At 63.5% G+C, this 85,589-nt stretch carries 65 protein-coding genes and 1 pseudogene (1 of these 66 only partly in view); 39 read left to right on the top strand and 27 right to left on the bottom strand.

Annotation, left to right across the window (positions count from 1 at the left end):
• The coding region (locus tag P3G66_RS20270; RefSeq protein ID WP_276117030.1) for an Ig-like domain-containing protein at positions 1–986 on the top strand (986 nt) is incomplete at its 5' end.
• 252 nt (positions 987–1,238) lie between these two features.
• The gene (locus tag P3G66_RS20265; RefSeq protein ID WP_276117029.1) at positions 1,239–4,421 is read left to right on the top strand and encodes an Ig-like domain-containing protein; all 3,183 of its coding nucleotides are present in this window, start codon (positions 1,239–1,241) and stop codon (positions 4,419–4,421) included.
• A gap of 10 nt (positions 4,422–4,431) precedes the next feature.
• On the opposite strand, the gene P3G66_RS20260 is transcribed toward P3G66_RS20265, so the two are convergent.
• Complete coding sequence (locus P3G66_RS20260; protein ID WP_158170222.1) at positions 4,432–5,271, bottom strand: hypothetical protein; 840 nt, start codon at positions 5,269–5,271, stop codon at positions 4,432–4,434.
• Positions 5,272–5,364: 93 nt separating this feature from the next.
• Between P3G66_RS20260 and P3G66_RS20255 the strand changes: the two genes are divergently transcribed.
• From P3G66_RS20255 to P3G66_RS20245, 3 genes are read left to right on the top strand one after another with little or no spacing between them, the layout of a single operon-like run.
• A complete protein-coding gene (locus tag P3G66_RS20255) occupies positions 5,365–6,120 on the top strand; it encodes a lysophospholipid acyltransferase family protein (RefSeq protein ID WP_042921233.1) in 756 nt (251 codons plus the stop codon).
• Positions 6,121–6,123: 3 nt separating this feature from the next.
• Positions 6,124–6,858 (top strand): lysophospholipid acyltransferase family protein, encoded by a 735-nt coding sequence (locus P3G66_RS20250; RefSeq protein WP_054188660.1) that lies wholly within the window; start codon positions 6,124–6,126, stop codon positions 6,856–6,858.
• A 53-nt stretch (positions 6,859–6,911) separates the two neighbouring features.
• Positions 6,912–7,733, top strand: a complete 822-nt coding sequence (locus P3G66_RS20245; RefSeq protein WP_037131235.1) for a Cof-type HAD-IIB family hydrolase — start codon at positions 6,912–6,914, stop codon at positions 7,731–7,733.
• Between the two features lie 37 nt (positions 7,734–7,770).
• Here P3G66_RS20245 and P3G66_RS20240 read toward each other — a convergent pair whose 3' ends face one another.
• Positions 7,771–9,744: an N-acetylmuramoyl-L-alanine amidase gene (locus P3G66_RS20240; RefSeq protein ID WP_158170224.1), complete on the bottom strand. Its 1,974-nt coding sequence runs from the start codon at positions 9,742–9,744 to the stop codon at positions 7,771–7,773.
• A 331-nt stretch (positions 9,745–10,075) separates the two neighbouring features.
• Between P3G66_RS20240 and P3G66_RS20235 the strand changes: the two genes are divergently transcribed.
• Positions 10,076–11,638: a SpoIID/LytB domain-containing protein gene (locus P3G66_RS20235; protein ID WP_158170225.1), complete on the top strand. Its 1,563-nt coding sequence runs from the start codon at positions 10,076–10,078 to the stop codon at positions 11,636–11,638.
• 102 nt (positions 11,639–11,740) lie between these two features.
• Here P3G66_RS20235 and P3G66_RS20230 read toward each other — a convergent pair whose 3' ends face one another.
• The gene (locus tag P3G66_RS20230) at positions 11,741–13,234 is read right to left on the bottom strand and encodes a PucR family transcriptional regulator (protein ID WP_003943944.1); all 1,494 of its coding nucleotides are present in this window, start codon (positions 13,232–13,234) and stop codon (positions 11,741–11,743) included.
• 171 nt (positions 13,235–13,405) lie between these two features.
• Here P3G66_RS20230 and P3G66_RS20225 point away from each other — a divergent pair, with 171 nt between their 5' ends.
• The 17 genes from P3G66_RS20225 to P3G66_RS20145 all read left to right on the top strand — a co-directional run bounded on the left by P3G66_RS20225 (position 13,406) and on the right by P3G66_RS20145 (position 39,673).
• Positions 13,406–14,815 carry an amino acid permease gene (locus tag P3G66_RS20225; protein ID WP_064442963.1) on the top strand — a complete coding sequence of 470 codons (1,410 nt, stop codon included), beginning with the start codon at positions 13,406–13,408 and terminating at the stop codon, positions 14,813–14,815.
• 90 nt (positions 14,816–14,905) lie between these two features.
• Positions 14,906–16,087 carry a thiolase family protein gene (locus P3G66_RS20220; RefSeq protein WP_007731825.1) on the top strand — a complete coding sequence of 394 codons (1,182 nt, stop codon included), beginning with the start codon at positions 14,906–14,908 and terminating at the stop codon, positions 16,085–16,087.
• A gap of 2 nt (positions 16,088–16,089) precedes the next feature.
• On the top strand, positions 16,090–17,241 hold the full coding sequence (locus P3G66_RS20215; protein WP_050656840.1) for an acyl-CoA dehydrogenase family protein: 1,152 nt from the start codon (positions 16,090–16,092) through the stop codon (positions 17,239–17,241).
• A 110-nt stretch (positions 17,242–17,351) separates the two neighbouring features.
• Positions 17,352–18,275: an MBL fold metallo-hydrolase gene (locus tag P3G66_RS20210; protein ID WP_158170226.1), complete on the top strand. Its 924-nt coding sequence runs from the start codon at positions 17,352–17,354 to the stop codon at positions 18,273–18,275.
• Between the two features lie 69 nt (positions 18,276–18,344).
• Positions 18,345–19,559: a UDP-galactopyranose mutase gene (gene glf / locus P3G66_RS20205; protein WP_158170227.1), complete on the top strand. Its 1,215-nt coding sequence runs from the start codon at positions 18,345–18,347 to the stop codon at positions 19,557–19,559.
• The gene (locus tag P3G66_RS20200; protein ID WP_007731821.1) at positions 19,556–21,469 is read left to right on the top strand and encodes a glycosyltransferase; all 1,914 of its coding nucleotides are present in this window, start codon (positions 19,556–19,558) and stop codon (positions 21,467–21,469) included. The genes glf and P3G66_RS20200 overlap by 4 nt, the downstream gene beginning before the upstream one ends.
• Positions 21,450–21,983: a phosphatase PAP2 family protein gene (locus P3G66_RS20195; protein WP_003943893.1), complete on the top strand. Its 534-nt coding sequence runs from the start codon at positions 21,450–21,452 to the stop codon at positions 21,981–21,983. Before P3G66_RS20200 ends, P3G66_RS20195 begins: the two co-directional genes overlap by 20 nt.
• Positions 21,980–22,885 (top strand): decaprenyl-phosphate phosphoribosyltransferase, encoded by a 906-nt coding sequence (locus tag P3G66_RS20190; protein WP_003943808.1) that lies wholly within the window; start codon positions 21,980–21,982, stop codon positions 22,883–22,885. The genes P3G66_RS20195 and P3G66_RS20190 overlap by 4 nt, the downstream gene beginning before the upstream one ends.
• On the top strand, positions 22,863–24,782 hold the full coding sequence (gene zomB, locus P3G66_RS20185) for a flagellar motor control protein ZomB (protein WP_007731820.1): 1,920 nt from the start codon (positions 22,863–22,865) through the stop codon (positions 24,780–24,782). The genes P3G66_RS20190 and zomB overlap by 23 nt, the downstream gene beginning before the upstream one ends.
• Before the next feature lie 331 nt (positions 24,783–25,113).
• Positions 25,114–26,124 (top strand): alpha/beta hydrolase family protein, encoded by a 1,011-nt coding sequence (locus tag P3G66_RS20180; RefSeq protein WP_007731818.1) that lies wholly within the window; start codon positions 25,114–25,116, stop codon positions 26,122–26,124.
• Positions 26,125–26,376: 252 nt separating this feature from the next.
• Positions 26,377–28,260, top strand: coding sequence for an alpha/beta hydrolase-fold protein (locus tag P3G66_RS20175; RefSeq protein WP_003943922.1), 1,884 nt, complete (start codon positions 26,377–26,379; stop codon positions 28,258–28,260).
• Between the two features lie 106 nt (positions 28,261–28,366).
• Positions 28,367–28,918 (top strand): DUF732 domain-containing protein, encoded by a 552-nt coding sequence (locus P3G66_RS20170; RefSeq protein ID WP_003943980.1) that lies wholly within the window; start codon positions 28,367–28,369, stop codon positions 28,916–28,918.
• Between the two features lie 9 nt (positions 28,919–28,927).
• Positions 28,928–29,881 carry a cutinase family protein gene (locus P3G66_RS20165; protein ID WP_003943848.1) on the top strand — a complete coding sequence of 318 codons (954 nt, stop codon included), beginning with the start codon at positions 28,928–28,930 and terminating at the stop codon, positions 29,879–29,881.
• Between the two features lie 205 nt (positions 29,882–30,086).
• Positions 30,087–31,082 (top strand): LLM class F420-dependent oxidoreductase, encoded by a 996-nt coding sequence (locus tag P3G66_RS20160; RefSeq protein ID WP_007731815.1) that lies wholly within the window; start codon positions 30,087–30,089, stop codon positions 31,080–31,082.
• 182 nt (positions 31,083–31,264) lie between these two features.
• On the top strand, positions 31,265–33,154 hold the full coding sequence (fadD32, locus tag P3G66_RS20155; protein ID WP_003943899.1) for a long-chain-fatty-acid--AMP ligase FadD32: 1,890 nt from the start codon (positions 31,265–31,267) through the stop codon (positions 33,152–33,154).
• A gap of 37 nt (positions 33,155–33,191) precedes the next feature.
• Positions 33,192–38,135, top strand: coding sequence for a polyketide synthase Pks13 (gene pks13, locus P3G66_RS20150; protein ID WP_073513414.1), 4,944 nt, complete (start codon positions 33,192–33,194; stop codon positions 38,133–38,135).
• Positions 38,132–39,673: an acyl-CoA carboxylase subunit beta gene (locus P3G66_RS20145; protein ID WP_003943957.1), complete on the top strand. Its 1,542-nt coding sequence runs from the start codon at positions 38,132–38,134 to the stop codon at positions 39,671–39,673. The genes pks13 and P3G66_RS20145 overlap by 4 nt, the downstream gene beginning before the upstream one ends.
• Here the strand turns inward: P3G66_RS20145 and P3G66_RS20140 are convergent.
• Positions 39,670–40,581 (bottom strand): LysR family transcriptional regulator, encoded by a 912-nt coding sequence (locus P3G66_RS20140; RefSeq protein ID WP_065351773.1) that lies wholly within the window; start codon positions 40,579–40,581, stop codon positions 39,670–39,672. The two genes, P3G66_RS20145 and P3G66_RS20140, sit on opposite strands and share 4 nt — an antisense overlap.
• 73 nt (positions 40,582–40,654) lie before the next feature.
• On the opposite strand from P3G66_RS20140, the gene P3G66_RS20135 reads away from it, so the two are divergent.
• Positions 40,655–41,605: a DMT family transporter gene (locus tag P3G66_RS20135; RefSeq protein WP_007731812.1), complete on the top strand. Its 951-nt coding sequence runs from the start codon at positions 40,655–40,657 to the stop codon at positions 41,603–41,605.
• On the opposite strand, the gene P3G66_RS20130 is transcribed toward P3G66_RS20135, so the two are convergent.
• The 3 genes from P3G66_RS20130 to P3G66_RS20120 all read right to left on the bottom strand — a co-directional run bounded on the left by P3G66_RS20130 (position 41,602) and on the right by P3G66_RS20120 (position 48,584).
• Positions 41,602–44,904 carry an arabinosyltransferase domain-containing protein gene (locus P3G66_RS20130; RefSeq protein ID WP_030535817.1) on the bottom strand — a complete coding sequence of 1,101 codons (3,303 nt, stop codon included), beginning with the start codon at positions 44,902–44,904 and terminating at the stop codon, positions 41,602–41,604. The genes P3G66_RS20135 and P3G66_RS20130 overlap by 4 nt on opposite strands.
• 73 nt (positions 44,905–44,977) lie before the next feature.
• Complete coding sequence (locus tag P3G66_RS20125) at positions 44,978–48,232, bottom strand: arabinosyltransferase domain-containing protein (RefSeq protein ID WP_030535816.1); 3,255 nt, start codon at positions 48,230–48,232, stop codon at positions 44,978–44,980.
• An 82-nt stretch (positions 48,233–48,314) separates the two neighbouring features.
• Positions 48,315–48,584, bottom strand: a complete 270-nt coding sequence (locus P3G66_RS20120; protein ID WP_003943854.1) for a helix-turn-helix transcriptional regulator — start codon at positions 48,582–48,584, stop codon at positions 48,315–48,317.
• A gap of 49 nt (positions 48,585–48,633) precedes the next feature.
• On the opposite strand from P3G66_RS20120, the gene map reads away from it, so the two are divergent.
• Entirely contained in the window at positions 48,634–49,398 is a 765-nt protein-coding gene (map, locus tag P3G66_RS20115; RefSeq protein WP_063315966.1) for a type I methionyl aminopeptidase, read from the top strand.
• A 9-nt stretch (positions 49,399–49,407) separates the two neighbouring features.
• On the opposite strand, the gene P3G66_RS20110 is transcribed toward map, so the two are convergent.
• On the bottom strand, positions 49,408–51,240 hold the full coding sequence (locus P3G66_RS20110) for a hypothetical protein (RefSeq protein ID WP_063315256.1): 1,833 nt from the start codon (positions 51,238–51,240) through the stop codon (positions 49,408–49,410).
• A gap of 334 nt (positions 51,241–51,574) precedes the next feature.
• Here P3G66_RS20110 and P3G66_RS20105 point away from each other — a divergent pair, with 334 nt between their 5' ends.
• Positions 51,575–52,246 carry an MspA family porin gene (locus tag P3G66_RS20105; RefSeq protein ID WP_276117027.1) on the top strand — a complete coding sequence of 224 codons (672 nt, stop codon included), beginning with the start codon at positions 51,575–51,577 and terminating at the stop codon, positions 52,244–52,246.
• A gap of 21 nt (positions 52,247–52,267) precedes the next feature.
• Here P3G66_RS20105 and P3G66_RS20100 read toward each other — a convergent pair whose 3' ends face one another.
• The 5 genes from P3G66_RS20100 to P3G66_RS20080 all read right to left on the bottom strand — a co-directional run bounded on the left by P3G66_RS20100 (position 52,268) and on the right by P3G66_RS20080 (position 57,817).
• Positions 52,268–52,900 (bottom strand): hypothetical protein, encoded by a 633-nt coding sequence (locus P3G66_RS20100; RefSeq protein ID WP_202022615.1) that lies wholly within the window; start codon positions 52,898–52,900, stop codon positions 52,268–52,270.
• A 99-nt stretch (positions 52,901–52,999) separates the two neighbouring features.
• Positions 53,000–53,608 (bottom strand): TetR/AcrR family transcriptional regulator, encoded by a 609-nt coding sequence (locus P3G66_RS20095; protein ID WP_230793310.1) that lies wholly within the window; start codon positions 53,606–53,608, stop codon positions 53,000–53,002.
• Between the two features lie 73 nt (positions 53,609–53,681).
• Positions 53,682–55,535, bottom strand: a complete 1,854-nt coding sequence (locus tag P3G66_RS20090) for a galactan 5-O-arabinofuranosyltransferase (protein ID WP_276117035.1) — start codon at positions 55,533–55,535, stop codon at positions 53,682–53,684.
• A 90-nt stretch (positions 55,536–55,625) separates the two neighbouring features.
• On the bottom strand, positions 55,626–56,387 hold the full coding sequence (locus P3G66_RS20085) for a decaprenylphospho-beta-D-erythro-pentofuranosid-2-ulose 2-reductase (protein WP_007731800.1): 762 nt from the start codon (positions 56,385–56,387) through the stop codon (positions 55,626–55,628).
• A complete protein-coding gene (locus tag P3G66_RS20080; protein ID WP_276117026.1) occupies positions 56,384–57,817 on the bottom strand; it encodes an FAD-binding oxidoreductase in 1,434 nt (477 codons plus the stop codon). Before P3G66_RS20080 ends, P3G66_RS20085 begins: the two co-directional genes overlap by 4 nt.
• 63 nt (positions 57,818–57,880) lie before the next feature.
• Here P3G66_RS20080 and P3G66_RS20075 point away from each other — a divergent pair, with 63 nt between their 5' ends.
• The 3 genes and pseudogenes from P3G66_RS20075 to P3G66_RS20065 all read left to right on the top strand — a co-directional run bounded on the left by P3G66_RS20075 (position 57,881) and on the right by P3G66_RS20065 (position 60,323).
• Positions 57,881–58,357 (top strand): GtrA family protein, encoded by a 477-nt coding sequence (locus P3G66_RS20075; protein WP_073513418.1) that lies wholly within the window; start codon positions 57,881–57,883, stop codon positions 58,355–58,357.
• Between the two features lie 54 nt (positions 58,358–58,411).
• The gene (locus P3G66_RS20070; protein ID WP_276117025.1) at positions 58,412–59,320 is read left to right on the top strand and encodes a PIN domain-containing protein; all 909 of its coding nucleotides are present in this window, start codon (positions 58,412–58,414) and stop codon (positions 59,318–59,320) included.
• Positions 59,321–59,339: 19 nt separating this feature from the next.
• Positions 59,340–60,323: pseudogene (locus P3G66_RS20065) on the top strand (alpha/beta hydrolase).
• A 13-nt stretch (positions 60,324–60,336) separates the two neighbouring features.
• On the opposite strand, the gene P3G66_RS20060 reads toward P3G66_RS20065, so the two are convergent.
• Positions 60,337–60,945, bottom strand: a complete 609-nt coding sequence (locus P3G66_RS20060) for a TetR/AcrR family transcriptional regulator (protein WP_158170230.1) — start codon at positions 60,943–60,945, stop codon at positions 60,337–60,339.
• A gap of 209 nt (positions 60,946–61,154) precedes the next feature.
• On the opposite strand from P3G66_RS20060, the gene P3G66_RS20055 reads away from it, so the two are divergent.
• The 4 genes from P3G66_RS20055 to P3G66_RS20040 are packed head-to-tail and all read left to right on the top strand — an operon-like array spanning position 61,155 to position 65,711.
• On the top strand, positions 61,155–61,946 hold the full coding sequence (locus tag P3G66_RS20055; RefSeq protein ID WP_051649531.1) for a cyclase family protein: 792 nt from the start codon (positions 61,155–61,157) through the stop codon (positions 61,944–61,946).
• Positions 61,947–61,999: 53 nt separating this feature from the next.
• Positions 62,000–62,932 (top strand): fumarylacetoacetate hydrolase family protein, encoded by a 933-nt coding sequence (locus P3G66_RS20050; RefSeq protein WP_030535808.1) that lies wholly within the window; start codon positions 62,000–62,002, stop codon positions 62,930–62,932.
• Complete coding sequence (locus P3G66_RS20045; RefSeq protein WP_161121240.1) at positions 62,929–64,167, top strand: thiolase family protein; 1,239 nt, start codon at positions 62,929–62,931, stop codon at positions 64,165–64,167. Before P3G66_RS20050 ends, P3G66_RS20045 begins: the two co-directional genes overlap by 4 nt.
• Positions 64,164–65,711, top strand: a complete 1,548-nt coding sequence (locus tag P3G66_RS20040) for an AMP-binding protein (protein ID WP_276117024.1) — start codon at positions 64,164–64,166, stop codon at positions 65,709–65,711. Before P3G66_RS20045 ends, P3G66_RS20040 begins: the two co-directional genes overlap by 4 nt.
• Here the strand turns inward: P3G66_RS20040 and P3G66_RS20035 are convergent.
• Genes P3G66_RS20035 through rfbA form a run of 4 tightly spaced genes read right to left on the bottom strand, consistent with a single transcriptional unit; the run spans position 65,700 to position 69,220 of the window.
• The gene (locus P3G66_RS20035; protein ID WP_276117023.1) at positions 65,700–66,560 is read right to left on the bottom strand and encodes a hypothetical protein; all 861 of its coding nucleotides are present in this window, start codon (positions 66,558–66,560) and stop codon (positions 65,700–65,702) included. The genes P3G66_RS20040 and P3G66_RS20035 overlap by 12 nt on opposite strands.
• Positions 66,561–66,594: 34 nt before the next feature.
• A complete protein-coding gene (locus tag P3G66_RS20030; protein WP_003943984.1) occupies positions 66,595–67,686 on the bottom strand; it encodes a trypsin-like peptidase domain-containing protein in 1,092 nt (363 codons plus the stop codon).
• Between the two features lie 51 nt (positions 67,687–67,737).
• On the bottom strand, positions 67,738–68,343 hold the full coding sequence (rfbC, locus tag P3G66_RS20025) for a dTDP-4-dehydrorhamnose 3,5-epimerase (protein ID WP_042921219.1): 606 nt from the start codon (positions 68,341–68,343) through the stop codon (positions 67,738–67,740).
• A gap of 1 nt (position 68,344) precedes the next feature.
• Positions 68,345–69,220, bottom strand: coding sequence for a glucose-1-phosphate thymidylyltransferase RfbA (gene rfbA, locus P3G66_RS20020; protein ID WP_003943968.1), 876 nt, complete (start codon positions 69,218–69,220; stop codon positions 68,345–68,347).
• 96 nt (positions 69,221–69,316) lie between these two features.
• On the opposite strand from rfbA, the gene rfbB reads away from it, so the two are divergent.
• Positions 69,317–70,318: a dTDP-glucose 4,6-dehydratase gene (rfbB, locus tag P3G66_RS20015; protein WP_042921217.1), complete on the top strand. Its 1,002-nt coding sequence runs from the start codon at positions 69,317–69,319 to the stop codon at positions 70,316–70,318.
• Between the two features lie 7 nt (positions 70,319–70,325).
• Here rfbB and P3G66_RS20010 read toward each other — a convergent pair whose 3' ends face one another.
• Both P3G66_RS20010 and P3G66_RS20005 read right to left on the bottom strand, forming a co-directional pair.
• Positions 70,326–71,345 carry a lysylphosphatidylglycerol synthase transmembrane domain-containing protein gene (locus tag P3G66_RS20010; RefSeq protein ID WP_058038039.1) on the bottom strand — a complete coding sequence of 340 codons (1,020 nt, stop codon included), beginning with the start codon at positions 71,343–71,345 and terminating at the stop codon, positions 70,326–70,328.
• A 58-nt stretch (positions 71,346–71,403) separates the two neighbouring features.
• Positions 71,404–72,120 (bottom strand): DapH/DapD/GlmU-related protein, encoded by a 717-nt coding sequence (locus tag P3G66_RS20005; RefSeq protein WP_058038038.1) that lies wholly within the window; start codon positions 72,118–72,120, stop codon positions 71,404–71,406.
• Positions 72,121–72,230: 110 nt separating this feature from the next.
• Between P3G66_RS20005 and P3G66_RS20000 the strand changes: the two genes are divergently transcribed.
• Positions 72,231–73,331, top strand: a complete 1,101-nt coding sequence (locus P3G66_RS20000) for a DegT/DnrJ/EryC1/StrS family aminotransferase (RefSeq protein ID WP_007731790.1) — start codon at positions 72,231–72,233, stop codon at positions 73,329–73,331.
• A 3-nt stretch (positions 73,332–73,334) separates the two neighbouring features.
• Positions 73,335–74,315, top strand: coding sequence for a Gfo/Idh/MocA family oxidoreductase (locus P3G66_RS19995; RefSeq protein WP_075831824.1), 981 nt, complete (start codon positions 73,335–73,337; stop codon positions 74,313–74,315).
• Here the strand turns inward: P3G66_RS19995 and P3G66_RS19990 are convergent.
• Complete coding sequence (locus P3G66_RS19990; RefSeq protein WP_007731788.1) at positions 74,270–76,480, bottom strand: hypothetical protein; 2,211 nt, start codon at positions 76,478–76,480, stop codon at positions 74,270–74,272. The genes P3G66_RS19995 and P3G66_RS19990 overlap by 46 nt on opposite strands.
• A gap of 145 nt (positions 76,481–76,625) precedes the next feature.
• On the opposite strand from P3G66_RS19990, the gene P3G66_RS19985 reads away from it, so the two are divergent.
• A complete protein-coding gene (locus P3G66_RS19985) occupies positions 76,626–77,435 on the top strand; it encodes a glycosyltransferase (RefSeq protein WP_054827093.1) in 810 nt (269 codons plus the stop codon).
• 59 nt (positions 77,436–77,494) lie between these two features.
• On the top strand, positions 77,495–79,369 hold the full coding sequence (locus P3G66_RS19980; protein WP_037249282.1) for a glycosyltransferase: 1,875 nt from the start codon (positions 77,495–77,497) through the stop codon (positions 79,367–79,369).
• Between the two features lie 3 nt (positions 79,370–79,372).
• Here the strand turns inward: P3G66_RS19980 and P3G66_RS19975 are convergent, their stop codons facing one another.
• From P3G66_RS19975 to P3G66_RS19950, 6 genes are all read right to left on the bottom strand, one after another.
• Positions 79,373–80,200 (bottom strand): class I SAM-dependent methyltransferase, encoded by an 828-nt coding sequence (locus P3G66_RS19975; RefSeq protein WP_065455073.1) that lies wholly within the window; start codon positions 80,198–80,200, stop codon positions 79,373–79,375.
• A 46-nt stretch (positions 80,201–80,246) separates the two neighbouring features.
• Positions 80,247–81,317, bottom strand: a complete 1,071-nt coding sequence (gene rsgA / locus P3G66_RS19970; protein WP_020968136.1) for a ribosome small subunit-dependent GTPase A — start codon at positions 81,315–81,317, stop codon at positions 80,247–80,249.
• 174 nt (positions 81,318–81,491) lie between these two features.
• Positions 81,492–82,388, bottom strand: coding sequence for a glycosyltransferase family 2 protein (locus tag P3G66_RS19965; protein ID WP_054188649.1), 897 nt, complete (start codon positions 82,386–82,388; stop codon positions 81,492–81,494).
• The gene (locus tag P3G66_RS19960; protein ID WP_007731776.1) at positions 82,385–83,191 is read right to left on the bottom strand and encodes an ABC transporter ATP-binding protein; all 807 of its coding nucleotides are present in this window, start codon (positions 83,189–83,191) and stop codon (positions 82,385–82,387) included. Before P3G66_RS19960 ends, P3G66_RS19965 begins: the two co-directional genes overlap by 4 nt.
• 9 nt (positions 83,192–83,200) lie before the next feature.
• On the bottom strand, positions 83,201–84,073 hold the full coding sequence (locus tag P3G66_RS19955; RefSeq protein ID WP_029254233.1) for an ABC transporter permease: 873 nt from the start codon (positions 84,071–84,073) through the stop codon (positions 83,201–83,203).
• 64 nt (positions 84,074–84,137) lie between these two features.
• Complete coding sequence (locus P3G66_RS19950; RefSeq protein ID WP_003943894.1) at positions 84,138–84,707, bottom strand: bacterial proteasome activator family protein; 570 nt, start codon at positions 84,705–84,707, stop codon at positions 84,138–84,140.
• A gap of 132 nt (positions 84,708–84,839) precedes the next feature.
• Between P3G66_RS19950 and P3G66_RS19945 the strand changes: the two genes are divergently transcribed.
• Positions 84,840–85,589: the 5' portion of a cysteine desulfurase-like protein gene (locus P3G66_RS19945; RefSeq protein ID WP_007731767.1), read on the top strand. Its footprint extends 453 nt past the window's final position; only the first 750 of its 1,203 coding nucleotides appear in the window; its start codon is at positions 84,840–84,842; the stop codon falls past the right edge of the window.

Genomic DNA, 85,589 nt, shown 5'->3' with positions numbered 1-85,589 from the left:
GTTCGTCGGCGCCTGCTCAGACGGTGACCGTTTCTGATCCGGCTCCGGTGGATGTGGAGACGACGACGTCGTTGTCGGTTCCGGCTACGGCAATCACGGGCAGCGCGGTTGATCTGACCGCAACGGTGGCTCCGAACAATGCTGTGGGTACGGTGCAGTTCAAGTCGAACGGCACGGCAATCGGTGCACCGGTGACAGTCACGTCCGGTGTTGCGACTCTGTCGCACGCATTCGATGCTGCTGGCGCTCAAAGCGTTACGGCTGACTTCACCGCCGGTGCTGGCTTCGTGAGTTCGTCGGCGCCTGCTCAGACGGTGACGGTGTCGGATCCGGCTCCGGTCGACAAGGCGACAAAGACGGTGCTGAGTGTTCAGGGTGAAGCCAAGGTCGGACTGCCTGTTGATCTCTTCGCGACAGTGTCCGAAGATCCCTCGGACGCCCTGGTGCCTTCCGGCGGAACGGTCCAGTTCAAGATCGGTGGAGTCGATCTGGGCGCCCCGGTCGCGGTTGTTGACGGAGTTGCCAAGCTCCCGCACGTCTTCGGAGCAGAAGGCACCTTTGCAGTCTCGGCTGTATTCAGTGGATCCGGTGTGTTCACGTCGTCCACTGCGGAGTCTGTCGACGTCAATGTCACGGTTCCGACCCCGTCGGATGTCGAAAGCTCTACGTCGTTGACGGCTCCGTCCTCGGCAAAGGTCGGCACGGCGGTGCAGCTGAAGGCTGTGGTCAGTTCTTCCGGCGCGACGTCGGGAACCGTCCAGTTCTTCGACGGAACGACTCCGATCGGAACTGCCGTTGATGTTGTCGGTGGGCAGGCCGTGCTGAGCCACACCTTCACCACGACCGGCAACCATTCGATCACCGCGGTCTACAGCGGAGCCCAGGGCGTCACGGGTTCCACGTCGACTGCATCGGTTGTGAACGTCGGTAACGGGGGTGGTGGCTCCGGTTCGCTCGGTTCGCTGTCGCTGCCGTTCGGTTCATGATTCTCCGATGATGTGATGCCCCCTTGCGCCCATAGGTGCAAGGGGGCATTGCTCTTCGGGAATCGCGGATTGGTCGTTAGCTGAACTATTGGCAATTCGTGAATATTTGTCTGAAATAACTGATACAAGTACTACTTTTGACGGGTACTGTACGAGCGTCCAGCTCCATTCCGATTTCCGCTCTGTTCGAGTGACCTCCTTCCGTGCGGTTCCCGATCCACGTCTGTTGCTAGCTGAGGAGAGTTCGTGTTGGTGAGAAGAAGTTCCGCGGTCGTGGTGGCGGCGTTGGTCGGTGGCGTGCTGGTGGCAGGTGGCGTTGCTTCGGCAGCTCCGACGTCATCTCCCGCGGTGGAGAACTCGATCGGGTTCAAGCTGGGTTGCGATGGTTATGAACATCTGGCTGTTGATATCGCGGATGTGTTTCATTCGACGGGTGTGACGGTGTCTGCACCGGAGAAGGTGGTGGCGGGGTCGACGTTCACCTATCGGGTTCAGCCGAACGTGATGTCGGTGCCGACGGGTGGGCATGCAGGCCGCAGTGTCGGTAAATGGACGCGGCTCAAGTACGACTTCGATATACCTGCAGGGGTGTCGTTGGTGGATGCTCAGGTCGTGGCAGGTACTTCGTCGAATTTGTCCGGTGTGACTCCGTCGGTGATTCGGATCAACGACGGCGGTTCGCCGGATGGCGCGGGTACGCATCTGCGTATTTCGGGGAACAATCAGACTGCTGACTCGAACAACAAGGGCGGTAACGGCCCGAGCACGAGCAAGAACAGTGACGGTGGAATCGAGGTAGGGGCAGGGAAGACCTTCCGGTTGCCCGCGATCGACGTGACGGTGGTTGCCGGTGCCGCGGGTAGTACGGTGCAGCCGAAGTTGCGTGCCACAGATGGTGATTCGGGTGCGTTCAATTCGCCGAAGAATGCGTTCACGTTCTTGCAGTACGAGACCCTTTGGCCGGGGTACTGGGAGCGCTACAACTGCTCTCCGCGCGATTCGAGTGGTGGTGGGTTGAATGCGGGTGGTCAGGCATTGGCCACCGTCAACGTCGTCTCGCAGGCGGGGACCGCGACTGCAGTGACATCCGGCGCGGCTGCAACGGTCGGTCAGTCGACCGATTTGGTTGCGCAGGTCTCCCCGGCACCGACAGGCGGCACCGTTCAGTTCAAGGATGGCGGAACTGACATCGGCGCCCCGGTGGCCGTCGTCAATGGCGTTGCCACACTGCCACATACATTCACCGCAGCGGGAGATCACTCCATCACCGCTGTATACGACGGTGTTCTCGAGTTTCTGACATCCACGTCACCGGCACGCACAGTGAGCGTGGCCGCTGCCGATGTACAGACGACTGCGTCGTTGACAGTCCCGAGTAGTGCCGTCGAGCAGACCTCGGTCGCGCTGACCGCAAACATCTCACCGGCAGCTAACGGCGGAACGGTCCAGTTCAAGGACGGTGGCATCGACATCGGCGGACCCATCGCGGTGACTGGCGGAGCGGCGACCCTGGATCACACGTTCACCACGACGGGATCACACTCGATCACTGCGGTCTACTCAGGTACTGCAGGTTTTGGTGGTTCGACCGCGCAAGCTCAGACCATCGAGATCTCGAGCTCAGCGCTGAGTACGACTACAACGCTTCAAGTTCCGGCTACGGCGGTCACGGGTACTGCGGTTGATTTGACCGCTACCGTGGCTCCGAACAATGCGGTGGGTTCGGTGCAGTTCAAGTCGAACGGCACTGCGATCGGCACTCCGGTTGCAGTTGCGTCGGGTGTTGCGACGCTGTCGCATGCGTTCGATGTTGCTGGTGCTCAAAGTGTTACCGCTGAATTCACTGCTGCTGCAGGGTTTGTGAGTTCGTCGGCGCCTGCTCAGACGGTGACGGTGTCGGATCCGGCTCCGGTGGATGTCCAGACCACGACCTCACTCTCGGTTCCCGCGACTGCCATCACGGGCACGGCTGTTGATCTGACCGCGACGGTCGCTCCGAACAATGCTGTCGGTACGGTGCAGTTCAAGTCGAACGGTGCGGCGATCGGCTCGCCGGTGACAGTCTCCGCGGGTGTTGCGACGCTGTCGCATTCGTTCGATGCTGCTGGTGCTCAAAGTGTTACCGCTGAATTCACTGCTGCTGCAGGGTTTGTGAGTTCGTCGGCGCCTGCTCAGACGGTGACGGTGTCGGATCCGGCTCCGGTGGATGTCCAGACCACGACCTCACTCTCGGTTCCCGCGACTGCCATCACGGGCACGGCTGTTGATCTGACCGCGACGGTCGCTCCGAACAATGCTGTCGGTACGGTGCAGTTCAAGTCGAACGGTGCGGCGATCGGCTCGCCGGTGACAGTCTCCGCGGGTGTTGCGACACTGAGCTATTCGTTCGATGCTGCTGGTGCACAAAGTGTTACGGCTGACTTCACTGCCGGTGCAGGCTTCGTCAGCTCCTCGGCGTCGGCTCAGGCGGTGACGGTCTCTGATCCGGCTCCGGTGGATGTCGAGACGACGACGTCGCTCTCGGTTCCCGCGACGGCGGTTACGGGTACGGCGGTTGATCTCACCGCGACGGTTGCTCCGAACAACGCGGTGGGTTCGGTGCAGTTCAAGTCGAACGGCACGGCAATCGGTGCACCAGTCACGGTGTCCGGTGGTACCGCGACCCTCTCACATTCCTTCGATGCCGCTGGCGCGCAGAGCATTACCGCGAATTTCACCGCTGGTGCCGGATTCAAAAACTCGGTTGCGAGTGCGAAGTCAGTTCAGGTCAGTGTTGCCGACCAGGAATCCGTCGTCGAACTGAATATTCCGACCGACGCCAAAACTGGTGTGGCGACCGACTTGTGGGCAACCGTCCGAACGTCGTCGGATGATGCTGTCGGCGTCGGAACCGTGCAGTTCTACGACGGTGGCGTCGCGATCGGCGGTCCTGAAGCGGTTACGGCCGGCGCTGCGGGCCTGACGCATTCGTTTACCTCTGCGGGTGCGCACAGCATCACTGCGGTCTATTCGGGAGGAGCCGGTGTAGTCGGATCCTCGGCCCAGGCGCGGACGGTGAATGTAACGGACCCTGCGCCTTCGGATGTCACCACGGAGACTGTGGTGACGGTGCCTGGTGATGCCGTGGTGAACAAGTCGGTGACCCTGTCGGCGACTGTCAGTTCGGTGCAGAACGGTGGAACGGTGCAGTTCATGGATGGGGATACTCCGATCGGTGACGCTGTTGCAGTGGTCAACGGGATCGCGGCGCTGAACCACACCTTCACCACAACTGGCGCGCATTCGATTTCGGCAATCTACAGTGGCGCAGCCGGATTCACAGGCTCCACCTCGACGGCCCACGCAATTCAGGTCAAGGCTGCAACCGGTGGTGGCACGGGCAGCCTCGGTTCAGGCAGCGCTGGCTCGAGCGATTTCCTTCCCTTCGGTTCCTGACCGAAGCAGTTCAGGTCGCGGCCCCGAGGCAATATCCCTCGGGGCCGATCGACAGGGTGAACTGCATCGAGCGCGAGTTACCGGTTCCGTCGCTGACGGGCAGGGTGACACGGACGTAGTCGCCGCGAACCGGAGTGACTGTTGCAGCGTCGGCGTCGAAAGACCTGATACCGGCCAGCTGATTCGGATCGAGCTTGAGAGGCGGCTGGCCGGTTGCGCCGGTGCCGTCCGGATCCCACGGGCTGTTGCCGGGGCAGATCAGTGGATAGAACGTCTCGACGTCGCGGGTATTGACCGGCCGTCCCGTGGCGCGTGAGAGAAACCTGACGACGGCGTGGGAAGCGTCGGCCGCGGTGTAGAAGTTTGATTGCCCCGCAGGGAAGACGAACGGGCACGCATAGCCGGAAGCGATCTCCGAGCGCTTGGCGGCGACGGAGAGTCCGCCGCCATTCCAGGTGACCGCGTACTGGCCGTCGACGCCTGGTGCGGCGATGGCCGTCAAGATGGCGGGAACATCCGAGTATCGGTCGGCGATCGTTGTGGGCGGCATCGTCCAGCATGCGTTCGTGAGCGCGTCCACGTCCAAGGACACCAGGTCCGTTGCCCAAGCTGCCAAGGCCGGCGCAGCAGCCGGATTGCCGGGCACGTCACCAACCGGAGGTGGCGCGACCGGCGCAGCGGGCGCAATTGTCGTCGTGGGTGCGAGAGTGGTTGTCGTCGTGGTTTCCGTCGTCGGCGGAGACGGTTCGTCCGTCAGGATTCCCGTCCGTCCGTCGTCCTCACATGCGGTTATCGCCAACGTCATGGCGAGTGCGACTGCCCCCACTGCCGCTCGTCCTGCCGACTTCATTCGTTCGTACGCCCCTTTTGCGACATTCTGACCAACATCCACCCCAGAACTGCTGCGGGTCAGATCACGGATTCCCGTCTACGCTAGCGAACTGTGGATCCCGTTTACAGAACAGTCATCGGCATCGCCCGTACCGTCTTCGCTTTCGAGGGCCTGAAGTTCTCCGTCAAGGGAGAGCAGAACATCCCGGCGTCCGGTGGCGCCGTGATCGCGATCAACCACACCGGGTACATGGACTTCACGTATGCGGGACTGCCGGCACGGACCCCGAAGCGCTACATCCGGTTCATGGCCAAGAAAGAGGTCTTCGACAACAAGATCTCCGGACCGATCATGCGGGCCCTCAAGCACATCCCGGTCGACCGCGGCGCGGGCGCCGACTCCTACAAGGCGGCCGTAGATTTCCTGAAGCGCGGCGAATTGGTGGGCGTGTACCCCGAAGCCACGATCAGTCGGAGCTTCGAGATCAAGGAATTCAAGTCCGGCGCCGCCCGCATGGCGATCGAGGCGGGCGTCCCGATCGTTCCCGTCGTCATCTGGGGCGCTCAGCGCGTGTGGACGAAGGGTTATCCGAAGCGTTTGGGCCGCACCAACACTCCCATCTCCATTGCCGTCGGCGAGCCGATTGCACCTTTCGAGCCGGCGAGTGAGCTGACGGCGAAGCTGCGGTCGACGATGCAGGAGTTGCTGCTCGATCTGCAGAAGAGCTACGACCATCCCGCCGGCGAGTACTGGGTGCCGGCCCGCCTCGGTGGCAGCGCGCCGACGCTCGAGCAGGCCGACAAGATGGATGCCGATGAGGCCGAGGCGAAAGCCAAGGCTCGCGAGGCGCGGAAGTCCGAAGGCTGACCCATGCCCTTCGAACCCGTTTACACCGCCGTCGAGGTAGTCGCGCGTGGTCTGAGCGGTTTCCAGGGCGTGAAAGTCACCCGCACCGGGACGGAACACGTCCCGGTGTCCGGCGGTGCCGTCATCGCGATCAACCACACGAGTTACCTCGATTTCATACCGGCGGCCCTGGCGGTCGGCACCGCGAAACGCAAGCTCAGAGTGATGGCCAAGGCTGAGCTGGCGGACAACAAGGTCCTCGGCTTCCTCATGCGTGGATGCGGCGTCATCGAAGTGGACCGCTCCGCCGGAGCGCAGGCGTATCGAGCCGGAGTCGACGCCCTCAAGCGTGGCGAATTGGTGGGCGTCTACCCGGAAGCGACGATCAGCCGGAGCTTCGAGATCAAGGAAATGAAATCCGGAGCAGCTCGGATGGCCATCGACGCCGGCGTGCCGATAATTCCGCTGATCGTCTGGGGCGCCCAGCGGATCGTCACCAAGGGCGGACCGAAAAATCTGGGCCGCAATCATTTCCCGATCTCGGTGGAGGTGGGTGCACCGATCGATCCGGTCGAGCCCGCCGAAGCGCTGAGCGAGATCCTGCGCATCGAGATGGATGCGATCCTGCGCCACGTTCAGGACGGGTTCGTGCACGAGCCCGGGGCGTACTGGGTGCCGCGCCGACTCGGCGGTGGCGCACCGACGCCGGAGGAAGCTGCGGCCATGGACGCACAGGAACGCGCGAAGCGGGCGCGCTGAGCGAGACCGTCGTACCGGGCAGGCACAATGGCGGTGTGAGCCCAGACCGTCGTATCAGCCCTGACCGCCCAACCTTGGTTGCGACCGATGTCGACGGCACCCTCATCGATCACGACGAGTTGGTCAGTGCCCGCACCCGCGCCGCCGTGCATGCCGTCGTCGAATCCGGCACGCCGTTCCTGCTGGCAACCGGGCGTCCTCCGCGATGGATTTCGCCCGTCGTCGAGGGCTTGGGATACGCGCCACTCGCCGTCTGCGCAAACGGTGCCGTTGTCTACGACAGCTACGCCGACCGCGTCCTCAGCGCCGCGACCTTGTCGGTCGACGCACTCACCGAACTCTCCGAGCTGGCACTGGTTGCACTCCCGGGCGCAGGTTTGGCCGCGGAACGAGTGGGGGAGAGCGCACATGACGCCGCCACCCCACAGTTCGTCAGCTCACCAGATTACGAACACGCCTGGCTCAACCCGGACAACACCGAGATGTCCGAGGACGAAGTGCTTGCGGCGCCGGCCGTCAAACTCCTGATTCGCCGTCCAGGCATGACCAGCACGGCGATGTACGACACGCTCGCCCCGCACGTCGGTGCGCTCGCCGACATGACGTACTCCACCGAGAACGGACTGATCGAACTCTCGGCGCCGGGCATCACGAAGGCGTCGGGCCTGGTTGCCGCCGCGGAGAGGTTCGGCTTCGACCTGTCGGGTCTGGTGGCCTTCGGGGACATGCCCAACGACATCCCGATGCTGGGGATGGCTCGACTCGGCGTTGCCATGGGCAACGCTCACCCCGAAGCCAAAGCCGCAGCCGACGAGGTCACCGACACCAATTCGGCACACGGGGTTGCAAAAGTCCTCGAGCGCTGGTGGTCGTAGAACCCACCAGCGCCCGAGGACGTGTCTTGCTCGAGTGTCAGCCGACAGGCGCGCTGTTGGCCATTTCCTGGGCAAAGGTCTCGTTGTAGGTCTTGAGGACCTTCGTGACCATGCCGGTGATCTGGTTGAAGATCAGCGAACCGTTCTCGAAGTCGCTTCGCAGGCCGTCCGGGATCGAGTACTCGTCCGAGATCGGCAATCCCAGTTCACCCGCGTCGGAACCGAAACTCTGCCACGACTTGAAGATCTCGCCGAGCACGGTGAACACTCCGCCGTTCGGCGAGGTGTAGACAGCGCCGTTCTGGAACAGCGCACCCTGGTTGCCGAGCTTCGCCTGCAGAATTCCGGACAGTGCCTGGCCGAGGCGTCCGATCTCGCCACCTTCGGCGATCCACTTCTGCGCGAGCGGTGAATTGTCGGTGATCTGCAGAATCTGGGTGACCAGATCCGGGATCGACGAACCGGTGCCACCGGTGACCGTGTCGACCGGAGTGGTCGGCTTGGGCGCAGGCGTCGACGGATTGGAAGGGTTCGAGGGGTTCAACGTTCCCCCGATGTTCGCGGCCGCGATGTTCCGGATGTCGTTCATGTGTGCGTATGCGGCATCACCCGGGCACGCGGTGTTTCCGACGTCGCGGTGGGCGAAGATGATCGGCAGATCGACTGCTGCGCCCTGCGGGTACGGCGTGAACTCGGTGCCCTCGGAGTACATCGTCGTTCGGCCCTTGGGATCGAGTCCGGCCATGCCGAGCTTCCAACCGAGGAACTTGCCGACGGCGTTGAGCGTCGCCTGCGAAGGCTCGACGGTGGAGTAGTCGCCCATCATCGCGATACCGGTGGTGTTCTCGTTGAATCCACCCGCGTGTGCACCCTGAACTGCCTTGTCGAGTCCGCCTGCGCGGCCTTCGAAGGTCTGACCGTACTTGTCGACGAGGACGTTGTATCCGACGTCGCACCAGCCGAGCGTCTGTGCGTGGTAGGCGTAGATCGAGCGGACGATGCCGGCCGATTCGGCCTTCGTGTAGTTGTTGCTACCTGCGGTGTGGTGAACGGTCGCGCCACCGATGAAGTCGTCGTACGTGGGGGAGTCGCAGCGAAGTGACTCGTCTGCTCCCCACTGAGCACGGGTGATGACGGACGGTCCGCTGCCGCCGAGCGGCGCTGCGACGGCCTGCAGATTGCTGTCTGCCTCGCTGGCACCCGGGTCGATCAACACGGCGGTGACGGCATCTGCTGCCGTCGTCACCTGGCGAAGCGGCTTGGACACCGAAGCGGGTGTGTACCCGAGTTCGCCAGTGGCTGCGGGTGCTTCAGCGGGGGCAGCTTCCGGAGCGGGCGCGGGGGCAGCTTCCGGAGCCGGGGCCGGCGCAACCTCGGCTGCGGGAGCAGCGGCACCCTGCGGCGTGAGGATCTGGATGGACTTGGTGGCGCCGACGAAGACCGGTTCGGTGGCGGTACCGGAGTTGGTGGCCTGATCCGAGCTGGCGGAGTCGATGGCGTCAGGGGTGAACCACGGGCCCCAGGTGCCGTCTTCGGCCAGGGCGCGGACCTTGGACTGCGCCGAGGCGATGGTGTCCGAGGTCAACGCGACCATGCTGAACGGAGTGTCGCGGGTGACTTCCTTGACCACGGCACCTGGCTCTTCCTCGGAAGGAACCGGAGCGGTTTCGGTCGGGGCGCCGGGAGCAGCGGGTGCCGGGAACAGCTCGGTCGGCAGCGTGATCCCTGGAGGTAGCGGGATTTCGGTCGGGAGCTTGAGGTTTCTCAGATCACCGAGGTTGATGTCGGGGAGATCGAGACCGGTCAGCTCCTTGACCGGAATGATGATGTCGGGCACCGACGCGAGGAGCACCTCTGCGATCTGGGTCGGCACTGCTACTGACGTCGTCTCGTTCGCGGAACGTACATCGGACGTAGTGCTCGTGAAGCCGTAGACCGCAAAAGGACTTGCGACAGCCACTGCGGCTACAGCCCCGAGTACGAGCGAGGGCTTCGGTCGACGGTGTGGCAAGGGATTACTCCTCGGTTGTAGTTACTTGCGAGCGAACTTCAGGGCCGATGACGGCCGTGAACGGAATTCTTCAAAACCGGATCCGAGCAGGTCGGATGCCATGTTCTGGGGTTGAACTCCAGTTTTCGGACGCGTACGTCTGCAACTCGTGATGCTGATGTGACTCGTGTGACTGGTGTTGCTAACTCCAAACACTCTTGCCACACTAGTCACAAAAGTCCATAACGCTCAACCTTAGGGTGAGACTTTAGTTAAATCGTTGTGGACTGGCCTGCGCGCGAAGTACCGACTTCGCGGACTCGTGAGGCCGGTAGCGATGAGGAGAGCATTGATGGCGAGAAGCGGAAGAAGCGGAACTGCAGGTAAGAAGCCTGTGTCCGGTCGCGCAGGTCGCTTTCTGGTGGGCGGACCCGGGAGGCGAACCTCGCTGATGCGGATCTCGGTCCTCGGTCTCGTTCCGGCTCTTGCGCTCGGCGTCGCGATCGGAGGTTTCACGCAAATCCGCGCTGAGGAGCCGTCGATCCTGCACGCCGTCGCTGCCGACACGCAATTCACGCTCTCCGGGCACGGCAACGGACATGGCCGTGGAATGGGCCAGTGGGGCGCTTACGGCTACGCCAAGAACGACGGCTGGTCCGGCGAGCGAATCCTCAGTCACTACTACGGGGGAACCGTCCTGGACTCGATGCCGCCTGCCCAGATGAGTGTGCGGCTCACGGCCCAGGACAACTCGACGCTCGACGTCTACTCCGACGCCGGCCTCGTGGTCAACGGTCAGCGCACCGCGCCCGGCGAGGCTGCCCATCTCACTGCACTGCCCGGTGGCGGTGCGCAGGTAGTGGTCACCAGCGGGTGCGGTGGCGGGGTTGTCTGGGAAGCGGTCACCGAGCATCCGTGGGTGGACCCGGTGGACCTCGGTCCGGATCGACCCGCCGACCAGTTCCTGAAGCTGTGCAACAACGATGCGCCCTATCGAGGCGCCCTCGGCGTAGTGCTCGACAACGGCTCGGCTCGGACAGTCAATCTCCTCGACATGGAGGACTACCTGCTCGGCGTGGTGCCGGTCGAAGCGAAGGCCGAATGGGCCGATTCCGGTGGGGCCGAAGCGCTACGGGCGCAAGCCGTGGCAGCACGCTCGTACGCTGCGACCGAGCATCGCAGCTCGTACGCCGACACCTGCGACACTCAGGACTGCCAGGTCTACGGCGGAGCGGGCAAGGAAGATCCCCGCACCACCGAAGCCGTCCGGTCCACCGCCGGCGCCGTTCTGTCGCGTGACGGCAAGATTGTTGCCACCGAATTCTCCTCGTCCACAGGAGGTTACAGCTCCGGCGGTGAATTCCCGGCCGTCGAGGATCTCGGTGACGCCCTTTCTCCGAATCATGACTGGACAGTGAATCTGACCGCAGGGCAGATTGCGGACGCCTTCGATGTGGGTGAGCTGCAATCGCTCAAGATTCTCTCGCGCAACGGATTCGGTACCGACGGCGGGCGAGTGACGGCAGTCGAGGTAGTCGGAACAGATGCAACTGTTGGCGCCACCGGAATTCAGTTCCGCCAGAAACTCGGCCTGAAATCCGACTGGTTCACCATCGGTGACGGTGCGGGTGTGGTAGTGGCGCCGGATTCGGAATCGACAGTGCCGGAATCCAATTCGCCATCCGACGATCCATCGGGTACGGTTACGGAGACGCAGATCGAGAAGAAGTATCGGGAGCTCGGCGGTGAAAGCGGCTCTCTCGGTGCTCCTGCCGGCCCGGAGATGCAGTTGCCCTCCGAAGCAGGCACTTTCCGTGTCTACGAAAACGGAACCATCATCTGGACAAAGGTTTTGGGCGCGCAGGTAGTTGATGCCAACGTGCTCCGCGAGTGGATACCGACGGGCGGAAGCTAGGGGAAGGTCGGTCGGTAGCGACTCGCACGTATCGACTCTGAAGGGTCTCTGCCGTAACCCGGCGGAGGCCCTTCAGGTCGTTCAGGGTTCGTTGGTTGTCGGTCAGATGGTCGGGGCGTCGCCGAGCAGGCGGTACTCGAGCCACAACTCCGCACGTTCCGTGGGGGAGCCGAGGTCGAGCTGGAGAAGGCTCTCGATCCGAGCGAGTCTGCTGCGCAACGTATGCCGATGAATATTCAGCGCTGTGGCCGCGGCGTCGCCCACACCGTTGTGTGCCAGCCACATGGCCAAGGTCCGGTAGAGATCGCTACCGCCCTTCGCTTCCAGAAGCGGGCGCAAGTGTGCCGCCGCGAATGCCGTCGAGCGATCCTGGTCGAGAAATGCGGACAATCCGCTCTCCGAGAGTTCGGCGAACCGCATCGAAGGCAGGTTGCGGGCACCGGCCTCGGCTGCTGCCTGCGCGGCTTGGCGTCTGGCGCGCGAGAGATCGTCCCACCACAGCATGTCCGACACGCCGACGGTGACGTCGATTTCGTTGACACGGGCGAGGATTCGCCCGCTGTCGGTAGCCGAGACGACGGCAATCAGTGCACCGTCGGTGATGCCGAACGCCAGATCGCGGCTGAGACCATCGAGCAGTGAGACGGACACGCTCTCGAGCAGGCCACTCGGGCCCGCTACGTGGAAGACCTGGAAAGGCTCGACCGGAAATCCTCCCCACAGTTCCCCGGAGATGTTGCGGGCGAGCGCATTCTGTCCCTCGAACAGCTGATGCATCGCAACGGTACGAAGGTGGTTCATCGTCAGCTGTGCGTCTCGGGTTCGAGCCGTCATCAACGTGAGCAGAGACGCGGCTGCGATGACGATGCCCTGATTCAGTGAACCGACGGCGCCGGGGCAGCCGGCGACGAGGTACCCCATCAGCTTTCCCCTCGACGTCAGCAGCGGATGGGAGATGACGTCCTCGTTCTCACTCGTGAGGAAACTGACTTCCATCGGGCGGGCGTCGCGCTCGGGGGCAGTTCGCTCGATTCCGGCGGCCGCGGCGGTGTGTGAGATCTCGACGGTATGTCCGGCCGAGTCCAGTAGAGCCGCCCATCCGCCGATCAATTCCGCCACCCGTCGTACGACTGCCCGGGTGCCGTTGACCGTCACCGCAGCTTGAAGCAGTCGCCGCAGGCTCTGGTAATTGCTGCGCAGCGCTTTCATGTCGTCGTCGGATTGCGCCTTCGACACCGCTTTGGTCAGGGCGATGAAAGGTGTTCGCAATGGGACGTCGAGAAGGGGCACACTGAAACGGGTGGCCGCATCCACCAGAGTCTGTGGCGCCTGCTCGTATCCGAGGCCGGTTCCGAAACCGATTCCGGCAATTCCGGCCGCCACCAGGGTCCGTACGAATCGGGTCGTTTCCGCGGCCGTCGTCGGTAGTGACACCCCGGTGATGAGTAGTAGTTCACCGCCGTCGAGGAAGGGCGTCGGGTCGGGAAGTTCGGAGACATGTGCCCAGGTCAGGGTGCGATCGAGCTGGTCGTGCCCAGCCAGGACGCGAAGGCCGAACTGTTCGGTCGCACAAAGCTGGCGGAGCGTGATGGGCATGAGTCCAGTCTGACACCTCGAACTCGCCACTTTGTAGTGCCTGCGGTCACGTTTGTACAAAGTGGAGCCTGACGCGAGCTTGCCGAAGGTCCGACACTGGCGCTATCGAAAATGCGCTCCGGATAGAGCGCCACCGAGATCCACGTTCCGAACAGCCCACAAGGAGTACTGATGTCCAGTACAGACCAGCCGGCACTTCAGCACACGCTGAAGAAGCGGCATCTGTCGATGATTGCGATCGCAGGCGTCATCGGCGCCGGACTGTTCGTCGGCTCCGGTGTGGCGATCCAGGAGACGGGACCCGGTGTCCTGATTTCCTACGCGCTTGCCGGCGTCGTCGTCATCCTCGTGATGCGCATGCTCGGTGAGATGTCGGCAGCGTCGCCGGAAACCGGCTCGTTCTCCTCGTACGCCGACAAGGCCATCGGCCGCTGGGCGGGCTTCTCGATCGGCTGGCTGTACGCGTGGTTCTGGATCATCGTGCTCGGCATCGAGGCCACCGCCGGTGCCCTCATCATGAATCGCTGGGTTCCGGGGGTTCCCCAGTGGACCTGGGCATTGATTCTGATGATCGTGCTGACGCTGACCAACATCATCTCGGTCAAGTCGTTCGGCGAGTTCGAGTTCTGGTTCGCCTCCATCAAGGTCGTCGCCATCATCGCGTTCCTCGGCATGGGCATCGTGGCGATCTGCGGATGGATGCCCGGCGTCGAAGCACCCGGAATGACAAACCTGACCGGTCACGGCGGCTTCCTGCCGAACGGAACAGGAGCGATGCTCGCCGCAGTCCTTGTGGTCGTGTTCTCGTTCTTCGGGGCCGAAATCGCCACGATCGCAGCCGGTGAATCGGCCAACCCGCTCGAAGCTGTTCGCGCAGCCGTCAAATCCGTCGTCTGGCGAATTCTCATCTTCTACATCGGCTCGATCGCGGTGGTCGTCACTCTGCTTCCCTGGGACAGCGCGTCGGTTGCACTCAGCCCGTACGTCGCCGTCATGGACTCCTACGGCATTCCGGCCGCGGGCAACATCATGGACGTCGTCGTCCTCACGTCGGTTCTGTCCTGCCTCAACTCGGGTCTCTACACCGCGAGCCGCATGATCTTCTCCCTCGCCGGCCGCGGCGACGCCCCCAAGTCGCTCTCACGTATCGAGAAGACCGGCGTCCCGATGCGCGCTGTCCTGGTCTCGACGATCGTCGGCTTCCTCACCGTCGGCATGAACTACCTCTCCCCGGACAAGGTCTTCCTGTTCCTGGTCAACTCCTCCGGTGCGATCGCGCTGTTCGTCTGGCTGGTCATCTCGGTGTCCCAGCTGCGCACCCGCCGCAAGCTCGAAGCTTCGGGCCAGGAGCTGGAACTCAAGATGTGGTTCTTCCCGTACCTGACCTACGCCACGATCGCCGCCATCATCGCGCTCTGCATCGGAATGCTCACCCTGGACTCGACGCGCAGCCAGATGATCGTGTCCCTGGGACTTGCAGCGATCCTCGTGGGTATCGGGCTCTACCGCTACCGGAACCACAAAGACACCGACGCCGACGCCGAGGTCGTGCCCGTCGCCGAGAGCGCTCCCACACCCTGACACCAACGTCCCCATCTGCGAGATACTTCGATGTCCTAGTATCGGCCACGGACAGAGAAATCGACGTGAGCACAGCAGATGGGGACAATCATGACCACACCCGAACCGATCGTCATCGTCGACGGGGCCAGGACCCCCGTCGGTAGCTTCGGCGGCGTCTTCAAGGACGTACCCGCGCACGAGTTGGGCGCCGCAGCAGCCAAGGCCGCGCTGAGCCGCGCCGGCGTTGCGCCCGAAGACATCGACGAGGTCGTCATGGGCTGCATCGGCCAGGTCGGCCCGGACGCCTACAACGCACGCCGCGTCGGCATCGCCGCCGGACTGCCCGAGAACGTCCCCGCCTACACCGTCAACCGCCTCTGTGGCAGCGGCCTGCAGGCTGTGTGGTCTGCGGCGATGCAGATGCGATGGGGCGCAGCTGCCATCACGCTCGCCGGCGGTGACGAGAGCATGTCTCGCATGCCCTTCTACGACTTCGCCGCCCGCTCGGGCTACAAGCTCGGCGATCGCAGCCTCGTCGACGGCACCGTCGCGATGCTCACCGACCCGTTCAGCAAGGCTCACATGGGCCGCACTGCCGAAGCCGTCGCCCGTAAGTACGGCGTCAGTCGCGAGCAGCAGGACGAGTTCGCCGTCGAATCTCAGCGCCGCGCCGCTACCGACGCAGCGAAGGCGGCATTCGCCGAGGAAATCACTCCCGTCGAGACCGGTGGTCGGCGCTCCGTCACCGTCACCGAGGACGAGCATCCCAAGCCCGGAACCACCGTCGAAACCCTCGCCAAGCTGCGCCCCGCATTCGAAGAGGGCGGATCCGTCACCGCCGGTAACGCGTCGGGCATCAACGACGGCGCCGGCGCACTCGTCCTCGCGACGGGCACCGAGGCAGCCAAGCGCGGTCTCACCGGACTGGTCACGCTCGAAACCGTCACGACGGCAGCCATGGAGCCCGGCCTGATGGGCTACGCTCCCGTGCTCGCTCTCGAAAAGCTCTTTGCACAAACAGGATTGAAGCCGTCCGACATCGGCACCGCCGAGGTCAACGAGGCGTTCGCTTCGCAGGCCATCGCCGTCATCCGTGACAGTGGCCTGGATCCGGAGAAGACCAACCCGTACGGCGGAGCGATCGCCCTCGGACACCCGGTCGGCGCCACCGGAGCCATCCTGACCCTGCGTGCCGCACGCGACATGGTCCGCCGCGACCTCGAATTCGGCATCGTCACCATGTGCATCGGCGGCGGTCAGGCACTCGCTGCCCTGCTGAAGCGGGTCTGATCATGGCGACCAAGCGCAAGCCGTCGTGGCACGACGACGAGATCACCGCAGTAGCCGAACTGGCCCGTGGTTTCTTCGATCGTGAACTGGTCGCCAAGCGTGAGCAGTGGGACGCTCAGCATCGCGTCGACCGGTCCGTGTGGCTCGAAGCCGGCAAGCTCGGCCTGCTGTGCTGCTCGATTCCCGAGGAATACGGCGGGGGCGGTGGAACTTTCGCGCACGATCTCGCTGTCTTCGAGGCGCAGGGCTACTGCGGTGACTATGCGCTCGGTAACTCCGTGCACAGTGGCATCGTTGCCCACTACGTGCTCGAGTACGGAAGCGAAGAGCAGAAGAAGGCCTGGCTGCCAGGTATGGCGACGGGCGAAATCCTCGGCGCCATCGGAATGACCGAGCCAGGAACAGGTTCCGACCTCAAGGCAATCACCACGTCCGCGATCCGTGACGGTGACCACTACGTCGTGAACGGGTCGAAGACCTTCATCACCAACGGTGGCAGCGCAGACATGATCGTGCTTGCCGTCAAGACCGACCCCAAGGCGGGCGCCAAGGGTGTCTCGCTCCTGATTGTGGATCTTCGTGACTGCGAAGGCTTTGCGGTCGGCCGCGTGCTCGACAAGGTCGGTCAGCATGGCGCCGATACGTCGGAGCTGTCCTTCACCGACGTTCGCGTTCCCGTCTCGAACCTCCTCGGTGAGTCCGAGGGGCTCGGCTTCGGTCAGTTGATGGCGCAGCTGGTGCAGGAACGCCTCATCATCGGCGCGCAGGCCATCGGCACCATCGAGCGTGCAGTCGAGGAGACCGTCGCATACACCAAGGCGCGTCAAGCGTTCGGGCACAGCCTCTTCGAGTTCCAGAACACCGCCTTCGAGCTGGCCGAGTGCCAGACGATCGCACGCACCTGCCGTGTCTTCCTCGACAACTGCATCGAGGATCACCTCAACGGCGAGCTGGACGGCGCAGACGCCGCGATGGTCAAGTACTGGCTCACCGAGCAGCAATGCGCCGTCGTCGACCGGTGCGTGCAGCTCTACGGCGGATACGGCTACATGCGTGAATACCCGATCGCGCGCATGTACGAGGACTCCCGCGTCCAGAAGATCTACGCCGGCGCCAACGAAGTGATGAAGGGCATCATCGCGAAGAGTCTTTGATCACCGGCGTCGAAAACCATTGACACCGACCAGGCACCCACCGAGCATTTCGGTGGGTGCCTTTGTGTGTGCCCACAAGCGGTATCGAGCTGTTCGGAAGGCAAACACTGATGAGCTTCACCATCGACGTCGGGTCGGCACGCGTCACCCAACTGACAGAGCTGGCGCACTGGCCGTTTCCGCCGCGAGAGCTCTTTCCCCAGGCGAGTGAGGCCGAGATCAGTGAAGCGTCGGCGCGGCTGGCACCGGAGTTCTTCGACGAGGGTAGTGGTGACCTCGTGCTTGCCATCCACACCTACCTGGTGGAGATCGGCGGCAAGGCCGTCGTCGTCGACACCGGCAACGGCAACAGCAAGCACCGGCCGAACCTCTTGCCGCATCACATGTTCGGTACCGACTACCTCGCACGCTTCGCAGCCACCGGTGTGTCCGTCGACGACGTCGATCTGGTGGTCAGCACACATCTGCACCCCGACCACTGTGGCTGGAACACCGCCCTCGACGCCGAAACCTGGCGGCCTACCTTCCCCCGCGCGACCTACATTTTCGATCGCACCGAACTGGCCGCGCTCGAACAACTCGCTGCCGACGGTCCACACGAAGGAGTGGTCTCGGATCTGGCGCAGACCTTCGAGGACAGCGTCCGTCCCGTTCTGGACGGGGCGAAGTGGGAGGCGGTCGACCACGGCCACGTCCTGGTCGAGTCCGAAGGCACACGCGTCGTCGTTCGCAGCGCGCCCGGCCACACGCCGGGCCACATCGTGATCGAGATTCGCACTGCCGACGGCGGCGCCGTCATCTCCGGCGATGTGGTCCACCATCCGATCCAGTTTCTGTACCCGGACCTCAGTCAGGGCGGCGACGCGGATCCCGAGATCGCGAGGGTCACCCGCCGCGAACTTCTCGAACGCTGCGCGTCGAAGGGACTGCTTCTACTTCCCGCGCACTTTCCCGTCGACGAACCGATCGTGATCGAATTCGATTCGAGCGGTGCACCGAGTGCTTCCGGTCTGATCGGTCTCGCAGCGTCCTGACTTGCCGCATCGGCCCTGGTGACGCATCCAACCCTCGGCTTCCGAACAGGTCCGATACCCTGGTTCATCGTGACCGCTGCAAATTCAGAGACCGCCCGTGCCCAGTACGACCTGATCGTCGTCGGTTCGGGATTCTTCGGGCTGACCATCGCCGAGCGTGCCGCTACCCAGCTGGGTCAGCGCGTGCTGGTGCTGGATCGCCGTCACCACCTGGGGGGAAACGCATACTCGGAGGCAGAGCCGGAGACCGGCATCGAGGTCCACAAGTACGGTGCCCACCTGTTCCACACCTCCAACAAGAAGGTCTGGGACTACGTCACCCAGTTCACGGAGTTCACGAACTACCAGCACCGCGTCTTCGCGCTGCACAAGGGACAGGCGTACCAGTTCCCGCTGGGACTCGGTCTCGTGTCGCAGTTCTTCGGTCGGTACTTCACTCCCGAAGAAGCACGCGCCCTCATCGCCGAGCAGTCCAGCGAGATCGATTCGAAGGACGCCTCCAATCTCGAAGAGAAGGCGATCTCCCTGATCGGGCGCCCGCTCTACGAAGCATTTGTGCGTGACTACACGGCTAAGCAGTGGCAGACCGACCCCACCGAGCTGCCCGCGGCGAATATCGCCCGCCTGCCGGTCCGCTACAACTTCGACAACCGCTACTTCAACGACACGTACGAGGGCCTGCCCGTCGACGGCTACACGGCGTGGCTCGAGAACATGGCGAAGGATCCGAAGATCGAGGTCCGCCTCGACACCGATTACTTCGACGTCCGCGACGAACTGCGCACCGCCAGCCCCGACGCCCCTGTCATCTACACGGGCCCGCTCGACCGCTACTTCGACTACTCCGAAGGTGCACTGGGATGGCGCACCCTCGATTTCGAGACCGAGGTTCTGCCCACCGGAGACTTCCAGGGCACCCCGGTCATGAACTACAACGACGCCGACGTGCCGTTCACCCGTATCCACGAGTTCCGTCACTTCCATCCGGAGCGCGAGTACCCGACCGACAAGACCGTCATCATGCGTGAGTTCTCACGTGCCGCGGAGGCGAAGGACGAGCCGTACTACCCGATCAACACTCCAGAGGATCGCGAGAAGCTCTCCGCGTACCGCTCACGCGCCAAGAAGGAGACCGCGGAGAACAAGGTCCTCTTCGGTGGGCGTCTCGGCACCTACCAGTACCTGGACATGCACATGGCGATCGCCAGCGCGCTGACGATGTTCGAGAACACCCTGCGCCCGCATCTCGAAACGGGTGCGGAATTGGCAGGGGAGAGCGAATGAACGCACGTCATCTACTCGAAGGCGAAGATGCCGTCAGCGGCGACGAGGTGACCTACCTCGGCAAGTCCCTGCTTCAGCGGATCATCCTGCCCCGCGCCGGTGAGCCGCTCGACGTCCGCACGTTGTACTTGGAAGAGTCCTGGTCCAACAGTCGGCGGGCGCACTCGACCTCGCGCACGTCGGTAGCGCTCGGCGCCGAGACCGAGGTCTCGTTCGCCACGTACTTCAACGCGTTCCCTGCCAGCTACTGGCGTCGATGGTCCATCCTGAAATCGGTGGTCCTTCGTCTCGAGCTGTCCGGCCACGGCCGCGTCGACATCTACCGTTCCAAGGCGGATTCCTCGCGAATTCACGTGGAAGGCAAGGAATTTGCCGACGGCGATGCCGCGGTCGAGTTCGAGGTGGAACTGGCGCCGTTCGAGGACGGTGGCTGGATCTGGTTCGACATCACCACCGATACGGCAGTGGTCGTCGAGAGCGGCGGCTGGTACGCGCCCGTCGAGGCTCCCGGCGAAGCGACTGTCGCCGTTGGTATTCCGACGTTCAACCGTCCGACCGACGCGGTCAAGGCGCTTGCTGCACTGGCTTCGGATCCGCTGGTGTCGGACGTGATCAAGGCCGTCATCATGCCGGATCAGGGCACCCGCAAGGTGCGTGACGAACCCGGATTCGCCGAAGCTGCTGCAGCGCTCGGTGATCGGCTCGCCATTCACGATCAGGGCAACCTCGGCGGCTCGGGCGGATACAGCCGAATCATGTACGAGGCACTCAAGACGACGCAGTGCCAGCACATCCTGTTCATGGACGACGACATCGAGATCGAACCGGACTCGATTCTGCGTGCGCTTTCGTTCTCGCGTTTCGCGAAGTCGCCGATGCTGGTGGGTGGGCAGATGCTCAACCTGCAGGAACGAAGCCACCTCCACGTGATGGGTGAAGTGGTCGACCGCGGCATCTTCATGTGGACCGCGGCACCGAACGTCGAATACGACCACGATTTCTCGAAGAAGCCGCTGCGCGAATCGAAACTCCTGCACCGCCGCATCGACGTCGACTTCAACGGCTGGTGGATGTGCATGATCCCGCGCCAGGTCGCCGAAGAAATCAAGCAGCCGCTACCGCTTTTCATCAAGTGGGACGACTGCGAATACGGTTTGCGCGCAAAGAAAGCCGGATACCCGACCGTCACACTTCCGGGTGCCGCGATCTGGCACATGGCGTGGAGCGACAAGGACGACGCCATCGACTGGCAGGCGTACTTCCACCTCCGTAACCGTCTGGTGGTGGCCGCGCTCCACATGCCGGGCAACGGCCGTGGCCTCGTGGTCAACACGGTGAAGGCAACGCTCAAGCATCTGCTGTGCCTCGAGTACTCCACCGTCGCGATCCAGAACAAGGCCATCGCGGACTTCCTCGCCGGACCCGAGCACGTCGCGAACATGCTGCCGACGGCACTCGGTGAGGTCCACGCCCAGCGCAAGGAATTCTCCGACGCGGTCGTACTGCCGTCGTCGACTGCGTTGCCGCTGCCCTCCGGTGCCGACGTCGGAGACGTGAGCCTGCCGCTGTCGACCGTCGCGAAGATCACCCGGGTCCTCAGGGCCGGAGTGCACAACGTGAAGCCGGCCAAGCCGGAACACCTCGAGCGCCCTCAGCTCAACGTTCCGACCATCGACGCCCGTTGGTTCCTGCTCTCGCAGGTCGACGGCGTCACCGTCACCACGGCCGACGGTCGCGGCGTCGTCTACCGCAAGCGAAACCCGAAACTCGCGCTCGAACTGCTCAAGGAAGCAACACGGTTGCGCCGCGAACTCGCCGCCCGTTTCCCCGAGCTCAAGAAGCAGTACCAGGACGCCGTTCCTTCACTGACCAGCACGGAAAGGTGGGAACGTGTCTTCGGCATCTCCTGAAGTACAGATTCTGGCCGGGATTCAGTCGACCGTCGGGCAGCTGCCGGGAGCCGTCAAGGTCGCCCGCGGTATGTCTCACTTCGGTGAGCACTCCCTCGGGTGGATCGCGATCGCTGCCGTCGGAGCTGCTGTGGACAAGCCGCGTCGACGGGAATGGGCCGGAGCAGCCGTCGGAGCATTCGGTGCACACGCCGCCTCCGTGGTGATCAAACGAGTGGTCAGGCGCAAGCGACCTTCCGATCCTTCGGTGCAGGTCAACGTCTCGACACCGAGCAAGCTCAGCTTCCCGTCATCACACGCGACGTCGACGACGGCGGCGGCTGTGCTGATCGGTCGGCTCACCGGGCTACCCTTACCGGCGTTGCTGGTGCCCCCGATGATGCTCTCGCGTCTGGTCCTGGGAGTTCACTACCCGACCGACGTACTCGCCGGAGCGGCACTGGGAGCCGCATCCGCGGCGGTAGTTCGCCGGGTCGAAGAAGCCAGAGCCGAACAGAAATGTGGAGATAAATGAGCGAGGAACCGGCTACGGTCAGCGGACCCCCGAAGTCCCTGCCCGCCGGCATCGTCAAGGCGCTTCGCCCACGTCAGTGGGTCAAGAACGTCCTTGTGCTGGCAGCGCCCATCGCGGCCGGAACCGCCACCGAAGCCGACGTGCTGTTGCCCGTCGCGCTGGCGTTCGTCGTGTTCTGTATGGCGGCATCAGGCATCTATCTCGTCAACGACGCGATGGATGTCGAAGCCGACCGTGCTCACCCCACGAAGCGATTCCGTCCCATCGCGGCCGGCGTTCTACCCGTCAACATCGCCTACGGCATGGCAGTCGTGCTGCTTGCCGGTGCGATCGGGCTGTCCTTCCTGGCCAACTGGCAACTCGCCGTGGTCATGGGCGTGTACATCGTCATCCAGCTCGCCTACTGCTTCGGTCTCAAGCATCAGGCCGTCATCGACATCTGCATCGTCTCGTCCGGCTTCCTGCTTCGAGCGATCGCCGGTGGCGTTGCCGCCGAGATCGATCTCTCGCAGTGGTTCCTGCTGATGATGGCGTTCGGCTCACTCTTCATGGCGGCAGGCAAGCGCTACGCCGAATTGCAGTTGGCCGAGAAGACCGGCGCCAAGATCCGTAAGTCCCTCGAGAGCTACACGATGACGTACCTGCGTTTCGTGTGGACGATGGCAGCGACGACGCTGGTCCTCTGCTACGGACTGTGGGCGTTCCAACAGGACGCCATCAAGGGCACCAACTGGTACGCCATCTCGATGGTGCCGTTCACCATCGCGGTGCTGCGATACGCGGTGGACGTCGACGGCGGCGAAGCCGGAGAGCCTGAGGAGATCGCGCTCGGTGACCGGGTGCTGCAACTCCTCGCGATTGCGTGGATCGGAGTAGTGGGTGTCGCTGTCTACCTCGTCTGAGCCACGCACCGAGGCCGACCCGCACGTCGACACTGCGGCGAATCGCACCACCCTCAGTCGAGGAGTTTTTCTCGGCGGGGTGGTGCTTGCTGCTGCCCTCATGTTCTGGGGTGCGTGGGAGCGTCGCTGGATCGCCGACGACGGACTCATCGTCTTGCGAACCGTCCGCAACCTGCTCGCGGGGAACGGCCCGGTCTTCAACGCGGGTGAGCGTGTCGAGGCGAACACGAGTACCGCGTGGACGTACATCGTCTACGCGTTCAGTTGGCTCACGCAGATCCGTCTCGAATACGTTGTTCTGACGATCGCGCTCGTACTCTCGACTGCTGCCGTCGTGTTGGCGATGCTCGGCACCGGTCGTCTGTACCGCGGCGTTCGGCCGTCGGCGGGCGGAACGATCCTTCTGGTACCGGCAGGTGTTCTCGTCTACATCGCGGTTCCGCCTGCGCGAGATTTCGCCACTTCCGGGCTCGAGACATGCTTGGTGATCTTCTGGATCGCGCTCCTGTGGGTACTGCTCGTTCGGTGGGCGCAGGCGTCGACGCTGTCCACGGCGTCGATCCTGACTCTCTCGTTCGTGGCCGGACTCGGACCACTGGTTCGACCCGAGATGGCGATTCCCGGTGCTGCCGCGTTGATGATGATCGTTCTCTCCGCAGGCCTGACCTGGAAGATTCGCACACTGATCGTCGTCGTCGCCGGACTTGTCCCGGTGGCCTATCAGATCTGGCGAATGGGCTACTACGCCTTGCCGTACCCGAACACCGCGGTGTCGAAGGACGCCGGTGGCGCGAAGTGGGCGCAGGGTTTTGCTTACCTGTGGAACCTGGTCGGGCCGTACCTGCTCTGGTTACCGTTGCTGTTCCTGCTCATCGGTGCGCTGCTGCTCGTGTGGCGAAGCCGAGCGGACACACCTACCGCTACCGCAGATCAACCCGCACGCCCGCTGTGGCAGCGCTTTCAGCAGTTTCTGCGCACGCCGCGGGCGATTGTCACCTTCATTCTCGGCAGTGGGCTGATCCTCGGGATCTACTCTCTGCGCGTCGGCGGCGACTTCATGCACGGCCGCGTCCTGTTGCCGGTGTTGTTCTGCCTGCTCATCCCGGTGGCGGTCATTCCGTTGCGGGTGCCGGCGCGGGCAGCGTTCGGAAGTAATCGCGACACCGCGATCTTCGGAGTCTCGGCGGTGCTGTGGATCGGCACGATCATCTGGGCCTTCTTCGCCGCGAACACGACGGGTATGCCCGAAGGATCCGTGGTGGGTCGCTCGGGAATCGTCGACGAGCGAGCGTTCTACGCACTCAACACCGGTCACAAGCATCCGATCCTGGCCGAGGACTACCTCGACTATCCGCGAATGCGTGCCATGGTCGAGACCATCGCGCGGACTCCGGAGGGTGGGCTGCTGCTGCCGTCCGCGAGCTACGACTCCTGGTTCGTCGTCCCACCACCCGGACCGATCGAAGAGCCGGCCGAGCACGTCGTCTTCTTCCTCAACCTCGGAATGACGAGCATGAACGTCGGCCTCGACGTTCGGGTGCTCGATCAGATGGGGCTGGCGTACCCCCTGGCAGCTCACACCGAGCGACTCGAGGACGGCCGGATCGGGCACGACAAGAATCTCTATCCGGACTGGGTGGTCGCGGACACGGGAATGATCGACGTTCGACCGTGGCTGCCGTTCTTCCTCGACGAAGACTGGGTTGCGGACGCAAAGCTGGCCATCACCTGCCCGGAAACGCAGGAGCTGCTCACGTCGTACCGCTCCGAGCTGACCTGGGCCAGATTCAAACAGAACTTCCAGCAGGCATTCGACTTCGCGAAGTACCGATTCGACCGGGTTCCGGCCTACGAATTGGAACGCTGCGGTCTCGTTCCACCGGAGTCACCCAGGTGATGTGATCAGCATCACCGACTGTTGAGGGTTTGAATATTTCGATTCAGTAACACCGAATTGATTGGCCACGATGTACTCGAAGACGATTCACCTAACCTGAATCACCCCCGAGGGGTGATGACGGTGTTGCTCGCGGATTGGGACGTAACGGTCCACCTATTTGTCACAGCTGAACCTGTGACATAAAGTCCAGCGAGCGCAGTGTGACTTGGAAGAGGTCCGCTGCCGACCCGAACTCGTTCGGGCTGGCAGAAAAGCCTGTTCCCCGACGGAATCCGCCGGAACCACTCCACCGAGTGGGTTCCGCAGACGAAGAGAGAGAGCAGTATCCATGCGTTTTGCCAGAAAGAGGCTGACCCAGCGCCTCAAGCACCGAGCGTTGGCCATCGGTGCCGCAGCACTTGTGCTCCCCCTTGCTGCAGGAGTTGCCGGTAGTGCTGTCGCCTCTGCTGCGCCTGCGCACACTGCTCCCAGCCACACCGCCCCCTCCGGCGGATACGACGAGCTGTGGGTGCCCTCCTCGATGGGCAACATCAAGGTCCAGGTCCAGTGGGCCGCTCGCGGCGGAAACGCTGCCCTTTACCTCCTCGACGGCCTGCGTGCGCGTAACGACGCCAACGCGTGGAGCTTCGAGACCAATGCGATGGACCAGTACCGCAACGACAACATCACCCTCGTGATGCCCGTCGGCGGCGAGTCCAGCTTCTACAGCGACTGGTATGCACCGTCGAACTTCAACGGCCAGCAGATCACGTACAAGTGGGAAACCTTCCTCACCGAAGAACTCCCCAACTTCCTCGCGAACTACGGCGTCTCGCCCACCAACAACGCGGTCCTCGGCCTCTCGATGGGTGGCAGCGCTGCTCTGACGCTGGCTGCTTACCACCGTGACCAGTTCAAGTTCGCCGGCTCGCTGTCGGGCTACCTGAACATCTCGGCTCCGGGTATGCGCGAGGCAATCCGCGTCGCAATGCTCGATGCCGGTCGCTTCAACGTCGACTCCATGTGGGGACCGCCGTGGAGCCCGTCCTGGCTGCGCAACGACCCGTTCGTCTTCGCACCGCGTCTGCAGGGCCTGTCGATGTACATCTCGTCGGCAAGCGGCCTGCCCGGTGAATACGACCACCCGCGCGCACCGATCGACTACTACAACACGGCTAACGGCATGGGCCTCGAGGCTCTCGCCCTGGTCAACACTCGTGCATTCCAGATCCGCATGAACTCGCTGGGTATCCCGGCCACCTACAGCTTCCCGTCCAACGGCACGCACTCGTGGCCGTACTGGTCGGCAGAGCTGTGGAAGGCTCGCGGCCAGATCCTCGACACCATGAACGCTTGGTGATCGTGCGCGATCCCGTGACCTAGTCACTTCACCAGTGCCGTTCCGGACTCCTCGAAGGAGAACCGGGACGGCACTTGTGTATTCAGGTGCTGCACAAGCGCCCGATGTCAGTAACAATTGCACCACCAGTAACAGCGCGGCTACCCCAAGCGGGGATCGTTTGCGTGTAGAAATAGTTTCAACGGGGGTCTGGCTGCTCAGGCGGCCACACGATCGACGCGCGGACCGAACGTAAGGAAAGAGAGTGAGCTCATGCGAGTAGGCCTTGCCACGGAGGACCGTCGCCGGTCCCGGGCAACCTTCCGGACAAAGGTCGTCGGCGCACTGGCAGCGATGCTGGTTCTGCCGATCGCCGCGGGCTTGACGACGGCCGGAACCGCGGCAGCCGCGCCGGCACCTGCTCAGGCCGCACCGGCCGCCACCCAGAACCCCACCGGAGCAGCGGTCACGAAGGTCGACTGGCTCAGCGAGCGTCGCGTCGCGCTGTGGGTGAACTCTCCCGCGATGGGCACCCCGATCCAGGTGCAGATCCTCTTGGCCCGCGATTGGAACGTCAATCCGTCGGCCAGCTTCCCCTCGGTCTGGATGCTCGACGGTCTTCGCGCGACCGACAACGAGAACGCCTGGACCTACGAGACCGACGCCGAGTCCTTCTACGCGGACAAGAACGTCAACGTCATCCTCCCGGTCGGCGGTCAGTCCAGCTTCTACTCCGACTGGCTCCAGCCCGACAACGGCAAGAACTACCAGTGGGAGACGTTCCTGACCAAGGAACTGCCCCCCATCCTCGAAAAGGACTGGCGGACCACGCAGACACGCGGTGTCGTCGGACTGTCGATGGGCGGCACGTCCGCCATGTTCCTCACGGCGCGCAACCCCGGCTTCTTCAAGTTCGCCGCTTCGCTCTCCGGCATCCTCACCACCACCTCGCTCGGCATGCCTCAGGCAATCCAGTTCGCGATGACCGACGCCGGTGGATACAACTCCGCCGCGATGTGGGGACCGCCGTCCAACCCGCAGTGGGCTGCACACGATCCGTACGCGCTCGCCGAGAAGCTCAAGGGCGTCAGCCTGTACGTCTCGAGTGGTAGCGGTACGACCGGCCCGTACGACCAGCCGTCGGGAATTCCCGGCGTGAGCACCAACTACGCAGGCATGGGCCTCGAGATCCTCGCTCGCCTGACCTCGCAGACCTTCGCGACCAAGCTCAACCAGCTCGGAATCCCCGCGCAGGTCAACTACCGCCCGTCCGGAACCCACTCGTGGCCGTACTGGCAGTTCGAGCTTCATCAGCTGTGGCCGCAGTTGGCCAACGCCATCGGCGTCGAGGTCGAGAAGCCGGCTTGCGGCACTTCGGGTGAGATCGGTGCGACGGCCGCAGCCAACGGCTGGATCGGTGACTGCATCACCCCCGAGTACAGCGTCGCGGGTGGCCTGGCACAGGACTTCCGCAACGGTCGCATCTACTTCACCAGTGGAACGGGCGCCCAGCCCGTCGCCGGTCGTATCGCCGGCGCGTACATGAACACCGGAGCAGCGGCCGGCCCGCTCGGCTTCCCGCGTACCCCCGAACTCGGTACCCCCGACGGACGCGGACGCTTCAACCACTTCCAGAACGGCTCCATCTACTGGACCCCGCAGACCGGCGCTCACCCCGTCAGCGGCGACATCCTCGCCGAGTGGTCCGCACAGGGTTGGGAAGGTGGCCCGCTCGGCTACCCGACTGCCGACGAGATCGCGACCCCCGGCAAGCCGGGCAAGGTCCAGGGATTCGAGATCGGCGCAATGTACAGCAGCGCCAACGGAACTCACGCGGTTCTCGGAATGATCATGGGCAAGTACGGCGAACTCGGCTGGGAAAACGGCTGGCTCGGATTCCCGAAGTCGAACGAGGTTCCGATCAAGGACAACGGACGCTTCACCGAGTTCGAGGGCGGCAACATCTACTGGAGCCCCGGCACCGGTGCATGGTCCGTCGAGAACGGTCCGCTGTTCGACGGTTGGAAGAGCGTCGGATACGAAGGTGGACGACTCGGATTCCCGATCAGTGACAAGTTCGACATTCCCGGTGGTGTCCAGCAGAACTTCCAGTTCGGCTACATCACGGTGATCGGTGACAAGACAGAAGTTCACTAACTCACAGTGGTGCACGACGGGCGGGCCCGATCACGGATCGGTGCCCGCCCGCGTGCGTTGCGTAACCTGTTGATGGACTTTCGACTGAAGGCAAGGACGGACATTGATGTCGCTTTTCTCGGGTAACCGAAACACTTGTGCACGCGCGATCGCGGTCGGCGCCCTGGCGCTCGCCACCGGTGGCGCGCTTGTCGCGTGCGGTAGTGACGACTCCACTGCAACCTCCAATCCGGTCACCACGACGTCCGCGGCGGCTTCGTCCTCGAGCGGTTCGGCATCTGCGTCCGCCTCTGCGACCACGACGGCGTCGGCTGCGCCCACCAGTCCGGGAGCCGCGGCCACCGCGCCGCCGGAGCAGCCGCAGAGCATCGAGGGCTTCCCGGGTCCCACAGTCGTCGAGGTCAGTCCCGAGGCACAGAAGTTCCTCGACGGACTGAAGGCGAAGGGCATCACCCCAGCCGGTGACGGAAGCATCGCCGTCAACACGGCCAATTACATCTGCGCTGCCGGTCCTCAGACCGACGACGAGGTCCTGACCTTCGTGACCGCCTTCGTCGGCCAGGAAGCGTCGGCGGAAGGCAAGCAGATCACTCCCGAGCAGGCAGGTGCGAACGCTCAGATCTACATCGACGTCGCCAACGCCACCTACTGCAAGTAGGCGCGGGTCATGGCGAGGTCTGGAAAGCGTCGTGGGTGCCTGATCCCGCTGCTGATCATTCTTGTGGTCGCAGCGGTCGTGATCGGCGGTTGGTACATCCTGGCCGGGCGGGTGCCTTCGCCGACTCCGATCCCGCCGAGCCCGGAGCCTCCGGTGTCTCAGCCGGCCAGTTGCCCCGATGTCCAGGTAGTAGCCATACCGGGTACGTGGGAGTCGAGCGCTACCGACGACCCGTACAACCCGACGGCCAATCCGGCGTCGTTGATGCTGAACGTGACCCGTCCTCTGCAGGAGAAGTTCGATACTTCCCGGGCCGACGTCTACACCGTTCCGTATGTCGCACAGTTTTCGAATCCGGTGGCGATCCCGCCGGACGGACAGCAGTCCTACAACAACAGTCGGGCCGCGGGAACTGCTGCCACTAACGACTTTCTGATGAAGCGGCACGCCGAGTGCCCGCTCACGAGTTACGTCCTGACCGGATTTTCCCAGGGCGCGGTGATTGCGGGTGACGTCGCCGCGAGTATCGGCGACGGTACCGGCGCGGTGCCTGCCGATCTGGTTCTGGGCGTCGGCTTGATCGCCGACGGTCGGCGCGATCCGGCGTTCGGGAACACCGTTGGCCCGAGCGTTGCCGGTGTCGGCGCCGAGCTGTCGCTGAACGGGCTGAAGCTGCCCGGTCTCACGATGACCGGCCCGAGGCCCGGCGGGTTCGGTGACCTCAACGATCGGACCTATCAGATCTGCGCGCCGAGCGACGGTATCTGCGACGCGCCGGCAGCCGCTCTCAACCCGACCAACTGGCTGAGTTCGGCGCCGCGACTGCTCGAGTACTACAACAACCCTGTGCACGCGATGTACAACTCCTTCCAAGTCGATCCGAACGGCACGACGGCCACCCAATGGATGGCACAGTGGGCTGCGGAGAAGATCGACGCTGCACCGACGCCGCCCCACAGTTGAGTCACCGCCGCACTGTTGATTCGTCACAATCGGGCGTCTCGGGAGTTCGCTCGCGGGTAATCTGCTCGTTTGGTCCCGGTAGAGTGCTGCACGGTCCGGGGGCTTCCTCTACAGTGCTGTCACGTAAGTGACTGGCGAGTAGGTTCGATTTGTCCGAGTTTGTAGTTCGAGTACGACGTACGTGTCCATCACAGGAGATCGATATATGAGTTCCACCCACGGCAGCGATGCCCTACGCAAATTTCGGTTTGCGGCCGGTGGCGAGGGCAACGCCGAAGAGGGTGGTGCGCGACGCTTCGTCAAGCTCGCGCAGAAGGCCGAGGAACTCGGCTACGACTCGTTCATGATTCCGGATCACCTGGGTAATCAGGTCGGCCCGATCGCCGCTCTCGGAGCGCTCGCGGTGGCCACCGACAAGATTCGTCTCGGCACCGCCGTGTTGGCCAACGGCTTCCGTCATCCTGCTGTGCTCGCGAAGGACGCGGCGACTATCGACGTGCTGTCCGGTGGTCGACTCGAACTCGGTATCGGTGCGGGCTGGATGAAGGAAGAGTTCGACAAGGGCGGCATCGCCTACGAAAGTCCGGGCGTTCGCATCGAGAAGCTCGAGGAGTCTCTGCAGATTCTCGACGTTCTTCTGCGCGGGCAGGAATGCACTTTCGAAGGCAAGCACTATCAGGTGCGCGGCCTCAAGGGCAGCCCGCGACCGCGGCAGGGCCCGCGGCCACCGATCATCGTGGGCGGCGGAGGCCCGAAGATGCTTGCTCTCGCGGCGAAGTACGCGGACATCATCTCGGTCGCCACACCGACGAACCGTGACGGGCGGCTTCTGCTCTCCGGAATCACGATGGAAAAGACCATCGAACGTGTCGAGCGGATCCGCGAAGCTGCCGGCGAGCGTTTCGATGAGATCGAACTCAACTGGACCATCACCATGATCATGATCACCGACGATCGAGAGCAGGCTGCCGAAATGGCAATCGCCGCTCTGGACCAAGGTTTTCCGCCGAACATCGAAGTGGATCGTAAGCTGAGCGTGGAGGAGCTGTTGAACTCTCCATACCTGGCTGTGGGCACTTTCGAGGAAATCGCAGACCAGATTCGACTGGTCCGCGAGAAGACGTCGATGTCGTACGTCGGGGTCTTCCCGACGCAGATGGAAGCGTTCGCCCCGATCATCCCGTTACTGGCGGGCGAGTAGGCCGGAGAATACGGACGATGCGAATCTGTAACATATCGATGGTTTGGGATCGATGAAGTGATTCAGGTGAGTTGCGCACAAAGTGCGATTCGATTGATCGAAGATGGACCCGAGAGAGCGAAGGAAGTCTGGGGCGCAGGCATGAAAGACAGTGCTTGTGTGATCGCTTCGGAGGAGATGGAATGAACGCGCTGTTCGATGGCTTTCTCGACGAGAAGGGCCAGATCCGCCTGCAACCAGGCTTCACGCTGGTCGACTACGTCGAGCAACACTCGCGTGTCAACGCGGACGAGCTCGCGTATCGGTACATCGACTACTCACGCGAGCGTGACGGTGAAGCCCTGGAGCTGACCTGGGAGCAGTTCGGTGTGCGTCTGCGCGCTGTTGCAGCCCGTCTGCAGCAGGTCACCAAGCGTGGCGACCGTGTCGCGATTCTTGCTCCGCAGGGACTCGACTACGTCATTTCGTTCTTCGCGGCCATTCAGGCCGGTTCCATCGCGGTGCCGCTCTTCGATCCGGACGAGCCCGGTCACACCGACCGTCTTCACGCTGTTCTCGGTGACTGCAAGCCGACTGCGATTCTGACTGCCGCATCGTCGGCGGCCGGTGTTCGACAGTTGTTCCGCTCGCTTCCCGCTGCCGAGCGTCCGCGCATCATCGCCGTCGACGCGATTCCCGACACCGTCGGTGAAACGTGGGTTCGCCCCGACATCGAACTCGACGACATCGCGTACCTGCAGTACACCTCGGGTTCGACCCGAGTTCCCGCCGGCGTGGAGATCACCCATCGTGCTGTCGGAACGAACGCGCTCCAGATGGTCGACTCCATCGAACTCAACGAGGACTCTCGGGGCGTCACGTGGCTGCCGCTGTTCCACGACATGGGCCTGCTGACGGTCATCCTGCCTGCTCTGGGCGGCAAGTACATCACCATCATGAGCCCGCGTGCTTTCGTGCAGCGGCCGTACCGGTGGATCAAGGAACTTGCTGCGGTTTCCGACGGCGCCGGCACCTTTGCTGCCGCTCCCAACTTCGCTTTCGAGCACGCTGCCGCGCGTGGCCTGCCGAAGGACGGCGAGACCCTGGACCTGAGCAACGTCATCGGTCTGATCAACGGCAGTGAGCCGGTCACGACGTCGTCGATGCGCAAGTTCAACGACGCTTTTGCTCAGTACGGTCTGCCCAAGACTGCGATCAAGCCGTCGTACGGCATGGCCGAGGCGACGCTCTTCGTCTCCTCGACCAAGCATTCCGACGAGGCCAAGGTCATCTACGTCGACCGCACGGAACTCAACAAGGGACGCATGGTCATCGTCGACCAGTACTCCGAGAACGCAATCGCGCAGGTCTCCTGTGGGTACGTCTCGCGCAGTCAGTGGGCGGCGATCGTCGATCCCGAGACGCTGACCGAGGTCCCCGACAATCACGTCGGCGAGATCTGGTTGCACGGCGAGAACATCGGTATCGGCTACTGGGGTCGCCCTGACGAGACGGCGGAGACCTTCCACAACAAGCTGGACAATCGGTTGAGCGAAGACAGCCACACCGAGGGCACGCCGGCGGATGCCAACTGGATGCGTACCGGCGACTTCGGCGTCTACGTCGACGGCGAGCTGTACATCACCGGGCGCGTCAAGGACCTCGTGATCGTCGACGGTCGCAATCATTACCCGCAGGACCTCGAGGCTTCGGCTCAGGAAGCCAGCCCGGCTCTGCGCCCCGGCTTCATCGCTGCGTTTGCCGTACCGGCCAACCAGCTGCCGTCCGTCGTGTTCTCCAACACGCACTCGGGTCTGAAGTTCGACGACGACGATTCCTCGGAGCAGTTGGTCATCGTGGCCGAGCGTGCTCCCGGCGCAGGCAAGGCCGATCCGCAGCCGATCGCGGACACTGTGCGTGCGGCGATTTCTTCCCGTCACGGCGTCACGGCCCGAGACATCCTGCTCGTCCCCGCGGGTTCGATTCCGCGTACGTCGAGCGGCAAGATCGCTCGCCGCGCGTGTAAGGCGAGCTATATCGAGGGAACGTTGCGAGGCGGCTATCAGCAGACCGCATTCCCCGATAGCGTTTGAGGAGCAGTCCCTTCATGATCGGTGGCTTGGTGAGTTGATGGTTGAACAAGATGGTGCGCAGAGCAAAGACGTTGTGAGCGAGATGAGTGTCGCGCAGCTGCGTGAGTGGCTTCGCAATTGGATCGCCAACGCGACCGGTCAGCCGGCGGGGTCGATCACGGACGATCGCCCGATGGAAGAGTTCGGGCTCGCCTCGCGGGACGCAGTTGCTCTGAGCGGAGACATCGAGGATCTGCTCGGCGTCACGCTGACCGCCACGGTTGCCTATCAACACCCCACCATCGCTTCGCTGGCTACTCGGATCATCGAAGGTGAGCCCGAGGCGCCGGAGGAGACCGTCGACGCCTCGTATTACGTCTCAGGCGGCACGACGGACGCTCACGACATCGCCATCGTCGGACTGTCCACACGATTCCCCGGTGCCGGGCACACGCCTTCGGACATGTGGGAAATGCTGGCGGACGGACGCGACGGCATCAGCGACCTCCCCGAGGACCGCTGGGCCGAGTTCATGTCGGATCCCGCCATCAAGGCCGCGGTCGAGAACGCGAACACCAAGGGCGGGTACCTCGACGACGTCAAGGGCTTCGACGCCGAGTTCTTCGCGATGTCTCCGCTCGAGGTCGTCAACGTCGATCCGCAGCAGCGCCTCGCACTCGAACTCGCGTGGGAAGCACTCGAGCACGCTCGCATTCCGGCCAGTGGGCTCAAGGGCAAGCAGGTCGGTGTTTTCATCGGCAGTTCCGCCAACGACTACCAGTTGCTCGCGGTCAGTGATCCGACGACGGCGCATCCGTACGCGTTGACCGGAACGTCGACGGCGATCGTCGCGAACCGGGTCTCGTACTTCTTCGACTTCCGTGGACCGTCCATCGCTCTGGACACCGCGTGTTCGTCTTCGCTGGTTGCCGTTCACGAGGCTGTGCGCTCGCTGCGCAGCGGTGACTCCAACATCGCGCTGGCCGGTGGCGTCAACATGCTGCTGGCCCCTCCCGGAACCCTCGGTTTCGATCAGACCGGGATGCTCGCTCCCGACGGAAAACTGCGTGCCTTCTCCGCTCAGGCTCAGGGCATCGTTCGCAGTGAGGGCGGCGGACTCGTCGTGCTCAAGCGTCTCGAAGACGCCGAGCGTGACGGAGATTCCATCCTCGCGGTGATCGCCGGATCCGCGGTCAACCAGGACGGCCGTTCCAACGGTCTGCTCGCACCCAATCCCGATGCCCAGGCCGACGTGTTGCGTTTCGCGTACCGCGACGCCGGAATCTTGCCGACCACCGTCGACTACATCGAGGCGCACGGAACGGGTACCGATCTCGGTGATCCCATCGAGGCCGACGCGCTCAGTCGTGTCGTCGGTCGTGGTCGTGACGACGACAAGCCGGCACTGCTCGGTAGCGCGAAGACCAACTTCGGGCACCTGGAAGCAGCTGCAGGTGCCGCCGGCCTGATCAAGGTCGTTCTGGCGATGCAGGAAAACAAGATTCCCGCGACGATCAACTACCTGGGCCCGAACCCGCACATCGACTTCGAGAAGTCGCACCTGCAGGTGACGCCCGAGGCCACCGACTGGCCGCGCTACACCGGCAAGGCTGTCGCCGGTGTCTCCGGTTTCGGTTTCGGTGGAACCAACGCGCACGTCGTGGTCAAGGAGTACGTGCCCGCCGACGCAGTAGTCGATGAACCGGTTGTGGATGCCCCGGTGGTCGACGAACCGGCAGCAGAGAACGAGAGCACCGTTGTGCTGGCCGTTTCCGGTGCGCTGCCGTCGCGTCGTCGCCGCGCAGCCGCTGACCTGGCCGACTGGCTCGAAACCGAGGAGGGAAGCAAGACGCCCCTCGCCGACGTCGCCCGCACACTCGCGCGTCGCAACCACGGACGCTCGCGCGCCGCTGTTCTGGCGAAGACGCGCTCCGAGGCCATCAGCTCGCTGCGTGCCGTCGCCGCGGGCAAGCCTGCTCAAGGAGTCTTCTCCGCCGACTCGCCGTCGCCCAAGGGCGCGGTGTGGGTGTTCTCGGGCTTCGGCTCGCAGCACCGCAAGATGGCCAAGCAGCTCTACACGGAGAACTCGGCCTTCAAGGCGGCCGTCGACGAGGTCGACGCGCTGATCCAGGACGAGGCCGGTTACTCGATGGTCGAGATGTTCCTCGACGATTCGATCGAGTACAACGTCGAGACCGCCCAGGTGGGAATCTTCACCATCCAGGTCGGTCTGGCCGCGTTGCTGCGTCACCACGGCGCCGAGGCCGAAGCCGTGGTTCCGCACTCGATGGGTGAGGCCGCTGCCGCATACGTGTCCGGTGGTCTGAACCTGGAAGACGCTGTGCGCGTGATCTGTTCACGTTCACGGCTGATGGGTGAGGCCGAGGGCGCACTCGTCGGTGACGACATCCGTCTGATGGCTCTGCTCGAGTACAGCGCATCCGAGATCGAGGCGCTACTGCCCACGTACCCCAAGCTCGAGGTCTGTGTTTACGCAGCTCCGACGCACACGGTGATCGGTGGACCACAGCCGGACATCGAGGCGATCGTCGCGGCCGCCGAGGCCGACGGCAAGATGGCGCGTGTCCTGCAGACCAAGGGCGCCAGCCATACTTCGCAGGTAGATCCGCTGCTCGGTGAGCTTGCCGCCGAGTTGGCCGGTATCGAGCCGACCACGTTGAAGCTCGGCGTCTACTCGTCCGTCGACAAGGACACCTTCTACCGTCCCGGTCACGAGCCGATCCATCAAGAGGCGTACTGGGTCAAGGGTCTTCGCCACAGCGTGTACTTCACCAATGCGGTACGCGGTGCAGTTGCCCACGGCCACACCACTTTTGTCGAGCTTGCACCCAATCCGGTGACGCTGATGTCGGTGGCGGCTACCGCTTTCGATTCGGGCCTGCACGACATGGAGCTCATCCAGACGCTCAAGCGTAAGGAAGACGAGTCCGCGGGTGTTCTTGCCGCTCTCGCGCAGCTGTACGTGCACGGCCATGCCGTGAACCTCGAGTCTCTGCTTCCCGCAGGCGATTTCGCTTCGGTTCCGCGTACCGCATTCCTGCGTAAGCCGTATTGGCTCGACATTCGCGTCAGTGCCGGCGGTTCGGCTCGCGTACCCGGTTCGCACGTCGCTCTGCCCGACGGCCGCCACGTGTGGGAGGTCGACGCATCCGCCGTCACCGACCTGGCGGTGCTGGTGAGCGCCGCTGCCGGACAGGTGCTTTCGGATGTCTCTCTGACCGCTGCTGTTCCGCACGGTGAACTGGCCGGTGCTTCGACCCTGACCACGACACTCAACCCGCATCCGGGTGGAGCGTCGGTGCAGGTGCACGCTCGTGAGGGCGCTACGTTCCGTCTGCTCTTCGACGCCGTCGTCACGTCGGGTGAGCCGCTGCCCGAGCTGGTCGTCAGCGCGCCGGTCAAGACCAGTGCGCCGATGGAATCCCTGGCCGAGGTCGTCGAAGACGCCGGAGACAAGTGGGATCCGAACGGTTCGCAGAGCCTCGACGACCGCCTCAAGATCGTGGTTGCCGAGTCGATGGGGTACTCGCCGGAGGATCTGCCGGCCGAGGTTCCGCTCATCGAACTGGGTCTCGACTCGCTCATGGCGATGCGTATCAAGAACCGCGTCGAGTACGAGTTCGACATTCCGCAGCTCCAGCTCCAGGCAGTCAAGGATGCGAGCCTCAACGAGGTCAACAAGTACCTGCGCTACGCGATCGACAATCGCGAAGAGGTTCAGGCGATGGCCGACAAGCAGGCCGCGGAGAAGTTGGCGGCCGACGCTGCTGACGAGGACGTTGCTCCCGCCGAGGTGGCAGTGGAACTACCTACCACTGCTCCGGTTGCTGCTGCGCCTTCCGATCCTTCTCGAGCCGGAACTGCCGACGACGCAGGCTCGGACGTTCCGCCGCGAGATGCGGCCGAGCGCTTGACGTTTGCGACGTGGGCGGTTGTCACCGGGAAGTCGGCCAAGGGCATCTTCAACGATCTGCCGATCGTCGGTGACGAGGTCGCCGAGAAGCTTGCTGCTCGGCTTTCCGAGCGTGCCGGCGGCGAGATCACTCTCGACGACGTTCTCGACTCCACCACCATCGAAGAGCTTGCGGACGTCGTTCGCCAGTACCTCGAGGACGACGGCAAGATCGACGGACTCGTACGTACTCTGCGTGCCCGTCCCGAAGGTTCCACTGCCGTACCGGTATTCGTCTTCCATGCTGCCGGTGGTTCGACGGTGACGTACGAGCCTCTGCTCAAGCGCCTGCCCGCCGGCACGCCGATGTACGGATTCGAGCGGGTCGAGGGCTCGATCGAAACCCGCGCTGCTGCTTACGTTCCGCTGCTGCGTGAGATCCAGGGCGACGGGCCGTACGTGCTGTGTGGCTGGTCGTTCGGTGGCGTGATGTCGTATGCGGTCGCGAAGTTGCTGCGCGAGCAGGGCGCCGACGTGCGTGTGGTCGGGCTGCTCGACACCGTCATGGCCGGCGAGGTCGTGCCGGACACCGAGGCGGAACGACGCAAGCGTTGGGAGCGCTACGGCAAGTTCGCCAAGCGCACCTACAACCTGGATGTGCCGCTGCCGCTTGACGTTCTGGCTTCCACCGAAGCCGACGAGGATCAGATCCAGATCTTGATGGACATGATCAAGATGAGCGGCGCCAAGATTCCCGGCGGCATCATCGAGCATCAGCGGACGTCGTGGTTGGACAATCGCGCCATCCAGACGGCCGAGTTCAGCAGTTACGACGGCGACGTCGTGCTCTACATGGCTGACAAGTACCACGACGAGCTGATGACGCTCGAGCCTGCATTCAAGACCCGCAAGGCGGATGGTGGCTGGGGTGACTACGTGAAGAACCTCGAGGTCGTCTACATCGGCGGGGACCACCTGCAGATCGTCGACGAGCCGTACATCGCGAAGGTTGCGGCAGACCTCACCACCAAGCTGGCCCAGATCGAGACAGCTCAGACCAAAGCAGCGGAAACCGGAGTTCAGAAGTGACGACAACCACCGCGGAGAAGCTCGCTGAACTCCGCGAAAAGTTGGAGAAGGCAAAGGAACCCGGCTCGGCTCGGGCCATTGCCAAGCGCGATGCAGCAGGGCACAGCACGCCGCGCCAGCGCATCGACATGTTGCTCGACCCCGGTAGCTTCATCGAGATCGGTGCCCTGGTGAAGATGGCGGGCGAGGGCAACCCGTACAGCGACGGCGTCATGACCGGTCACGGAACCGTCGACGGGCGTCCGGTAGCCGTGTTCGCGCACGATCAGACGGTGTTCGGCGGTGCCGCCGGAGAGATGTTCGGCCGTAAGGTCGCAGCTGTCAACGATTTTGCGCTGAAGGTGGGCTGCCCGGTCGTCGGTATCAACGATTCCGGTGGAGCTCGCATCCAGGACGCCGTTTCCTCGTTGGCCTGGTACGCCAACATGGGTTCACGTCAGGAGCCGTTGTCCGGCCTGTGCCCGCAGATCTCGGTCATCCTCGGTAAATGCGCCGGCGGTGCCGTCTACGCCCCGATCAACACGGACGTCGTGGTCGCGACCGAAGAGTCGTACATGTTCGTCACCGGACCCGACGTCATCAAGTCGGTCACCGGCGAAGAGGTCAGCCTCGAGGACTTGGGTGGAGCCCGCAAGCAGGCGGAGTACGGAAACATCCATCACGTCGCTCCCGACGAGAAGGCTGCCTTCGACTGGGTGCGTGAGTACCTGAGCTTCATGCCGTCGTCGTGCCAGGAGAAGGCGCCGCTGATCAACCCGGGCCTCGAACCCGAGATCACCGAGTCGGATCTCGAACTCAATGCGTTCATGCCGGATGCCGACAACGCCGGCTACGACATGCACGACATCATTCTGCGGATCTTCGACGACGGCACTTTCCACGAAATCGGAGCCCAGGTCGCGCACAACGTGATCACCGGATTCTCCCGCGTCGACGGCCTGCCCGTCGGTGTCGTGGCCAACCAGCCCACGTACCTCAGCGGCGCCCTCGACGCGGACAGCTCCGACAAGGCCGCCCACTTCGTGCGTCTGTGCGACGCTTTCAACATCCCGCTCGTCTTCGTCGTCGACACACCGGGCTTCCTTCCCGGCGTCGATCAGGAAAAGGTCGGCGTCATCAAGCGCGGCGGGCGTTTCCTGTTCTCGTACATCGAAGCCACTGTGCCGAAGGTGACTGTGGTGGTTCGTAAGGCGTACGGCGGCGGTTATGCCGTCATGGGCTGCAAGCAGCTCGGTGCCGACATCAACCTCGCGTGGCCGACCGCTCGTATCGCCGTGATGGGCGCCGAGGGTGCCGTCAACATCATGGGGCGGCGTCAGCTTGCCGAGGCCGGCGAGAATGCACCCGCGGTGCGTGCTCAGCTGATCAACTTCTACAACGAGTTCGTCGCGACGCCGTACATCGCGGCGGAGCGCGGATACATCGACGCGGTGATCGAGCCTTCGCAGACGCGTCTCGAGATCCGTAAGGCTCTGAAGTTGCTCGCGGACAAGACGATCTTCAAGAACCCGCGCAAGCACAACTTGATGCCGCTCTAGTTCTTTTTGTCACCGAGGGCGTCGAACTGGCGGCGTAGCGCTTCTATCGCCGCCAGGACGGCCGGCCTTTCGCTGTCTGTCCGCCAGGCGAGGTAGATGTCTCGGCCGAGCGGCGGAACCGTGTCGAGCATTCGAACACCTTCCGGCGGTACAACTCTCGCCAGACGTGGAATCAATGCGACGGCGAGGCCCTGAGCGACGAATTCGACCTGGGTGGGAAACTCGGCGACCTCGTACTCGATTCGTGGGTCGAACCCCTGCGCGCGCAGGGTCCGGACGGTGAAGGTGTGAAAGTCCGTTCCCCGTGTCCACGTCGCCCAGGCATGCTCGGACAGCTCGCTGAGCGCGACGACCTTGTTCTCCGCCAGCGGATGTGACGTCGGGAGAGCGAGCAGCGCCACGTCGTCGTACACGGGCGTGAAGGAGAGTCCGTCGGGAAGTTCGACGGGCAGAGTGCTCCAACTGTCAACCACCACGACGTCGAGGTCGCGGCGAATCAGTGCGGGGAGCAGTTCTTCGGATTCGCCTTCGTTGAAGGTGATTTCGAGCTGCGGGTGCGCATGCCTGATTTCGGCGATGGCTCGCGGCAGCACCGTCCTGCTGGGGGAGACCAGGGCGCCGATACGTACGCGGCCCGTCACCTCGCTCTGCAGCGACGCGATTTCCGCCTCGGCCTGGGCGAGCGTCGAGAGAACCTCTGCGGTTCGGCGCGCGAGGATTCGGCCCGCTTCTGTGAGTCGCACACCGCGGCCCTGCGGTTCGAGGAGCGGAACACCGACCTCTCGCTCGAGCTTGTTCAACTGCTGCGAAATCCCGGAGGGTGTGACATGCAAGGTGCGGGCGGCAGCCGCCACTGATCCGTTCTCGGCGACGGCGTGCAGGGCGCGAAGTCTTTCGAGATTCAACACAGTAGTAATGCTACCGAATATACGGTCTGAACATTTGCTTGTGCTGAATAGTTAGCGGCAGGAACATTGTCGAGTGACCACACTGACCTCCGCGACCGCGCAGACATCGACACCCACCCGAACTCCTCGGGGGCGCATCGACCCTCGACTGCTGGTCGTCGGAGGCGCAGCTGCGATCTCGATCAGTTCGCTCCTCATCAAGCTGGCCGATGTGGGGCCCTCGACCGCCGTCTTCTTCCGTTGCTTCCTGGCCTTGCCGCCGCTGTTGTGGTTGGCGTGGCGGGAGTACCGCCGGGTGGGCAAGCCGAGCCGGCGGGCAGTCGTTCTGCAGGTGCTCGGCGGTCTGCTGCTCGGGCTGGATTTCGCGTTGTGGTCACAGTCGATTCTGATGATCGGCGCGGGGATGGCGAGCGTCGTCGTGAACGTGCAGGTGGTCGTGGTGCCCGCACTGTCCTGGTTGGTGTTCGGCAATCGGGTGCCGATGCGGTTCGTCTTCGCCCTGCCGTTCATGTTCACGGGAATCGCCTTGGCGGGCGGCGTGTTCGGGGGTGGGGGAACCGGCGACGACTTGCTGTGGGGAACGGCGCTCTCGCTCGTCTCCGGAATCGCCTACGGCGGCTACATCTTCGTGGTCGGCCGGACGGGCGAGGCGGATCGGGCAGCGAGCCAGGTGTTGATCTCGACGACGTCCGCGGGCATCGCCGGGTCCGTCATCGGATCACTGTGGGGCCGGATCGATTTCGTCCCGGGCTGGGAAGCGTTCGGCTGGCTCGCGGCACTGGCACTGGTCGGCCAGGTGTTCGGCTGGATGCTGATGGGGAACTCGCTCCCTCGGCTTCCCGCCGAGGTGGGCGCGACGCTCCTGCTCATGCAACCGGTTCTCGCCGTGCTGCTGGCAGTTGTGCTGCTCGGCGAACGGCCAGGCGTTGGGCAACTACTCGGGTGCGTCGTCGTTGTCGGAGCGGTCTCGGCCGTCTCCGTACGTCGCACCCGAGCAGTCACCCGAGTAGGTAGCGCAGGCTAATGCACCCGCATCTCGCCGGGCATCCACATGCCCGAGCGGGTTGCGGTGCCCGTCTCCACCTCTGCCGGAACCGCATTGGGGAAGTACCGGTCGTAGCGCTCGAGTGATCCCCAGTCCCGCGCCCAGTCGTCCTTCAGGTACGTCGGAACCGTCGTCGCACCGGCAAGAACCTCGGTGAATCCGAGCGGGCCACCGTTGTCCGCGGACTGCCAGGTGTCGGTGGAACTGACCGCAAGAGGACGGTCCGGGAGGATGCGGAAGTTCGGCATCTCGGCCACGCCGTTCTGATGTGTGAACGGACGTTGGCACGGGAACTGAAGGCCGACAGCCCAGTCCAGAAGCACCGGCTGCTCGTTGCCGATGTACGAGTTCAGGGACTCGAGCTTGGGCACGCGCGGCGGCGTGAATGCCATCCACTGATCGCCCGTGAGATTGGGATCGAACGCGACCACCCGAACGGCGTCGGCGTCCGGCGCGAGTTCGTCGATCGGGATACGGACGTTGCGCCACGACGGCGCGGGTCCGATGTCTCGCGGCATGTACGAACCCTGAACCTGCACGGTTCCGTCGGGCTGAGTCTTGCCGTACTCGACCAGAAGTGACTGGCCGTACGTGATCGCACCGGTGTTGTCGACGGACCACACACGCCCGGCGACGGACATGACCACTAGCGGTGATTCTTCACTGCGAGTGGGCAATCCGTACCAACTCGAGATGAGGGAAGCAGGTTCCTGCACACCGGGCTGATAGCTGCCCATGACCGGTGTCTTCGACGGATCGAGGCCGAAGGGGAGCTTGGCCGTGCTGCCGTTGACGCCGACGTTGCCGGTGCCGCCGCTGGTTCCGGCGCCGGAACCGGTGGCGAAGGTGGGACCGACACTCTGGCTGTCGGTATTGCCCATGCCCTGCTTGACTTCGATGTAATCCGCAGTCAGATCGCTGGGAACCCCATTGGGGGAGAAGCCCTTCGAATCAACTCCGGACAACGGATCCTCGGCGTTAAATCCGGGAGCGGTCAGAGGCCGCAGATTCCCGGAATTGACGTCGGTCTCGACCAGAACGTCCTCGGCCATGCCGCAGGTCTTGCCCGCGAGTGCCTCGATGTTGCTTCGGCCCAGCGAGTACGCCGGGTACTGCGACACTGCACCCTTGAGTAGCGAGAGCACCTCGAACAGGACCATCAGACCGGCAATCACGGTGAGGGGAGCGGCCGCGAACTTGCGAATTCGTCTGCCCTTGGCCGTGTTCGGCTTCTCGGGCGGGGCGGCAAATCCCTCACGCAGGTACTGCCAGGCGGCAAAGGCCAAGGCGAGAGCAAAGAGCGCGAGGAACAGGGTGTTGGATTCACGGCCGTCGTAGGAGATGGTCTTGTCGAACCACGGCACGCCGTAACTCGAGACGTACCAATAGCCGTTGATGCCGGCGAACGTCAACGCGAGCATCAGGAGCAGTCCGGCCACGAACACCGATCGGTTACGACGCGAGCGCAGGGCGGACGCGGACACGGCCACGGCGGTCAGCGCGGCGAGAGAACCGGCGATGCCCGCGTACGCACCGAAGTGGTGAGTCCACTTGGTGGGGTTGAACATCATCAGGAACATCGTGCCGAAGACGACGCCGACCAGGCGCCACGACGGACCGGTTGCCGCGCCGGGGACGCGGCCGCGGCGCAACAACACGAAGAGCGTCGTGAAGAGGCACAGGATCATCGTCAAGAACGCGAAGCGTCGGGCAACCGAGCCGTCGACTGTCTGGACGAAGAGGTAGTAGTAGCGCAGGAAGTCCTGGTACCACTCGAGATTGGGGCCGATGATCGTTCGGACGCGCGTGGCTTCCATGACACCGGCAAAGGTCTGGTCGGCGAAGATGACCACCAGCACGATGGTTCCGGCAGCGGCGATCGGAGCGAGAAGCGGCAGTGTGCCGACCAGTCGGTGACGTTTGACGACGATGCGTACCAACGGGCGCACACCGGCGAGAAGGGCTGCGATACACATCAATCCGGTGGGTGCGGCGGCAAGAGTGAAGGCGCCGATCAAGATTGCCGTGGCCGCGGGCAGCAGACGTCCGGTGGCGATGGCGCGCTCGATGGAGCACCAGGTGAGCAGTGCGCCGAGAGCCACGATGGGCTCGGGACGAAGACCGTTGTTGTACGCCAGCCAGAAGGACAGGAACACCAGACCGCCGGTCCAGAGGGCGACGTTGCTCCGGCGAACCGCCCGGCCGAGACGCGGGACGACCTCGCGGCTGATGACCATCCAGCACAGGATTCCGGCGAGCAGAGCGGGCAGACGCATGAACGGGCTCGCGGTCGAGATCTTCGCCATCACGGCCAGCACTTCGTAATACCAACCGAACGGGGCCTCGGGAACGCCGAACCAACGGAAGTAGTTGGCCATGTATCCCGCGTCCGGTGAGACTCGGGCCATGGTGAGGAGGTAACCGTCGTCGGCGGTGTTCGCGCCGATGAAGTGCCACACGACGAGCGTGCCGACCACCACTCCGTCGATACCGGAGAACTTCCACCAGCGTGCGGGCAGGAAGCGTCGGTGCTTGCGGCCGTCGGTGCCGTCGAGGCGAGCCAGGGCGACCAGCGCGACGATGGTCGAGAGGACGGCCACGATCATCGCGACCAGCTTCAAGACGCTGGGGCTCGAGGAGAAACGTGAGTCGATCGTCATCGAGAAGCCGAGGCCCTCGGGGGCAGCGCCGTCGGGCAGGTCGCTGAAGACGCCGACCACCTGCGGGCGGAAGTCACCGTCGAGCTGGCCACGAATCGGGTTGCCGTCGGGATAGGTCAGTCCGACGAACTCTGCCGTGGTTCGGTTGACGTCAGAGCTGAACGCGATGGCGCCACAGCGACTGGACTCGACGTCCTCGCGTGCCGCCGAAGCGACGACAACGTTGCGATCGAGCACGTCGACGCTGGTAGCGGACACGCGGACGAACATCGACGAGAGCGCGGCGCCGTCGCCCTGAGCAGGTGCCGTCGACAGCAAGATGCCGCCGCCCTCGGGCAGCGAGCTGACCGCGGTGCAGGGGATCGACGCGTTGACGTCGATGGGAACCTGCGCCATCAGCGGTGCCTCGACGTCGCCGATCACGCCGTTCTGCGGCCAGTTGACCGAAGCCGTCGTCTGCACGACGGGAAGCAGCGGAGTTGCCAGTGCGAGCACGAAGCCGAGCAAGCCGGCGATGATCGCGACCCATCGCGTGCGATGGAAACGCTCGCGGGCATCCTGACCAGCAGGAGGCGGCGAACTCGAAGTCTGAGGTGAAGCTGTCACGGCGTCGGGCACGGCTACCGATGGTATGTCAGGGCTGAGCGTGGACCTACCGTGCCCAGGTGGTTGGTAGGTCCACGCGTAACAGTTACGACTGGTAACGAATCGGGCCCGGTGTCCAGGTGCCCGATCGGGTCTCTGTGGTGACGTTCATTTGCGCGGGAACCGCGTCCGAATCGAGCGGTGTGTACTGCTCGAGCGATCCCCAGTCACGATCCCAGTCGTTGTCCAGATAGGTCGGCAATGCCCTGGCCGAGAGCAGTTCGGTAGTCCAGCCGAGCGGTCCGCCGCCGTAGTGGTCCTGCCAGGCGTTGGTGGACTCCGCGCCGATGCGGTCGGGCAGGATGCGCCAGTCGGGGATCTCGGCGACGCCGTAGAGGTGATCCACCGGACGTTGGCACGGGAAGGCCAGACCGACAGCCCAGTCCATCAGCACGGGATCGGTGGATCCGACGACGTCCTGCAGCGTGCGCATGGTCGGCACTCGTGGCGGTGTGACCGCCAGCCACTGGTCGGCGCTGATGTCGGTGTCACTGGCCACCAGACGCACGGTGTCGGCGTCTGCGGGCAGCTGATCCATCGGAACGCGCAGGTTGCGCCACGACGGCGACGGGCCGATGTCGATCGGATCGACACGTCCCAGTGCGTCGACGCTCCCGTCGGCCTGCTTCTTGCCGTACTCGACCTGCAGCACTGCGCCGGGGGTGACGATGCCGTCGGAGTTGACGTAGCGGATGCGTCCGGCGGCCGCGACGGTCAGGAGCGGTGCGGCGTCGTTGCGCTCGGGGAGTGAATACCAACCGGTGGTCAGTGACGCGTTCTGAGGTGCTCCGTAACTACCGAGCACCGGGGTTTTTGCGGGGTCGAGCCCGAACGGGAGCGCGACGTTGCTGCCGTTGACGCCGGCCGTCGACTGCGAGCCACCGGCGGTGCCGGATCCGGTTCCCGGCGTGGTGGTGCCGGACTGCGAGGTCGAGGTGTCGAGGCTGTTTGCACTGCCTGCCGTCGAGTCTTCTGCGTCGGCCGTGAGGTCGCCTGCAACCCCGTCCGGCGAGAACCCGGTTGATTCGCTCGCACCGAATGCACCTGCGCCGGCGAGATCGGTGGGCCGATCCGTCAATTGCAGAACGCCGGCGTTCGGATCGGACTCGACGAGTACCTCACCCGCGAGACCGCAGCTTCCGCCGAAGACGGATTCGATGTTGGACTTGCCGATCGAATACGCGGGGTACTGCGCGACCGCGCCCTTGAGCAGGGACAGCACCTCGAACAGCACGACCGCTCCGGCCGCGATGGTCAACGGTGACGGGGCGAGAAGGCGGAGTCGCCTGGTCTTCTTGACGCTGTCCTCTGTGCCGTTTCGCCGGCGCGGCTCCATGACGTGGTACCACGCGGCCAGCAGCAGCGCGAGAATCGTGAGGCCGAGGAAGGCCGTCGAGAATCCCTTGCCGGCGATTGACGGCGGCTTGTCCCACCACGGGACGCCGTAACTCGAGACGTACCACCAGCCGTTGGAGCTCGTGAACGCCACAGCGAGGATGAACAGGATGCCCGCGGCGAACAGCGCGCGGTTTCGTTTGGAACGCATGCTCGACGCACTCACACCGACGGCGGCGAGGACGGCCACCGTGGCGGCCAGACCGGCGTACACACCGAAGTGGTGAGTCCACTTGGTGGGGGTGAACTGCATCAGGAGCAGCGACGCGAACACGATGCCGAGGATTCGGCGGGAGGGCCCGATAGCGGTGCCCGGGATCCGGCCCTTGCGCAGGATCATCATGACGCAGAAGACGAGTCCGACGAGCATGACGAACATGCCGAAGCGGCGTGCGAGTGAGCCGTCGGGGGAGATGGTCATCAGTGCGTCCCAACGCAACCGTTCCTCGAACCACGGAACGTTCGGCCCGACGGCCGTTCGCACTCTGGTCGATTCGAGAACTGTCGCGAGGGTTTGATCTGCGAAGACCGCGACGAGCACCACGGTTCCGGCGGCGAGAATCGGCATGATCTGGGACAGGAAGCCGACGCGCTTGCCGCGGGCGATCAGGATCTGCAGGATCGGCCGGGCGCCGGCGATCAACGCGCCGATCGCGATCAGCCCGGAAGGCCCGGCGGCCAACGAGAATGCGGCGATCAGCACGGCCATCGCGGCGGGCAACAGACGTCCGGTGGCGATGGCGCGTTCGATGGAGCACCACGTGAGCAGAGCGCCGAGGGCGATGATGGGCTCGGGGCGCAGGCCGTTGTTGTACGGCAACCAGAAGGCGAGGAACACGAGCCCGCCGGTCCAGATGGCAACCTTGTTGCGGCGCACCGCAACACCGAGTCGCGGGATCACCTCGCGGCTGATCACCATCCAACACAGAATGCCGGCGATCAGCGCGGGCAGGCGCATCCACATGCTCGCGGTGCTGACCTTCGCGAACAGCGCCAGCACGTCGTAGTACCAACCGAACGGCGCTTCGGGGACGCCGAACCAACGGAAGTAATTGGCCATGTACCCGGAGTGCTCCGAGACTCGGGCCATGCCGAGCAGGTAACCGTCGTCGGAAGTGTTGGCGCCGAACACATGCCACAGCGCCAGCGTGCCGATAACCAGGGCGTCGATGCCGGTGAACTTCCACCATCGCGCCGGCAGGAACCGCCGCGCACGACGGCCGTCGACGCCGTCGATCCGGTGCAGTGCGTACAGCGAGACGATGGTCGAGAGTGCCGCCACGATCATCGCGAACAGTTTGAGAAGTGTGGGGCTGGACGAGAACCGCGAGTCGACGTCCATGTGGGCGGACAGTCCGGCGGGCGCTGCGCCCTGCAGGTCGGTGAAGATGCCGACAACCTGTGGGCGGTAGTCACCGGTCAGGGTGGTGCCGACGCCGTCGATTCCGGTGACCGCCGCGACGGTCTGCTCGGAGTTGGTCGTGATGGTGATCGCCGTGCACCCGCTCAGTTGATCGAGCGGGGTCGAGATCAATACCGAATCGCGGGTGAGTGCTTCGAGGCGGTCGGCAGTGGTGCGGACGGTGAGGCCGCGGGCGTTTCGGTCCGGCGCCCCGTTCGGCATGGTCGAGAGCAGTGTGCCGCCGCTGCCGCCCAACTGGCCGAGAGTGGAACAGGGGATGCTGATGTCGAGCGATGTGGGCGAGTAGGAGATAAGCGGCGACGAAACGCTGTTGACGGTCCCACCCTGCGGCCAGTCGATGCTCGCGGCTTCCTGCTTGACGGGCAGGAAGGGCGTCGCGAGTGCAAGAAGCAGGCCAAGAAGGCCGGTGACTATCGCGATGAGTCGTGCCGTCCGGACTCGCTGGGAATCCGATTCTCGGGGAGCTTCGGGGCCAGTGGGCACGGGTTTCGGGGGCACTACTACTTCAGACGGCACAAGGAACGATGTTAGGCGAGTGTGGGCCCGCACATCCTGAGAGAACTACTCAGGATGCAACTTCCTGTTCGGATTGTGGTGTTTCAAGTGTTCGGGCAATGGTGTCGAGTGAAATACCCAACACTTCCGCGACCGCGCTGATGGTGAAGAAGGCGGGTGTCGCGATGCGTCCGGTTTCGATCTTGCGCAGCGTTTCGACCGAGATGCCGGCATCGAGCGCTACCTGAACCATGCTTCGGTCTCCCCGTGCAGATCGCAGGAGTTCACCCAGTCGTAGTCCTCGTTCGAGTTCTTCCGCCGTCAGCGGTACGCGCACCATGTGCTTATAGTAATACCGGTATAGTTATTCGACAAGGAAGGTGTTCGAAATGGTCGAAATCAAGACCGCAGGGGAAATCGACGCGATGGCGGCGGCTGGGAGAATCACGGCGCAGGCTCTGGCTGCGGCGCGTGAGGCGGCCAGCGTCGGAGTGACGTTGCTCGAATTGGACGCCGTTGCCGCGGAGGTTATTTCGGCGGCCGGCGCCTCGGCGCTGTTCTTGAACTACCGGCCGGCAACGGCACCGACGCCGTTCCCAGGCGCCATCTGTGCGAGTGTGAACGATGCTGTGGTGCACGGTATCCCGAATGAGTACCGGCTTCGCGACGGTGACCTGGTCAGCATCGACTGCGGCGCGAGACTCGACGGTTGGTGTGGTGACTCCGCCATCAGCTTCACTGTCGGGCGGGGGAGCAGTGAGGATCAGGCACTGATCGACGCGACCGATGAGGCACTTGCCCGTGGCATTGCCGCTGCCCAGCCCGGAAACCGATTGGGCGACATCGGTGCCGCGATCGGACAGTACGCGCGCGGCCTCGGATACGGAATGCTCGCCGATCACGGTGGGCACGGCATCGGCCGCGAGATGCACGAAGGCCCGGACGTGCCCAACGAAGGCCGAGCAGGCAAAGGCTTCCGGCTACGGCCCGGCCTGGTCATCGCCATCGAACCGATGCTCATCGCCGACGGAACCGACGACTACCGGCACGACGCCGACGGGTGGACCCTTCGCACCGTTTCGGGCGCCCGGGCTGCGCACAGTGAGCACACGGTCGCGATCACCGAAGACGGTCCGGTGATCATGACCCGCTGATCAACCCGCTCAGCTCTGGTTGGAGGTCTTGCCGCTCACGAGGTCTCGTACGTCCCACACCCACACGTCGTCGACGCGCTTGGCGTCGAAGCCGACCAGCTCGTCGACCGTGTGGCGCAGGGCGTCGTCGCCGGAGAATCGGGGAAGCACCAGTACGTCGGCGTGCCAGTACCGCAGGTCGGTCAGTGCGTTCGCTCTGGTGCCCACGTCGATCAACGGGACCTTGCCGGTTTGTTTGGCATTGACCAGCAGGGTCGAGGTGGGCCGGGACTCGGCGCCGTAGATTCCGGCGCGGGTCTTCGAATCCGGGCCGACGAAGTACCCGCCGGCGATGGGGAAGCCGAAGTCGGCGTCGACCTGCCAGCTCAGTGCGCGGGCGTCTTCGGCGCTCGCGACGGGAACCGTCACCAGGGTGCCGTCGCTGACGTAGTTCTCCCACGAGCCGCTGGTGATGAATTCGGGCGTCGCAGATCGCTGATCGGCGTCGATGGGGGTCGGGATCAGGGGAATCATCGCGACGGCGAGTGCCACCAGCCAGACACCGGCGGCCGTGCGGCGCGGTCCACGAAGTTCGACAAAAGCGCGGTAGGTGCCGAGGGTGAGCAACAGTCCGATCGCCGGAATCGCGCCCATCGCGAATCGGGATTCGAGCACCGATTCGAACAACGGCAAGTCTGCGAGGAGTTTCCACGGCAGGGTGATGCCGGTCTTGTCACCGTCGATGGTCAGTTCGGAACCGAGCGAGAGCACACCCATCACCACGATCACGGCGGCGGCAGCGCGGGTCAGACGGATGCGCCACAGCCACACCGTTGCACCGAGAAGCAGGAGCACCAACGGCCATCCGAAGTACGCGTTCTCCTCGGTCGGGTTCATTCGGAACTCGGCGCCCTCAGGATCTCCCGCAACCGACTCGGTCGGGAACGTGGTGAGGGCAGCGGTGTCGTTGCCTGCCTGACCGTGTGAGACGCCGTCGTAGCTCGCTGGGCCGAAGAACTGCGACCACAGCGGCACCGCGGTGATCAGGAGTGTGACCGCGCCGCCGATCACGAGGCCGGGCATCGCGCGCTTGATCGCCTGGCGCGACTTGGCCAGGTCGGGCAGTGCATAGGCGGCGCCGAACACCATGGCTGACATCGTGAAGATGAGGAGCGGTTCTTCGCCGAGGAAGATCTGCCAGGCGACGAGTAGGCCGAGCACGACACCGTCGCGAACCGGACGCTTGCCGTTCGAAATGCGCACTACCTGCAAGAATATGAACGGAAGTACGAAGAACGCGACGAAGTTCGGGTGGCCGTTGGCATGCGAGATCATGGCGGGCGCAAATCCGCAGAACCCCGCTCCGACGGCGGCGGCGACCTTGGAGCGGACGGAGACTCCGGTCAGTACGTGCCGCGAGAATGCCCAGTACCAAGCGATGGCGGTGCCGCCGAGGCCGGCGGTCAGCCCGATCGCATACGTGGCGGTCGGTCCGAAGATCAGCGTGATCGGGGCCAACGGGATACTGATGCCGAACATCGCGGTATTGGCCATCAGGTTCACGCCGAGTGGATAATTTTGCAGGTCACTGAACAGTGGGCTGCGGAACTGGGCGAGGGCGTGAGCGGTATCGGCGAAGAACCATTCCCACATGGCCTGGTCGCGGCCCGCGTTGAACAGATAGCCGGACTGCAGATCGCTCCACAGGTTGGACATCACGTAGATCGCCGCGACGGTGAACGTCGCCATGATCGCGAAATCGACCAGACGACCGCGCTGGACGACCGAGCGCCGCACTGCTGAACGGACTCGCCCTGGACGTGCTTCTTCGAGCAGTTGGACGTCGGGCAAGGTCTCGGTCATGCAGTCGGTGCCTTTCGGTTCTGGCGCCCATCCCTGAAGTGGCGATCTCAGAAGTTCGGGGTGGCCTACTTAGGTCTCGATTCGATAACTTCCACTGTCAGAGTAACGAACAAAACGGTTCGCGTCCGCGAGCGGGCGCAGTCAGCGGGACAAACCGGTCCGCCCGACTTGTCCGGAAAGTAATGTTTTCGTGCACCGTTTGACGGGTTCGTGACCGGGGTATCGCAACAAGGATCTTGCTCGCGTTTGTTCAGGCAGCCCCGACGAATCCCATCCTCGACGAAGAGTTGGAACCTACGTCCGGGGCCTATACCGGATGGGATGGTGCTTGTGCATGTCGAAGACAGCAGTTCGTAGTAGCGCAGTAGGAGTAGTGGCCCTGTTGGCCGTTGTCCTGGGGGGTGGGACGGCGTCGGCAGGCGTCGACAACACCAGTTCGATCACCGACGTCAAAGGAAATCGGATAGAGGTCTATCAGGCTGATACCGCTATCCACGTCTTTCCACCTCTCGACAGCTCACCGCTGAGTGTCGAGTTCTTCCACGACGGGGTTGCCGGCGTGAAGATCGACGGCCCGGATGCAGCAAGTTTCACCGGAACGAAGCTGACGATCGGTTATCAGATCGGTTACCCGATCGCGTTGACCGGCGCGACGGTCGTTCTCAACAGTCCCGGTCTCGACTGGGCGATCGACAGTGGCACCGACATCGGCATCGGACTCATCCCAGACCCGGCACTGGGCGTGGACTTCACGAATCACGTCATTCTCGGCGGGGACATCATTCCGTCGCAGGAACTTGACGTCGATCTGGCGCCCGGCGGAATCACCGACGTCGCGCTGCTCGAGGATCAGACATTCGACGGTCCCGAGGCCGCTGTCCGTCTGTCCGGAGTTCACGGTTACGTACAGGGAGCAATCGGGCCGGTGACCATCAGGCCGTACGCGAAGGCTGTCACGTCGAATGGCGATACCGTCGTCACTTACGGTGTACCGCAGAGGCTTTAGCGAAAGCGGATGCTCCCGCCGTCACGCTGCAACAGCGTGATGGTGGGAGTTTTCCGCGTTCCTTGTGGTCGAATCGGCGCCACGAATCGGCGAAGCGTCCGCCCAGTGGGCACTACGGGAAACACTGACGAGTTTCGCGACCAACCGTGCCGCGATCCACACGAGGTACACGGCGGTGATCAGAAGCAGAAGTGCCCAGTCGTGCGCGAAGAATCCGACAATCCCGCCGATCGTGAACGCGAGGGCGACGAAGACGACCCGTCCACCCACGTCGGTCTCGACCAGATACTCGGGTTCGATCGGATCGTCGGGTTCACTCGATTCATCGACGTCCTCGGATGATTCGGCCCTGGACTTCTCGTGGTGTTCGGTCGGGATCTCGAGTAGCTCGCCCCATTCGAGCACCGCAACGGTGTGCGCGGTGTCGGTCGGGATCGCGCGGTAGTCGCGGGACTCGGACACGTCGATGAGAGCCCTTGCCAGAGTGAGTACTTCGATGCGATTGCGAATCGCGACGCTCAACACTTCATGGAAAGCCTGTTCGCGCCCGAACGGTTTGCCGCGCGCAATGACCAGAACATGCTCTGCGGAATCGAGAACTGCACGATGCGGTACAAGCTCGCGGCTTTGCGCAACGAGTTCGCTCACTGTCATCACCTACCCCGCCGGTGGTTGATGCGGCCGTTTGCTCGACTGCGCTTGGAGGGGCTGAGTACCCCGGCAGTTTCGGAAACAAACTCGCCGGACAGCGTGTCAGATTTGCGCAGCCGGGGCCGAGAGTGCTCCGAGGCAACTTTCGATCAGGTCGGCAACGATCACGTGAGCACGTTCGCGGCTGTCGACGCGGCCTTCCCACGTGGCAAAAGTGACGACGGTGAGCACGGTCAGAGTTCCCGCCCGAAGTTCGGCGATCTCTGCCGGTAACGAGGACGCAGCGACTATCCGCCGCTGAACTTCGCGGAAACTCTCGGCCTGCATGTGGTCACGGATAGTCGACGACATCGCCGGGTCGAAGATCGACTGCACCAGGAACCGCGCGTACAACGTGCCCTCGCGGTAGATGGTCTGTTCCGCCAACGGCAGGACGAGAGCCTCGACGAGGGCACGCATCATCGGTGGATTCGCGTCGAGATCGATCGCGTCGAGCAACTCACGACGACGCTCACCGGCAGGTCGCATTCTGGACTCGACGACGGCCGCCAGCAAACCTTCACGTGACCCGAAGTGATACTGCGCAGCCGATTTGTTGGCCTGCCCGGCTTCGGTCTGAACATCACGAAGAGTCAGAGCGGCCAGACCTCGCTCGGCAACCAGACGCTCGGCTGCATCGATCATCGCCGCTCGGGCATCGGTTCGGGGCACGGTATGAAGTTAGGGGTGCGTCGGGGTCGCGTCAACGACCCCGACGGTAAGCCTTTTGTGACGTATCTCCTGGTTAGATTGCGTCAGAGCGGGTAACGACCACAAACGGCCCCTGCTCGGTCACGGTGAAACGAGGATCGTCGAACAGTTCCTTGGGGAACGTGACCGTGTAGCGGCGGACGTTCGGGTCGTTGGGGTAGACGTCCTCTGCCAACCGCAGCGTGTACCCGTCGGCGCCCTGGCGGAAGACGAAGGCGTCGGGGCTGCGCCACGGCGCCGAGTCCAGCGCAGCTACCAGTTCGTCAGGCGTCTTCAGTTCCGACCACTGCTCGATCAGCGCAGCGCGCGCACGGAAATCGGCGAGCGGGTTCGCGTAGTGCGACGTCAGTCCTTGAAAGCCGAAGTACGGGTAGAAGCTCAGGAAGCCGATGTCGGCAGTGAGGACCACCGTGTCATGGGGTTCGCGTCCCAACTGCTCGCGAATGATCCGGTCGATGTCGGCGTAATTGGCTTCGGCACCCGGGGGCCGCTTGTCGCCGCGCTCGCCGTTACCGTCGGTATCGCTGTATGCCACAGCGATATCCGGCGCCAGCACCTGCGGGATGTTCTGCGCGAAAGCGATGGCTCCGATGACACCGAGTGCAACCAGTACCGCTTTGACGCGGGGATTTTCGCTGGTGGCCAGCACGATCCAACCGGCGAACTCGAAGAAACCGAACACACCGGCGGCGGCAAGGAGTCCGATCAGGACCGGCTCCAGTCGGAAGCCGAGGAGCGTACTGCCGGCGACGGTGAACGTCATGGACAGCAGTGCCCACAGGTACACGGCAATGACACCGATACCGAGTGCTCGGGCGCGGCGGGAGAACAGGAACCGCGAAATCAGCCAGATCGTGCCGAGTAGGCACAGTCCACCGACAAGGGTGAAGCTCAGCATCGGGAAGGGCAGTACCGCACCGGAATCGGGGAGGTAGTGCATTGCGGTGCCGGACTCTGCGGTGGCACCGGAGAGTGCCTTCAGCAGGTACGGCGTCCAGACGGTCAGAGCCACCAGGCCGGAGATCACCGCGATCACGGCGAGCCTGACGAGGGGTCCCAGTGCGGCTTTCCACGTGTTCTGGGCGCGTGCGGCAAGTACTGCGGCCACCACTGCCATCAGAGTCACTGCGAACGCGGCGAATCCGAGATAGAGCGTGTAGACCGTTGCGGCGAAACCGAGGAACAGGCCCGTCCCGAGTATTGCGCCGGCTCCGGCAAATCGAGATGCCCCCGGCCGGTCCAATGCACCCCACGCGAGGATCAGCACCGGCGGGATCAGGAGGTTGATGACGGCGCCGTACGCCTCGGGGGAGTTGTACGCCAACACGACGGCAGTGACTGCCAAGGCCGCGACGACGGCCCAATCGCGTCGAATCAGCTTGGTCCACAACACGAGTGCAACGACGGCGACGACAGCCAACGAGCCGATCGCGTAGGGCTTGAAGGCTTCCCAGCCGTCCATGCCCAGCAGGTTCGCGACGCGTCCACCGATCCAGAACCAGCCGGCCGGGTAGAACGGCGGCAGATCCACGTACGTCATGTCCTGCAGCGCAGCCGAATCCGTCAGCCGGGTCAGGTACTCGGTGCGGAACTGCTGATCGACCGAGACGCCGTGCAGATACAGACTCGTCGCGGCCAGGGGAAGTCCGAGCGTCGTGGTGACGAAGCCGGAGAGCCCGGCCCACGAGAGGAGTTTTGCGACCCGCTCGGCCTTGCGGGCGCGGAACATCAGAACCGCAACACCGACCACTGCGATGCAGAGCACCTGCAGCACCGTCGTGACTGCCTGCGTGACATTGGAAGAGGTGAACGCCGGCCACTGCACTCGGCCGAAAGCAAAGAGCCCGACAGCGGCTACAACAGCGGCGACCAGCGCTCCGAGGGCCATTTCCACCACCGTCGCCGCGGCATTACGCCACGGCGACGGGGTCGAAAGGTCTGTACTCGGAGCAGTTGTTGTTTCTGGCACGGGAGGAGCTTAAACCGGCAACTTCCGGAAGATCGGGCGCGGCACGTGGCGAAGACCCATCATGACGAAGCGCCACGGGCCGGGAGTCCAGACGATTTCCTTGCCCTTGTCCGAGGCGGCAACAGCGAGCTTCGCGACGATGTCCTTGTTGACCGTCAGCGGAGCTTCCTTGACGTGGGCACTGAACTGCGTGCGCACCATGCCGGGGCGAACGACGGTGACCTGCGGTCCGAATTCCGCGAGAGCCTCGCCGAGTCCGAGGTAGAAACCGTCGAGGCCCGCCTTGGTGGATCCGTAGACGAAGTTGGCACGCTTGACGCGCTCGCCGGCAACCGACGACATCGCGATGATCTTGCCGAAGCCCTGAGCCTTCATCTTCTCGCCGAGAAGAACACCGACCGAGACGGAAGCGGTGTAGTTGACGTTTGCCACCAGAACGGCCTTGCGCTGGTTCTGCCACAGCTCTTCGGAGTCACCGTCCAGTGCGAAGGCGACGATGGCGACGTCGACGTCACCGTTCGAGAACGCCTGGTCGATCACCTTCGGGTGCGATTCGAAATCAACGGCGTCGAAATCGATGAGCTCCACCGAGGTGGCACCCTTCGCTTCGAGCTGCTTGACCGCAGCTTCGCGTCCCGGATCGCCAGGGAGTGCCGCCAGAACGACGCGGAGCGGCGCCTTCTTCAGGTATTCCTCACAGATGGCGAGGCCGATCTCGGAGGTTCCACCGAGAAGCAAAACGGTTTGCGGGTTACCTACAGCGTTGATCACAGTTCCAGCCTTCTGGACATATCGGAGGCGAAAACGCCTGTGGGGTCGTACTTGCGGCGCGTCGCGATCCACTCGTCGATGCGCGGGTACATGGCGTGGAAGGTTTCCGCGGACGTCCGCGAGTCCTTGGCCGTGTACAGGCGTCCGCCGAATTCGAGGACACGCTTGTCGAGTTCGGTGACGAACTCGTTCAGGCCCGGCTTGATGCGGAAGTCGACGCAGATGTTCCAGCCCGGGATCGGGAAGCTCAGCGGCGCCTGATTGCCTTCGCCGAAGAGCTTGAACACGTTGAGGAACGAGTAATGCCCGCTGCGCTGGATGTCGACGATGATCTTCTTGAACTCGTCGACGGCCTCCGGCGGAACCACGAACTGGTACTGCAGGAATCCGTTGGATCCGTACGCGCGGTTCCACTCACCGAACATGTCGAGCGGGTGGTAGAACTGCGTCAGATTCTGGACCTTGCCGCGATACTTGCCGGACTTGCGGAACCAGACCTCACCGATCGCGGTGAAGTTGAACTTGTTGGCCAGCCCGTTCGGGAAGACGTCGGGGAACGTCAGCAACTGCGGTGCGTCGAAGGCGAGCGGGTTCTTCTGCAGCTTGGCCGGAAGCTGGTCGAGCTTCGCCAGAGATCCGCGCGAGACTGCCGCACGACCGAGCTTCGGGGGCGCGGAAATCGCGTCGAACCAGGCGCTCGAATACTCGTAGTTGGCCTCGCTGCCGTCGCTGTGCAGCGCGATGGTCCCGTCGAGGCTGTTGGTGACGTCGCCGTCGGCGATGAAGTACGCCGTCTCCGTCGGTGTCATCTTGATGGTTGCCCGCAAGATGATGCCCGTCAGGCCCATGCCGCCGATCGTGGCCCAGAACAGTGCGGCCTTCGGGTCGTTGCGCCCGCCCTTGGGGGTGAGCGTGCGAACCTTGCCGTCGGCCGTCAGCAGATCCAACGACACGACGTGGTTGCCGAAGCTGCCCGCGCTGTGGTGGTTCTTGCCGTGGATATCCGAGCCGATGGCGCCGCCGATCGTGACCTGACGAGTACCCGGCAGGACCGGAACCCACAGGCCGAACGGCAGAGCAGCCTTCATCAGCTGATCCAGATTCACGCCGGCGTCGACGTCCACCAGAGCGGTGTCGCGATCGATGCGATGAATGCGGTCGAGTGCATTCATGTCGATGACCAGCCCGCCGGCGTTCTGCGCCGGGTCACCGTACGAGCGGCCGAGGCCGCGCGCGATGACGCCGCGTCGCAGATGCGATGGCTTGGAATCGTTCTGTTCCGCAACCTGGGCGACCGCGTTGGCGATCACTTCCACGTCGGGGGTGGACAGCACCTGTGCGGTGGTGGCGGCGGTGCGTCCCCAACCGGTGAGGGTGCGGGCTTGGGTGTGGAGAGCCGGCTGCGGCGTCTCTTCTGCTGTCGTGGACATCAAGGTAGAGGTTACCTGGGAGTAGTGCCGACGGCTCCGACTCGAGTGGTTACTCTCGTCGTCGTGCCCGAAACACCTGCAAGTCACCAGCACGAACCCCACGTCCCGCTGCCCGTCGAGATTCCTGTCACGACGGACATCGCCGACGACGCGTTGGACCTGAAAACGCAGATCGTCCGGTTCGTCGCGACGGGTGGGCTGTCGGCGGTCGTGGACTACGGGCTGTACGCATTCCTGTTCAAGGTCGTCGGCCTCGATCTGAGCGTGGCCAAGTCGATCAGCTTTATCGCCGGCACTACGACGGCGTATCTGATCAACCGGCGGTGGACGTTCAAGGCCGAGCCTTCTCGCGCCCGCTTCATCGCTGTTGTCGTGCTGTACGCGGTCACTTTTGCGGTTCAGGTCGGGCTCAACGCGCTGATGGTGCATGTGCTCGCCGACGAGTGGTGGCGCATGCCGCTGGCCTTCGTCATCGCGCAGGGCACCGCGACGGTCATCAACTTCATCGTTCAGCGGGCAGTGATCTTCAAGATCAAGTAACGGTTCGGGGTGGATTAGCGCATTCGTCCGGTTTCTCGAGAGAGAATCGAGCGCATGATCATCGTTCTCGATTCTTCGGCCCTGACCAGGGGTGTACGGTTCGACACTGCCATCGCCGACGCTCGCGCACTCGGACACCGCGTCGTCGTGCCGCGATTGGTCGTCCTCGAGGTTGCGAGTCGCTACCGCGAGGAATCGGCGGAGATGATCGCGGCCCTGAGCGTCCAGGCGCGCATGTACGACCGACTGGGATTGCGGCGCGACCTTACGAGGTTCGTCGACGCTGCTCACGACAAGGCCGACGGCTACGTCGACGACGTGATCGAAGACCTCGTGGCGATCGGCGTCGAAGTGGTCGATCCAGTCGACGTGTCGCATGTCGAGGTGGCCGAGAGGGCGATCTCGCTGCGTCGGCCCTATACCGACAAGAAGAAGCGAGACGGATATCCGGCGACGCTGAACTGGCTGACCGTGCTCGATCTCGCCGACCGCAACCCGGGCGTCGACGTCATCTGGGTGAGCTCCGACGCACGGGCATACGGCGACGGCGAAGACGGGGTCTGGCACGGCGATCTCGCGCGTGAGCTGGCGTCGCGCGGTCTGGAGTATCGGGTCCGCTGGGCGTCGGACATCCCGGTGATCGACGGACCGGTGCAGGTGGAGCAAGTGGCGGAGGTCGAGGAAGCCGCTGAGGTCGCGCCCGAGGCCCCGGTTGCTCAGGGCTTCGTGGAGCCGGAAGCGGTGGTTCCAGCCGAGGTTCCCGAACCCGCGGCACCTGCAGCAGTCCCCGCCCCCAAGCCTGTTCAGCGCGCAGCGCGGACGAGAGTTGCGCCGCAGCGCATCGAACCCGCCCCGAAAGCTCAGTCCGGTGGACTGCGCGGTCTGGGCAAGGTCATCGGCGGGCGGAAACGAAAGGTCACGATCGTCGACGATCTCGACGAAGTCGACCTCTTCGGTGCCTGATCGCTTCTAATCTGGACAGATGTCTCTGTTGCCGACAGTCAGTCGAAGGACCGGAACTCGATACGGCAGGCCGAGTATCGAATCGCAGGTCCTCTACAACGCGTGTCGATGGATGCTTCGGCCCGTGGTCGGGATCGCGCCGCTGACGCCTGGCGCCATGCGCCGCGCCGCAGTGCTGGACTCGGCCGCGGGTGTACGCATTCCGTCCGGGATCGATCGGGAAGCGATTCGCTTTCCAGGTTTCGACGGTGAACTCGTGCGGACGGCAGGCTCGACGGCTGATCTGCGCGACGGTGTTGTTCTCTACCTGCACGGCGGCGGGTTCATGTGCTGCGGGCTCAACACGCATCGGCCGGTCGTTGCAAGCATCGCCAAGCGAACCGGCCTTCCGGTCCTGCACATCGCATATCGACAGTTGCCGAGCACGAGCATCAGCGGGTCCGTCGACGACTGTCTCGATGCATACCGGTGGCTCCTCGAACAGGGAGCCTTGCCGGAAAAGGTTGTCTTCGTTGGCGATTAGGCCGGAGGCTTTCTGGTCTTCGCGACGGCACTTGCAGCTGTTTCCGCGGGGATCGAGGTTCCGGCCGGTCTTGTCGGGCTCTCACCTCTCCTCGATCTCGATTGCACCACCAAATCAGTCCACGCCAACGCTCGACGCGACGTGATCGCCCCGGTGTCGGCATTGATGGCGATCGGAAAGCTTGGCGGACAGACGAACTCACCCGTCGACGGCGATCTGGCCGCTCTGCCGCCGTCGTTGCTGATCGCCGCCGAATCCGAGGTGCTCAGAGTCGATTCGGAGGTGATGGCGCAACGGCTCGCCGCCGCGGGGGTGCCGTGCTCGCTGCAGATCTGGAACGGCCAGGTTCACGCGTTTCCCGCCGTCTGGCCTGGCTTGCCGGAGAGCCGGGCTGCGCTACGTGACGTTGCCAGGTTCATTCGCGCCAGGCTGGATGCGGTCCCGCCCCAGGTCGCGGGCGAAAGTTGTTCGGGAAGTTGAACTTCCGGTCCGGTTAGGGATTCTCGTGTCCTGACGTTGTGGTAGGTGCCATCGCGCGGGCATAGATCGATTCGAGCTCGGTTACTGCTGAACGTCGATCGACGTTGTCGGGATCGAGGCGATGTTGGAGGTTGATCCCGAGAGTGCCGGCCAGAAGGGTGACGGCAACCAACTCCGGATTGGTGACCGGGGTGTCGATCGAACGCAGGTAGTCCGCGTACAGCGTTCGCATTGCGACGTACTGCTCTGCGTAGGTCTCGCGGATGGTGGACCCGGGAATCACGGCTTCGATCAAGATGGTCGAGAAAATTCGTGCCTCGGGGTATGACATCAGTACGAAGTTGGCTTCGATCAATGCTTCGATTCCAGTCGCGGAGGATGATGCCAACTCTGCGCGTAGCTTTTCCATGCCCCACCGGAATGCGTCCTCGACGACGGCTCGTAGAAGCCCGTCCTTCGATCCGAAGTGCCAGGCCACGGACCCTCTGCTGATACCGGATCTTTCTGCCACGGCTTGTACGGACATCGCGGTCGACCCGCCTTCGGCAGCCAGTTCGGCCGCGGCTTTCACCAGTCGCCGTCTGGTTTCCTCGGAAATCTCCTGCTTGCGTGTCGACGCCATTCGGTGTTCCTGCCTTCTTTCGTTCTCGAGTGCAGCCAATTCCGGCACGCGGTGACGTCGACGCGCCCGTCGGGGCCGAGACCTGCGCACCGCACTCATGCTACGAGGCCGGCCATCGGCCGGCCGTATTCCTCTCGCGACACCCTCTTGCCTATGTTGATCGTCCAGTTCTATGCTGAGCGTCCAATAACTTAACGGAATGGGCGGACATGGAACTCATCGATCTGACTAGAACTCTCGATCCGGCCGATCGGGAATTGCTCCCCGAGGGTTTGAAGGCACTGGCTTCCGTCGTTGCCCCCTCGGTGACCTACTCGCACCCCGCAGGTGCCGGACGCGACGAGTTCGCGGCAGCACTGCAGTGCGGAGTTCATGATCTTCCGGACGGTGAGGGGTGGGGATCGGAGATGTTGAGTGAGTTCAACAGCCATCTGGGCACACACGTCGACGCGCCGTTGCACTACGGATCAACCTCGGAGGGTAAGCCTTCTCGCACGATCACAGACATCGCGTTGGATGAATTGTTCTGCGAGACAGTGGTGCTCGACCTGCGCGGCCGGTGCGAGGCGAATCAGCCGATCTCGGTGGACGCGCTGAAAGCTGCCCTGGCGGAAAACGGTGCGTCCGTTCCCCAGGGTGGTGCCGTGTTGCTCCGTACCGGACAAGAGAGCTTCACCTTGGCTGATCCAGGGTTCTTTCAGTATCCAGGGATGAGTCGCGAAGGCACGCTGTTTCTTGCCGAGCAAGGCGCGAAGGTGCTGGGCACCGACGCTGCCGGCTGGGACTTGAGCTTTGCAGTCATGGCGCAGAAATTTCGTGACACCGGGGACAACTCGGTTCTCTGGGACGGGCACCGGGCCGGACGCGAACGTGAAGTATTCATCGTTCAGCAACTGGCGAACCTCGCCGCGCTTCCGCCCTCGGGATTTCACGTGGCGTTTTTCCCGATCAAGCTTGCGCGAGCCAGCGCTGCCCCGGCTCGTGTGGTCGCGTTCGTCTGAGCAAAATTCCTGCCTCACCTAACGAACAATTCAGTGAAAGGTATTGACTCACAGTGAAACTTGCGACCGTCGAATACGAAAAGACTCAGCAGACGGCTCTGGTGACGGGCAGCGGCGAGCAACTGTTGTTACTCGAGCGAGCTCATCATGATGTGACGGGAAAACCGGCTCCAGAACTGGAAACCATGCAAACCATCATCGAAGGTGGTCCGGCGGCACGGGAGACCCTGGATCGGCTCGCAGACGAGCCGCCGGCAAGTGCAATCGTCGACGCAGGTGATGTGCGCTGGATGTCGCCGCTTCCTCAGCCGGTCCAGATCCGAGACTTCGGCTGCTTCATGGATCACTTCCGCAACGCTCGCGCCCGAATTCAAGGGGTCGCACTCGAGGACGTCGAACTGCCGAAGATCCAGTTGGAGCGCCCGCTGTATTACATAGCGAACCGATTGGCGGTGACCGGACACAAATCTGACGTCGTGTGGCCCGAGTACTCGAGCCTGCGCGATTACGAACTCGAATTCGCCTGTGTGCTGGGGCGCGGTGGAACCGACATCTCACGCGCGGATGCCCCTGCGCATATCTTCGGTTACACCATCTTCAACGATTTCAGCGCCCGCGATACTCAGCTCGAGGAGATCTCCACCGGACTCGGTCTCAGTAAGAGCAAGGACTTTTCGAACGCGAATGTCCTCGGGCCCTGGATCGTGACGGCCGACGAAGTCGGTGACCCCTACCAACTCGAGATGACCGCGAGAATCAACGGAGACGAGGTGAGCCGAGGAACCAGCGCCGACATGGACCATCGTTTCGAGGACGTGATTTCGTTCGCTTCGACTTCCACGCGGCTGTACCCGGGTGAAGTCTTCTGTTCCGGCACCGTGCCGAGTGGATGCGGCTTGGAGCACGGGCGGTTCCTGGAACCGGGAGACGTAGTCGAACTCGAGGTCACCGGCCTCGGTGTATTGAGGAATCGAGTGGTGGCGTGAGCGGCGAAGTCATGGTTCTCGGTGTCGGCGCGACTCTCTTCGGGCGGCACGCGGATACCGCGGCCTCGGAATTGGCGGGGCGTGCGGCGATCGATGCCGTCGAAGACGCGGGCCTGACCCGCGGTGACGTCGGTGCGGTCTTCTACGCGACAGTCAGCCAGAAGGCGATCGACCGGCAGCACATGATCCCAGGCCAGATTGCCTTGAGGCCATACGGTTTCGGGGGAGTCCCGGTCGTCAATGTCGAAAATGCCTGCGCCGGCGGCGCGACTGCACTCTGGCTGGCGATCGCCCACGTTCGCGCCGGTCTGTCCGAGGTCGCGTTGGCGGTCGGGGTGGACAAGCTGGTGTGCTCGGATCCGGCTCGAAGTCTGGAGGTGTTCGACGGTGCACTCGACGTTGCGCATCGCGACGAGACGCTCGCGGGCCTTGCTTCGCTGTCCGCTCCGCTGCCGGATGCACTCGGATCGCAGGGTGAGCGGTCGGTGTTCATGGAGATCTACGCTTCTCTTGCCCGGGCGCACATGGAGAGATTCGGAACCACCGAGTTCGAGCTCGCGTCCGTAGCAGCCAAAAATCATGCGCATTCCGTGCACAATCCGCGGTCGCACTTTCGCAAACTCTTCAGCGCCGAAGAGGTGCTTGCCGCAAGGCGAGTCGCGTGGCCTCTGACAGTTCCGATGTGCTCGCCCGTCAGTGACGGTGCAGCGGCGGTCATTGTGACCAGTGCGGACTTTGCTCGAAGGCACGATTCCTCTCGGCGGGCGGCGCAGGTACTCGGTTGCAGCTTGGTGTCAGGCACGGATCGGACCGCAGATGACGTGGAGAGTCACATCGGTCGCCGTGCAGCAATGAGCGCATACGAGGAAGCCGGAGTCGGGCCAGGCGATGTGGATGTGGCAGAGGTCCACGACGCCACGGCCTTCGGTGAAGTGCAGCAGGTCGAGAATCTGGGGTTCTGCCCGATCGGTGAGGGCGGCGCGTGGTCGGCGTCCGGTGCGAGTTCGTTGGGAGGCGTGCGTCCGGTCAATCCGTCAGGTGGGCTCGAGTCCCGTGGTCATCCGGTCTCGGCAACGGGACTGGCGCAGGTCTTCGAACTTGTCACGCAGTTGCGTGGACAAGCAGGGCGGCGACAAGTTCCGGGTGCTCGAATCGCGGTCGCAGAGAACGGCGGAGGTCTCTACGGCATCGAGGAAGCCGTCGCCGCGGTCACGATCTTGGGAGGGCCACGATGAACGCGGACATCATGAACGATGAACCGATGGCGCCAGGCTTGCAGGTGCAAGCGGGATATGCGGATCTGATTCTGTCGGCGCTGCGACGCCGACCAGACCACATCGCGTTTCGATTCACGGATCGGAACGGTGATCGGGCCGAGCTGACATATTGGCAGACTGCGGAACAGATCGAGCGGATTGCAGGTGTCCTCAGTAGCTTCGCTCTGCCGGACGGAGCCGGGGTCGCCCTGCTTGCGGGGCCGTGTCCTGAAGCATTCACGGTCATGGCCGCGGCGTGTCTGGCGGGCGTGCGCTACACGGCACTCCATCCGCTCGCGACCGAAGAGAACGACAGGATGGTGCTGAAAGACAGTGGTACCGATCTCCTGTTGGTTGCCGACGGACAGTTCCAGGTACGCGCCGAAGCGGCACAGACTCGAGTGATGTCACTGTCAGCCCTCGAATCAGCGTGTGAATTGGGTACGGCGGGAATAGGTTCAGGCTTAGGCGGTCAGGGTCGAGCTTTGTATCTCTTCTACACCGGTGGAACCACCGGTGAGCCGAAAGGCGTCATGCTCAGGGACCGATCCTTGGTCGCCAATGCCTGGGCCTGCACCACGTGGGAGTGGCCGGCTGAAACCACCATGCTGCTCACTACGCCGATGTCTCATGCTGCCGGTCTGCTCGTCGCACCCGGTCTGCTGCGAGGTGCAAGCTTCGAGTTGCACAGGTCGTTCGACCCGGACAGAGTTGTCGACGCCATCGAAAATGGCGGAGTCACAGCTACATTCGTGGTTCCCACGATGCTCTATGCCTTACTCGACCATCCACGCCTGTCGGATGCGAATCTGTCTGGGCTGAACTGGATGCTTTACGGTGCTGCACCCATCGACCCCACCAGGCTCGAGCAGGCAGGGGCGGTGTTCGGGCCGATCCTGAGCCAGCATTACGGTCAGGCCGAAGCCCCGAATGCGTTGACGGTACTCGATACACGTGAGCACACGGACGATCCCGCAGTTTTGGGGAGTTGTGGGCGCGCGATGCCAGGTGTCGAAGTGGTGTTGCTTGACGAGCAGGGAAACGAGACGGCGACGGGCGTACCCGGCGAGCTTTGTGTGCGAGGTCCGCTCGTGATGGACGGCTATTGGAACAAACCTGAACAAACCGCTGCAGCGCTCGCGAATGGGTGGTTGCACACCGGCGACGTTGCTCGAATCGACGAAAGTGGGCTCATCTCGATCGTCGACCGCATCAAAGACACGATCATCAGTGGTGGATTCAACGTCTACCCGCGCGAAGTCGAGGACTCACTCGGACATCATCCCGCGGTGGCAGCATGTGCGGTATTCGGTGTCCCCGATTCTCAATGGGGAGAAGCTGTTACCGCCGCAGTCGTACTGAAGACGGGATGGTCGGTCACACCCGATCAACTCATCGCGCACGTGAGATCGCACAAGGGTCCGATCTGGGCGCCCAAGGAGATTGCGATTCTGGAAGCGCTGCCGCTCACTGCTTTGGGGAAGATCGACAAGAAGGCACTCCGTGGCGCGTCACCGACCTAGTGACGCGACAACTGCCCGTGCGAGGGCGTCGGCAGATCCAGGGGCGAATGGCAGAAAGAGTTCGGGCTCGATCAGTTCCACTTCCATGAGCAGTGGTTGATCCACCGGACCCACGACGTCCACACGCGCATAAAGCAATTCGCCGGGGCCGCATGGGGTCGCGGCCAGTGCTGCGTCGGCCACCGCGAGTTCGGCGGCGGACGGTTGGTGGAGGTGGTTGGTTCCGCCGTGAAATTCCTGCACGCGGAAGTCGTGGGCGGCCGGGATCTTCCGGACAGCGTGTGAGTAGCGTCCGCTGATGTGGATGATCGAGCGCTCACCGTCGACGACGTCCGAGACGAATGGCTGGACCAACGCGTCGTTACCGCCGTCGAGGATCGAGCTGAGGTGAGCGTGGGCCTGCGCGGACCCGGCGGCAAACTTTCCCACTCCGACAGCGCCGGCGGACACTGCAGGCTTGACGATGACGTCGGCACCCTCGAACGAAGGGAGGGTGAGTGTTTCGCTCTTTCCGGCAGCGATCACAGCGGTTGGGACGATAGGGACGCCGGCCGCGGCAAGTTCGGTGAGGTATCCCTTGTGCGCGTTCCACTTCACGATCGAGAGTGGATTGGCGATCGGAGCGGTCAGCTGATCGAGAACGGCGAGAAATTCGTCGAGGCGCTGGGTGTAGTCCCAGGTCGACCGGATCAGAACCAGGTCGGCGTCGATATCGAGGAGGGACGGGCTCGACCACGGCGCCATCGTCGACGCGATGCCGTAGGAGGTGAGAGCATCCATGACGAGTTTGCTTTCGACATCCGCTTCGCGGGCGGCGCCGTCACAGGTGAGCAGGAGAACCGTGGTCATGCCACGATGCTTTCACGGCTGGCGCCTTCTAAGACTAGCGAGGTGGCCCCTCGTCGAGGACCAGCGAACCGGTCCCGGGTTGCCCGGTTGCGTCCACCCACGTCACCGCGACGGTGTCGCCGGGGCGGCGCGAGCTCATCGCCGCGTTGAGATCAGCGGACGACGCGATCCGGCTGCCACCGAACTCGGTGATGACCGCACCTTTGGTCAGCCCCACCCGCTCGGCCGGCGAATCGAAGCTCACGGCAACAACTTCGGCGCCGGCCGGCATGTCCGCGTGATCCTTCACCGCGACACCGAGTACGGGTGTCGGTCCCACACGCACGGTCTCGGAGGAGCGGCCACCGAGTACCTGCTCGACGATCGGTAGTGCGGTGTCGATCGGTATCGCGTAGGACTGAGGCGCCGGTGAGGTTTCGGTGCGGTCGGTGACGGCGTTGCCCGCGCTGCTGACGCCGATCAGCTCGCCAACGGCGTTGACCAGGGGGCCACCGGAATCGCCAGGCCGGATGTCCGCGTCGACCTCGATGAGGCCCTTCAACTGGTTTCGCGATCCGTCGGACACGTTGCGGGTGTTGACGGTGACACCGAGGTTGGTGATGACGCCGGGAGCAGGGACGGGTACTCCGCCGCCTTCCGCATTTCCGATTGCGGTGACGGAGTCCCCGCGAGCGGCTTCTGCTGATTTGCCGACCACAGCCACCGGCAGATCGTCAGCGCCCGCGAGTCGAAGGACGGCAAGATCGCTGACGCTGTCGTACCCGAGGATCTCGGCGTCGTAGATCAGCCCGTTGGACATGCTGACGGCGGTGACGTCCGAGGCTCCGCTGATGACGTGGTGATTCGTGAGCACCACTCCGTCAGGGGAGAGCACGATCCCGGTCCCAGCAGTGGTGGTGAATCCGGCCGGCGCCGTGATGGTGACGATGGTGGGGACCACCCGGGCCGAGAGCTCCTCCGGCGTGAGTGGAACAACCGGCGCGGGTGGGGTGGTCGTGATGACGGTGACCGGTGCGGACTCGATCGTTCCCGGAGTCAGGGGCGGTGCGACCAGCGCGAGACCACCGAGGCCGGCTGCGAGAACGACGGCCGTCCACAGGCCGCGTCTGCTCGCACGTTTGGTCATCCAGCCGTCCGTCCCGCCGGTGTCATGCCATCGAGTCGTGAAAGGTGAAGATTACCGATTCGGCGAATCTTCGGCCACAAAACCGGGCAACATGCCGTCCGCGCGGAGCGTTGCCAGGGACGGCGCGGCAGCGTCCTTTGCGGAGAGCTCGTAGGTCAGAGGGTTGCCCTTACGGTCTGTTCTCGGCCATTCGATCGCGAGTTCCGGATCGAAGGGATCGAGGTCGCGGTCCAGGTGGGGCGAGTATTCGATGCTGCACAGGTACATCACTGTCGATCCGTCTTCGAGTGAAAGGATCGCGTGGCCGAGGCCTTCCTCCAGGAACACCGCTCGTCGATCGACGTCGTCGATCACCACCGCATCCCACTCGCCGAAGGTCGGTGATCCGACGCGCAGGTCTACGACAACGTCGAGGAAGGCACCTTTCACGCAGGTGATGTACTTCGCCTGTCCGGGCGGATTGTCGGTGAAGTGGATCCCGCGGAGGCTACCGGCTTCGGAAACCGAGCAGTTGGCCTGCGCGAGGTCGAGAGTGCGGCCGGTCGCGGCGGTGAAGGCGGAGCTTTTGAACCATTCGAGAAAGACACCGCGGTTGTCGCCGAACTGCTTCGGTGTAATTTCCCAAGCTCCGGCGATCTTCAGTGGACGGATTTCCACGTCACCATTCCTTGCCGTGCTCGAGCAGCTCGAGTAGGTAGTTGCCGTACCCGGATTTTCCCAATGCTTCTGCCTGAGTGCGTAATTGGTCGGAGCTGATGAATCCTTGACGCCACGCAACCTCTTCAGGGGAACCGATCTTGAGGCCTTGGCGGTGTTCGATGGTCCGCACGTAGTTCGCTGCCTCGAGCAGGGAATCGGGTGTGCCGGTGTCGAGCCACGCGGTTCCGCGGGGGAGGACATCGACAGAAAGTTTGCCAGCTTCGAGATAGTGCTGATTGATGTCGCTGATTTCGTATTCGCCACGCGCAGAGGGCTTCAGAGTGCGTGCGATGTCCACGACGTCGCTGTCGTAGAAATAGAGGCCGGGGACTGCGTAATTGGATTTCGGCGACGTCGGCTTTTCCTCGATGGACACGGCGCGACCCGAGTCGTCGAATTCGACGACGCCGTAGGCGGTCGGATTCGAGACCCAGTAAGCGAATACGGCTCCGCCGTCGATGTCGGAGAAACGCCTGAGTTGGGTTCCGAGGCCGGGGCCGTAGAAGATGTTGTCGCCGAGGACGAGCGCCACGGAGTCGGATCCGATGTGCTCTGCGCCGAGGGTGAATGCCGTTGCGAGGCCGTTTGGTTCGTGTTGCACTGCATAGGTGAGGTTGACGCCGAATTGTGAGCCGTCGCCGAGAACCCGGCGGAATTGTTCGGCGTCGTGTGGGGTCGTGATGATCAAGATGTCGCGAATGTCGGCGAGCATGAGAGTGGAGAGCGGGTAGTAGATCATCGGCTTGTCGTAGACAGGCAAGAGTTGCTTGCTCACTCCGAGGGTGATCGGGTGCAACCGCGACCCGGTGCCACCGGCCAGAATGATTCCGCGCATGCGTGCAGTGTCCTGCACTCCTGCCTGCCGACGCAAACGGACATGACACGCCCGGCCGCTAAAGTGGGGTTCGTCCGATGAGCCTGAGGAGATGACGTGCGACTACTGGTCACCGGGGGTGCCGGCTTCATCGGTGCCAATTTCGTTCATCAGACGGTGGCGACGCGTCCCGACGTGGAAGTCACGGTTCTCGACGCTCTGACCTACGCCGGAAATCGCCAGTCCCTGGCGTCCGTCGAGGACCGGATCACGTTTGTCCACGGCGACGTGGCCGACGAGCCGCTGGTCGACGATCTTGTCTCGCGCTCCGACGCAGTCGTGCACTTCGCGGCCGAAAGCCACAACGACAATTCCCTCGCCGACCCCGAACCGTTTTTGCGCACCAACGTCATGGGAACCTTCTCGCTCCTGCAGGCTGTGCGTTCGCACGGGGTCCGTTATCACCACATTTCGACCGACGAGGTGTACGGCGACCTCGAACTGGATGATCCGGCGAAGTTCACGGAGACGACACCGTACAACCCGTCGAGCCCGTACTCCGCGTCCAAGGCGTCGAGTGATCTGTTCGTGCGCGCCTGGGTGCGCTCGTTCGGGATCGCGGCGACCATCTCGAACTGCTCCAACAATTACGGCCCGTACCAGCATGTGGAGAAGTTCATCCCACGCCAGATCACCAATCTGCTCGACGGAGTGCGTCCACGGTTGTACGGGGAAGGCCGCAACGTCCGCGACTGGATTCACGTCGAGGACCACAACCGCGCCGTCTGGGACATTCTGGACCGCGGAAAGTCCGGCGAGACTTATCTGATCGGCGCCGACGGTGAAACCGACAACCGGACGGTGATTGCGGCTCTGCTCGAAATTTTCGGACGCAAGCCGGACGATTTCGACTTCGTCACCGACCGCCCTGGTCACGATCTGCGGTATGCGATCGATTCGACGCGACTGCAGCAGGAGCTCGGGTGGAAGCCGCAGTACCGCGATTTTCGAAGCGGACTGGAAGCCACCGTCGAGTGGTATCGCGACAACGAGCAGTGGTGGCGTCCGCAGAAGGCCGGCGTCGAGACGCAGTATTCCGCGTCCGAGAAAGTGGTCTGACCGAACGTCAGGCTTTGGTGGGGTCCGGCACCCGCGAGCGCTCGTGCACGAGTGCATTGCGCAGGCCTCGTGATCCCGACAGTGCAGCCACGACGCCGGCAAAGACCTCACAGAGGGTGAACAGCAGCCTCGACGCCAGTGCGAGGCCGAGCGCGACGCCGGCATCCATGAACGGTGAAAGCGCTGCGACGATGACGGCTTCGCGGACACCGATTCCGGACGGGACGACAAAGACGAGGACCCCCGCGCACATACCGAGGGCGAGAGCGCCGATGCACTGGACGAGCCCACGGATTTCGAAGCCGGCCGAACTGGACGCGAGCAGCCACAACTGGATGCCGTAGAGCACCCAGCTTGCTGCGCACCAGCCCAACGCGAGCGCAATCTTGTGCATCGTGAGCGGCTTGTGCAGCGGCGTGCGGCGGAGCAGTTTCAGCGCGAGGTTCACCAGGCGTGTGAGCACCGGCGGGTAGGCGCAGACCAATGCGATCGGTACGAGGATGATCACGCCGACCGCTGCCGCCGTGCTGACCTCGAACAGGGCAGGTAGACCGAAGAGGCCGACGACCAGCGCCGAAGTTGTGCTCAACCCCACCGTGACCAGCACTGCGACAAAGCCTGCGGCACGGGACACACCGGCGCGCCTCACGAGTTCCGTTTGCAGAACGAAGGCCCAGACACTGCCGGGAAGGTACTTGCCGAGTTGGCCGACCAGATAAGCGCGAGCGGCGTCGAAGGCCGGAATCGGTTGTTCGAGGGCGCCGAGTGCGTGTTGCCAGGCCCGCACTGCGGCACCCATACCGAGGAAGATGAACACCGACGAGGCGGCAAGCGTCCACCAGTTCAGCTCGGTGATCGTGTTCTTGACCTCGGACCATTGGGACTTCACCGCGAAGATGATCGCGACGACGATCGCGAGGGTGACGAGGACCTTGAATCCGTTGACGAGAAGGCCGCGTAGAGCGTTCGGCTCTGCGGCCGGTTCGACGTCTTCGACCGGTTGTTCAGATTCGGGAGAGGTACTCACGCGCCTGCATCCCGCCCGTTCGTCATTTCGCAGACGATACCAACCAGGATTTGTCTCGCTAAACCACAAGCGGTTTGTCGGCGCGTTCCCGCCACCAGGTGAAGGCCTCCGACAGCGAGTCCGGAATGGCCGGTGACGTGCCGAAGCTTCCCGCGGCGTACACGGCTTCGATCGCGGCGATGTCCTCCTCCGCGATTCCCGACCGACTCATTCCGACCCGGTTGACACCGTGCAACGACACCGGGTTGCCGAAGGCCTTGGAGAAGGGCGGGACGTCCTTGACCACGACGGTTCCCATGCCGATCATGGATCCGGAGCCGACGACGCGTCGTTGGTGCGCGACAGTGTGCATGCCCAGGTTGACGCCGTCTCCGACGCTGACGTGCCCGGCAAGCGTCGTACCGGAGGACACGACGCAGCGGTCACCGATCTGCACGTCGTGCTCGATTCCCACTCTGTTCATCACGAAGCAGTCTTCGCCGATTTCGGTGCGGCGTTCGCTTCCCTGATGGACTGTGCTCAATTCGCGAATCGTCGTTCGAGCACCGATTCGAATTCCCAGACCGGCGCTGACGGACCAGGACGTCGGATGTAACGCGCCGAGGATCTCGGGGGGAGCTCCCAAGACCGCTCCCGAGCCGATCCAGCAGTCGTCGCCGATCTCGAGTGGGCCCGTGAGTACCGCGTTCGGTCCGATCGTGACTCCCGCCCCGATCAGTACGTCGGCGCCGATCACGGCGGTCGGATGGATGTGGCAGTCGGCTCGTTCAGACATGCAGGTTCCGGAATCCTCTCGAAGTATCGAATCGTGTTTCGATACGCTTCCTGGGTTGTCGGGGTATTTCGTTCCGACGACGGTCGGATGAATCTATCGGAGGTAACTCAGTGATCGCGATATCCAGTATCTCGTTCGGGGAAGAAGTCGAGCGCGAGGTGCTGGACACTCTGCGATCGGGAATCGTCGCGCAGGGACCCAAGGTGAAGCGGCTCGAGGACGAGTTCGCGGCGCTGGTGGGCACGCGACACGCGGTGGCGGTGAACAACGGCACTACGGCGTTGATCGCGGCTCTCCAGGTCCAGGATCTTCAGCCAGGTGACGAGGTTTTGACCACGCCGTTCACGTTCGTGGCCACCCTCAATGCAATTCTCGAGGCAGGCGCGACCGCGAGGTTTGCCGATATCTCCGAGTCCGATTTCAACATCGACCCGGCAGTCGCTGCCGATCGAATCGGTGACCGCACGAAGGTTCTGATGCCGGTTCATCTGTACGGACAGTCGGCTGACATGGGTGCCTTGATGCCGCTGGCATCGAAGAACGGTCTGACTGTCGTCGAGGACGCCGCTCAGGCCCACGGAGCGACGTTCGACGGGCGAGGCGCCGGCAGTTTCGGTGTGGGTTGCTTCTCGTTCTATGCAACGAAGAACCTCACGACCGCCGAGGGCGGAATGATCACGACCGACGACGACGCGATCGCCGATCGACTTCGGGTCCTGCGCAACCAGGGCATGCGGGCGCGCTACCAGTACGAGATGGTCGGCCAGAACTACCGGATGACTGACCTCCAGGCGAGCTTGGCTCTGCCCCAGATGGCGACGTACATGCAGCAGGTCGAGGCGCGCCGCCGGAATGCGGAGGCGTTGCGTGTCGGCCTGAAGGACGTCGAAGGACTGATCCTGCCGAGCGAACTGTCCGGTCGTGGACATGTCTGGCATCAGTTCACCTTGCTGCTGGCCGAAGACGCACCGATCACTCGCGACCAGTTGAGTGAGCGTCTGGCCGCGAAGGACATCGGTAGCGGCATCTACTACCCGAAGGCCGTCTACGACTACGAGTGCTACCGCGAACATCCGCGCGTCGTCATCGACGAGACGCCGGTGGCCACTTCGGTTGCGTCGCGGTGCCTGAGCATCCCCGTCCACGCTGCGTTGTCCGCCGGCGACGTCGATCAGATCGTTGCCGCGGTACGCGGCGCCATGGAGGCCTGAAAAATGACTGCTAGCAATCCACGTATCGCTCTTGTCGGATCCGGTCAGATGGGCTCGCTGCATGCGCGGGTCATCGCGCAGTCGCCGCTGTGCGAGTTGGATCTGCTGATCGAGCCGCGCGAGGAGCAGGGCAAAGCTGTTGCTGCGCGGTTCGATACGCGTTGGGCCGCCGATTTCGACTCGCTCGACGGTATCGACGCCGTCGTGATCGCCGCTGCTACGCCGGCGCACTACGAGTTGGCCGGGCGGGTTCTCGATCTGGGGAAGCCTGTCCTGGTGGAGAAGCCGTTGGCTGCGACGTACGAGCAGAGCGTCGACCTGGTCGATCGTTCACGCGCGTCCGGTGTTCCCCTGATGTGTGGACTGCTCGAACGGTTCAATCCCGCTGTCCGCACCGCCCGCGAGTTCTCCGGCGATGTGTGGCAGGTGAACGGTATCCGTCACTCGCCGTTCGTTTCCCGCATTCCGACGGGTGTCGCGACGGACCTGCTGATTCACGATATCGACCTTGCCATCGGATTTGCCGGCTCGGAACCCAGTTTGGCAAAAGGGGAGTTCGGCTACTTCCACCCGACGTCCGTGCAGAACCGGTCGGAAGATTGCGCCGACGCCGTATTGCGCTTCGGATCAGGTGCTGTTGCAACGATTTCCGCGAGCCGGATCAGTCAGCGCAAGATTCGCCAGCTGTCGTTGCTCGAGGCCGATCGGCTCATCGAGATCGATCTCCTGCGTCGCGACATCACGATCTACCGGCACATCGACGACAACATGCCCACCGATCGGGACGGCTACCAGCAGCAGACGGTCATCGAAATTCCGACGATCCGCTACAGCGAGGAACCGCTTGCCGCGCAGCTGACGCATTTCCTCGGATTGGTGCAGGGCACCGGTGACGCGGACGGTGAGCGAGCGTCGATTCTGCCCGCTCACCGCGCGGTTCACGAGGTGACGGAATCTGCGTTGGCTGCAGCGTTGTCGTCCTGACCGCTGCGTCGGCGTCGGAAGGCCCAGGCACCTTGAGACAGTGCCAGGAGTAATCCGACGCCGGCGACAGTCCAGCCGAAAGTGCTTCCGGGTGGACTGAATTCGATGGTGAGGGCGGATCCGGACGTGGCACTCGGCGGTAGATCGACCTGCAACAACCCGCCGGGGCTCGCCTTCGTCTCGACCGTCTGACCATCGACAGTCGCCGTCCAGCCCGGCCAGGCCAGTAGGGCGAATGTAACCGTGCCGGACCCGGTGTACTCGACGGTTTCCCTGGTGTCCGTAGCGGCGGCATCGCCACGTACGTCGAGACCAGGCGTCGCTGCGGATACGCGACCGTCGGGCCACTGATGCTCGGTGGTGCGATGGCCGACCGTGACCACCCGATCCGGCGATACGGTCCACTCGCCCTCGGGTAGGGCGTCGAGGGCGCGTTTTCCGCCGTACGGTCCGGAATTCTGAACGACGACCGTGTCGACTCGCATCGCGTCGAGCCAGGACACACCCGTTCCCGGCGATTCAGCGAGCAGTCGGTCGACGCCGTCCGGACACTGGACGCCGCCGTAGTAGTTCAAGCACAGTGCTTGAACGAAATCGTTGTAGCTGATTCCGGCGTAGCTGTTGACGGCATTGACTCCGGCAGGCTGCCAGGCGTTGCCGAACAGGAGGTCACCCCACTGCCCGGTTTCGTTGTCCGGCGGGATGTTGACGGGGTCGGCAATCGCGAAAGTGGTTCCCTGGTAACGGTCCTCGAACTTGGACTCCAGGAATGCCACCTGCCTGGGGAACTTCCACGGTGTCACGTTGTAGTTTCCGGTGAACCAGAAATTGGCTTGAGCACTGAGCACGACGACGATGCCGACAGCGAGTGCACCGGCGAGGTAGCGGGGCTTTCGGTAGGCCACGACCAACGCGAAGACGGTGAGAACCACGGTGATTATCAGTGATGCCGAGTGAATACCGATGTCTTCCGGGACATTCGACCAGGCAAGATAGAACTGAAGTGCCAACAATCCCGCGGTGATGATTGATCTTGTCCGGATTCGATCACGATGCAGTCCGGCAGAGAGGGCGACCGCCGTGACCACGATGGCGGGCAGTTGACCGTACTCGAGCAGTCGCGCGGGCCAACGGAAAAGCCACAGATTCGACGGTCCGAGAAGTAGTACGACGTAAATTCCGCCGAAGACGAACAGCGAGACGCTGTGGCGGCCCAACTTCTTCAGTGACTTCCATTGAATCCACGGTGCGAGCGGTATGAGGAACCAGGCCAGGTACACCAGTGGAATCGTCATGGCAGGCGAAGCGAAAGCGGTGACGTACGGCTGGTTCGACGGGCCGGAGAGATTGAGCAGGTCACCGAGATCGGGTCGAAGCGAACCGTCGTTCGCGATTCCGGACTGAGTACGCACCGACACGCCGGTGGTGAAGAGCAACGGTAGATACACGATCAGCGACATCATGATGATCGCTGCCGCGCTGATCATCAGTGATTTGATGCTGCCTGCGCGTTTGATTGCGATGCATTCCGCTATGACAGCGAGGTAGACGACCGCGACACCGACAGCGCCGTACGGGTTTCCGGTGGTCATCGCAAGATAGCCGAAAACGATCGGTACCAGGGGGTTCACTCGGCCGAGGGCGCTGGCGCGGGTAGACCACCAGACGTGGGGGATCCAGGCGAAGGCGATCAGCCCGGACGCCCAACTGGAGGCGTCGAAATAGAGCGTGTATCCGGCGAACGGCATGGCAAATCCGGCGATGAAAGCCATCGACCGATTGGCGCCGTACTGGCGGGCCACCAGATAAACGCCTACCGCGAGAATCGCCATGAATTGCATCTTGACCAGGGTGATTCCGATTCCCAGGTTCGGAATGAGTGCAATGGCAACCGAATCCAGAAGGATCACGGGATTGTATGTCCCGTAAAGGGCTTCGGCTGTGACATTGCCGCCGGCCCACAATTCGGGGATGAGCGTCGGCCATGACCCGGACAGGATTCGCTCGCCGATCGTGTGCCAACCAGGCGTGAAAGCTGCTGCGCTGTCGTCCCAGTAGTAGAACCACCGATTGGAGATCAGTGGGATGGCGGCGACGATCGACACCAGAGCGGCGAGAAGAATTGGCGGCACCACGCGTTGTGCGAGCGGTAAGTCAGATTTCACGATGTGCTTTCGTCTTCGAGTCGATGGCTGTTGTTCGGAGCCTGGGTCGTGCTCTTTTTCTCGGAGCCTGGGCTGCGCCTTGTTTCTCGGAGCGTAGTATTCCGACGAGTTCGAACTGCAGTCGGGGAAGTAAGGAGATCGGGACGTGGCGACATCGCGAACGGAACCCGTTCGTGGGGAACCAGCTACGCCGGAACTCTCGGTGATCATCCCCGCATACAACTCAGGCGAGGTGCTGGAGTCGACGGTGCGTCAATTCGCCGAGTACTTCACCAGCCGCCCGGCCGAGAGCGCCGGTCAGGTCGAGATCATCGTCGTGGAGAACGGTTCGACGGACAACACTGCCGACGTGTGTGCTGCTCTGGCAGCTTCCTGGTCTTGGCCTGGAGTGACCTTCCTGCCGATGAGCAGCGACAAAGGGATGGGCGCAGCGCTTCGCGCCGGGACGCTTGCTTCTCGTGGACGACGCGTGTTGCTCACCGCGGACGACCTTCCGTTCGGTTTCGGTGACATCGAAGGCGCCGACCGCGTGATGGCGGATCTAGGGTCCGTCCCGCCGGTGGTCATCGGTTCAAAGGCTCATTCGGACTCAGAGGTGGAACGTGGCTTGCTGCGTTCGGTGATGACGGGTGGATTCGCGACGCTGCGACGGGTGGTGCTGGGTACCCGCACGGGCGACCCCCAGGGGACATTCATCGTCGACGGCGTTTTGCTGCGTCGAATCGCACCCTCGCTGACCGAGCGTGGATTCCTTTTCACCACCGAATTGGACTACGCGCTCGAATTGGCTGGGGTGCGCCCGGTCGAGGTCCCGATCCGACTCAGCGACGATCATCTGGCGCACGCGAGCCGTATCTCGCCCAAGGACGTGGTCCAGATGGCGAAGGGTCTGTTGTCGCTTCGTCGGCGAAAGACCGAGCTGCGCTCCGCCGCTGCAGTGAGTAATCACGGGTAGACCTGGTGTGACTCGGTGCCCGGGGCGCCGAGGTGCGGATTCGCGATACCCTGCGGGGCGTGGATACCGTGAACACGACCGATGACCAGTCCGATTCCGGAGTCGAGTTGATCGAACGCAGCGCGACGTCGGATCGACTGCTGGCGCAGCGGACGTTGTTCACCGGAACTTCGCCCGTCGCCAGTGACGAACTGTATGCGGTGACCAAGGTCGGTATGTCGACGCGATCGCGGTTCGAGTTGCGGCTTCAGCCGGGCGCGGTCGCGCACACCAATACCTTCTTCGGTCGTTTTCCGGCCAGCTACTGGCAGCGCTGGACCAATGTCACCGAGGTCACCGTCACTGCACATGTCGTGGCCGATACCGCTTGCCGCATCCAGATCCAGGCCTCGGACATCGGTGGCCACCGTCGTATCGTGACGAACGTCGTCGTGACCGGCGACGAGCGAGTGTCCATGACCGCCCCGCTCGATACTTTCGTTGACGGCGGGGCACTGTGGCTGCAGTTCGAAGCGCAGGGTGGCGGCGCAGTGGTCGACGATGTGGAATGGACCGTCGTCTCGCCGGAGTCGATTCGCCCGGTAGCCGTGGCGATCTGCACGTTCAATCGTGCGGACGACTGTGCGCGCACGGTCGAGGCCCTCGCGTCCGACGAGCGTGTACTCGCGTTGCTCGACGCTCTGTACGTCGTCGATCAGGGAACGGATCCGGTAGAGAGCCGTGAGCTGTTCCAGGAAGTGTCGAAGAAGTTCGGTTCGCGGTTGCAATATCTGCGGCAGGCGAATCTGGGTGGTGCCGGCGGATTCACCCGGGGCCTGTACGAGGCTTCGGCGGCCGGGCCGCACGCCGACGTGATCTTGATGGACGACGACATTCTGTGCGAACCCGAATCGGTTCTTCGACTGAGTGCGTTCGCGAACATGACGACGGAGCCGGCGTTGATCGGTGCCCAGATGCTCTTCCTGTTCAACCCCGACTACCTGCTGGCTTCGGGTGAACGCGTGGATCTGGGCACGCTTCAGCGTGGTGTACCGACCGATGAGCACGGTGTTCGTAACCGGAGTGTGCTCGAGAAACTGCCGGAACGTCGCGTGGACGCCGAATACAACGGCTGGTGGTCTTGCCTGATTCCTGCTGAAGCCATCGAGCGGATCGGCTTGCCACTGCCGGTCTTCTTCCAGTGGGACGACGTCGAGTACAGCTTGCGGGCCGGGCGGGCCGGGATTCCCACCATCACGTTGCCGTCGGCTGCTGTGTGGCATGCGGACTTCTATTGGAAGGACGTCGACGGTTTCGCGCACTACTTCAGTACGCGCAACGGTCTGATCACCGCTGCGCTGGACCCAGGGTTTGCACCCAAAACCCTCGCGAAGCAGCTCTCCCGGGATATTTCGCACTCGATCGTGGGTTTGCAGTACGGCCTTGCACATACGCAACTCCGGGCGATCGAGGGATTCCTCGAGGGGCCGGCAGGTTTGGCGGACGGTGGGCAGAAGGCGCTTGCCGCGATCAACCAGGAACGTAAGCGCTTCCCCGAGACTGTGACCCGCCCGGCGTCGGAGCTGCCGGGCAGGCTGCCGATCCGCCGCGTTGCGCCCAGCCCGAAACCCGGTTTGTGGACGGACCTCGTTCTGGCGAAACGCGCTGTGATGCAGGCTCGCAATCACCTCGAGCGAGGTCCGGTGGCGATTTCGTACGAGGACGCGCAGTGGTGGCACGTCGGACGTTTCGATCACGTCTTCGTCACCGATGCTTCGCAGGGAGGCGTGCGTGAACGCCGCTTCGACAGCGAGAAGGCCGCCGAGATGAGCGGCCGCCTCGCCGGCGTCATGAAGAGGTTCCTCGCCGAAGCACCAAGTGTGGCTGAAGCATTCGCTCGCGAGTTTCCGCAGCTCACCAGCCGCGAGAACTGGGCTCGACTGTACGAGAAGTGAGCCTCAGCGCACTATCTTGACGACGACCTGCTCGTTGTCGACGGTGTACCCGAGGTATTCGAACGAGATGCCGGTGCGTGTGACGAACTCCGTCCACGCCCGGTACTCGTGCTGCTGCCACCCGGGATAGTTGAAGAATTCGTCGAAGACGACGATCGACCCGGGTACCAGGCGGTCGCCGAGGAGATCGAGCACCGTCTTGGTGGACGAGTAGAGATCGGCGTCGAGGTGCAGGAACGCAACGGGGCCGGGTTCGTCGTTCAGGAACGAGGGCAAGGTGTCCTCGAAGAGGCCCGGAACAAGTTGCGCTCCAGGCACTTCGGGGATGGATTCCTGTGCGAACTCGCCGACCGGGAACCCGGTGCGCCAGGTCTCCGGAAGGCCGGAGAACACGTCGAAACCTGCGACGGTCCCCTCGCGTTCGGTGAAAGCCTCCGCGACGATCCTGAGTGTGGTTCCGCTGGCGACGCCGAATTCGAGTGCCATGCCGGGTATTTCGATCAAGCCCAATGCGTGGCGCAGCGTGTCGTGCGGGTGGCCGAATGTCTCCGCGACTCGAAGGTGTTCGAGGATGAACTCGGCAGTCGACGCTGTCGCTTCCAGATCCACGGCGTAGGCCAGATCCCGACGCTGGCGAAATTCCAGCTCGTCGATCCTGGACCGGAGGCCCGCGATGTCACCGCGGGCCTCGGCCAGTTCGTCACGTGAGAGTGCCAGCGCGTCGAGGATCTGTTGCGTGCGATCTGCGTTGCGCCGGTCGGCGGCCTCGACCACCTCGGATACCGCACGCTGAAGCTTGGTTCTGGCGCTGGAACGGAACTGCTCGAACATGGCAACCTCTCGTCGGGATCACCCCCATGCTGCCAGGCTTTGTTCGCTACCGGTCCCGACCGCGGTAGTGACTCTTGAGTTGTCGGGAGATCACCTTGATCTCCCGCGTCCTCTCTGCCTGCAGACGAGCATCGCTTCGCGCGGCGTTCCATGCATTCTCTCGCTGTAGTTTCCGGTAGCTCGCGAGCCTCCGCTCATCGATATCGCCACGCCCGAGTGCGCTCAGGACTGCGCATCCCGGCTCGGAGTTGTGTGCGCAATCGGAGAACCGGCACTCTGCAATCAGCTCCTCGATCTCGGGGAACGTCTTCTCGATCCCCTCCGCCGCGTTCCACATGCCGACCCCTCGCAGGCCGGGTGTGTCGATCAGTGTCCGGCCGCCGGAGAATGAGATCAACTCTCTGGTGACGGTGGTGTGGCGTCCCTTTCCGTCACCGGTCCGAACGCGACCGGTCTCGAGTCGATCGGCGTCTGTGGTGTCCGCGAGGAGGGCGTTCGCGAGCGTCGACTTACCGGCGCCTGATGGACCGAGTATCGCCACGGTGCCGTCCAGAACTGCATCGAGTACATCCATTCCTTCGTTGGTCTCGGCACTGACGGCCAGCACTGTTGCGCCGGGCGCAATGGCAGTGACCTCGGCGAGAGTGTCGGAGATATAGTGAGCTGCATCCGATTTGGTGAGTGCGACGACAGGGGTTGCACCACTTTCCCAGGCGAGTGCGAGTAGTCGCTCGATGCGCCCGAGATCGACGTCGCCGTCCGAAGCCGTGGCGATGACGACGGTGTCGACATTGGCCGCCAGAATCTGGCCTTCCGATTTTCCGGATGCCGAGGATCGAACGATGCTGCTTGATCGGGGGAGTATCGAAGTGACCGTGTGCATCTCGGGTTCGCGTGAGTCCCGTAACTCGGCCACGGCGACCCAGTCACCCGTACAGAGTGGATCGCTGCCGCTGAGTGCGCGAACTGTGCCTTCGGCGACGGCCACGTCACACCGCCCCCGGTCGACGCGAAGAACGCGCCCGGGTGCGGAGTCCGGTGGGGCCAGGGCAGTGAATGTGTTCGAGAGTGTTGCGTTCCAACCGTATTCGGTCAGGGGCGCGCTGTTTTCCGGCATGGTGAGTGTGTCCTCGAGTACGAAGAAGTGTGAATGTTGACGGTGCTGAAACTGCGGAACACGACAGTCATCAATACTCACTCCTCGAAAATCTCAGGACGCACCATGCGTCGGATCAGAATCGTCTCAGCCGCAGACGCGACTGTGCAACTGAATTAACTCGGGGCGGCCGACTTAACTCGGACGTTCGAACTTCTCTTCCCGGCCGAGCTTGCGCAATCGCATCCACTCGCGCAGTCCGGCCGGATCGCGGCGTGTGATCAGGAAGTACCAGCCGAACCGAACCCATTCCTGCGGAAGCAGTTTCCGCATTCCCGGTTGGGAGAGGATGTATCCACGGTTGCGGTACGTGAAGTAGCGCTTCGTGTCGTTGTCGGGGTACTGCGTGTGCATGCGTCCGCCGAGGATCGGCTTGAACTCGTCCGCGCCGTTGGGGTGGACATAAGCAGTTTGCAGGCAGGTACCGAACTTCAGGCCGGAGCGCACGAGGCGACGGTGTACCTCGACCTCGTCGCCGCGGACGAACAGGCGTAGATCCGGAACTCCGACGGCATCGATCGCGTCGGCGGTGAACAGTGCGCCGTTGAAGAGGGACGCGATGCCGGGCAGGAGATCCTCGTCGCCGAGCTCGGAACGCAACCGGCGCCACGACGTGCCGCGGCGAAGTGGGAAGGCAAGGCGGTCGGGGTCGTCGATGTCGCAGACGACGGGGGAGACCTCGGCCAGGTCGTTCCGAATTGCACAGTCGAGCAGTGTTTCCAGGACTTCGGGGCCGTCCGGGCGGCCGTCGTCGTCGGCGAGCCAGACGCGGTCGGCGCCGAGTGAAAGCGCGTAGAGAATGCCAAGAGCAAATCCTCCGGCACCGCCGAGGTTGTGCTGAGAACCGATGTAACTGGTCGGCAGTGGAGCGTTGTCGACGAGCTCTTTCACATCGGCTTCGTCGGCATTGTCGACGACAACCAGATGATCGAGCGGACGCGACTGGGTGCTGAGAACCTTCAAGGATTCGGCCAGCAGTTCACGACGCTTGTGAGTGACGACGACCCCGATGATTTTCTCTGGTGCGCTCACGGGGTGTTCTCCCGTTCCATTTCCTTGATCACGTGGCGCACATGTTCGGCGGCGTCGTCACCTTCGTAGGCGCGCACGACGTCTTCGATGTCGCCTTGCATGCGGATCTGGCCGTGGTCGATCCACATCGCGCTGTTGCACAGCTGAGCGAGGAATTCGTTGGAGTGGCTGGCGAACACCAGGATGCCGGAGCGTTCCACCAGCTTCTGCAGCCGGATGCGGGCCTTCTTCATGAATTCGGCGTCGACGGCACCGATGCCCTCGTCGAGAAGGAGGATCTCGGGATCGATACTGGTGACGACACCCATGGCAACACGTACGCGCATGCCGGTGGAGTAGGTGCGCAACGGCATGGAGAGGTATTCACCGAGCTCGGTGAATTCGGCGATCTCGTCCATCTTCGCGAGCATCTGCTTGCGGGTCTGACCAAGGAACAGGCCGCGGATGATGATGTTCTCGTACCCGGAGATTTCCGGGTCCATGCCGACACCGAGGTCGAAGACGGGTGCGACGCGCCCGCGAATGCTGGCGGATCCCCGGGTGGGTTCGTAGATTCCGGAGAGCAGGCGCAGCAGGGTGGATTTGCCGGCGCCGTTGTGGCCGACGAGCCCGATGCGGTCGCCTTCCTTGAGCGTCATCGTGATGTCGCGGAGCGCTTCGACGACAACGACATCGGAGTCGTTGCGGCCGATGGATCCTCCGGCCTTGCCGAGGAAGGCCTTCTTGAGCGAACGGGATTTCGCGTCGAAGATCGGGAAGTCGACGCACGCGTTCTGCGTGTGGATGCTGACTGGCTGACTCATGTGTTTCCTCTAGACCCAGTAGGGCACGCGTGCCCGGTACTTGCGGAGTGCCAGAATCGCGACGGCCCAGCCGACGACGGTGAAGGCGATGACGATGTACCAGTGGTATGCCTGCTGGTCGGCCCCGATGAGTGGTGCTCGGATGATCTCGAGGTAGTGGTACAGGGGGTTGAGCTCGGCAAGCCGGACTCGCTCGCTGGCTTGCCCGCCCTGGTCCTTGAGGGCCTGAGTTGTCCACATGATCGGCGTCAGCACGAACAGCAGGAGCGTCATGCTGCCCAGGATGGGGGCGATGTCGCGGTATCGGGTGGAGAAGATGCCGAAGACGATCGAGACCCACAGCGTGTTCGCCACGATCAGCAGGAATGCCGGTATCGCCGCCAGCGCAGTCCAGCTCATGTTCTGCCAGATGCTGAACGCGAACAGCAGAACTATGTAGATTGCAAAGTTGTGCGCGAAGAACAGCACCTGACGCCAAACCAGGCGATATACGTGCACGCTCAACGCCGACGGCAACTGCTTGATCAGGCCCTCGTTGGCGATGAAGACCTCGGAGCCTTCGAGGATGCCTGCACTGATCAGGTTCCACACGATCAGGCCGACCGTGACGTACGGCAGGAACTCCTTGAGCGGAATGTTCAGCAACGCGGAGTACAGAAGACCCATCGCGCCGGCCTGGACGCCGGTGGCGATCGTGATCCAGAACGGACCGATCACCGACCGGCGGTAGCGCTGTTTGATGTCCTGCCAGCCGAGGCTGAGCCACAACTCACGCTGATTCAGACCGTCGCGAAGGTCTTTGAACGCACGACGGAACGTCTGGGAGTCGGACACGGGCGCAGGTGCGTCCGGCGTCTCGGATTCGATTGCGGATGCTGACACGGAGGTCGAGCCTACCGGCCTGGCGTCGGCGCCGGATTTCCCTCGGACCTAGTGGTGGTCCGAGTTACAGATACTGGCCGGTTCCTGGGCTCTGTTGGTCCGGATGGGCAGGCGAATGCGGAGCCCCGATGCTCATGCCGGGAGGCAGTGCACCCTGCCGCATTTGTTCGAGCTGAGCGCGCGCTGCCATCTGCTGCGCGAACAGTGCGGTTTGAATTCCGTGGAACAGTCCTTCGAGCCAGCCGACGAGTTGGGCCTGCGCGATTCGCAGTTCGGCGTCGGAGGGAATGGAGTCGTCGGTGAACGGGAGGCTCAGTCGCTCGAGTTCTTCACGGAGTTCGGGTGCCAGGCCCTGTTCCAGTTCTCGGATGGACGAGGTGTGGATGTCCTTGAGGCGCTTGCGGCTGGCGTCGTCGAGCGGCGCGGCGCGCACTTCTTCCAACAGTTGTTTGATCATCGTGCCGATTCGCATGACCTTCGCCGGCTGCTCGACCATCTCGGCGACGGACTCGGCTTCGGATTCCGCGCCTTCGGTGGTGCCAGATGTGGAGGCCTCTGCCTCGGCCGCCGGCATCGCGACGGGTCGACCGTCGGGTCCGATAACGAGTACCTGCTCTTTGTCGGGGTTCGTCATGCTTCCATCTTGTCGTGTGTGGGCGACAAACGCCGCGTAACCCCCAAAAAGTTAGCTACCGAATAACTGTACTGACGGGTAATTGGGTGACTGCCTTCGACTAAGCGGGCGTCTGCACCTAGAGTGTCGAGCATGGCTTACGACGTTGCCCGCGTACGGGGGTTGATTCCCTCACTCGGTGACGGCTGGATCCACCTCGATCCGCAGGCCGGAATGCAGATCCCGGACGCCGTCTCGCGGACGGTCTCCACCGCGTTCCGTGCCTCTGCATCTTCTTCCTCCGGTCGCCACGTCTCGAACCGTCGTAGTGCTGCCATTCTCGAGAGTGCGCGCACCGCGGTCGCGGATCTGGTCGGCGGAGATCCTGCGGGAGTCGTTCTCGGATCAGACCGAGCGGTGTTGTTGGCTTGGCTCGCCGAGTCGCTCAGTTCGCGGTTGGGCCTCGGAACCGGTCTCGTACTCTCGCGCCTCGACGAAGAGGCGAACGTCGCGCCCTGGCTTCGTGTGGCCAGTCGCTACGGCGCTCAGGTGCGATGGGCAGAGGTCGAAATCGAAACGTGTGAGCTCCCGAGTTGGCAGTTCAACGATCTCATCACCTCGACCACTCGATTGGTGGCCTTGACGGCCGCATCACCGGTCGTCGGTTCGGCTCCGAACGTCCGCGCCGCAGCTGATCGTCTGCACGAATTCGGCGGACTGATGGTGGTCGACGCCGTCGGTGCAGCGCCATATGCGCATGTGGACATGGCTGATCTCGGGGCGGACATCGTTGCCGTCAGCGCGCCGTCGTGGGGCGGTCCACAGGTGGGCGCACTCGTCTTCCGCGATCCCGGACTGCTCGACCGAATTCCGGCCGTGTCGCTCAACCCGTACGCGCGTGGC

The sequence above is a fragment of the Rhodococcus sp. C3V genome (genome assembly GCF_029269915.1).
Lineage (GTDB): Bacteria > Actinomycetota > Actinomycetes > Mycobacteriales > Mycobacteriaceae > Rhodococcus_F > Rhodococcus_F qingshengii.
The sequence above is the reverse complement of the archived record's forward strand: the minus strand, read 5'-3'. Positions and strand labels throughout refer to the sequence as shown.

Excerpts from the sequence above, each read along its gene's own strand:
- P3G66_RS20260 (WP_158170222.1), bottom strand. The coding sequence starts at position 5,271 with ATGAAGTCGGCAGGACGAGCGGCAGTGGGGGCAGTCGCACTCGCCATG.
- P3G66_RS20250 (WP_054188660.1), top strand. The coding sequence starts at position 6,124 with ATGCCCTTCGAACCCGTTTACACCGCCGTCGAGGTAGTCGCGCGTGGT.
- P3G66_RS20235 (WP_158170225.1), top strand. The coding sequence starts at position 10,076 with ATGGCGAGAAGCGGAAGAAGCGGAACTGCAGGTAAGAAGCCTGTGTCC.
- P3G66_RS20230 (WP_003943944.1), bottom strand. The coding sequence starts at position 13,234 with ATGCCCATCACGCTCCGCCAGCTTTGTGCGACCGAACAGTTCGGCCTT.
- P3G66_RS20225 (WP_064442963.1), top strand. The coding sequence starts at position 13,406 with ATGTCCAGTACAGACCAGCCGGCACTTCAGCACACGCTGAAGAAGCGG.
- P3G66_RS20220 (WP_007731825.1), top strand. The coding sequence starts at position 14,906 with ATGACCACACCCGAACCGATCGTCATCGTCGACGGGGCCAGGACCCCC.
- P3G66_RS20215 (WP_050656840.1), top strand. The coding sequence starts at position 16,090 with ATGGCGACCAAGCGCAAGCCGTCGTGGCACGACGACGAGATCACCGCA.
- P3G66_RS20210 (WP_158170226.1), top strand. The coding sequence starts at position 17,352 with ATGAGCTTCACCATCGACGTCGGGTCGGCACGCGTCACCCAACTGACA.
- P3G66_RS20200 (WP_007731821.1), top strand. The coding sequence starts at position 19,556 with ATGAACGCACGTCATCTACTCGAAGGCGAAGATGCCGTCAGCGGCGAC.
- P3G66_RS20190 (WP_003943808.1), top strand. The coding sequence starts at position 21,980 with ATGAGCGAGGAACCGGCTACGGTCAGCGGACCCCCGAAGTCCCTGCCC.
- P3G66_RS20180 (WP_007731818.1), top strand. The coding sequence starts at position 25,114 with ATGCGTTTTGCCAGAAAGAGGCTGACCCAGCGCCTCAAGCACCGAGCG.
- P3G66_RS20175 (WP_003943922.1), top strand. The coding sequence starts at position 26,377 with ATGCGAGTAGGCCTTGCCACGGAGGACCGTCGCCGGTCCCGGGCAACC.
- P3G66_RS20170 (WP_003943980.1), top strand. The coding sequence starts at position 28,367 with ATGTCGCTTTTCTCGGGTAACCGAAACACTTGTGCACGCGCGATCGCG.
- P3G66_RS20165 (WP_003943848.1), top strand. The coding sequence starts at position 28,928 with ATGGCGAGGTCTGGAAAGCGTCGTGGGTGCCTGATCCCGCTGCTGATC.
- P3G66_RS20160 (WP_007731815.1), top strand. The coding sequence starts at position 30,087 with ATGAGTTCCACCCACGGCAGCGATGCCCTACGCAAATTTCGGTTTGCG.
- fadD32 (WP_003943899.1), top strand. The coding sequence starts at position 31,265 with ATGAACGCGCTGTTCGATGGCTTTCTCGACGAGAAGGGCCAGATCCGC.
- pks13 (WP_073513414.1), top strand. The coding sequence starts at position 33,192 with ATGGTTGAACAAGATGGTGCGCAGAGCAAAGACGTTGTGAGCGAGATG.
- P3G66_RS20120 (WP_003943854.1), bottom strand. The coding sequence starts at position 48,584 with ATGGTGCGCGTACCGCTGACGGCGGAAGAACTCGAACGAGGACTACGA.
- map (WP_063315966.1), top strand. The coding sequence starts at position 48,634 with ATGGTCGAAATCAAGACCGCAGGGGAAATCGACGCGATGGCGGCGGCT.
- P3G66_RS20110 (WP_063315256.1), bottom strand. The coding sequence starts at position 51,240 with ATGACCGAGACCTTGCCCGACGTCCAACTGCTCGAAGAAGCACGTCCA.
- P3G66_RS20105 (WP_276117027.1), top strand. The coding sequence starts at position 51,575 with ATGTCGAAGACAGCAGTTCGTAGTAGCGCAGTAGGAGTAGTGGCCCTG.
- P3G66_RS20100 (WP_202022615.1), bottom strand. The coding sequence starts at position 52,900 with ATGACAGTGAGCGAACTCGTTGCGCAAAGCCGCGAGCTTGTACCGCAT.
- P3G66_RS20090 (WP_276117035.1), bottom strand. The coding sequence starts at position 55,535 with ATGGCCCTCGGAGCGCTGGTCGCCGCTGTTGTAGCCGCTGTCGGGCTC.
- P3G66_RS20080 (WP_276117026.1), bottom strand. The coding sequence starts at position 57,817 with ATGTCCACGACAGCAGAAGAGACGCCGCAGCCGGCTCTCCACACCCAA.
- P3G66_RS20070 (WP_276117025.1), top strand. The coding sequence starts at position 58,412 with ATGATCATCGTTCTCGATTCTTCGGCCCTGACCAGGGGTGTACGGTTC.
- P3G66_RS20060 (WP_158170230.1), bottom strand. The coding sequence starts at position 60,945 with ATGGCGTCGACACGCAAGCAGGAGATTTCCGAGGAAACCAGACGGCGA.
- P3G66_RS20055 (WP_051649531.1), top strand. The coding sequence starts at position 61,155 with ATGGAACTCATCGATCTGACTAGAACTCTCGATCCGGCCGATCGGGAA.
- P3G66_RS20040 (WP_276117024.1), top strand. The coding sequence starts at position 64,164 with ATGAACGCGGACATCATGAACGATGAACCGATGGCGCCAGGCTTGCAG.
- P3G66_RS20035 (WP_276117023.1), bottom strand. The coding sequence starts at position 66,560 with ATGACCACGGTTCTCCTGCTCACCTGTGACGGCGCCGCCCGCGAAGCG.
- P3G66_RS20030 (WP_003943984.1), bottom strand. The coding sequence starts at position 67,686 with ATGACCAAACGTGCGAGCAGACGCGGCCTGTGGACGGCCGTCGTTCTC.
- rfbA (WP_003943968.1), bottom strand. The coding sequence starts at position 69,220 with ATGCGCGGAATCATTCTGGCCGGTGGCACCGGGTCGCGGTTGCACCCG.
- P3G66_RS20005 (WP_058038038.1), bottom strand. The coding sequence starts at position 72,120 with ATGTCTGAACGAGCCGACTGCCACATCCATCCGACCGCCGTGATCGGC.
- P3G66_RS19995 (WP_075831824.1), top strand. The coding sequence starts at position 73,335 with ATGACTGCTAGCAATCCACGTATCGCTCTTGTCGGATCCGGTCAGATG.
- P3G66_RS19975 (WP_065455073.1), bottom strand. The coding sequence starts at position 80,200 with ATGTTCGAGCAGTTCCGTTCCAGCGCCAGAACCAAGCTTCAGCGTGCG.
- rsgA (WP_020968136.1), bottom strand. The coding sequence starts at position 81,317 with ATGCCGGAAAACAGCGCGCCCCTGACCGAATACGGTTGGAACGCAACA.
- P3G66_RS19960 (WP_007731776.1), bottom strand. The coding sequence starts at position 83,191 with ATGAGTCAGCCAGTCAGCATCCACACGCAGAACGCGTGCGTCGACTTC.
- P3G66_RS19950 (WP_003943894.1), bottom strand. The coding sequence starts at position 84,707 with ATGACGAACCCCGACAAAGAGCAGGTACTCGTTATCGGACCCGACGGT.